The sequence below is a fragment of the Pantoea sp. YR525 genome (genome assembly GCF_900116775.1).
Lineage (GTDB): Bacteria > Pseudomonadota > Gammaproteobacteria > Enterobacterales > Enterobacteriaceae > Pantoea > Pantoea symbiotica.
Genome location: NZ_FPBU01000010.1, coordinates 57,672 through 173,014, shown reverse-complemented (window position 1 = coordinate 173,014; position 115,343 = coordinate 57,672). Strand labels below are relative to the sequence as shown.

Annotated in this window: 98 protein-coding genes (1 of these 98 only partly in view); 64 read left to right on the top strand and 34 right to left on the bottom strand. The window is 55.2% G+C overall.

Features of this window, described 5'->3' with window-relative positions:
* Window positions 1–7: 7 nt before the first annotated feature.
* The gene (glgP, locus tag BM323_RS20305; protein ID WP_008109869.1) at window positions 8–2,455 is read left to right on the top strand and encodes a glycogen phosphorylase; all 2,448 of its coding nucleotides are present in this window, start codon (window positions 8–10) and stop codon (window positions 2,453–2,455) included.
* Between the two features lie 97 nt (window positions 2,456–2,552).
* Here the strand turns inward: glgP and BM323_RS20300 are convergent, their stop codons facing one another.
* Both BM323_RS20300 and BM323_RS20295 read right to left on the bottom strand, forming a co-directional pair.
* On the bottom strand, window positions 2,553–3,110 hold the full coding sequence (locus tag BM323_RS20300) for a DcrB family lipoprotein (RefSeq protein WP_008109871.1): 558 nt from the start codon (window positions 3,108–3,110) through the stop codon (window positions 2,553–2,555).
* A 239-nt stretch (window positions 3,111–3,349) separates the two neighbouring features.
* A complete protein-coding gene (locus tag BM323_RS20295) occupies window positions 3,350–4,015 on the bottom strand; it encodes a 7-cyano-7-deazaguanine/7-aminomethyl-7-deazaguanine transporter (protein ID WP_008109874.1) in 666 nt (221 codons plus the stop codon).
* Between the two features lie 193 nt (window positions 4,016–4,208).
* On the opposite strand from BM323_RS20295, the gene tusA reads away from it, so the two are divergent.
* Window positions 4,209–4,454, top strand: coding sequence for a sulfurtransferase TusA (gene tusA / locus BM323_RS20290; protein ID WP_036649974.1), 246 nt, complete (start codon window positions 4,209–4,211; stop codon window positions 4,452–4,454).
* Here tusA and BM323_RS20285 read toward each other — a convergent pair.
* Together BM323_RS20285 and BM323_RS20280 are read right to left on the bottom strand one after the other, a co-directional pair.
* Window positions 4,451–6,727 carry a zinc/cadmium/mercury/lead-transporting ATPase gene (locus BM323_RS20285; protein WP_091004261.1) on the bottom strand — a complete coding sequence of 759 codons (2,277 nt, stop codon included), beginning with the start codon at window positions 6,725–6,727 and terminating at the stop codon, window positions 4,451–4,453. The genes tusA and BM323_RS20285 overlap by 4 nt on opposite strands.
* 92 nt (window positions 6,728–6,819) lie before the next feature.
* Window positions 6,820–7,449 (bottom strand): lysoplasmalogenase, encoded by a 630-nt coding sequence (locus BM323_RS20280; RefSeq protein WP_008109879.1) that lies wholly within the window; start codon window positions 7,447–7,449, stop codon window positions 6,820–6,822.
* Window positions 7,450–7,613: 164 nt separating this feature from the next.
* Here BM323_RS20280 and BM323_RS20275 point away from each other — a divergent pair, with 164 nt between their 5' ends.
* Window positions 7,614–7,970 carry a DUF2500 domain-containing protein gene (locus BM323_RS20275; RefSeq protein WP_008109881.1) on the top strand — a complete coding sequence of 119 codons (357 nt, stop codon included), beginning with the start codon at window positions 7,614–7,616 and terminating at the stop codon, window positions 7,968–7,970.
* 69 nt (window positions 7,971–8,039) lie between these two features.
* Here the strand turns inward: BM323_RS20275 and BM323_RS20270 are convergent, their stop codons facing one another.
* Window positions 8,040–8,309, bottom strand: coding sequence for a DUF1145 family protein (locus tag BM323_RS20270; RefSeq protein ID WP_008109883.1), 270 nt, complete (start codon window positions 8,307–8,309; stop codon window positions 8,040–8,042).
* Window positions 8,299–8,895 (bottom strand): 16S rRNA (guanine(966)-N(2))-methyltransferase, encoded by a 597-nt coding sequence (rsmD, locus tag BM323_RS20265; RefSeq protein ID WP_008109884.1) that lies wholly within the window; start codon window positions 8,893–8,895, stop codon window positions 8,299–8,301. The genes BM323_RS20270 and rsmD overlap by 11 nt, the downstream gene beginning before the upstream one ends.
* A gap of 232 nt (window positions 8,896–9,127) precedes the next feature.
* On the opposite strand from rsmD, the gene ftsY reads away from it, so the two are divergent.
* The 4 genes from ftsY to rpoH all read left to right on the top strand — a co-directional run bounded on the left by ftsY (window position 9,128) and on the right by rpoH (window position 13,317).
* Complete coding sequence (gene ftsY / locus BM323_RS20260) at window positions 9,128–10,573, top strand: signal recognition particle-docking protein FtsY (protein WP_008109886.1); 1,446 nt, start codon at window positions 9,128–9,130, stop codon at window positions 10,571–10,573.
* A gap of 5 nt (window positions 10,574–10,578) precedes the next feature.
* Window positions 10,579–11,247: a cell division ATP-binding protein FtsE gene (gene ftsE, locus BM323_RS20255; protein WP_008109888.1), complete on the top strand. Its 669-nt coding sequence runs from the start codon at window positions 10,579–10,581 to the stop codon at window positions 11,245–11,247.
* A complete protein-coding gene (gene ftsX, locus BM323_RS20250; RefSeq protein WP_008109891.1) occupies window positions 11,237–12,220 on the top strand; it encodes a permease-like cell division protein FtsX in 984 nt (327 codons plus the stop codon). Before ftsE ends, ftsX begins: the two co-directional genes overlap by 11 nt.
* A 239-nt stretch (window positions 12,221–12,459) precedes the next feature.
* On the top strand, window positions 12,460–13,317 hold the full coding sequence (gene rpoH, locus BM323_RS20245; RefSeq protein ID WP_008109892.1) for an RNA polymerase sigma factor RpoH: 858 nt from the start codon (window positions 12,460–12,462) through the stop codon (window positions 13,315–13,317).
* 149 nt (window positions 13,318–13,466) lie between these two features.
* On the opposite strand, the gene panM is transcribed toward rpoH, so the two are convergent.
* A complete protein-coding gene (panM, locus tag BM323_RS20240; protein ID WP_008109894.1) occupies window positions 13,467–13,853 on the bottom strand; it encodes an aspartate 1-decarboxylase autocleavage activator PanM in 387 nt (128 codons plus the stop codon).
* A gap of 402 nt (window positions 13,854–14,255) precedes the next feature.
* Between panM and BM323_RS20235 the strand changes: the two genes are divergently transcribed.
* The 10 genes from BM323_RS20235 (at window position 14,256) to ugpQ (ending at window position 24,277) form a co-directional block, all read left to right on the top strand.
* The gene (locus BM323_RS20235) at window positions 14,256–15,383 is read left to right on the top strand and encodes a branched-chain amino acid ABC transporter substrate-binding protein (RefSeq protein WP_008109896.1); all 1,128 of its coding nucleotides are present in this window, start codon (window positions 14,256–14,258) and stop codon (window positions 15,381–15,383) included.
* Window positions 15,384–15,449: 66 nt separating this feature from the next.
* Window positions 15,450–16,376: a high-affinity branched-chain amino acid ABC transporter permease LivH gene (gene livH, locus BM323_RS20230; RefSeq protein WP_008109897.1), complete on the top strand. Its 927-nt coding sequence runs from the start codon at window positions 15,450–15,452 to the stop codon at window positions 16,374–16,376.
* Window positions 16,373–17,644, top strand: a complete 1,272-nt coding sequence (locus BM323_RS20225; RefSeq protein WP_008109899.1) for a high-affinity branched-chain amino acid ABC transporter permease LivM — start codon at window positions 16,373–16,375, stop codon at window positions 17,642–17,644. The genes livH and BM323_RS20225 overlap by 4 nt, the downstream gene beginning before the upstream one ends.
* Window positions 17,641–18,408: a high-affinity branched-chain amino acid ABC transporter ATP-binding protein LivG gene (livG, locus tag BM323_RS20220; protein WP_008109900.1), complete on the top strand. Its 768-nt coding sequence runs from the start codon at window positions 17,641–17,643 to the stop codon at window positions 18,406–18,408. The genes BM323_RS20225 and livG overlap by 4 nt, the downstream gene beginning before the upstream one ends.
* 1 nt (window position 18,409) lies before the next feature.
* Window positions 18,410–19,123, top strand: a complete 714-nt coding sequence (livF, locus tag BM323_RS20215) for a high-affinity branched-chain amino acid ABC transporter ATP-binding protein LivF (RefSeq protein ID WP_008109901.1) — start codon at window positions 18,410–18,412, stop codon at window positions 19,121–19,123.
* Between the two features lie 230 nt (window positions 19,124–19,353).
* Window positions 19,354–20,670, top strand: a complete 1,317-nt coding sequence (ugpB, locus tag BM323_RS20210; RefSeq protein WP_008109903.1) for a sn-glycerol-3-phosphate ABC transporter substrate-binding protein UgpB — start codon at window positions 19,354–19,356, stop codon at window positions 20,668–20,670.
* 63 nt (window positions 20,671–20,733) lie between these two features.
* Window positions 20,734–21,621, top strand: a complete 888-nt coding sequence (gene ugpA / locus BM323_RS20205) for a sn-glycerol-3-phosphate ABC transporter permease UgpA (RefSeq protein WP_008109906.1) — start codon at window positions 20,734–20,736, stop codon at window positions 21,619–21,621.
* Window positions 21,618–22,463: a sn-glycerol-3-phosphate ABC transporter permease UgpE gene (gene ugpE, locus BM323_RS20200; RefSeq protein ID WP_008109907.1), complete on the top strand. Its 846-nt coding sequence runs from the start codon at window positions 21,618–21,620 to the stop codon at window positions 22,461–22,463. Before ugpA ends, ugpE begins: the two co-directional genes overlap by 4 nt.
* The gene (locus tag BM323_RS20195) at window positions 22,464–23,537 is read left to right on the top strand and encodes a sn-glycerol-3-phosphate import ATP-binding protein UgpC (RefSeq protein ID WP_008109908.1); all 1,074 of its coding nucleotides are present in this window, start codon (window positions 22,464–22,466) and stop codon (window positions 23,535–23,537) included.
* A complete protein-coding gene (gene ugpQ / locus BM323_RS20190) occupies window positions 23,534–24,277 on the top strand; it encodes a glycerophosphodiester phosphodiesterase (RefSeq protein WP_008109909.1) in 744 nt (247 codons plus the stop codon). Before BM323_RS20195 ends, ugpQ begins: the two co-directional genes overlap by 4 nt.
* Here the strand turns inward: ugpQ and BM323_RS20185 are convergent.
* Window positions 24,274–24,552: a DUF2756 domain-containing protein gene (locus BM323_RS20185; protein ID WP_008109910.1), complete on the bottom strand. Its 279-nt coding sequence runs from the start codon at window positions 24,550–24,552 to the stop codon at window positions 24,274–24,276. The genes ugpQ and BM323_RS20185 overlap by 4 nt on opposite strands.
* 329 nt (window positions 24,553–24,881) lie before the next feature.
* On the opposite strand from BM323_RS20185, the gene ggt reads away from it, so the two are divergent.
* Window positions 24,882–26,633 carry a gamma-glutamyltransferase gene (gene ggt, locus BM323_RS20180; RefSeq protein WP_008109912.1) on the top strand — a complete coding sequence of 584 codons (1,752 nt, stop codon included), beginning with the start codon at window positions 24,882–24,884 and terminating at the stop codon, window positions 26,631–26,633.
* A 461-nt stretch (window positions 26,634–27,094) separates the two neighbouring features.
* Here the strand turns inward: ggt and BM323_RS20175 are convergent, their stop codons facing one another.
* Window positions 27,095–28,666: an AbgT family transporter gene (locus tag BM323_RS20175; protein ID WP_008109913.1), complete on the bottom strand. Its 1,572-nt coding sequence runs from the start codon at window positions 28,664–28,666 to the stop codon at window positions 27,095–27,097.
* A 242-nt stretch (window positions 28,667–28,908) separates the two neighbouring features.
* Here BM323_RS20175 and gntR point away from each other — a divergent pair, with 242 nt between their 5' ends.
* The 3 genes from gntR to gntU all read left to right on the top strand — a co-directional run bounded on the left by gntR (window position 28,909) and on the right by gntU (window position 31,926).
* Window positions 28,909–29,904 (top strand): gluconate operon transcriptional repressor GntR, encoded by a 996-nt coding sequence (gntR, locus tag BM323_RS20170; protein ID WP_008109915.1) that lies wholly within the window; start codon window positions 28,909–28,911, stop codon window positions 29,902–29,904.
* A 142-nt stretch (window positions 29,905–30,046) separates the two neighbouring features.
* Window positions 30,047–30,583 carry a gluconokinase gene (gene gntK, locus BM323_RS20165; RefSeq protein ID WP_008109916.1) on the top strand — a complete coding sequence of 179 codons (537 nt, stop codon included), beginning with the start codon at window positions 30,047–30,049 and terminating at the stop codon, window positions 30,581–30,583.
* Window positions 30,584–30,585: 2 nt separating this feature from the next.
* Entirely contained in the window at window positions 30,586–31,926 is a 1,341-nt protein-coding gene (gene gntU, locus BM323_RS20160; protein ID WP_008109919.1) for a gluconate transporter, read from the top strand.
* A 43-nt stretch (window positions 31,927–31,969) separates the two neighbouring features.
* Here gntU and BM323_RS20155 read toward each other — a convergent pair whose 3' ends face one another.
* From BM323_RS20155 to BM323_RS20130, 6 genes are all read right to left on the bottom strand, one after another.
* A complete protein-coding gene (locus BM323_RS20155) occupies window positions 31,970–33,595 on the bottom strand; it encodes a Na/Pi cotransporter family protein (RefSeq protein ID WP_008109921.1) in 1,626 nt (541 codons plus the stop codon).
* Between the two features lie 108 nt (window positions 33,596–33,703).
* Window positions 33,704–34,696: an ABC transporter ATP-binding protein gene (locus tag BM323_RS20150; protein ID WP_008109923.1), complete on the bottom strand. Its 993-nt coding sequence runs from the start codon at window positions 34,694–34,696 to the stop codon at window positions 33,704–33,706.
* A gap of 2 nt (window positions 34,697–34,698) precedes the next feature.
* A complete protein-coding gene (locus tag BM323_RS20145; RefSeq protein ID WP_008109925.1) occupies window positions 34,699–35,484 on the bottom strand; it encodes an ABC transporter permease in 786 nt (261 codons plus the stop codon).
* 10 nt (window positions 35,485–35,494) lie between these two features.
* Window positions 35,495–36,340 carry an ABC transporter permease gene (locus BM323_RS20140; RefSeq protein ID WP_008109927.1) on the bottom strand — a complete coding sequence of 282 codons (846 nt, stop codon included), beginning with the start codon at window positions 36,338–36,340 and terminating at the stop codon, window positions 35,495–35,497.
* A complete protein-coding gene (locus tag BM323_RS20135) occupies window positions 36,340–37,149 on the bottom strand; it encodes an alkaline phosphatase family protein (protein WP_008109929.1) in 810 nt (269 codons plus the stop codon). The genes BM323_RS20140 and BM323_RS20135 overlap by 1 nt, the downstream gene beginning before the upstream one ends.
* Window positions 37,150–37,159: 10 nt before the next feature.
* A complete protein-coding gene (locus BM323_RS20130; protein WP_008109931.1) occupies window positions 37,160–38,221 on the bottom strand; it encodes an ABC transporter substrate-binding protein in 1,062 nt (353 codons plus the stop codon).
* A gap of 224 nt (window positions 38,222–38,445) precedes the next feature.
* Between BM323_RS20130 and BM323_RS20125 the strand changes: the two genes are divergently transcribed.
* From BM323_RS20125 to ubiA, 4 genes are all read left to right on the top strand, one after another.
* Window positions 38,446–39,144, top strand: coding sequence for a UTRA domain-containing protein (locus BM323_RS20125; RefSeq protein ID WP_008109933.1), 699 nt, complete (start codon window positions 38,446–38,448; stop codon window positions 39,142–39,144).
* A gap of 69 nt (window positions 39,145–39,213) precedes the next feature.
* A complete protein-coding gene (gene psiE, locus BM323_RS20120; protein ID WP_008109934.1) occupies window positions 39,214–39,624 on the top strand; it encodes a phosphate-starvation-inducible protein PsiE in 411 nt (136 codons plus the stop codon).
* A gap of 92 nt (window positions 39,625–39,716) precedes the next feature.
* Complete coding sequence (gene ubiC, locus BM323_RS20115) at window positions 39,717–40,235, top strand: chorismate lyase (protein WP_008109935.1); 519 nt, start codon at window positions 39,717–39,719, stop codon at window positions 40,233–40,235.
* Between the two features lie 6 nt (window positions 40,236–40,241).
* Window positions 40,242–41,126 (top strand): 4-hydroxybenzoate octaprenyltransferase, encoded by an 885-nt coding sequence (gene ubiA / locus BM323_RS20110; RefSeq protein WP_008109936.1) that lies wholly within the window; start codon window positions 40,242–40,244, stop codon window positions 41,124–41,126.
* Window positions 41,127–41,504: 378 nt separating this feature from the next.
* On the opposite strand, the gene plsB is transcribed toward ubiA, so the two are convergent.
* Window positions 41,505–43,928: a glycerol-3-phosphate 1-O-acyltransferase PlsB gene (plsB, locus tag BM323_RS20105; protein ID WP_008109937.1), complete on the bottom strand. Its 2,424-nt coding sequence runs from the start codon at window positions 43,926–43,928 to the stop codon at window positions 41,505–41,507.
* Window positions 43,929–44,055: 127 nt separating this feature from the next.
* Between plsB and BM323_RS20100 the strand changes: the two genes are divergently transcribed.
* From BM323_RS20100 to BM323_RS20085, 4 genes are all read left to right on the top strand, one after another.
* On the top strand, window positions 44,056–44,424 hold the full coding sequence (locus tag BM323_RS20100) for a diacylglycerol kinase (RefSeq protein ID WP_008109938.1): 369 nt from the start codon (window positions 44,056–44,058) through the stop codon (window positions 44,422–44,424).
* Between the two features lie 105 nt (window positions 44,425–44,529).
* Window positions 44,530–45,144, top strand: coding sequence for a transcriptional repressor LexA (gene lexA / locus BM323_RS20095; protein WP_008109941.1), 615 nt, complete (start codon window positions 44,530–44,532; stop codon window positions 45,142–45,144).
* A gap of 137 nt (window positions 45,145–45,281) precedes the next feature.
* On the top strand, window positions 45,282–46,604 hold the full coding sequence (gene dinF / locus BM323_RS20090) for an MATE family efflux transporter DinF (RefSeq protein ID WP_008109943.1): 1,323 nt from the start codon (window positions 45,282–45,284) through the stop codon (window positions 46,602–46,604).
* Window positions 46,605–46,768: 164 nt separating this feature from the next.
* A complete protein-coding gene (locus BM323_RS20085) occupies window positions 46,769–46,981 on the top strand; it encodes a CsbD family protein (RefSeq protein WP_008109944.1) in 213 nt (70 codons plus the stop codon).
* 75 nt (window positions 46,982–47,056) lie between these two features.
* On the opposite strand, the gene zur is transcribed toward BM323_RS20085, so the two are convergent.
* On the bottom strand, window positions 47,057–47,575 hold the full coding sequence (gene zur, locus BM323_RS20080; protein ID WP_008109945.1) for a zinc uptake transcriptional repressor Zur: 519 nt from the start codon (window positions 47,573–47,575) through the stop codon (window positions 47,057–47,059).
* A gap of 451 nt (window positions 47,576–48,026) precedes the next feature.
* Between zur and traF the strand changes: the two genes are divergently transcribed.
* The 3 genes from traF to pspG all read left to right on the top strand — a co-directional run bounded on the left by traF (window position 48,027) and on the right by pspG (window position 50,863).
* Entirely contained in the window at window positions 48,027–49,277 is a 1,251-nt protein-coding gene (gene traF, locus BM323_RS20075) for a conjugal transfer protein TraF (RefSeq protein WP_036649981.1), read from the top strand.
* A 97-nt stretch (window positions 49,278–49,374) separates the two neighbouring features.
* Entirely contained in the window at window positions 49,375–50,373 is a 999-nt protein-coding gene (gene dusA / locus BM323_RS20070) for a tRNA dihydrouridine(20/20a) synthase DusA (RefSeq protein ID WP_008109947.1), read from the top strand.
* Window positions 50,374–50,596: 223 nt separating this feature from the next.
* Window positions 50,597–50,863, top strand: a complete 267-nt coding sequence (gene pspG, locus BM323_RS20065) for an envelope stress response protein PspG (protein ID WP_008109948.1) — start codon at window positions 50,597–50,599, stop codon at window positions 50,861–50,863.
* A 194-nt stretch (window positions 50,864–51,057) separates the two neighbouring features.
* Here pspG and BM323_RS20060 read toward each other — a convergent pair whose 3' ends face one another.
* Window positions 51,058–52,041, bottom strand: coding sequence for a quinone oxidoreductase (locus BM323_RS20060; RefSeq protein ID WP_008109949.1), 984 nt, complete (start codon window positions 52,039–52,041; stop codon window positions 51,058–51,060).
* Window positions 52,042–52,114: 73 nt separating this feature from the next.
* Between BM323_RS20060 and dnaB the strand changes: the two genes are divergently transcribed.
* From dnaB to BM323_RS20025, 7 genes are all read left to right on the top strand, one after another.
* Window positions 52,115–53,521 carry a replicative DNA helicase gene (gene dnaB / locus BM323_RS20055; RefSeq protein WP_036649986.1) on the top strand — a complete coding sequence of 469 codons (1,407 nt, stop codon included), beginning with the start codon at window positions 52,115–52,117 and terminating at the stop codon, window positions 53,519–53,521.
* A 128-nt stretch (window positions 53,522–53,649) separates the two neighbouring features.
* Complete coding sequence (locus BM323_RS20050) at window positions 53,650–54,141, top strand: Lrp/AsnC family transcriptional regulator (protein WP_008109951.1); 492 nt, start codon at window positions 53,650–53,652, stop codon at window positions 54,139–54,141.
* A gap of 228 nt (window positions 54,142–54,369) precedes the next feature.
* On the top strand, window positions 54,370–54,984 hold the full coding sequence (locus BM323_RS20045) for a YitT family protein (RefSeq protein WP_091004258.1): 615 nt from the start codon (window positions 54,370–54,372) through the stop codon (window positions 54,982–54,984).
* A 48-nt stretch (window positions 54,985–55,032) separates the two neighbouring features.
* The gene (locus BM323_RS20040) at window positions 55,033–56,226 is read left to right on the top strand and encodes an amino acid aminotransferase (protein ID WP_008109955.1); all 1,194 of its coding nucleotides are present in this window, start codon (window positions 55,033–55,035) and stop codon (window positions 56,224–56,226) included.
* 190 nt (window positions 56,227–56,416) lie between these two features.
* On the top strand, window positions 56,417–57,925 hold the full coding sequence (locus BM323_RS20035; RefSeq protein ID WP_085982368.1) for a catalase: 1,509 nt from the start codon (window positions 56,417–56,419) through the stop codon (window positions 57,923–57,925).
* 108 nt (window positions 57,926–58,033) lie between these two features.
* Window positions 58,034–58,450, top strand: a complete 417-nt coding sequence (locus BM323_RS20030; protein ID WP_008109959.1) for a secondary thiamine-phosphate synthase enzyme YjbQ — start codon at window positions 58,034–58,036, stop codon at window positions 58,448–58,450.
* A gap of 3 nt (window positions 58,451–58,453) precedes the next feature.
* Window positions 58,454–58,804 (top strand): MmcQ/YjbR family DNA-binding protein, encoded by a 351-nt coding sequence (locus tag BM323_RS20025; protein ID WP_008109961.1) that lies wholly within the window; start codon window positions 58,454–58,456, stop codon window positions 58,802–58,804.
* 6 nt (window positions 58,805–58,810) lie between these two features.
* Here BM323_RS20025 and BM323_RS20020 read toward each other — a convergent pair whose 3' ends face one another.
* Both BM323_RS20020 and uvrA read right to left on the bottom strand, forming a co-directional pair.
* Window positions 58,811–59,875, bottom strand: a complete 1,065-nt coding sequence (locus BM323_RS20020; RefSeq protein WP_008109962.1) for an NAD(P)-dependent alcohol dehydrogenase — start codon at window positions 59,873–59,875, stop codon at window positions 58,811–58,813.
* A gap of 210 nt (window positions 59,876–60,085) precedes the next feature.
* Window positions 60,086–62,914 carry an excinuclease ABC subunit UvrA gene (gene uvrA / locus BM323_RS20015; RefSeq protein ID WP_008109963.1) on the bottom strand — a complete coding sequence of 943 codons (2,829 nt, stop codon included), beginning with the start codon at window positions 62,912–62,914 and terminating at the stop codon, window positions 60,086–60,088.
* A gap of 222 nt (window positions 62,915–63,136) precedes the next feature.
* On the opposite strand from uvrA, the gene ssb1 reads away from it, so the two are divergent.
* Window positions 63,137–63,691, top strand: a complete 555-nt coding sequence (ssb1, locus tag BM323_RS20010) for a single-stranded DNA-binding protein SSB1 (RefSeq protein ID WP_008109965.1) — start codon at window positions 63,137–63,139, stop codon at window positions 63,689–63,691.
* Window positions 63,692–63,792: 101 nt separating this feature from the next.
* Here ssb1 and BM323_RS20005 read toward each other — a convergent pair whose 3' ends face one another.
* On the bottom strand, window positions 63,793–64,320 hold the full coding sequence (locus BM323_RS20005) for an isochorismatase family protein (protein WP_008109967.1): 528 nt from the start codon (window positions 64,318–64,320) through the stop codon (window positions 63,793–63,795).
* 122 nt (window positions 64,321–64,442) lie between these two features.
* Here BM323_RS20005 and BM323_RS20000 point away from each other — a divergent pair, with 122 nt between their 5' ends.
* Window positions 64,443–65,273, top strand: a complete 831-nt coding sequence (locus BM323_RS20000; RefSeq protein WP_008109968.1) for an AraC family transcriptional regulator — start codon at window positions 64,443–64,445, stop codon at window positions 65,271–65,273.
* A gap of 72 nt (window positions 65,274–65,345) precedes the next feature.
* Complete coding sequence (locus BM323_RS19995) at window positions 65,346–66,299, top strand: DMT family transporter (RefSeq protein ID WP_008109969.1); 954 nt, start codon at window positions 65,346–65,348, stop codon at window positions 66,297–66,299.
* A 932-nt stretch (window positions 66,300–67,231) separates the two neighbouring features.
* Here the strand turns inward: BM323_RS19995 and BM323_RS19990 are convergent.
* Window positions 67,232–67,627, bottom strand: a complete 396-nt coding sequence (locus tag BM323_RS19990; protein WP_008109970.1) for an IS3 family transposase — start codon at window positions 67,625–67,627, stop codon at window positions 67,232–67,234.
* Window positions 67,628–68,153: 526 nt separating this feature from the next.
* On the opposite strand from BM323_RS19990, the gene BM323_RS19985 reads away from it, so the two are divergent.
* A complete protein-coding gene (locus BM323_RS19985; RefSeq protein WP_008109971.1) occupies window positions 68,154–69,410 on the top strand; it encodes an oligosaccharide flippase family protein in 1,257 nt (418 codons plus the stop codon).
* 8 nt (window positions 69,411–69,418) lie between these two features.
* Window positions 69,419–70,369, top strand: coding sequence for an ATP-grasp fold amidoligase family protein (locus BM323_RS19980; RefSeq protein WP_008109972.1), 951 nt, complete (start codon window positions 69,419–69,421; stop codon window positions 70,367–70,369).
* Window positions 70,370–70,425: 56 nt separating this feature from the next.
* On the opposite strand, the gene BM323_RS19975 is transcribed toward BM323_RS19980, so the two are convergent.
* On the bottom strand, window positions 70,426–70,707 hold the full coding sequence (locus tag BM323_RS19975) for a YjcB family protein (RefSeq protein ID WP_008109973.1): 282 nt from the start codon (window positions 70,705–70,707) through the stop codon (window positions 70,426–70,428).
* Window positions 70,708–70,960: 253 nt separating this feature from the next.
* Window positions 70,961–71,392: a superoxide response transcriptional regulator SoxS gene (gene soxS, locus BM323_RS19970; protein ID WP_036649992.1), complete on the bottom strand. Its 432-nt coding sequence runs from the start codon at window positions 71,390–71,392 to the stop codon at window positions 70,961–70,963.
* Window positions 71,393–71,490: 98 nt separating this feature from the next.
* On the opposite strand from soxS, the gene soxR reads away from it, so the two are divergent.
* The 4 genes from soxR (at window position 71,491) to BM323_RS19950 (ending at window position 76,073) form a co-directional block, all read left to right on the top strand.
* Complete coding sequence (soxR, locus tag BM323_RS19965; protein ID WP_008109977.1) at window positions 71,491–71,967, top strand: redox-sensitive transcriptional activator SoxR; 477 nt, start codon at window positions 71,491–71,493, stop codon at window positions 71,965–71,967.
* Window positions 71,968–72,010: 43 nt separating this feature from the next.
* A complete protein-coding gene (locus BM323_RS19960; protein WP_008109978.1) occupies window positions 72,011–72,676 on the top strand; it encodes a glutathione S-transferase family protein in 666 nt (221 codons plus the stop codon).
* Between the two features lie 258 nt (window positions 72,677–72,934).
* Window positions 72,935–74,284 carry an NCS2 family permease gene (locus tag BM323_RS19955; RefSeq protein WP_008109980.1) on the top strand — a complete coding sequence of 450 codons (1,350 nt, stop codon included), beginning with the start codon at window positions 72,935–72,937 and terminating at the stop codon, window positions 74,282–74,284.
* A gap of 139 nt (window positions 74,285–74,423) precedes the next feature.
* Window positions 74,424–76,073: a Na+/H+ antiporter gene (locus tag BM323_RS19950; RefSeq protein ID WP_008109982.1), complete on the top strand. Its 1,650-nt coding sequence runs from the start codon at window positions 74,424–74,426 to the stop codon at window positions 76,071–76,073.
* Window positions 76,074–76,142: 69 nt separating this feature from the next.
* Here BM323_RS19950 and BM323_RS19945 read toward each other — a convergent pair whose 3' ends face one another.
* A complete protein-coding gene (locus BM323_RS19945) occupies window positions 76,143–77,045 on the bottom strand; it encodes a LysR family transcriptional regulator (RefSeq protein ID WP_008109983.1) in 903 nt (300 codons plus the stop codon).
* Window positions 77,046–77,149: 104 nt separating this feature from the next.
* On the opposite strand from BM323_RS19945, the gene BM323_RS19940 reads away from it, so the two are divergent.
* The 4 genes from BM323_RS19940 to BM323_RS19925 all read left to right on the top strand — a co-directional run bounded on the left by BM323_RS19940 (window position 77,150) and on the right by BM323_RS19925 (window position 79,573).
* Window positions 77,150–77,572, top strand: a complete 423-nt coding sequence (locus tag BM323_RS19940) for a CidA/LrgA family protein (RefSeq protein ID WP_008109984.1) — start codon at window positions 77,150–77,152, stop codon at window positions 77,570–77,572.
* Window positions 77,565–78,260, top strand: coding sequence for an LrgB family protein (locus BM323_RS19935; protein WP_008109985.1), 696 nt, complete (start codon window positions 77,565–77,567; stop codon window positions 78,258–78,260). Before BM323_RS19940 ends, BM323_RS19935 begins: the two co-directional genes overlap by 8 nt.
* Before the next feature lie 84 nt (window positions 78,261–78,344).
* On the top strand, window positions 78,345–78,887 hold the full coding sequence (locus BM323_RS19930) for a YfaZ family outer membrane protein (RefSeq protein WP_008109986.1): 543 nt from the start codon (window positions 78,345–78,347) through the stop codon (window positions 78,885–78,887).
* A 140-nt stretch (window positions 78,888–79,027) separates the two neighbouring features.
* A complete protein-coding gene (locus BM323_RS19925) occupies window positions 79,028–79,573 on the top strand; it encodes a YfaZ family outer membrane protein (RefSeq protein ID WP_008109987.1) in 546 nt (181 codons plus the stop codon).
* 76 nt (window positions 79,574–79,649) lie between these two features.
* On the opposite strand, the gene actP is transcribed toward BM323_RS19925, so the two are convergent.
* The 3 genes from actP to acs form a co-directional block, all read right to left on the bottom strand.
* Window positions 79,650–81,302, bottom strand: coding sequence for a cation/acetate symporter ActP (gene actP / locus BM323_RS19920; RefSeq protein ID WP_008109988.1), 1,653 nt, complete (start codon window positions 81,300–81,302; stop codon window positions 79,650–79,652).
* Window positions 81,299–81,625 carry a DUF485 domain-containing protein gene (locus tag BM323_RS19915; protein WP_008109989.1) on the bottom strand — a complete coding sequence of 109 codons (327 nt, stop codon included), beginning with the start codon at window positions 81,623–81,625 and terminating at the stop codon, window positions 81,299–81,301. Before BM323_RS19915 ends, actP begins: the two co-directional genes overlap by 4 nt.
* A gap of 173 nt (window positions 81,626–81,798) precedes the next feature.
* On the bottom strand, window positions 81,799–83,754 hold the full coding sequence (acs, locus tag BM323_RS19910; RefSeq protein WP_008109990.1) for an acetate--CoA ligase: 1,956 nt from the start codon (window positions 83,752–83,754) through the stop codon (window positions 81,799–81,801).
* A gap of 581 nt (window positions 83,755–84,335) precedes the next feature.
* Here acs and gltP point away from each other — a divergent pair.
* The 4 genes from gltP (at window position 84,336) to BM323_RS19890 (ending at window position 94,752) form a co-directional block, all read left to right on the top strand.
* Window positions 84,336–85,637 (top strand): glutamate/aspartate:proton symporter GltP, encoded by a 1,302-nt coding sequence (gltP, locus tag BM323_RS19905; RefSeq protein WP_008109992.1) that lies wholly within the window; start codon window positions 84,336–84,338, stop codon window positions 85,635–85,637.
* Window positions 85,638–85,809: 172 nt separating this feature from the next.
* A complete protein-coding gene (gene murQ, locus BM323_RS19900) occupies window positions 85,810–86,721 on the top strand; it encodes an N-acetylmuramic acid 6-phosphate etherase (RefSeq protein ID WP_008109994.1) in 912 nt (303 codons plus the stop codon).
* Window positions 86,721–88,151, top strand: coding sequence for a PTS N-acetylmuramic acid transporter subunit IIBC (gene murP / locus BM323_RS19895; protein ID WP_008109995.1), 1,431 nt, complete (start codon window positions 86,721–86,723; stop codon window positions 88,149–88,151). The genes murQ and murP overlap by 1 nt, the downstream gene beginning before the upstream one ends.
* A 532-nt stretch (window positions 88,152–88,683) precedes the next feature.
* A complete protein-coding gene (locus tag BM323_RS19890) occupies window positions 88,684–94,752 on the top strand; it encodes an autotransporter outer membrane beta-barrel domain-containing protein (protein WP_008110759.1) in 6,069 nt (2,022 codons plus the stop codon).
* 225 nt (window positions 94,753–94,977) lie between these two features.
* Here the strand turns inward: BM323_RS19890 and BM323_RS24580 are convergent, their stop codons facing one another.
* Window positions 94,978–99,642 carry an Ig-like domain-containing protein gene (locus BM323_RS24580; RefSeq protein ID WP_217646663.1) on the bottom strand — a complete coding sequence of 1,555 codons (4,665 nt, stop codon included), beginning with the start codon at window positions 99,640–99,642 and terminating at the stop codon, window positions 94,978–94,980.
* A gap of 429 nt (window positions 99,643–100,071) precedes the next feature.
* Between BM323_RS24580 and BM323_RS19880 the strand changes: the two genes are divergently transcribed.
* A complete protein-coding gene (locus BM323_RS19880; RefSeq protein WP_008105640.1) occupies window positions 100,072–101,616 on the top strand; it encodes a methyl-accepting chemotaxis protein in 1,545 nt (514 codons plus the stop codon).
* On the opposite strand, the gene BM323_RS19875 is transcribed toward BM323_RS19880, so the two are convergent.
* Window positions 101,613–102,563, bottom strand: a complete 951-nt coding sequence (locus BM323_RS19875) for an AraC family transcriptional regulator (RefSeq protein WP_008105638.1) — start codon at window positions 102,561–102,563, stop codon at window positions 101,613–101,615. The two genes, BM323_RS19880 and BM323_RS19875, sit on opposite strands and share 4 nt — an antisense overlap.
* Window positions 102,564–102,666: 103 nt before the next feature.
* On the opposite strand from BM323_RS19875, the gene BM323_RS19870 reads away from it, so the two are divergent.
* A complete protein-coding gene (locus tag BM323_RS19870; protein WP_008105635.1) occupies window positions 102,667–103,854 on the top strand; it encodes an MFS transporter in 1,188 nt (395 codons plus the stop codon).
* On the opposite strand, the gene BM323_RS24690 is transcribed toward BM323_RS19870, so the two are convergent.
* Complete coding sequence (locus tag BM323_RS24690; protein WP_008105632.1) at window positions 103,829–103,957, bottom strand: hypothetical protein; 129 nt, start codon at window positions 103,955–103,957, stop codon at window positions 103,829–103,831. The two genes, BM323_RS19870 and BM323_RS24690, sit on opposite strands and share 26 nt — an antisense overlap.
* Before the next feature lie 234 nt (window positions 103,958–104,191).
* Between BM323_RS24690 and BM323_RS19865 the strand changes: the two genes are divergently transcribed.
* From BM323_RS19865 to BM323_RS19855, 3 genes are all read left to right on the top strand, one after another.
* Window positions 104,192–104,401 (top strand): YdgH/BhsA/McbA family protein, encoded by a 210-nt coding sequence (locus BM323_RS19865; protein WP_008105630.1) that lies wholly within the window; start codon window positions 104,192–104,194, stop codon window positions 104,399–104,401.
* A gap of 215 nt (window positions 104,402–104,616) precedes the next feature.
* Window positions 104,617–105,669: a 7-bladed beta-propeller protein YncE gene (locus BM323_RS19860; protein ID WP_008105626.1), complete on the top strand. Its 1,053-nt coding sequence runs from the start codon at window positions 104,617–104,619 to the stop codon at window positions 105,667–105,669.
* Window positions 105,670–105,791: 122 nt separating this feature from the next.
* Window positions 105,792–107,432: a dihydroxyacetone kinase subunit DhaK gene (locus BM323_RS19855; protein ID WP_008105625.1), complete on the top strand. Its 1,641-nt coding sequence runs from the start codon at window positions 105,792–105,794 to the stop codon at window positions 107,430–107,432.
* A gap of 118 nt (window positions 107,433–107,550) precedes the next feature.
* Here BM323_RS19855 and sbmA read toward each other — a convergent pair whose 3' ends face one another.
* Window positions 107,551–108,786: a peptide antibiotic transporter SbmA gene (sbmA, locus tag BM323_RS19850; RefSeq protein ID WP_008105623.1), complete on the bottom strand. Its 1,236-nt coding sequence runs from the start codon at window positions 108,784–108,786 to the stop codon at window positions 107,551–107,553.
* Between the two features lie 296 nt (window positions 108,787–109,082).
* Between sbmA and BM323_RS19845 the strand changes: the two genes are divergently transcribed.
* Genes BM323_RS19845 through BM323_RS19835 form a run of 3 tightly spaced genes read left to right on the top strand, consistent with a single transcriptional unit; the run spans window position 109,083 to window position 112,935 of the window.
* The gene (locus BM323_RS19845) at window positions 109,083–109,817 is read left to right on the top strand and encodes a gluconate 2-dehydrogenase subunit 3 family protein (protein WP_008105622.1); all 735 of its coding nucleotides are present in this window, start codon (window positions 109,083–109,085) and stop codon (window positions 109,815–109,817) included.
* Between the two features lie 2 nt (window positions 109,818–109,819).
* Window positions 109,820–111,604, top strand: a complete 1,785-nt coding sequence (locus BM323_RS19840) for a GMC family oxidoreductase (RefSeq protein ID WP_008105620.1) — start codon at window positions 109,820–109,822, stop codon at window positions 111,602–111,604.
* An 11-nt stretch (window positions 111,605–111,615) separates the two neighbouring features.
* On the top strand, window positions 111,616–112,935 hold the full coding sequence (locus BM323_RS19835; RefSeq protein WP_008105617.1) for a c-type cytochrome: 1,320 nt from the start codon (window positions 111,616–111,618) through the stop codon (window positions 112,933–112,935).
* Window positions 112,936–113,003: 68 nt separating this feature from the next.
* Here BM323_RS19835 and BM323_RS19830 read toward each other — a convergent pair whose 3' ends face one another.
* Window positions 113,004–114,431: an MFS transporter gene (locus tag BM323_RS19830; RefSeq protein ID WP_008105614.1), complete on the bottom strand. Its 1,428-nt coding sequence runs from the start codon at window positions 114,429–114,431 to the stop codon at window positions 113,004–113,006.
* Window positions 114,432–114,621: 190 nt separating this feature from the next.
* Window positions 114,622–115,343 carry the final stretch of a p-aminobenzoyl-glutamate transporter gene (gene abgT / locus BM323_RS19825; protein WP_008105612.1) on the bottom strand. 799 nt of this gene lie beyond the right edge of the window, so 722 of the gene's 1,521 nt are visible here — the last part of the coding sequence; its start codon lies off the right edge, out of view — the gene reads right to left on this strand; it ends in the stop codon at window positions 114,622–114,624.

Sequence of the window (115,343 nt, the reverse complement as noted above, 5' to 3'; positions counted from 1 at the left end):
ACTTGATATGAATGCACCTTTCACCTATGCCTCACCCACGCTGACGGTTGATGCGCTGAAGCACTCAATCGCCTATAAGCTGATGTTTACTATTGGTAAAGATCCATCGATTGCGAATAAGCATGAGTGGCTCAACGCCGCGCTGCTGGCGGTGCGTGATCGCATGGTGGAACGCTGGCTGCGCTCCAGCCGCGCGCAGCTCTCGCAGGATGTGCGACAGGTTTATTATCTGTCGATGGAGTTCCTGATGGGGCGCACGCTCGGCAACGCGTTGCTGGCGATGGGCATTTATGAGGATCTCAATCAGGCGCTGGAGGAGATGGGACTCGACCTCAGCGAGCTGATGGAAGAGGAGAACGATCCGGGTCTCGGCAACGGCGGTTTGGGACGTTTAGCGGCCTGCTTCCTCGATTCGCTCGCCACGCTCGGTTTGCCGGGGCGCGGCTACGGCATCCGTTACGATTACGGCATGTTTAAGCAGAACATCGTTGATGGGCAACAGCGCGAATCGCCGGATTACTGGCTGGAATACGGCAATCCGTGGGAGTTTCAGCGCTTTAACACGCGCTACAAAGTGCGCTTCGGTGGCCGCCTGCAACATGAAGGCGCGCGGGTACGCTGGGTGGAAACCGAGGAGATCGTGGCGATGGCTTACGATCAAATCATTCCCGGTTTTGATACCGATGCCACCAACACGCTGCGTCTGTGGGGCGCGCAGGCCAGTAACGAAATCAACCTCGGTAAGTTCAATCAGGGCGATTACTTTGCTGCGGTAGAAGATAAAAACCACTCGGAAAATGTGTCACGCGTGCTCTATCCCGATGACTCCACCTATTCGGGGCGCGAGCTGCGTCTGCGTCAGGAGTATTTCCTCGTCTCCTCGACGGTGCAGGATATTCTCAACCGTCACTGGCAGATGCATGAAACCTGGGACAATCTGCCAGACAAAATTGCCATCCACCTCAATGATACGCATCCGGTGCTGGCCATTCCGGAACTGATGCGTCTGCTGATCGATGAGCAGAAATTCAGCTGGGACGATGCCTTTGAAGTGACCTGTCAGGTGTTCTCCTACACCAACCACACGCTGATGACCGAAGCGCTGGAAACCTGGCCGGTGGATATGATCGGCAAGATCCTGCCGCGTCATCTCAGCATCATCTTTGAAATCAACGACTACTTCCTCAAAACTATCCAGGAATACTATCCGGATGATTGGGACTTGATGTCGCGTATCTCGATCATCGACGAAAACGATGGCCGCCGTATTCGCATGGCGTGGCTGGCGGTGGTGGTGAGTCACAAGGTAAACGGCGTGTCGGAGCTGCATTCCAACTTGATGGTGCAATCGCTGTTCGCTGACTTCGCGCGTCTGTTCCCTGGCCGTTTCTGCAATAAAACCAACGGCGTGACGCCACGTCGCTGGCTGGCGCTGGCCAATCCGGCGCTCTCCGACGTGCTGGATGAGGCGATTGGCCGCAACTGGCGAACCGATCTCGGCCAGCTCAATGAACTGTCCACGCAGGTCGATTATCCGGCCTTTATCGAACAGATCGCCGACGCCAAGTTCGCCAACAAGAAACGTCTGGCGGATTGGGTGGCGAAGAACATGGATATCGTGCTTGAGCCACATGCGCTGTTCGATGTGCAGATTAAGCGTATCCACGAATATAAACGTCAGCTGCTGAACGTGCTGCATGTGATTACGCGCTACAACCGCATCAAGGCCGATCCCAGCGCAGAATGGGTGCCGCGCGTTAATATCTTCGCCGGTAAAGCGGCCTCGGCCTATTACGTGGCGAAGCACATCATTCACCTGATCAACGATGTCGCCAATGTGATCAACAACGATCCGCAGGTGAAGAACAAGCTGAAGGTGGTGTTCATTCCGAACTATGGCGTGAGCCTGGCGCAGATCATCATTCCGGCGGCGGATCTCTCCGAGCAGATTTCAACGGCGGGAACTGAAGCGTCGGGTACCAGTAACATGAAGTTTGCGCTGAACGGCGCGTTAACTATCGGCACGCTGGATGGCGCAAACGTTGAGATGCTGGAGCATGTCGGCAAGGAGAATATCTTTATCTTCGGCAACACCACGCCGCAGGTCGAGAAGCTGCGCACCGACGGTTACAACCCGCGTAAGTATTACGAGGACGATCCCGAGCTGCATCAAGCGCTGACGCAAATCGCCAGCGGCGTGTTCAGCCCGCAGGAGCCAGGGCGCTACCGTAATCTGTTTGATGCGCTAGTGAACTTCGGCGATCACTATCAGCTGCTGGCGGATTACCGTAGCTATGTGGATACGCAGGACAAGGTGGACAAGCTTTATCGTCAGCCGGATAAGTGGCAACGCAGCGCGGCGTTGAATATCGCCAATATGGGTTATTTCTCGTCGGACCGCACCATTCAGGAGTATGCGGATGAGATCTGGCACATTTCGCCAGTGAGATTGTAAGGCGGGGATTGCAAACCAGGTCGCCATGAATGGCGACCCTACGAAAACCGCATTGAGCCATTTGTAGGGTCGCCATTCATGGCGACCGTTTTAAGGCTTACTTCAACGTGATGCTTTTCACAATGCCATCAGCATCGCTCTGTGCTTGCTGTTGGTTATCCGCTGGCAAGGTAATCTGCAGTGTCAGCAGTTTGCCGTCCACTTTCGCCAGAATTACCGAAGACCATGAGGTCTGATTGTTGGCAGAAATCACCGTATCCAGCTGCTGTGCCGGCTGGTCTTTCAGCGTTACCGCTTTGTTAGACACCACCTGCAGCTGTGGGTCGCGACCGCGCTGCTGCTGTTCCAGACGCTGTGCCAGCGCATCAAGCGCTTCGTTGGTTGGATCGCCGGCAATCACGATAATCGCGCGCTGACCGGTTTCGTCGGCATAGACGTGCATGTTGGTGGATTCAGAGCCGAGCTTGCCGCTCTTGTCAGACATGCCCGCAGGCAGTGAGAAGCTCAGCTTGCCGTCCATCAGGTTAACCGTCTGGGCCGACTGGCTGGCGCTCGCACCGTTGCTGTTCGCTGCCGCATCATCTTTCTTCTGGTCACATGCCGCCAGGCCGATAACCAACAGGCCAATACCCACATATTTCATTACGTTACGCATTCTTTTCCCTTTTACATGATTCCAGTCGTTTAGGTTTATAGCCTAAATAATTCAAGCGGCAGAAAGGCGGTAAGCGCGTGAACCCATGAGCTTACATGAGTAAGTGATTGGGTGAACGCGTGCAACCAACGCATCTGCCGTTTGAAGTATGACGGCTATAAAAACGGAATCGGCGGTTAAAAGCAACCGCCGGTATGTCAGGAAATCTTAGCGTGCGGTAGCGTTTCGTCTATGTGCAATTAGCCGAAATTGATCTGCTGCTGCGCGGAACGTTCGGCTAAGCGCTTCAGCATGGCATTCAGCAGTACGCCGTAAGCTGGGAGGAAGAAGATCATGCAGATCAGCACTTTGAAGCTGTAATCCACCAGTGCGATTTCGACCCAATGTGCCGCCATAAACGGGTCTGGACTCTTGTAGAAAGCGATGAAAAAGAAGGCCAACGTATCGCTGATATTACCGAGGAACATCGCTGCCGCTGGGGCAATCCACCACTGCGATAAACGGCGCAAACGGTTAAAAACGTGGACGTCGAGAATCTGTCCCAGCGCATAAGCCATAAAGCTGGCGCAGGCGATACGTGCAACAAACAGATTCACCTCTTCCAGTGATGCCCAACCTTGCCATTCGCCCTGATAGAACACGCAGGAAACGATGTAGGAGATCACCAGCGCAGGAATCATCACCGCCAGAATAATGCGACGAGCCAGCGGCGCGCCAAAGATGCGCACGGTCAGATCGGTAGCGAGGAAAATAAACGGAAAGCTAAACGCGCCCCATGTGGTGTGGAAGCCGAAGATGGAAACCGGCAGCTGTACCAGATAGTTACTGGACGTGATCACCAGCAGATGGAAAAGCGATAGCCAAAACAGCGCATGCATGCGCTGACGTGCAGAGAAGTTGATCATTGTAAGCCTTTTTAGTGATGGGGTGAGGGAACCCAGGTTCGCGCGTTGGCACGATGGTAAATAAAAAATCGGCGGCATCTTAACGCGTTGCGCAATTTATGCAATGGTTAATTTTAACGCAATCGTTATCGCCTTGCGTTGGCTCATTCGCGCGCTAGAATGAGCGCCCATCACTAACAACTGACAGAGAATCATGAGCGATCCCTTTTCTGCGCCAGACCATCAGCTTGATGCCCTTGGCCTGCGCTGCCCGGAGCCGGTAATGATGGTGCGTAAAACCGTGCGCAGCATGCAGGCCGGTGAAACCTTGCTGATCATTGCTGACGATCCCGCCACCACGCGCGATATTCCCGGTTTCTGCCGCTTTATGGAGCATGAGTTGCTGGCACAGCAGACCGAAAGCCTGCCGTACCAGTTTCTGATTAAAAAAGGCGCCTAACGCTGACGCAGCAAGCGCAGCGCGTTGGCTGTCACCAGTGCGGTGGCACCAGAATCCGCTAAGACCGCCAGCCACAAACCGGTGAAGCCGAGCAGCGTGGTGACCAGAAAAATCGCCTTTAATCCCAACGCCAGCGCCACGTTCTGACGAATGATGGCGCGCGTACGACGTGCCAGCACAATGGTGCGCGGCAGAATCGCCAGCTGGTTTTGCGTTAATGCCACATCCGCCGCTTCCAGCGCCACATCGGTGCCGCTGCCCATCGCAATGCCAATGGTGGCGGCTTTCATGGCGGGCGCATCGTTAATGCCATCACCAACCATCGCCAGTGATTGCTGTGCGCCCAGCGTTCTTATCGCTTCAACTTTATCAGCGGGCAGCAAACCCGCGCGATAATCGATGTTGAGTTCAGCCGCAATGGCGGCGGCCGCGCGTGGGTTGTCGCCGGTGAGCATCACGCTATTCACGCCAAGCTTCTGCAGCTCAGCCAGCGCGTTGAGTGCTTCGCTGCGCAACTGATCCTGCAACGCTAACGCGCCCAGCACCTGCTGTTCTTGTAACAGCAGCACCACGGTTTGGCCCTGCGCTTCCAATTCAGCAATCTGCTGTTGCTGTGCGTCATCGAGATGGCCGACTTCGCGCGGCGTCAGCAGCTGATAGGTTACGCCAGCGATCGCGGCACGAATGCCGCTGCCGGCCAGCGTTTGTTGCTGTGCAGCTTGTGGAATGGTGAGCGCGCGACGCTCGGCTTCGCTGACAATCGCTCGCGCCAGCGGATGGGTGGAACCTTGTTCAACGGCGGCAGCGATACTCAGCAGATTGTCTTCCGCCATCGCACCAAAGGGCTGGATGTGGCTGATCAGCGGTTTACCGGCGGTCAGCGTGCCGGTTTTGTCGAACGCCATCATGCTCACACGACTGAGACGCTCCAGCGCCGCGCCGCCTTTGATCAGCGCGCCCTGACGCGCGGCGACGGCCAGGCCGGAGGTGATAGCGGCAGGCGTAGAGATCACCAGCGCACACGGGCAACCAATCAATAGTAGCGTTAGCCCTTTATAAATCCACGGCAACCATTCGCCAAAGCCGAGCAGCGGCGGCAGCACCATCACCAGCATCGCCAGCAGCATAATGGCAGGCGTATAAATGCGGCTGAAGCGATCGATAAAACGCTCAACCGGCGCACGATGGGTTTCGGCTTCCTCAATCAGTTGCAGAATGCGGTCAATGGCACTTTGGCCGGGCTGGGAGATCACTTTCAGCGTCACCAAACGATCAAGGCTGGTGGCACCGGCCATGATCTGTTCGCCAGGCTCACGCGCCACCGGCAGCGATTCGCCAGTTAGCGCGCTTTCATCAAAGCTGGCGCTGGCCTGTAGCAGTTCGCCATCGGCCGGTAAACGACCGCCGGCCGCCACTTCAATCACATCGCCGGGTTGCAGCGCCTCTAAGCTGACGTTTTCCCGCTGCGTGCCGTTGATGCGCGTGGCGGTATCAGGACGCAGCGCCATCAGTGCCGTCACGCCTTTGCGCGCGCGTGCCGCCGCGTAAGCTTCGAGGCGTTCTCCCAGTTGGAACAGCAGCAGCACCATCGCGGCTTCGGCGTGCGCGCCAATCACCAGCGCACCGGCGGCGGCAATGGTCATCAACATCTCAATGCTGAACGGCGAACCGCTTCGCAGCAGTTTCCAGGCGCTGCGGGCAATCGGTGCTAAACCAATCAACGTGGTGGCGATAAACAGGCGATCGCCCCAAAGCGGCGAAAACTGGCTCAGCAGCCAACTGGCGAGCATTAGTACGCCAAGCAGCAGCAAACCGGCATTTTCCTGCCAGCGGCTTTCAGGTTGTGGAGGCGATGAGGAATCGCTGGCGCTCAGCGTGAAGCCGGCATTTTTCACCACCTGCTCGATGGTGGCGCGAATATCCTGGTCGGCATCGACTACCAGTTTTTCACTGGCAAAAATTACTCGTGCTTGCTGAACCTGCGGTACCCGTTGCACGGCGGTTTCGATTTTACGCGCGCAGCTGGGGCAATCCATACCCGCAATCTGCCAGCGGAATTGGTGTGAGGTGAGCGCGGGCCTGTCGCTTTCGGCGTCGCTTTCGCCGCCGGGCGATCCGCTGTCGCTGTCACAGCAGCCGCAATCGCTGTCTGATGTAGCGGGCTGCGCCGCGGAGATTTTTAATGTTGCGGGTTTTATGCTGCGAATTGAGCACAGCGGCTGCGGCTGACGGTGAGATTTGCCACAGCGGCAAGGGTGAGCATGTTGATGCATATAACCTCCGGAATCAGGGGCGGGCTGATGCCCGCGCCCTAATGCTACACTCTGGAGTGGACTCCAGAGTCAAGCGGAAGGTGAGGTTATCTTCAGTAGAGCCACAGTGAACGCGCAATCATGAAGTGACCGGCGAAGTAGCAGGCGGCAACGATGGCGCTATCGGCGCTGAAACGGCGGCGATAATGCGAGATAAACCAGACAATATTGGCTAACAGCAGCAACGCGGCACCCACCAGCAGCGAGAAGCTGAAGTCAGTTGGACGGAAGAAGTAGTTCTCCGCTGCCATCCAGTTCATCACCAGCGTCATGCCGATTAAGGTGCAGATCGGCCAGCGCAAATCTTCCAGTTTGCTCCACAGAATCCCGATAACAATCACACCAATAATCAGGAAGGTAAGAGGAATCGGCCAGAAGAAACTCATGGTCATGTGCGCGGCAAAACTGATGGTGTATAGCAGATGCGACAGGAAGAACGCGCCCAGCGCATAAAGCATTTGCTGACGCGGCAACAGCATTAACGCGTCACCCACCAGCGTGGCGACCAGACCGGCCAGAATCAAATAATCGGTGGTGTTGAAAGTTGGAGCTTGCCACGCCCAGGCAACGAGCAACAGCAAGGTGACAGGTTTAAATAGCCAGCGTTGCCATTGCGGACCGCGGTATGAAGCATCGACGTAGAGCCAGCCGGAAAAAAGTACGGCAAGGAAAGACCAAAGCATTTTTTCTCCCTTTTCTGGACGAAATGTCCGCCAGTTTGATGAATTTTCCCAAAATCACCCTCTCAGTGTAAGTTACCGCCGCCAAATGTGACAATCAGCCGACTCTGGTTGTATGCTTTGTCGTCTTTACCCGTTCCGAATTAACGCAAAGCACGAGATAAATCATGAGCAAACCACCGCTAATCTTTTTCATCGTACTGGCCATTATTGCCGTTTTGGCGACCCGTCAGTTTATTAAACAGCGCCGCGAAACGGCGGTGAACGATGCCTCGCCGGTGCGCTCGCTGAGCGTGGAAGTGAAAACCAAACGCGAATTTCCGTCGCCCAATCGCCGTTCACGTCAGCGCGAAGAGATTGTGGCGGAAGATATGAAGTATGAAGCCTGGTTCCATCCGCTGAACGGTGCCAGCGATATTAAAGTGACGGTGAACGCGAACGAGTATCACCAGATCGATAAGGGCGCGAAGGGCGAGTTGAAGATGAAGGGCACGCGTTTCGTAAGTTTTACCCCGGCTCCGTAGGGTCGCCATTCATGGCGACCTGGCCACAAACCGCACAATCATGGCGACCTGGTCACAAACCGCACGAAACTACATCTTCGGATAATGCTTTTTCTGCCACGCCAGCAGCTCAAACACGCCAAAGAAGAAGATCTTCGCCTGGGTTACGCCGCTCAGTTTCGGGGCGTCCTTCGGCTGGGTTGCGCGCAGCAACACCAGCTGCAGGCCGTGCATAATCACCATAAAGAACAGCGCCACGTGAACGAAATAGCGCAGCGGCGTTGGGAAAGGTTGCACCAGATTGAGCAGTAAAAAGGCCCAGACGCAAATCATCAGCAAACGTCCCAAATTAAGCCACATCGTGCGTCTCCTGTTGACGTTGATAAAGGCGATAAGCCACCTGACCGGCAATCTTCTCGCGGTACAAATCCCAATTCGCGGGTGCTACGGGCGTGCCGTTTTCCACTTCACTCTCGACATAAATCAGCGCTTCAGCCGCTAACCAGCCATTCTGCTCCAGCAGCGTCAACGTTTCCTGTAACAACCCTTTACGGAACGGCGGATCAACAAACACCACGTCAAACGGCTCGCCCGGCTGACTCAGCCACTGCAGCGTGTTGGTTTGCACCACCTTGGCCTGCGTGGCACGCAGCGTTTGCAGGTTCTGTGACAGCTGTTGCGCCACCGAACGCTCCAGCTCCAGCAGCGTGGCTGAAGCCGCATAACGAGACAGCGCTTCCAGCCCTAACGCGCCGCTGCCGGCGAAACAATCGAGGCAGCGCGCTTCCTGGATATCCGGTGCCAGCCAGTTGAACAGGGTTTCACGTACGCGATCGGTGGTGGGGCGCAGACCTGCGCTATCCGGCACCGGTAATTTACGGCCGCGCCACTGACCGCCAATGATGCGGATCTGGCCAGCGCTGCTGCTGCGGGGGGATTTACTCATTTCGCTCACAACTCGTCATAATTTGTTGCGTAGTTTAACGGGCGTAGCGGGCAGAAGAAACGTTAAAAAAGGGTGCTGTGGTGCGCTGGCTGGAAAGTGTTAGACTACTGAGTTGGTATAGTGCGCGTAATTACCTGATTTTTACGCCGCTCACCCGCTTAAAATTGAATATTTTATCCCCTGGGAACAAGCGTGCTACCGGGAATAAGCCATCGAGGAGTAGGGTCACACAATGGCAAAAGAGAAAAAACGCGGCTTTTTTTCCTGGTTAGGCTTTGGCAAAGAAGAAGAGACGCAACAACCTGCTGAAGAGCAGCAGCAAACCACCGAGGTGGTGGCTGAGCCTGCCGTTGAAGAGAGTGCGCTCGATCGCGCCGAAGCGCAGGCTGTCGAAACCGTCGCCGTCACCGAGCAGGTGGCGGAACAGCAGCAGGTTGAACCGGAACTGATTGAAGAGCCGGTTATCGAGCCGCATGAACCTGAGCCGGTTACCGCAATCGTTGAAGAAGTGCTGCCGGAAGAGATAACGCAGCCGGATGTGGCACCGATTGAAGAAGAGCCGCAGCTGGAAGAGCTGGCGCTTGATGAGCCAGAACTGGATGAAGAAGCGCCTTTAACCGATGAAGAACTGGAAGCGCTGGCGTTAGCGGAAACCTATGCGGAAGATGCCGAGCTAGCCGAAGCTACGCAGGATACCGTGAGCGATCTGCCGCTGGCTGCTGCGCCGATGATTGCGCAGGAGCAGGAGCGTCCTACCAAAGAGGGCTTTTTCGCCCGTCTGAAACGCAGCCTGGTTAAAACCCGTGAAAATCTCGGTTCGGGCTTTATCAGCCTGTTCCGTGGTAAGAAAATCGATGACGATCTGTTTGAAGAGCTGGAAGAGCAGCTGCTGATTGCCGACGTCGGCGTTGAGACCACGCGCCGCATCATCACCAATCTGACACAACAGGCTAATCGTAAGCAGCTGCGCGATGCCGAAGCGCTGTATGGCCTGCTGAAAGCTGAAATGTCCGGCATTCTGGAAAAAGTGGATCAGCCGCTGGAAGTGGGTGGCAAAACGCCCTTCGTCATCCTGATGGTGGGCGTCAACGGCGTGGGTAAAACCACCACCATCGGTAAGCTGGCGCGACAGTATCAGGCGCAGGGCAAATCGGTGATGCTGGCAGCGGGTGATACCTTCCGTGCCGCAGCCGTTGAGCAACTGCAGGTTTGGGGCCAGCGCAACAACATTCCTGTGGTGGCGCAGCATACCGGCGCAGATTCTGCCTCGGTGATTTTTGACGCCATTCAGGCCGCCAAGTCACGCAATGTGGATGTACTGATCGCTGATACCGCTGGTCGCCTGCAGAACAAATCGCACCTGATGGAAGAGCTGAAGAAAATTACCCGCGTGATGAAGAAGCTGGATGAAGATGCGCCGCATGAAGTGATGCTGACGCTCGACGCCAGCACCGGGCAAAACGCCATCAGCCAGGCCAAACTGTTCCATGAAGCGGTGGGCCTGACCGGCATCACCCTGACGAAACTGGATGGCACCGCAAAAGGCGGCGTGATCTTCTCGGTTGCCGATCAGTTCGGCATTCCGATTCGTTATATCGGTGTTGGGGAAGGCATCGAGGATTTACGGCCGTTTAAGGCCGCAGACTTTATTGAGGCACTGTTTGCCCGAGAGGAATGATTGGGATGATTCGCTTTGAAGAGGTCAGTAAAGCTTACCTGGGTGGACGTCAGGCGCTGCAGGGAGTGGATTTCCATCTGCGTCCCGGTGAAATGGCGTTCCTGACCGGCCATTCCGGCGCGGGGAAAAGTACCTTACTGAAGCTGATTTGTGGCATTGAGCGCCCGAGCGCCGGGCAGATCTGGTTTAGCGGCCACGATATTTCGCGTCTGCGTCACAGCGAAGTGCCTTTCCTGCGACGTCAGATCGGCATGATTTTCCAGGATCACCATTTGTTGATGGATCGTTCGGTCTACGACAACGTGGCGATCCCGCTGATTATTTCCGGGGCCAGCGGCGAAGATATTCGTCGTCGCGTGTCGGCAGCGCTGGATAAAGTCGGCCTGCTCGACAAAGCGAAAAGCTATCCGATTCAGCTCTCTGGCGGTGAACAACAGCGCGTCGGCATTGCCCGCGCGGTGGTGAACAAGCCTGCGGTGTTGCTGGCGGATGAACCCACCGGTAACCTCGACAACGCGCTGTCGGAAGACATCCTGCGCCTGTTCGAAGAGTTCAACCGCGTTGGCGTCACGGTGTTAATGGCAACGCACGATGTCGGGCTGATTGCACGCCGGAATTACCGCGTGATGACGCTCAATCAGGGACGTCTGCACGGAGGCCACGATGGTCAATAAACGCAACAAGCGCGCGCCTGCGCCGAAAGCGAAGCAGCCTTCTAAAAGCAAGGCGCTGAAAGGCGGCTGGCAGGAACAGTGGCGCTATGCGCTGCGTGGCACGCTGTCGGATATGTGGCGTCAGCCGCTGGCGACGCTACTGACGGTAATGGTGATCGCTATTTCCCTGACGCTGCCGAGTGTGTGCTACATGGTGTGGAAGAACGTCAGCCAGGCGGCGACGCAGTGGTATCCCGCGCCGCAGTTAACGGTTTATCTGGATAAAGCGCTGGATGATACCGCAGCGGAGAACGTCACCGCGCAGCTTAAGCAGCTCGACGGCGTGGATAACGTCAATTACCTGACCCGCGAAGAAGCGCTGAATGAGTTCCGCAACTGGTCTGGTTTTGGTGGTTCGATGGACATGCTGGAGCAGAATCCGCTGCCGGCGGTGGCTATCATCACGCCAAAACTCAATTTCCAGAATTCGGACACCATGGCGAATCTGCGCGATCGCGTTGCGAAAGTGCAGGGCGTTGATGAAGTGCGCATGGATGACAGCTGGTTCGCGCGTTTAGCGGCGTTAACCGGGCTGGTGGGGCAGATTGCCTCAATGATTGGCCTGCTGATGGTGGTCGCGGTGTTCCTGGTGATCGGCAACAGCGTGCGGCTCAGCATCTTTGCGCGGCGCGATACCATTAACGTGCAGAAGCTGATTGGTGCTACCGACGGCTTTATCCTGCGTCCCTTCCTGTATGGCGGTGCGCTGTTAGGCTTTGGTGGCGCGGTGCTGTCGCTGCTGCTCTCCGAGGTGCTGGTGTTGCGCCTGCAATCGGTAGTGGCGCAAGTGGCAACGGTATTCGGTACCACCTTTGTGCTGGAAGGTTTTTCCTGGGACGAAGGGCTGCTGTTACTGCTGATCGCCGCCATTATCGGCTGGATTGCTGCCTGGCTGGCAACGGTACAACATTTACGCCGTTTTACGCCGCAGTAACCAAAAGCAACGTTTTTTGATATACTCTTCCTCTGCTGCCGACGACCTGGGAGCAGAGGAATTCTCCTATTTCCCCCGCCGTCATCTGTGTGTAAAATATTCACTGCTATAATTGAACTTGTGGATAACTTTGTCGTCCAAGTAGCACAGATTGCTTCTGGTTTTCTCGTGACGTTGACATAATGTAGCGTCTGCGCAAAATACCGTGCAGCAAGTCCATTGAATTTGTGAGGGTTTGAATGACCAAAGAAATGCAAACTTTAGCGATTGCTCCTCTGGGTAACCTGGAATCTTACGTCCGGGCTGCCAACAACTGGCCGGTGCTGACGGCAGAAGAGGAAAAAGCATTGGCTGAGCGGCTGCATTACCAGGGCGATCTGGATGCAGCTAAGACGCTGATCCTGTCTCACCTGCGCTTTGTTGTTCATATTGCTCGTAACTACTCCGGTTACGGCTTGCCGCAGGCAGACCTGATTCAGGAAGGTAACATCGGCTTGATGAAGGCGGTGCGTCGCTTCAATCCTGAAGTCGGCGTGCGTCTGGTGTCGTTTGCCGTGCACTGGATTAAAGCAGAGATTCACGAATACGTGCTGCGTAACTGGCGTATTGTGAAAGTCGCGACCACCAAAGCTCAGCGTAAGCTGTTCTTTAACCTGCGTAAAAGCAAACAGCGTCTCGGTTGGTTCAACCAGGACGAAGTGGAAATGGTCGCACGCGAGCTGGGCGTGAGCAGCAAAGACGTGCTGGAAATGGAATCGCGCATGGCCGCGCAGGATATGACTTTCGACATGTCGTCTGATGACGAAGCAGGAGAAGGCAAATCAATGGCGCCAGTGCTGTATCTGCAGGATAAAACCTCTGACTTTGCCGATGGCATCGAAGAGGACAACTGGGATGCACATGCGGCTGATAAGCTGAGCGATGCGATGCTGAGCCTCGACGAGCGTAGTCAGGACATTATCCGTGCCCGCTGGCTGGACGATGACAACAAAACCACGCTGCAGGAGTTGGCCGACAAATACGGCGTTTCTGCAGAGCGCGTGCGTCAGTTGGAAAAGAACGCCATGAAGAAACTGCGTGTGGCGATTGAAGCCTGATAGCGATCGGGTGGAAAAATGGGGCGACTTTTAAGTCGCCCTTTTTATTGCGCGCGAATCGGTCGCCATGAATGGCGACCCTACGAACGGCGCGGGTTTCGTAGGGTGCGCATTTATGCGCACCGTTTCACCAACCGCACGAAATCCCTTCAGCGCACCCAACCATCAGCCTGCGCACGAAAACCACAAGCCTGCATAAACGCCGCGCGCACGCCCTGATCGGCGTCGCCATCATCGGCAATCCACCAATGCGCTAACGCGCTGTTCTGCGCCATCGTCTCTTCCAGCAAGTATTGACCCACGCCACGTCGACGCGTGACTTCACGCACGTTGAGATGAGTGATCTTCCCCTGCGTGCCGCTGATGGTCAGCTGCAGCGCCGCCAGCAATCTGTCGTTAAAACGCGCCGCATACAGACGCTGCGTGTCGTTGAGCTGCGCTTCCAGTTGCACAATATCGATTTCCGGCCAGACTTTAGCTAAATCGATCCGATCCTGAGCGGTTAACGATGCTAAGCGCTGGATTGTCAGCTTCATACCTAATACCTGTACTAGTGCAAAGGCGATAGTGTAGCGAATTTAGACAGTCAGAGCGCTGTCACTTTTTTCTGATGAAAATAGGTCAAATGCCAGCCAGTTTGCCAGAATTGTGGAGTAAGCCATCAACGATAGCCGAAAAAGCCAGCATAACGCGCTGGTATCCTGCTGAAAAATCGGCCATAACAACCAGACGATTCTGCTGATCCACTCAGCCAATTCTGAATATGTCAGTTGATTTACAGAAGAAAGTTCCTGTTTAATAACCTGAAAAATAAAGCCTTATTACCTATAAATGCCAGAAAAGCGTGCTAACCCATTATTGCAGAATGAGTTTTCCTCTTTGACTGGCAGAAAATAAACAATCACAACAAACACGACACAACAGATGGGGAAGTTCGCATGAAAATGAGTAAAGGACGCGCATTACTGGCGGGCTGCGTTGCCCTGGCGATGAGCCATGCGGCGCTGGCGAAAGACATCAAAATTGCCATCGTAGGCGCATCAACCGGTCCGGTCGCGCAGTACGGTGACATGCAGTTTACCGGTGCCGCGCAAGCGATTAAGGACATCAACGCCAAAGGCGGCGTTAACGGTGACAAACTGGTTGGCGTGGAATATGACGATGCCTGTGACCCGAAACAAGCGGTTGCGGTTGCCAACAAAGTGGTTAACGACGGCATTAAATACGTTATCGGCCACCTGTGCTCCTCCTCTACTCAGCCTGCTTCAGACATCTATAACGACGAAGGCGTGCTGATGATCACCCCAGCCGCGACCGCGCCAGAACTGACTGCGCGTGGCTATGCTGACGTGCTGCGTACTACCGGTCTGGATTCCGATCAGGGCCCAACGGCGGCGACCTACATCCTCGACCACATCAAACCAAAACGTATCGCTGTGGTGCATGACAAGCAGCAATATGGTCAGGGTCTGGCGGAATCCGTGCAGAAAACCCTGAAAGCCAAAGGCGGCAATGTAGTGCTGTTTGAAGGTATCACTGCCGGTGATAAAGACTTCTCCACGCTGATTGCGCGCCTGAAGAAAGAGAACGTCGATTTCGTTTACTACGGCGGTTACTACCCGGAGCTGGGTCAGATTCTGCGTCAGGCAAAATCCGCTGGCCTGAATGCCGGCTTCATGGGCCCGGAAGGCGTGGGCAACGCTTCTCTGTCTAACATCGCAGGTGATGCTTCTGAAGGCCTGTTTGTAACGCTGCCGAAGCGCTACGACCAGCTGCCAGAGAACAAAGCGATTGTTGATGCGATCAAAGCCAACACCGCGTCGAATCGCAAAGATCCTACCGGTCCGTTCGTCTGGACAACCTACGCGGCGATTCAGTCGCTGGTGGCTGGTATCGAGCGCAGCAAGAGCGATGAGCCCGATGCGATTGCTAAGAACCTGAAAGCAGGTGCTGCCGTTCCAACCGTGATGGGCAACCTGAACTGGGATGAGAAAGGCGATCTGAAAGGCTTCGAATTTGGTGTCTTCAAATGGCACAAAGACGGCTCTTCTACCGCAGTTAAGTAATCCCCCAAAATTCCCTTTCCCGCGCGCGGGAGAGGGAATTATTCAGCTCCAGAGCAGGTCCTCACTATGTCCGAGCAGTTTCTCTATTTCATTCAGCAGATGTTCAACGGGGTTACCCTCGGGAGCACCTACGCGCTGATCGCCATCGGTTACACCATGGTTTACGGCATTATCGGCATGATCAACTTCGCCCACGGCGAGGTGTACATGATCGGTAGCTATGTCTCCTTTATCGTGATTGCCGCCCTGATGATGATGGGCATCGATACCTCGTGGCTGATGATCGCCGCCGGTTTCGTGATGGCGGTGATCATCTCCAGCGCCTATGGCTGGAGCATCGAACGCGTGGCGTATAAGCCGGTGCGTTCGTCCAAGCGCCTGATCGCGCTGATCTCCGCGATCGGTATGTCGATCTTCCTGCAGAACTACGTCAGCCTGACGCAAGGCTCGCGCGATCTCGCGCTGCCAAGCCTGATCACCGGTCAGTGGACGCTGGGCGAGAGCAACGGCTTTGCTGCCACGCTCTCCACCATGCAATTGGTGATTTGGGTGGTGACCTTCTTGTCGATGCTGGCGCTGACGCTGTTTATCCGTTATTCGCGCATGGGCCGCGCCTGCCGCGCCTGCGCAGAAGACCTGAAAATGGCCAGCCTGCTGGGCATCAACACCGACCGCGTTATCTCTCTCACCTTCATTATTGGTGCGGCGATGGCGGCGGTAGCGGGCGTATTGCTCGGTCAATTCTACGGCTCCATCAACCCGTTCATCGGCTTTATGGCCGGGATGAAAGCCTTCACTGCTGCAGTCTTGGGCGGCATCGGCAGTATTCCAGGCGCGATGATTGGCGGCCTGGTGCTGGGCATTGCGGAAGCGCTGACCTCGGCGTATCTCTCGACAGAATATAAAGATGTGGTCTCCTTCGCGCTGCTGATTGTGGTGCTGCTGGTGATGCCAACCGGGATTCTTGGCCGTCCGGAGGTGGAGAAAGTATGAAACGCCTCGGTTTGGTCAACGCCGTGATCTCAACGGTGATGTTGCTGATTCTCGCGACCTTCTTTATGGGCGTGCGCCTCGATCTGGACGGCACCAAACTGGTGGTCGCCAACGCGGGCGCGGTGCGCTGGAACTGGATTTTCATTGGTTGTGCGGTGGTATTTGTCTTCCAGCTGCTGCGTCCGCTGGTGCAGGGTAAATTCAAACGCAGCGGCAAAGGTTTTGTCCTGCCGGGTTTTGATGGATCGACGCCAAAGCAGAAGCTGTTGATGGCGCTGGTGATAGCCGCCGCCGTCATCTGGCCGTTTCTGGTCTCGCGCGGTAGCGTTGATATCGCCACGCTGACGCTGATCTACGTGATGCTCGGGCTCGGGTTGAACGTGGTGGTGGGTTTATCTGGTTTGCTGGTGCTGGGCTACGGCGGTTTCTACGCCATCGGCGCGTACACCTTCGCGCTGCTGAATCACTATTACGGTTTTGGTTTCTGGGAAAGCCTGCCGCTGGCCGGTTTAGTCGCCGGTGCTTTTGGCCTGATGCTCGGCTTCCCGGTGCTGCGCTTGCGCGGAGACTATCTGGCGATCGTGACGCTAGGATTTGGTGAAATCGTGCGTATCCTGCTGCTAAATAACACCGCGATCACCGGTGGTCCGAACGGCATCGCGCAAATTCCCAAGCCAAGCCTGTTTGGTCTGGAGTTTGGTCGTCGCGTCAGTGAAGGCGGCTGGAGCACTTTCCATGACTTCTTCGGCCTGAAATACGATCCCAGCGACCGCGTGATTTTCCTTTATCTGGTGGCGCTGCTGCTGGTGGTGCTGACGCTATTTGTTATTAACCGCTTGCTGCGTATGCCGCTGGGCCGCGCGTGGGAAGCGTTGCGTGAAGATGAGATCGCCTGCCGTTCGCTCGGTCTGAGCCCGACGCGCATCAAACTTACTGCTTTCACCATCAGCGCCGTGTTCGCCGGCTTCGCTGGCACGCTGTTCGCGGCGCGTCAGGGCTTCGTCAGCCCGGAATCCTTCACCTTCGTCGAGTCGGCCTTTGTGCTGGCGATTGTGGTGTTAGGCGGCATGGGTTCGCAACTGGCGGTGATCCTCGCGGCGATTCTGCTGGTGGTATCGCGCGAGCTGATGCGTGATTTGAACGAGTACAGCATGCTGGTGCTCGGTGGTTTGATGGTGCTGATGATGATCTGGCGTCCACAAGGTTTGCTGCCGATGAAGCGTCCGCATCTGAAGTTGAAAAGCAGCAAACAAGGAGAGCAGGCATGAGTCAGCCTTTATTAGCCGTTGAAGGCCTGATGATGCGCTTCGGCGGCCTGTTAGCCGTCAACAATGTGGCGCTTGAGCTGCATCCACAGGAAATTGTTTCGCTGATCGGCCCGAACGGTGCCGGTAAAACCACGGTGTTCAACTGCCTGACCGGTTTCTACAAACCGACCGGCGGCACCATCAAACTGCGCGATCAGCAGCTGCAAGGTTTGCCAGGCCAGAAGATTGCGCGCATGGGCATCGTGCGGACTTTCCAGCACGTGCGTCTGTTCCGTGAAATGACGGTGATTGAAAACCTGCTGGTGGCTCAGCATCAGCACCTGAAAAGCGGCGTGTTCTCCGGCCTATTCAAAACCCCGGCTTTCCGTCGCGGTGAGAGCGAAGCTTTGGATCGCGCAGCAACCTGGCTGGACCGCATCGGCCTGCTGGATCTGGCGAACCGTCAGGCGGGCAACCTCGCGTATGGTCAGCAGCGTCGTCTGGAGATTGCGCGCTGCATGGTGACGCGCCCGGAAATCCTGATGCTGGATGAACCGGCGGCCGGTCTTAACCCGCGAGAAACGCACGAACTCGATGAGCTGATCGCTGAACTGCGCGGTGAGCACAAGGTTTCCGTGCTGCTGATTGAACACGATATGAAGCTGGTGATGGGCATTTCTGACCGCATTTACGTGGTGAATCAGGGAACGCCGCTGGCTAACGGCACGCCGGAACAGGTGCGTAACAATCCGGATGTGATCCGTGCTTATTTAGGTGAGGCGTAACATGGCAAACCCGATTTTAACTTTGCAGAATGTCAGCGCTCATTACGGTCCGATTCAGGCGCTGCACAACATTAATCTGCACATCAATCAGGGTGAAATCGTCACGCTGATTGGTGCCAACGGCGCGGGTAAAACCACGCTGCTCGGCACCTTGTGCGGGGAACCGCGCGCCACCAGCGGTAACATCACCTTTGATGGTAAAGAGATCACTGACTGGCAAACCGCGAAAATCATGCGTGAAGCGATTGCGATTGTGCCGGAAGGCCGTCGCGTGTTTTCGCGCATGACGGTGGAAGAGAACCTGGCGATGGGCGGCTTCTTTGCCACGCGTCAGCAGTATCTGGAGCGTATCGATCGCGTGTATCAGCTGTTTTCTCGCCTGGCAGAACGTAAAGCGCAGCGCGCGGGCACCATGTCCGGCGGTGAGCAGCAGATGCTGGCGATTGGTCGCGCGTTGATGAGCCAGCCGCGCTTGCTGCTGCTGGATGAGCCGTCGCTGGGTTTAGCGCCGATTATCATTCAGCAGATCTTCGACACCATTGAGCAGTTGCGTAAAGAGGGCATGACCATCTTCCTCGTCGAGCAGAACGCCAACCAGGCGCTGAAGCTGGCGGATCGGGGTTATGTGCTCGAAAACGGTCATGTAGTGTTGGAGGATAGCGGCGAAGCATTGCTATCCAACGAAGCGGTGCGGAGTGCTTACCTCGGCGCATAACCGGCGGTCGGCATGAATGCCGACCCTACAAAATCGCGTAGGGTCGCCATTTATGGCGACCTTTACCTTAGCAGCTCAATTGCCCCGTCCTAAACCCCAATCGAACAAAACCTATCTGTCACATCCCCGTCATAAACCTGTTATTAATCCGTCATTTCCCCGTGTCATGTTACGTCGCGAACTAAAAAATGCGCGAATTCGCGCGTACTTAACAGCACAGGAAAAACCTTATGTCCGCTTTTACGCTTCGTCCCCGCCTGATGAGTGTAGTGCTCGGTCTGGCGCTCAGCGGTAATGCGCTGGCTGCAACTGAGATCCCTTTCTGGCACTCAATGGAAGGCGAGTTAGGCAAAGAAGTTGATTCTCTGGCACAACGTTTTAACCAGGCTCATCCCGATTACAAAATCGTTCCGACTTACAAAGGCAACTACGAGCAGAGCTTAGCGGCGGGTATCGCGGCGGTGCGCTCCGGTAAAGCGCCTGCGCTGCTGCAGGTGTATGAAGTCGGTACGGCGACCATGATGGCGTCAAAAGCTATCGTCCCGGTCAACCAGGTGTTTAAAGACGCTGGCGTGCAGATGGATCCGAAGCAGTTCGTGCCAGCCGTTGCCGGTTACTACAGCGACAGCAAAGGCCAGCTGATCTCTCAGCCGTTCAACAGCTCCACGCCGGTGTTGTACTACAACAAAGACGCGTTCAAAAAAGCCGGTCTGAATCCGGATCAGCCACCGAAAACCTGGCAGGAGCTGGCGAAAGACGCCGAAGCGCTGCGCAAAGCGGGCCTGACCTGCGGTTACGCCAGCGGCTGGCAGGGCTGGATTCAGATTGAAAACTTCAGCGCCTGGCATGCGCTGCCGGTCGCCACCAAAAACAACGGCTTTGACGGCACCGATGCGGTGCTGGAATTCAACAAGCCGGTACAGGTGCGCCACATCGAAATGCTGGAAGCGATGAACAAGAAGGGTGATTTCACCTACTTCGGTCGCAAAGATGAATCTACCGCCAAGTTCTATAACGGCGATTGCGGCATCACCACCGCGTCTTCCGGTTCGCTGGCCGACATCAAACACTACGCCAAATTCAACTTCGGCGTTGGCATGATGCCGTACGATGAAACCGTACCGAACGCACCGCAGAACGCCATCATTGGCGGCGCGAGCCTGTGGGTGATGAAAGGCAAAGATGCCAACACCTACAAAGGCGCGGCGGAGTTCATGAAGTTTCTCGCCCAGCCGGAAATCGCTGCTGAATGGCACCAGAAAACCGGTTATCTGCCGATCACCACCGCCGCGTACGAGCTGACCAAGCAACAGGGCTTCTATGACAAGAACCCAGGCGCGGACATCGCTACGCGTCAGATGCTGAACAAAGATCCGCTGCCGTTCACCAAAGGCATGCGTCTGGGCAACATGCCGCAGATTCGTACCATCGTGGACGAAGAGCTGGAAGGCGTGTGGACCGGCAAACAGGCGCCGCAAGCTGCGCTGGATAACGCTGTGAAACGCGGTAACGAACTGCTGCGCCGTTTTGAGCAGCAAGTGAAGTAACGCTGTTATCTCGGGGCCGACGCCTGGCGTTCGCCTCGATTTTTTTCTTTGATTGAGCCTGCTATGTCCTCATCGCGCCCGGTATTTCGCTCCCGTTTTCTGCCCTATTTGCTGCTGCTGCCGCAACTGGTGATTACGGCCATCTTCTTCTTGTGGCCAGCCGGTGAAGCCTTGTGGTATTCGCTGCAAAGCATTGATCCTTTTGGCATCTCCAGCACCTTCGTTGGGCTGGCAAACTTTAAACGCCTGTTCAGCGACGAATACTATCTGGCCTCCTTCTGGACAACCATCGAGTTCAGTGCGCTGGTGACGATTTGCGGCATGACCTTTTCCCTGCTGCTGGCGGCGCTGGTCGATTACGTAATTCGCCTGCGCAAGCTTTATCAAACCTTGCTGCTGCTGCCCTACGCGGTGGCGCCGGTGGTGGCGGCGGTGCTGTGGATGTTCCTGTTCAATCCGGGCCTCGGTTTGTTCAGCCATTTGCTGAACCAAATGGGCTACAACTGGAACTACGCGCAAAACAGCGGTCAGGCGATGTTCCTGATTGTATTAGCGTCGATCTGGCAGCAAATGAGCTACAACTTCCTGTTTTTCTTCGCCGCGCTGCAGTCGATTCCCAAATCGCTGGTGGAAGCAGCGGCGATCGATGGCGCCGGTCCGGTGCGTCGCTTCTTCAATTTGTCCCTGCCGCTGATCACGCCGGTGAGTTTTTTCCTGCTGGTGGTCAATCTGGTGTACGCCTTCTTCGATACCTTCCCGGTGATCGATGCCGCCACCGGCGGTGGTCCGGTGCAGGCCACCACCACGCTGATCTACAAAATTTATCGCGAAGGCTTCACCGGGCTGGATCTCTCTTCCTCCGCCGCGCAATCGGTGGTGCTGATGCTGCTGGTGATTGGCCTGACTATCCTGCAATTCCGCTTTGTCGAGCGTAAGGTGCAATACCAATGATTGAGAATCGACGCGGGCTGGACATCTTCAGCCATACCTTGCTGGTGCTGGGCGTGCTGACCATTCTATTCCCGCTCTACATCGCTTTCGTCGCGGCAACGCTGGATAACGAGGCGGTGTATCAGGTGCCAATGACGCTGCTGCCGGGCACGCATTTGTGGGAGAACATCTCGCGCATCTGGACGCACGGCGTGAATGGCAGCGGTCCAGCATTTGGCATGATGATGCTCAACAGCCTGCTGATGGCGCTCGGCATCACCATCGGCAAAATCAGCGTCTCGATGCTCTCCGCCTTCGCGCTGGTGTGGTTCCGCTTCCCGCTGCGCTCGCTGTTTTTCTGGCTGATTTTCATCACCCTGATGCTGCCGGTCGAAGTACGTATTTTCCCGACGGTGGAAGTGATTTCGACGCTGAATATGCTTGATAGCTACAGCGGCTTAACGCTGCCGCTGATGGCGTCGGCTACCGCTACTTTCCTGTTCCGTCAGTTCTTTATGTCGCTGCCGGACGAGCTGATTGAAGCGGCACGTATCGACGGCGCCAGCCCGATGCGCTTCTTCTGGGACATCGTGTTACCGCTGTCCAAAACCAATCTCGCCGCGCTCTTCGTGATCACCTTTATCTACGGCTGGAACCAATATCTGTGGCCGCTGCTGATCATCAACGATGCCAGCCTCAGCACCGCCGTCGCCGGAGTGAAAAGCATGATCAACAGCAGCGGCGGGCCGACGCAGTGGAATGAAGTGATGGCGGCAATGTTATTAACCCTGATTCCACCGGTGGTGGTGGTACTCGTGATGCAACGTGCGTTTGTGCGTGGCCTGGTAGAGAGTGATAAATAAATGGCAGGCGTAACCCTTCAGACCGTTACCAAATCGTATGACGGCAAAAATCAGATCATTCAGCCACTGAATATCACCATTAACGATGGCGAATTTATGGTGATGGTCGGCCCTTCCGGCTGCGGTAAATCGACGCTGCTCCGCATGGTGGCGGGCCTTGAGCGCGTATCGTCGGGCGATATCTATATCGACGACAAACGCGTCACCAACATGGAACCGAAAGATCGCGGCATCGCCATGGTATTCCAGAACTACGCGCTCTATCCGCATATGACGGTGGGCGAAAACATGGCGTATGGCCTGAAAATTCGCGGCATGGGCAAAGTGCAGATCGATCAACGCGTAATGGAAGCGGCACGAAGCCTCGAACTGGATCATCTGCTGCATCGCCGCCCGCGTGAGCTGTCGGGCGGACAGCGTCAGCGTGTGGCGATGGGGCGCGCTATCGTGCGTGAACCGGCTGTCTTCCTGTTTGATGAACCGCTGTCGAATCTGGATGCGCGTTTGCGCGTGCAGATGCGCCTTGAGCTGCAACAGCTGCATCGCCGCCTGAAAACCACCAGCATTTACGTGACGCACGATCAGGTGGAAGCGATGACGCTAGCGCAGCGCGTGATGGTAATGAACAAAGGCGTGGTCGAGCAGGTGGGCACGCCAGTGGAAGTTTACGAGCGTCCGGCCAGCCAGTTTGTTGCCTCGTTTATTGGCGCGCCCGCCATGAATTTGCTGCCAGGACAAATCAGCAGCGACGGCACGCGTTTCACGCTGGATGCGCTCAACAGCTTGCTGCTGGGCGAGAGCAAAGCCAAATGGGCCAATCGTCCGCTGACGCTCGGCATTCGTCCCGAACACATCAAGCTTAGCAGCCGCGACGCGGGCGGTATTCCGCTGGTGGTGGAGACGCTGGAGATGCTGGGCGCGGATAATCTGGCGCACGGCCGCATCGGTAATGCACGCATGGTAGTACGTTTGCCGCACAGCGAGCGCCCGCAGGCGGGCAGCACCTTGTGGCTGCATCTGCCGTCAGATGCGTTACACTTCTTCGATTCAACCTATGGAAAGCGTCTGGAATGAGTCAACATAACTGGCCTTATCCGCACATTGTCGCGCATCGCGGCGGCGGCAAACTGGCTCCGGAAAATACCCTCGCGGCGATTGATGTCGGCGCGCAGCACGGTCACACCATGATCGAATTTGATGCCAAGCTGTCGGAAGATAAGCAGATTTTCCTGCTGCATGACGACACGCTGGATCGCACCAGCAACGGTTGGGGCGTGGCAGGCGCGCTGTCGTGGCATAAGCTGTCACAGCTGGATGCCGGCGGCTGGTTTAGCCGCGATTACGAAGGCGAACCGCTGGCGCTGCTGAGTGAAGTGGCCGAACGTTGCCGCCAGCATCAGATGATGGCGAATATCGAGATCAAACCCACCACTGGGCAGGATGTGGAAACCGGCCGCAATGTGGCGCTGGCCGCACGCGAACTGTGGCAAGGACAAACCGCGCCGCTGCTTTCCTCGTTTTCTTACGCCGCGCTGGAAGCGGCAATGGAAGCGGCGCCGGAACTGCCGCGCGGTTTGCTGCTGGATGAATGGCACGACGATTGGCAGGCGCTGACTTCGCGTCTGGATTGCGTGTCGATCCATCTGAACCACAAATTACTCGACGCCGAACGCACCGCGCAGCTAAAAGCCGCCGGTCTGCATATTTTGGTGTATACCGTGAATCAGCCCGCGCGGGCGCGCGAGCTGTTGAGTTGGGGCGTCGATGCTATCTGCACCGACCGCATCGATATTATCGGGCCCGACTTCCGTTAGTTCTGCTGCTGATTCTGGCCCGGCTGCGACTGAATCACGCGCTGCTGGGCGCTATCCCGCTGTTCCTGCACCTTGCGCTGTACATCCTGACTTTGCTGCTGCTGACTCTGCAGTAACTTGAGCTTCTGCTGTTGCTGCTGACTCTGCATCTGCGACTGCATCCGCTGCTGGCTCGGGTTATAGCCGGGTTTGTTCGGGTCGTTGGTGCTGTTCAACGTATTTGCCATGCTGCTTAACGGCAGCAATGCTGCGATCACAATTAGCCATTTGTTCATGGTCTTCCTCCATTCATGCAGCCTGCTGTGTGCTAATGCTGCCAATGTGGCAACACGCGCTGCAGCCATAAGTTTATGCGATATCACAAACCTATGATCCAGGAGTGCGCCGAATTTAGCTTACTGCTACGCTTTTTACCGTGTTTGCAAACACTTGCATCAATAAATAACAAATGGATACCCAAAATAATTCAAGGCGCAGGAAGGCGGCAAACGAGAGAGTCCCGATGAGCTTACACAAGTAAGTGATTCGGGTGAACGAGAGCAGCCAACGCATCTGCACCTTGAAGTATGAAGGGTATAAATAACTTTAAAAGGATGGTGGCAGGATGAGGATACAGGGCAACGTGCGGCAGTTCGGCTGGGCATTATTGATGAGTTTTACCGTGGTGCAGGGCGCACAAGCTGCACCCGCCAACGCGCCGCCGGTTTCGTATGGTGTTGATAGCGATACCTTTCACCCGGTAAAAGCCAAACATGGCATGGTGGCATCGGTGGATGCGATGGCGACGGAAGTTGGCGTCGATATTCTTAAGCAGGGCGGTAACGCAGTGGATGCGGCTGTAGCGGTGGGTTTCGCGCTGGCGGTAACGCATCCGCAGGCCGGTAACCTCGGCGGCGGGGGCTTTATGCTGCTGCGCACCGCATCCGGACGTACCACCGCCATCGACTTCCGCGAAATGGCACCGGCGCGCGCATCACGCGATATGTTTCTCGATAAGCAGGGCAATGCTGATAGTAAGTTGTCACTCACTTCTCACTTAGCTTCAGGCACGCCGGGCACCGTGGCCGGTTTTGCGCTGGCGGCACAGAAATACGGTACCTTGCCGCTGAGCAAATTACTGGCGCCCGCCATTAAACTGGCGCGCGACGGCATCGTGGTGAACGATGCGCTGGCCGACGATCTCGCCACCTACGGCAAAGAGACGCTGATCAATCACGACAACAGCCGCGCGATTTTCTACAAAGCCGACGGTAAGCCGTACCAGAAGGGCGAACGTCTGGTGCAGAAAAACCTCGCACATAGCCTGCAGTTGATCGCCCAGCAAGGTCCGGATGCGTTCTATAAGGGCAAAATCGCCGATGAAATTGCCGGTGAAATGACGCAGCACGGCGGCCTGATCGGCAAGCCTGATCTGGCGGCTTATCGCGCGGTAGAACGCAAACCGGTGAGCGGCACTTATCGCGGCTACGAAGTGTTCTCCATGCCGCCGCCATCGTCCGGCGGGATTCACATCGTGCAGATCCTCAATATCCTGGAAAACTTCGACCTCGCGAAGTTTGGCTTTGGCAGCGCCGATGCGATGCAGGTGATGGCGGAAGCGGAAAAATACGCGTATGCCGACCGTTCGGAATACCTTGGCGATCCTGACTTCGTTAAAGTGCCGCAGCAGGCGCTGACCAGCAAAGCCTACGCCAAAACCCTGGCGCAGCAGATTGACGTCAACAAAGCGCGTCCATCCAGCGAGATCAAGCCGGGCAAACTGGCGCCGTATGAAAGCAATCAAACCACGCACTTCTCGGTGGTGGATAAAGATGGCAACGCGGTCGCGGTAACCTACACGCTGAATACCTACTTCGGCAGCGGCATTGTCGCCGGAAAAAGCGGCATCTTGATGAACAATGAAATGGATGATTTCTCGGCCAAACCGGGCACGCCCAACGTCTACGGCTTAGTTGGTGGCGAGGCGAATGCGGTGCAACCGGCCAAACGCCCGCTGTCATCGATGTCGCCAACCATCGTGGCTAAAGACGGTAAAACCTGGCTGGTAACCGGCAGCCCAGGCGGCAGCCGCATTATCACCACCGTGCTGCAAATGGTGGTGAACAGCATCGATTTTGGTATGAACGTTGCGGAAGCGACCAACGCACCGCGCTTCCATCATCAATGGTTGCCCGATCAGCTGCGCGTGGAAAAAGGCTTCAGCCCGGATACGCTGCGCCTGCTGGAAGCCAAAGGCCAGCATGTGAAAGTGATGCCGGCAATGGGCAGCACGCAGAGCATTATGATTGGGCCGGATGGCACGCGCTATGGCGCATCGGATCCGCGCTCGGTGGATGATTTGAGCGCTGGTTACTAATCACTTGTAGGGTCGCCATTCATGGCGACCTGATTTCCAGGTGCGCATGAATGCGCACCCTACGAGCAACCGGCGAATTCACATCAACCTTTCAAGCGTTGGAAGCTACAGGCCAGCATGTGAAATTGATGTGGGCGTTTAGTAGACGATTTGAGCGCGGCATGTTGATCACCACATTTGTAGGGTCGCCATTTATGGCGACCTGGTTTCCAGGTGCGCATTAATGCGCACCCTACAGAAGCGAGGTGCAAAATGGAATAAATCCCCTTTAACATCAAGGAATTCACATCGTTCGTCAACGCAAAATAATCCGCAAAAATACTTTACAGACGCGAATGATAATGATTATTATTGTCATGCGAGCTCGGAAACGTCTCCTGACAACCGGGTAAGCACGACATTGCTCACATTGCTTCCAAGTATTATTTAGCCAGCTCGGGTGCTGGCTTTTTTTTTGCCTTTTACAGGGTGTACCAGGTTGCTGCACCGGGCCCGACCGGCAGGTTGAAGACAAACACCCACAGAACAAACAGCAGCGTCCAGCCAATCATAAACACCACCGAATACGGCAACATCATCGCCACCAGCGTTCCAATGCCCATGTCGCGGCGATAGCGCGCCGCCACCGCCATAATCAGACCAAAGTAACTCATCATTGGCGTAATCACGTTGGTTACCGAATCACCAATGCGATAAGCCGCCTGAATCACTTCCGGCGCAAAGCCGACCAGCATTAACATCGGTACGAAAATCGGGGCGGTAACCGCCCATTGCGCCGAGGCGGAGCCAATCATCAGGTTGATAAAGCCGCAGATCATGATGAAGCAGACAAACAGCAGCGGCGCGCCCATATCCAGTGACGCCAGCAGCGTTGCACCTTTCACCGCCACCACGGTACCGAAGTTACTCCAGTTAAAGAACGCCACGAACTGCGCAGCAAAGAACACCAGCACGATGTACATGCCCATGCTGCTCATGCTGGCAGACATGGCGTTGATCACGTCGCGATCGTTGCGCATATTGCCAATCATACGGCCATAAACCATGCCGGGAATGGCGAAGAAGACAAAGATAAACACCACAATGCCTTTCAGGAATGGCGAGCCCGCCAGCGTGCCGGTTTTCGGGTTGAGCAACACGCCATAGCCTGGAATCACGGTCAGAATCAGCAGCAGCGTAACGCCGAGAACCGCCCAGCCTGCGCCTTTCAGCGCTCGACGTTCTTCTGCCGATAGCGCGCCCATATCGCCCCGCACCGCCTCGCCTTCGCTGTCCTGATACTTGCCTAGTTTGGGTTCGACAATGCTGTTAGTGATCCAGGTGCCAAGAATGGAAATCACGAAGGTACTGACAAACATGAAGTACCAGTTCATTTCCGGGCCAACATGGTAGTTAGGATCGATAATCTGTGCGGCGCTTTGGGTGATGCCAGAGAGCAGCGGATCAATGGTGCCAAGCAGCAAGTTGGCGCTGTAGCCACCGGAAACACCGGCAAACGCCGCCGCCAGGCCCGCTAATGGGTGACGGCCCAATGAGTGGAAAATCATCGCCGCCAACGGAATCAGCACCACATAGCCCAACTCAGAAGCGGTATTGGATACGATACCGGCGAAGACGATGGTGAAAGTGATGAGCTTTTTCGGAGCGTTAAACACCAGCGCGCGCATCGCTGCCGAGAGCAGCCCTGAATGCTCGGCAATCCCCACGCCGAGCAGCGCAACCAGCACGGTGCCGAGCGGCGCAAAGCCGGTGAAGTTGGTGACCAGATGGCTGACGATGCGTTGCAAACCATCGGCACTCATCAGGCTAACCACGTGAATCACACCATCCGGTGCACGGCCTGCCGCACCCACCGGGCGCGGATCGATAACGCTGACGCCGAATGCGGAGGCAATTGCGGAGGCGACGATGATGAACAATGCAAACAGCGCAAAGAGCGTAATCGGATGCGGTAATAAGTTTCCTAGCCACTCAACGGTGTTAAGAAAACGCTCAATCGGGCGTTTGGCTGGTGTAGAAGAATGGTCCGTCATAATGATCCTTGTTTTGTCATTTAGTCTAATGTGCAGGACTGCCGATGCTCTTTGTTCTCTTCCAGGTTAGCTACAAGACCATTCTCGGAAGTAACGAGAAGCCTGGTGCGCATGAATGCGCACCCTACAAAACCCCCGCCGTATAACCGTAAGGTCGCCATTAATGGCGACCGATTTCCCGCAAAACCTTAACCTGACAAAAAATGATAAACTCGGGTTATCTCCGATCTCAGGCGCATACGATGAAGAAGAAAAGACCGGTATTACAGGACGTTGCCGATCGCGTCGGCATCACAAAAATGACCGTCAGCCGCTACCTGCGCAACCCGGATCAGGTCTCGGTGGCGCTGCGCGATAAGATCGCCGTGGCGCTGGATGAGCTCGGTTACATCCCCAATCGCGCGCCCGATATGCTCTCTAACGCCACGAGCCGCGCCATCGGCGTGCTGCTGCCTTCGCTGACTAACCAGGTTTTCGCCGACGTTTTGCGCGGGATCGAAGCCGTTACCGACGAAGCGGGTTATCAAACGCTGGTGGCGCACTTTGGCTATAACGCGCAGAAAGAGGAATTGCAGCTGCGCTCGCTGCTCGGCTGGAACATCGATGGCGTGATCCTCACCGAACGCACCCATACGCCAGGCACGCTGCGCATGCTGGAAGTGGCGGGCATTCCGGTGATTGAGATGATGGATTCAGTAACGCCGTGCCTCGATATGGCGGTGGGCTTCGATAACGTCGAAGCCGCGCGGCAGATGACGCATGCTATTCTGAAAAAAGGCCATCGCCACACGGTTTATCTCGGCGCGCGCCTTGATGAACGTACCTTGCAGAAGCAGCAGGGCTACGAAAAAGCGATGCGCGAAGCGGGGCTCACGCCACATAGCGTGATGATGGAGGATGCCTCCTCGTTCAGCGCCGGCGCGCAACTGCTGTGCGAAGCGCAAAAGCGTTATCCCGAAACCGACAGCCTGTTTTGTACCAACGATGACCTGGCGGTGGGCGCGATGTTTGAGTGTCAGCGTCAGGGATTGCGTGTGCCGGAGCAGATGGCGATTGCCGGATTCCACGGCCACGACATCACGCAAGTGGTGAATCCGCGCCTCGCCACGGTGTTAACGCCGCGCGAGCGTATGGGACGCGAATCGGCAGCGATGCTGCTGGCGCGTATTGGCGGCGATCGCAGGATGACACAACCGCTGGATGTTGGCTTTGAAATCTCCGAAGGTGACAGCATCTGATTTTGGCGATTTTTTGAGTCAGTTCACACTTTCGTGCTTTTCCGCCTGAGAAGGGTTGCCAGCCTTTCAGTGGGCTCTGACAATGGCAACTCGATTTGTTATCGGTAACATTGGGCAGAATTCACTGCCGGAGCGCAAAACAATGACTACGCCATCTCCATCGCACCACGTCTTTATCCTGATGGGCGTTTCCGGCAGCGGAAAATCTGCCGTCGCCAATCAGGTATCTCATCAGTTAAACACTGCATTCCTCGATGGAGATTTTCTCCATCCGCGCAGCAACATCATGAAAATGGCCGACGGTCATCCGCTGGACGACACAGATCGCCAGCCGTGGCTGCAGGCGCTGAATGATGCGGCATTTGCCATGCAGCGTACGCAGGAGATCTCCATCATCGTCTGTTCGGCGCTGAAAAAGTCCTATCGCGACATCCTGCGTCAGGGCAACGAGAACCTGAAATTTATCTATTTGCAGGGCGACTTCGAAACCATCGAATCCCGCCTGAAAGCGCGTAAAGGCCACTTCTTCAAACCTCAGATGTTGGTGACGCAGTTCGCCACGCTGCAGGAACCCGGCGCGGATGAGCCCGATGTACTGGTGGTTGATATCAATCATTCACTGGATGAGGTAGTTGCGGCCACGGTTGCGACCATTGAGGGTGCAATCAACAAGGGTTAGTCATGAGTACCGCAACGCTAGTGTTAACCGCAGCAGGCTCTGTCCTGCTGCTGCTGTTTTTGGTGATGAAAGCGCGTATGCACGCCTTTGTTGCCCTGATGTTAGTCTCTATTGGTGCCGGTCTGTTCTCCGGCATGCCGCTCGATAAGATCGCTGAAACCATGGAAAAAGGCATGGGCGGAACGCTCGGCTTTCTCGCCATTGTGGTGGCATTGGGCGCGATGTTCGGCAAGATCCTGCATGAAACCGGCGCCGTTGATCAGATCGCCATCCGCATGTTGAAAACCTTTGGTGAAAGCCGCGCGCACTATGCGATGGGCGTCGCCGGATTGATCTGTGCATTGCCGCTGTTTTTCGAAGTGGCGGTGGTGTTGCTGATCAGCATTGCGTTCGCCGTGGCGCGTCGCACTAAAGGTAATTTAGTGAAGCTGGTGATCCCGCTGTTTGCCGGTGTTGCCGCTTCCGCCGCGTTCCTGCTGCCGGGACCCGCGCCGATGCTGCTGGCTGCGCAGATGCACGCCGATTTTGGCTGGATGATTCTGCTGGGTCTGTGTGCGGCGATTCCGGGCATGCTGATTGCCGGTCCACTGTTTGGTAACTTTATCGCGCGTCACGTTAGCTTTAGCGCGCCACCGGAAGATCATCAGCCGGAAGTGGAAGAGGGCAAACTGCCGTCGTTTGGCTTTAGCCTGGCGCTGATTCTGTTCCCGCTGCTGCTGGTGGGCCTGAAAACCATCGGCGCACGCTTCACCACGCCGGGTTCTCATCTGTATGAGTGGCTGGAGTTTATCGGCCATCCGTTCACCGCGATTCTGCTGGCCTGTCTGGTGGCGATTTATGGCCTGGCGTATCGTCAGGGCATGGATAAAGAGAAGGTGATGCAGGTGTGCGGCAGCGCGCTGCAACCGGCGGGGATTATTCTGCTGGTGATTGGTGCGGGCGGCGTGTTTAAGCAGGTGCTGGTGGATTCGGGCGTTGGCCCGGTGTTAGGACATGCGTTGACCGGCGCGGGCATGCCGATTGCGCTGGCGTGCTTCATCCTTTCTGGCGCGATTCGCGTGATTCAGGGTTCGGCCACCGTGGCGTGTTTAACTACCGTTGGTTTAGTGATGCCGGTGATTGAACCGCTGCACTACAGCGGCGCGCAGCTGGCTGCACTGTCGATCTGTATCGGCGGCGGCTCGATCATTATCAGTCACGTGAATGATGCCGGTTTCTGGCTGTTTGGCCGCTTTACCGGCGCCACCGAAGCCGAAACGCTGAAGACATGGACGCTGATGGAAACCATTCTGGGCACCACCGGCGCGATTGTTGGCATGATTGCGTTTAGTTTGTTGTCGTAAATTTGGTAGGGTCGCCATCAATGGCGACCCTACGAAACGACATTTAATCCTCTTCCCGCTCGTCATCCGGTTGATCTAAAACCGTGTACGCCACGGCGCAGAACAGCGAATTCAAACGCTTCATATCGCCCAGCAAACCCAGATGCAGCGAGCTGGTTTCGATGCTTTGCACGTTCTGCAGATGCAAACGCTCAACATGCGCGTGCGAGAAACGGCGAATCAGGATGCGGAAGCGATGCTTGGAGCGGCGCAGGCGTTTGGCGCTGGTGACATCGTGCGACAGAAACACCGACAAACTCAGCCGCAGGTTATACAGCACCTGCTCCTGCAAGGTTTGCAGCTCCTCCAATCCCTCCGCTGAGAAGGCGCGCCGCGCGGTCAGCGACTTATCCGCCACGTCGGCACACATGCGTTCGATAATGTCGCCCGCCTGTTCAAGGTTGAGCGCCATCTCAATGATCTCCGCCCAGCGGCGTGAATCATCCTCCGGCAAATCCTCTTTCGGCATGCGCGCCAGATAGAGTTTGATCGCGGTGTAAAGCACATCCACATCATCATCCAGCCGCCGCACCGCGCGCTCTTCGCGCAGGTCGCCATGTACCACTTTATTGAATGACTCAATCATCTGCTCGACCACATCGCCGATGCGCAGCGTTTCACGCGAAGCGTTAGCCAGTGCTAATGCGGGCGTATCCAGCGCGCTGCTGTCGAGGTGTTTAGGTTTCAGGTGCGTTTCGTTTTCAGGATCATCGGCGATCATACGGCGGCACAGGCGCGCCATCGGATCGGCAAACGGCACCATGACTAAGCAGCGGATCAGGTTGTAGAACACGTGGAAGAAGATCACCAGCTCTTCATCGTTGACCGGCATTTTATCCAGCACGTCGGCGACCACATTGACGAACGGCAAAATCGCGATGCTGCCAATCAGCTTAAACAGCAGGCTGCCGAGCGCGACGCGTTTGCCCGCCGCGTTAGAGCCGCTGGCGTTGATCATCGCCAGCAAGCCGCTGCCGAGGTTGGCACCAATCACCAGACAGAGCGCCACTTTGAAGGAGATCACGCCGGTGGCGGTCAGCGTGGCGGTAATCAGTACCGCCGCAAGGCTGGAGTAACTGATGATGGCGAACACCGCGCCAATCAGCGCATCGAGCATCACATCGCCGGTTAGCGTCGAGAACAGCACCTGAACGCCTGCCGCCTGGGTGATCGGTTTGGCGGCCGCCACAATCAGCTGCAGCGCCAGCAGAATCAGCCCGAGCCCGATACTGGCGCGGCCCAGCTGCCCAACGCGCGTTTGCTTGCGGCTGAGGAAGAACACCACGCCAAAGAAGATAAACAGCGGCGACAGCCATGACAGATCGAAGGTCAGGATACGCGCCATGATCGCGGTCCCGACATCCGCGCCCAATACCACTACCAGCGCGGGTGTCAGGCTTACCAGATTCTGGGCAACAAAGGAGGTAACCAGCAGCGTGGTGGCGTTACTGCTCTGCACCAGCGCTGTCACGCCAATGCCGGCAAGAAACGCCATCGGTTTTTTTTCAACGCTGCGGCTAAGTACACGACGCAGATCGGCACCGTAAACGCGCATGATGCCGGTTCGCACAATGTGTGTTCCCCACACCAGCAGCGCAACGGCAGAGAGTAAATTAAGCAGAGTTAACACGTATAGAGGCTCCTCATCCGTCAGGCTCAAACAGCACCGATTGCCAGCCTGACGGTGAGCACAACCGGTAAAACCTTCGCCGCGTTGTGTCGCCTTTTTTCGTTTAAATTAAGCAACCTGGCGCAACGTCGACATCTCTAACTGTAGCCCAATCTGCATGCCAGCGGGATGCAAATCTGCCACGCTGCGGTTGAGTACATCAACTGAGAGCTCCACGTTTTGCGCGCGCACCCGATAGCGAATCACGTTGCCAAGCAAGCTGTGGCTGAGGATGGTGGCGGGAATGCCAGCCTGCGGCGCGCATAGCTGGATTGACTCGGGGCGAATCGCTACCTGGCCGCTGAAAGTTTGTCCGGTTAGCTGCGTTGCCTGTTCCGCGCTCAACAGGTTGTAGTTGCCAATGAAGCCAGCGGCGAACAGATCGGCCGGTTGGGTATAGAGCATTTCCGCGTTGCCGTTCTGCACGATCTTGCCCCGATTCATCAACACGATGCGATCGGACATGGTCAGCGCCTCTTCCTGATCGTGGGTGACGAACAGGGTGGTGAGTTTCAGCTCGCGCTGAATATTGCGGATTTGCTCGCGCAGATGGCGACGAATGCGCGCATCCAGCGCCGACAGCGGTTCATCCAGCAGCAGCAAGCGTGGACGCGTCACCAGCGAACGCGCCAGCGCCACGCGCTGACACTGTCCGCCAGAGAGCTGATGCGGATAACGCCGCGCGAACTCGGTGAGTTCCACCAGCGCCAGCACTTCCATCACGCGTTTTTGAATCTCGCCGCTCGCCAGTTTCTGCATCTTCAGGCCAAACGCCACGTTCTTCTCAACCGTCATATTCGGGAACAGCGCGTAGCTCTGAAACACCATGCCAATGGTGCGCTTCTGCGGCGGCAGCGGCACGATATCCTGACCTTGCAGCAGCACTTTGCCGCTATCGACTTCGGTCAATCCGGCGATGCAGCGCAGCAGCGTGGATTTGCCGCAGCCGCTGGGGCCGAGCAGCGTGACAAATTCGCCTTCTTCGGCGCTGAAATCGATATTTTCAAAAATAGCGGTTGGGCCGTAGCTTTTATTCAGCTGGGTGACGCTTAAATAACTCATGGTCAGCCTCGTTCAGGATTGAGGGCATTCGCCAGCCAGGTGACCAGCAGGACGACGGCAAAATAGGAGATCACCAGCGCGCTGGTAAAGTGGCCGCTGCCGTTGCGCATGTTAAACAGATAAACCTGCAAGGTTTCATAGCGGGTGCCGACCAGCATATTGGCGAAGACAAACTCGCCAATCAGGAAGGAGAAGGAAAGCAGCACCGCGATAAACACGCCTTTGCGCAGGTTCGGCAGCACCACAAACAGCGCTGCTTGCCAGGTACTGGCGCCGAGCAGCTGGGCGGCATCAATCAGCTCTTTCAGATTGATGGCCTGCATATTGTTGGAGATGGCGCGATAGATAAACGGCAAGGCGATGGTGAAGTAGCAGCCGATCAAAATCCACGGTGTGCCGGTCAGCATCAGCGGCGACGACGAATAGAGCTGCAGCAGGCCGACCGACGAAACCACCGGCGGCACGGCGAATGGCATCAGGATCAGCACGTTCATTACCGCATCCAGTTTCGGGTAGTAGTAAGCGATCACAAACATGGCAGGCAGCACCAGCACCAGCGAGAACAGCAGCGCACCGAAGCAAACCAGCAGCGAATGACCGAGCGCGGTCAGGAATCGCGGATCGCTCCATAATGCGGTGAGCCACTTCAGCGTAAAGCCCTGCGGCAGAATGGTATCGCTCCAGCTGGTGGAGATGCCGTACAGCAGCGTCGCCAGCAGCGGCGCGGCTAAAATGCCCAGCAACAGCCAGACAATCAGGCGATGGTAAAGTTTTTCCGCGCGCGACAAGGTTGGCTCCTCAGGAAGGTTTGGCGTTGAGATAGCTGCGACGCACCAGATACTGCTGCACCACGGTAATCAGCGCCATAATCAGCACCAGCAGCATCGCCAGCGCGCCGCCAGTATTGGGATCAAGTGAGATATCGCCAGATACCAGCGCAGCAATGCGCACCGGCACCACGTTAAAGTTGCCGGTGGTGAGCGCGTAAATGGTGGCGTAAGCGCCGAGCGCATTGGCGAGCAGAATCACAAAAGTCCCAAGCAGCGCCGGGAACAAAATCGGCAAACCGATGTGCCACCAATAGCGCCAGCGGCCTGCACCCAGCAGCGCGGCGGACTCTTGCCAATCCTGTCGCAGGCCATCAAACGCCGGATAGAGCAGCAAAATGCCGAGCGGGATTTGGAACCAGGTGTAAACCAGCACCATGCCGTCACGCGAGAACAGTTTGAAGCCCTCCAGCACGCCATAATGGCGCAGCAGCAGCGTCAGACAACCGTTCAAACCGAGCAGAATCACAAAGGCAAATGCCAGCGGCACGCCGGCGAAGTTGCTGGTCATGTTGGTAAATGACATCAAAAAGCGCTGAAAACGGCCGCTGCCGAGGCGATGTAGCGAATATCCAGCAACCAGCGAGATCAGCAGGCCGTAGATGCTCGACCAGATGGAGATATCCAGCGACAGGCGAAATGCCTGCAAATAGAACGGCGAGGTGAGGATGTCGCTGTAATTATCGAAGCCCCAGCGCTCATTGATGTCGCTCCAGAAGCTGTTGATGGCAATCCACAACAGCGGCGCGAGCTGGAATGCCACCCAAAACAGCGCAAACGGCAGCAGCAATAGCGCAGCGAGCGTTTTGCCCTTCATTACTGCGGCTCCGCCAGTAACGCATGACAAACCGGTTTGTCATGTTCGACGCCGAGCAAGGTGCAGACGATGCCGCACAGTTCGGTTTGCTGCGGCTGGAGATCCGGCTGCAGCGAGAAGCCTTTGCCAAACACGAACAGCGGCACCTGCGTCTCTTCCGGCAAAATGCCGCCGTGCGAGCGGTCATCGTTCATGCCATGATCGGCGGTAACAATCACCTGATATCCGGCCGCCAGCCAGCCCGGCATCCACTGCGACAGATAACCATCGGCCATGCGCGCGCGGTTGCGATACTGCGGCGATGACAAGCTGTGCTTGTGTCCGGCATCGTCAATGTTCATCGGGTGGATCAGCAGGAAGTCAGGATCGTGCTGCAAACGCAGGCTTTCTGCGTCTTCAAATAGGTGGGAATCCGGATAACCGTCATCCCAGTAAAAGTGGCCATACTGAATTGGCAGCTCGGGCGCGACCGTGTGGCGGTCGCGCGCCGAGTTGAACGGGGATTGGTTGTAGAGCTCACTCACCCAGTGATAGGCGGCCGCAGCGGTGGTAAGACCGGCGGCACGCGCGTAATGGAAGATGCTGCGCTGATTACTCAAGCGGCTGACGCCGTTATGAATAATGCCGCTGCGCACCGGTGGAATGCCGGTGAGAATGCATTCGTACAGCGGGCGCGACAGCGAAGGCAGCTCGCAGGTCAGCGTGTAATATTGGCCGTTGCCCTGCGCGCATTCTGCAAACAGATAGCCCATTGCGTGTTGCGCCACCTGATTACTCAGCCCATCCAACACCACCAGGATCGTTTTCATCCCTCGCTCCTTACTGCTTCATATTGATGATGACGTTCTCTTGCCACAGACGCGGCAGCATTTTCGAGGTTTTATCCCACGCAGCCTGGTCTTTGATTGGACGAGCATTTTTATACTCAGACTGCGGCAGCAGCTTGGCCTGCACGTCGGCTGGCAGCTTCAAGTGCTCGGCACGAATCGGACGCGCATAGCCTTTTGCCAGGTTGATCTGACCTTCATCAGACAGGATGTATTCACGCGCCAGCTTGGCGGCGTTCGGATGTTTGGCGTATTTGTTAATAATGGTGCTGTAGCCAGACGTCACGGAACCATCAGATGGAATCACCACTTCGTAGCGGTTTTTATCGATCTGATCGCGGTAGTTCAGGCCGTTAAAGTCCCACACTACAGCCACCTGAATTTCGCCTTTCTCGATGTTGGCAATCACCGGATCGGTCACGCCAAGGCGGCCTTCTTTCGCCAGATCGCCGAAGAAGCTCAACGCCGGTTTCACATTCTTCTCGTCACCGCCCAACGCGTAGCTTGCCGCTAATACGCCGTTCGCCGCCTGAGCCGCAGTGCCGACATCACCGATAGTGACCACATACTTACCTTTCTTCAGATCGGCCCAGCTGTGCGGCACATCTTTAACCTGCTGCTTATCCACCAGGAACGCGATGGTGCCGGTATAAGCCAGCATCCAGTTGCCATCCTGATCTTTCGCCCAGCTCGGGATTTGGTCCCAATGCGTTGGTTTATAGGGTTGCGCCACGCCTTTCGCCACGGCAATCGGACCGAAAGCCGCGCCCACATCACCAATATCGGCGCTGGCGTTCTCTTTCTCTGCATCAAATTTTGCCAGTTCCTGCGCAGAGGACATGTCGGTGTCGCTGTGCTTCAGACCATATTTGCTGTTGAGGTCACTCCAGGTATCTTTCCAGTTGGCCCAGCTATCTGGCATGCCGACGCTGTTAACTTGGCCTTCGGCGCGCGCGGCTTTTTCTAACGCGGCGAGGTCATTATCTGCGGCTTGCGCGGCAGGCAGCGCAAGCAGTACGGCACTGGCTACTACAGAGGCGATAAACGCTTTCATCTCGATTTCTCCCGGTATATGTTGTGGGACTTCTTGGTCTAGTCCAGCAAGAACCGAGCCAATGTAGCCCGAGTAGATGAAGGTTTTATGACCATGGTGGTGAAATGTGGTGTGGCGCGACGATCCACATGCGGTTACAGCGCGCTAAAGCGTGGGTTGTACTCTGTCACATTGTAGTCATCGAACTGTCATAGTGCAGATTTGCCCCAAAATGAGGCTGAAAAATGTTGTCGAAAACGGCGGATGTGATTGCGGCAGGGCTGCGGGAACGCATTGAAAACGGTGAATTTGCCAGCGGTCGTTTGCCTGCCGAACGCAGCTTAAGCGAACAATATTCCACCACGCGCATCACGCTGCGTGAGGCGCTGGGTTTGCTGGAAGCGCAGGGTATTATCTACCGGGAATTGCGTCGCGGCTGGTTTCTCGCTCCGCCGCGGTTGGTCTACAACCCTTCACATCACAGCCATTTTCACGCCATGGCCGCCGAGCAAGGGCGCATTGCCAGCACCGAAGTGCTGGAGGCGCGGGAAGTACCGGCACAACTGGCGATTGCGCGTCATCTGCAACTGCTTGAAGGCGATAAGGTTTACCGCATTCGCCGCCTGCGTCGTATTGACGGTCGCGCCGTGTTGTATGTCGAGCATTACCTCAATCCCGCTTTTTTTCCGGGATTGCTGGATGAAGACCTGACGCGTTCATTGACCGATCTGTATGACCAGCGCTACGGGATTCGCTACGGCGGCGCGCGTTTTACCATTTTGCCGGGACCGCTACCGGTGCGCGCCGCGCCCGCACTCAACGTGGCGAGCGGCACGCCCGGCTTGTTGATTACCCGCATCAACCGCGATCAGCACAAGCGCGTGATTGATTGCGACTGCGAGTTCTGGCGCTACGACGCGCTGTGCGTGGATGTCGAAGTATAAATATTGTGATTTTGATCACACTACAGCATGATAGCGCCAGTGAGTAATTGAGAGCGAGAGGCGCAAAAAATGACAATAAAAACAGGGGTTGGGCAGTACATTTCTTTAGCACTGCAGTGGGTGCTGAATATTGGTCTGATCATCCTGGCCATTATTCTGGTGGTGTTTCTCGGTAAAGAAACCATTCATCTGGCCAATGTGCTGTTTAGCACTGGCGAGCAGACGTCGTCCTATCTGCTGATTGAAGGCATCGTTATCTATTTCCTCTACTTCGAATTTATCGCCTTGATTGTGAAGTACTTTCAGTCTGGCTATCACTTTCCGTTGCGTTACTTCATCTATATCGGCATCACGGCGATTATTCGCCTGATCATCGTCGACCATAAAAATCCGTTTGATACGCTCTACTATTCAGCGGCGATTTTGATTCTGGTGGTGACGCTGTGGCTGGCCAACAGTAACCGCCTGAAGCGCGAGTAATAAACCCTGTTTTTAGCGCGTGGCACAACCAGCAGTGCCACGCATTCTCCTCTGCGTTAAACTAGGGCAACTTTTTTTCCGGAGATGTCCTGATGTCGCATGACGCGCTGCGCCAGTTACGCGCATTGCACTGGCTGCCAGCCTCTTCCCCGCAGCTTTCTGCCCCGTTACTTGACTGGTTAATGGAAGAAGACTCCATGACGCGTCGCTTCGAGCAGCATTGTCAGCAAGTGACCGTAGAACTGATCCGCGAAGCGTTTATAGGCGCCGATGAGATCACGGATGAGGCGGAGTTTCTGCCCGCCGATCAGCGCTTCTGGCTGCGCGAAATAGTGCTGTGCGGTGATGGCGTACCCTGGCTGATTGGCCGCACCGTGGTGCCAGAAAGCACGCTGAACGGTCCCGAGCAGATGCTGCAACAGCTCGGTACGCGCCCGCTCGGTCGCTATCTGTTCTCTTCATCTACTCTGAGCCGCGATTTTATCGATCCTGGTCAGGTTGGCGAGTTATGGGGACGCCGTTCTCGCCTGCGCTTGTCGGGCAAACCGCTACTGTTAACTGAACTGTTTTTACCAGCGTCGCCGCTCTATCGTGCGCTGGATCAAGGATAAACCACTGTGCAAAACACCTTACCCATGACCAAATGGCAGGCTTACTGCCGCCTGATGCGTATCGATAAACCCATCGGCACCGTGCTACTGCTGTGGCCAACTCTGTGGGCATTGTGGCTCTCCGGCATGGCGATTCCACCGCTGCCGGTGCTGCTGGTGTTTGTGCTCGGCGTTATCGTGATGCGTGCTGCCGGCTGCGTCATCAATGACTACGCTGACCGCAAAATCGATGGTCACGTTAAGCGCACGGCGTCACGTCCGCTGGCCAGCGGCGCGGTATCTGAGAAAGAGGCCAAACTGCTGTTCGCCGGTCTCGGCTTGCTGGCGTTTATGCTGGTGCTAACCATGAACACCATGACCATTTTGCTATCATTTGGCGGCCTGGCGCTGGCGTGGGTTTATCCGTTTATGAAGCGCTACACGCATCTGCCGCAGGTGGTGCTCGGCGCGGCATTTGGCTGGGCGATTCCGATGGGATGGGCGGCAGTTAGTGAGTCCTTACCTTTGGTCTGCTGGTTGGTGTTCCTGGCGAATATCTGCTGGACGGTGGCCTATGACACGCAGTACGCGATGGTCGATCGCGATGATGATTTAAAGATTGGCGTAAAATCGACAGCTATTCTGTTTGGTCGTTACGACAAACTGATTATCGGTTTATTGCAGCTGGCTACGCTGGGCCTGATGGCGCTGGTGGGCATGATGCTCAATCTGAATGGCGCATTTTACTGGTCGCTGCTGCTGGCAGCTGGCTTGTTTGTGCATCAGCAGAAGTTGATTGCCCAGCGCGAGCGCGATCCCTGCTTCCAGGCGTTTCTGAATAACAATTATGTGGGTATGGTGCTGTTTCTCGGCATTCTGCTTAGCACCGTGCCGTTTGCGGATTTGCTGTAAACGAAAATGGCGCACTGAAGCGCAATATTGTTCAGTTAAGCGTAGAGCGACTTTCGTTCGCCTTGCGGTGAGGCAGTTGCAGCACCTCCGTGCGGCGACCGAGCAGAGAGCGCCTGGCCGCGCCCTCAGCACTCCCGGGCCTTGCGCCAGCCCAGCTCGCCGCTGCGCGGTGCCTTCACTCGTTCAGCGAGTTGGGATGTCGCCTCAACACCCGCGCTGCACCATCAAGTCATAATTTTGACTCGCCATCGCTACAAGTCTCGTAGGGTCGCCATGAATGGCGACCAGGATGAGTCATCAGGCAGGAGGGATCGTGGGAGAATAGCGAGGACTTAGCAGGGCGCACCGAAGTGCGCCTTTGTGTTTTCATGTCGCCTACTAATCGTGAGTGACCGCGCTCTCAATCGTCAGACGGACATCGCTGGTTACCAGCTCCGCCAGCATCTGCCACATCATATGGCTGCGTTCAGCATCGGCATCGCCTTTGTCACTGATATAACCTTCATCACGCAGCGTAAGTACCAGCGCAGTGAACACCGCTTTATCAAAGAACTCTGGCGCGTTGATGCCGTGCAGCACAGAAAGACGCTGAGCCAGCGTGCGGCTCTCTTTCTCCAGCGTGCCACGGTTGATGGCCGGTTTCGCGCTGAGGATGGCGAAGGTAATCGCGAAGCGCTGTAACGTCTCACGAATACCCGCCGCCAACAGTTGCAGCGAACGGTGACGTGCCGGTGTCATTTTCAGCTGACCATCCTGCAAGGTAATCAGCCCCTGACGTGCCATCTCTGAACAGAGTGCGTTGAGCAGCTCAGGCAATTCCGCGTTGTCCCAGCGCAGGAACAGTTCGCTCTTCAGCATCGGATAAACCAGGCTAACCTGGCGCAGCAGCTCTGCTTCGCTGATTTCGCGGTGTTGCTGCACGATGGCGGCAATCAGGGATGGCATCACCAGCATGTGATGGATGTTGTTGCGATAGTAGGTCATCAGCACCGCCTGCTCGCGCGGCAAAATGATGATGTCGCCAATACTGTCTTGCTCGGTCTCGAACTTGTTCATGCCCATCGCGTGATCAAGCAGCGCTTCGGCGCTCATATCGGGCACCGTGGCTTCCGGCGAATACGGCACGTTGCGCAGCAGTTGGGTGTAGCACTCTAACTGCTCAATCAGCTGTTCGCGGGTCAGTGAACGCTGACGTGATGCCAGTAGCGCAGTCACGCACAGGTTCATGGCGTTGGCTGCACCGGCTTCGTTGATGCGTACCATCAGCTTCGCCGCAATGTCATTCACGGCAGGCGTCATCCACGCAGGGCGTTGCGGTTCGATAGGATCAATCGCATCACGCCATTCCGGCACGTTTTTGTTCAGGTAGTTCATCAACGGCAGCGGTTCGCCGAAGTTAACGTAGCCTTGGCCCAAATTGCGCAGCTTACGCAAGCCGCGCACCATCTGCAGGAAGCTCTCTTTCTCTTTGGCCGCGCCACGCAGCTCTTTGGCATACGTGCCCACTTCCATCACGTGCTCGTAACCGATGTAAATCGGCACGAAGGTGATCGGGCGACTGCCGCCGCGCAGCATCGCCTGCAGCGTCATCGACAGGGTGCCGGTTTTCGGGTCCAGCAAACGGCCGGTACGCGAACGTCCGCCTTCCACAAAGTATTCAACGGAGTAACCACGGCTAAACAGCTCGCCGAGATATTCACGGAACACGGTGGAATAGAGTTTGTTGCCCTTAAAAGTACGACGAATAAAGAACGCGCCCAGACGGCGGAAAATCGGGCCAGCAGGCCAGAAATTCAGGTTGATACCCGCAGCAATGTGCGGTGGCACCAGGCCTTGATGATAAAGCACGTAGGAGAGCAGCAGATAATCCATGTGGCTGCGGTGGCAAGGCACATAGACAATCTCATGACCATCCTGCGCCAGCTGACGCACGCGCTCACCGCCATGCACGTTGATGCCCTGATACAGGCGGCTCCACAGCCAGCCCATCACGCGGTCAGTGACTTTAATCGCTTCGTAAGAGAAGTTGGCCGCCACTTCTTCCATCATTTCGATGGCGTTCTGCTGGGCTTTCTCATGCGAAATCTTTTTGCTGCGCGCTTCATCTTCTACCGCTTTTTCAATCGCTTTGGACTGTAAAAGCTTGTTGAAGAGATCCTGACGTGCAGGCAGACGCGGGCCGACCGCAGCCAGACGTTGGCGAGCAAAGTGAATACGCGCCACGCGAGCCAGCTTCTGCGCAATCGACTTATCGGTGCCGTGTTCGGTCGCCATCTGGCGTAGCGAAACGGTTTGCGAGAAGCGGACAAAGCTGTCGCGGCCGTGCCACAAAATGGCGAAGAACTTCTGCACACCATTCAGCACGCGCAGATGCGGCGTGGATTCACCGGATGTTTCACGTCCCGGCGCGCGACCAAACATCACCGCGACCGGCAGCATTTGCACGTCGAGTTGCGGGTTACTGCGGTGCAAATCCAGATAATCGTGGAACAGCTTCACCGATTCGGGATTGGCCACGAAATAGGGAATCACGCGCGGACCATCGTGAATAAACACGTGGCGCGGCAGCAGGGTGCCATCGATCTCCAGCGGAGCCAGCGGATCGGGCAGATCATGTTTCAGGCATTGAGCACGCAGCGTGAGCAAGTCAGCCTTTGAATCATAAGGCAAAACATACATCACCGGACGTGTCGGATCGATACCGTGTTCAGAGACGGGATCGGTCGGAATGACCTTACTTTTTACCAAAATAGAGAGTGGTAAATTCAATAATTTGTAATAGAGTTTACGCCAACCTGACATAGACAACTTTAAGCCTCTTGTTAGCAAAGCGCGGCAAGCATACCAGAAAGCGCAGCGAAGGTCTGTGGCTCTGCCGCCTCATACTGCCCACACATTGACGTCAAAATAGATCAAGGGTTCCATAGACATGGCAAATAACGTCACCGGTTTAGTAAGAATAGTGAAAGCAGCCGGTTATTCCTGGCAGGGCCTGCGTGCCGCATGGCAGCACGAAGCCGCATTTCGGGAGGAAGCTGTCGCCGCGCTGGTGGCAATTCTCGTGGCCTGCTGGCTGGATGTAGATACCCTTTCCCGCATCTTGATGATTGGCTCGGTAGTGTTGGTTATCATCGTTGAGATCCTTAATAGCGCTATCGAAGCGGTGGTTGACCGCATCGGGCAGGAGCAACATCCGCTCGCGGGCCGCGCCAAAGATATGGGATCGGCCGCCGTATTGCTGACTATCTTACTGGCTCTGTTCGTCTGGATCGCGCTGCTCTGGACGCATTTGAGATAGGGATTCCAGATTCATCAAACCGCTGATTTTTCCCTCTGTTACGGTTTTCATTTCGCGAATACCTGTATATACTCACAGCGACTGTATAAACAACCAGGGGGCGGGATGAAAGCGTTAACTGCACGGCAGCAACAGGTCTATGACCTGATTCGCGACCATATTAACCAGACGGGCATGCCGCCAACGCGTGCGGAAATTGCTGCGCAACTGGGTTTTCGCTCGCCCAATGCTGCTGAAGAGCATCTGAAAGCGCTGGCGCGTAAAGGCGTAATTGAAATTGTTTCCGGCGCATCGCGCGGGATTCGTTTGCTAATGGAAGAAGAACCGAGCGAAGGGCTGCCGCTGATTGGCCGCGTCGCTGCCGGTGAACCCCTGCTGGCGCAGGAACATATTGAAGCCCACTATCAGGTGGATGCTAATCTGTTCAAACCAAGTGCCGATTTCCTGCTGCGTGTAAGCGGTATGTCGATGAAAGATATCGGCATTATGGATGGCGATCTGTTAGCGGTGCATAAAACGCAGGAAGTGCGTAACGGCCAGGTTGTCGTGGCGCGCATTGATGATGAAGTCACCGTGAAACGCTGGAAAAAGCAGGGCGCGATTGTTCATCTGCTGCCGGAAAACACCGATTTCCAACCGATTGTTGTTGATACCCGTGAGCAGTCACTAACTGTTGAAGGTTTAGCTGTCGGGATTGTACGCAACGGCGAGTGGCTCTGATCAGTTTCTGATCCTCCCCAACTGCGGCGGTGTGAATTTTGCGCTGACCGCAGTCTGCTGTTTTACTTCTCTGTGACTCTTTCTGCGGCTCACGCTGGCGCCATTACGCTGATTACCGCACACAACGGAATGGGCTGATGCAGCTGTTTTCCTCTTCAGATAAAACACTCTGGCGGCTAGCGCTGCCGATGATCCTGTCAAATATCACCGTCCCGTTACTGGGCGTGGTGGATACCGCTGTTATTGGTCATCTCGATAGCCCGATTTATCTCGGGGGCGTCGCCGTGGGCACAACAGCGACCAGCTTCATCTTTATGCTTCTGCTATTCCTGCGCATGAGCACCACCGGATTGACCGCTCAGGCATTTGGCGCCAACGACAAAGCTGCGCTGGCGCGCGCCTTGACGCAACCGCTGCTGATTGCGCTAATTTTTGGCGTGCTGTTTATGGTGTTGCGAACGCCTGTAAGCAGTCTGGCAGCAGCCTTGATGGGCGGCAGCCCGGAAGTGCAGCAGCAGGCGAAAATCTTTATTGAGATTCGCTGGCTGAGTGCGCCCGCAACCTTAGCCAATTTGGTGATTCTTGGCTGGCTGCTGGGCGTCCAATATGCGCGGGCACCGATGGTGTTGCTGATCATCGGCAATCTAGTGAATATCCTGCTTGATCTGCTGTTCGTACTAAAGCTGCATTGGGGTGTGGCTGGCGCGGCGGCGGCTACCGCGCTGGCAGAATATGTCACGCTGGGCGTGGGTTTGTGGATGGTAGCGCGCGTGCTGAAAATGCGCGGTATCCACTTTACTCTGCTTAAAAGTAGCTGGCGCGGCGATGCGGCGCGGCTATTCCGCCTCAATCGCGACATTATGCTGCGTTCTTTAATGCTGCAAATTTGCTTCGCGTCGCTCACTATCCTTGGCGCACGAATTGGTCCGGATGTGGTGGCGGTCAATGCGGTGCTGTTGATGTTCCTCACTTTTACCGCATACGCGCTGGATGGTTTTGCCTACGCGGTTGAAGCCTGTTCAGGTGAAGCTGTTGGGGCCAAAGATCGCAGTCGGCTGTTGCTGATTTGGCATGCGGCTTGCCGCCAGGCTTGCTTCGTCGCAGCGATCTTTGCGCTGATTTATGCATTCACCGGTCCGCAGATTGTGGCGATGCTGACGTCACTGGAAGCGCTACGAGAGATGGCCGACAGATATCTTATTTGGCAGGTGATTATGCCGCTGGTTGGCGTTTGGTGTTATCTGCTGGATGGCATGTTTATCGGCGCGACGCGCGGCCGTGAGATGCGTAACAGCATGGTGATGGCGGCACTCGGCTACGGTGTATCGCTGCTCACATTGCCGTGGCTCGGCAATCACGGTTTATGGCTGGCAGTGACGGTGTTCCTGGCGCTACGCGGACTGACGCTGTGGCTGATCTGGCGCGGTCACTGGCAACGTGATAGCTGGTTCAACGCCTGAATAAGCGAAGCGTAACCTACAGATTAATCTGTAATTCTCTGCAAACTGCGAAACGGCTACTACAATTACCTTATACGGCGCACATGAGTAGCGCGTTGTGTGGGTATATCGCCAGATAGATAGGCGATGTATCTATCTCACTCAGGATGAAGTGGAGGATTGTTATGAACAAAGACGAAGCGAGCGGAAACTGGAAGCAGTTTAAAGGGAAATTTAAAGAGAAGTGGGGCAAGCTTACGGATGACGACATGACGGTGATCGAAGGTAAACGCGATCAGTTGGTCGGTAAAATCCAGGAGCGCTACGGTTATGCGAAAGACCAGGCCGAGCAAGAAGTTAAGGACTGGGAAAGCACCAATAAAGATTACCGCTGGTAATCGCCCCTTAATGAATATGCTCCTACCCGCCAATCATTTAGCGTAGTGATTGGCCCGGCACAAGGATGTGCCTCTCTATTTTCTTACCCGTTTTTTCCCCTCAACCTGATGGTCATGCTCGCAACTTTCATGATGCGTGCAAGCCGCCACTTCTGCGCAGTTCTCACACAGGCCATGCGCCTCAATTACAGTATGACGCAGAGAAAATCCCGCCTGATCCGCTAACGAAGCAATGGTCTTTTCCACACCATGAGCATGTTTTTCAGTCACTGCCGCGCAACCGTCACACACCAACATCACTGAAGTATGTGCCGGCTCATCAAAATGATGACAAACCACATAACTGTTATTCGACTCAACGCGATGAATAAATCCCTGTTCTAGCAGGAAATCCAGCGCGCGATAAATGGTGGGCGGTTTAGCTTGCGGTTCACTGACACGCAGCTGATCCAGCAAATCGTAAGCGCTTATCGAACCATTCTGCTCTGCCATCAAGCGCAGCACTTCCGCGCGCTGAGTGGTGAGGCGCACGCCGCGATCAAGGCAAAGTGATTCAGCCTGGGTAAGAAGTTGTTCTGGCGTGAGGTTTGACATAAGCATTCTCCGGGTTGCAGGTGATGTTATTTTATCACACAAATTTTTACGCTGCTGTGATTGCTTATTTTGCTTAAATTCTTACAGAAAATTCCCACCAATCAATCGATTACCCTTACTGTTTTTCGATCAATTTTGTTGCAATCAACATTTCTGAAAAATGCGTACCGGCAGGCAGCGCAACGGCTGCACGGATTTTGCTTTGCAACTCACCGGGTTAGCGTCTATGGTTCAAAAGGTCTTAAGTAATTTCTGGTATCAATTTACTCACTGTTAATTTTTCTGCATAAAAACACAGCGGAATGATGCTTACGCATCCAATTCTGCGAATAGCAGTGCTATTTCCTTTTAATTCACAGCAATGAAGCGTTAGCCAGGGTTCAGAATAGCGGCTAACTAAACTTTCAGTCGGTGAGTGATTCAGCGACATTTCAAAGGTGATGGCAGGCTCATGGTGAAGACAATATTCAGGCACAAAAAAGTAGCTTATCTTGTTGGTTTGAATGCAGTATTTCTTTCTTCCTCAGCTCTGGCAGCAGGTACATGGTATGACGCGCGTAACGACGCAATGGGCGGTACCGGCGTAGCCTCTTCCACCTGGAGTTCCGCAGTGCTGGCTAACCCAGCATTGATGACCAAAGCGCAACCTGAAGATAACGTCAGCATCATTTTTCCTTCAGCCGGTGCACAGGTTACTGATAAAGACAAATTGATCGATCGCGTCGATGACATCACTGATACCGTTGATCGTTATCAGGACGTAATCGATAACCTGACCTTTGCCGATTACCTCAATGGTTACCCGCAGTTGAAGGCCGCAGCAGGCGATATGGCTAATCAGCTCAGCGATCTGCGCGGCAATAAAGCCAACGCAACGGCGGGCGTAGCCCTGGCCGTCACCGTTCCAAATGAAACCTTACCTTTTGCCTTTATCACTAAGGCGTACGGTACTGCGCACGTGCGCGCCAACGTAGCGGATAGCGATATTGCCTACCTGCGCGCTGTTGCCGATGGGTCAAGAATTCCTGTTCCGGGTGATGAAGATAACTTGCGCTCCAGCGCCAATGGCTTGGCGGCTCTGGTCACCGATTATGGTGTGTCAGTCGCGCATGAGTTCTCGATTGCCGGCCATCCGGTTTCTGTCGGCGTGACGCCAAAGCTGCAGAAAACCTGGCTGTATAACTACACCGCGAGTATCTACAACTACGACAAGAGCGACATCAACAACAGCCGCTATCGCAGCAGCGATACCGGTTTCAACGTGGATGCTGGCGTTGCAACGGATTTCGGTGAGAACTGGACCTTCGGTGTGACCGGGCAAAACCTGATCTCGCGCGATATCGACACCAAAGAGGTGAACGGCTACCGCGATACTTACCAAATACGTCCACTGGTTACGACCGGGCTTTCCTGGAATAACGGGCCGTTCACGCTGGCCGGTGATGTTGATCTGACTGAAACCAAGCGCTTCAAATCGGAAGACAGCAGCCAGTATGCTGGCGTAGGTGCGGAGTATCGTGTACTGAATTGGCTGGCGCTGCGCGCCGGTTATCGTGCCGATCTGAAGTCGAACGATACTGACGTGTTCACCGCTGGTTTGGGTGTGTCACCGTTCAACAATACCGTTCATCTTGATCTGGCCGGTTCTGTGGGTAAAGACAATACCGTGGGTGCGATGCTGCAGCTCGGATTTAACTTCTAATTCCCCGTCTGATAACGGGCGGCTGTGCCGCCCGTTTTGCTGTGATATGATTGCGCAGTTTCTCATCACTTAACTTACTGCGGATTTACTGCGTTTCATGACCGATACTTTCTCCTCGCAACGTTTTTCCATCGCCCCAATGCTCGACTGGACCGATCGTCACTGTCGTTATTTCCACCGTCAGCTGAGCGGCGACACGCTGCTATACACCGAAATGGTGACGACCGGCGCGATCATCCACGGTAAAGGTGACTATCTGGCTTACAGCGAGGAAGAACATCCGCTGGCGCTGCAGCTGGGTGGTAGCGATCCCGCCGCGCTGGCGCAGTGCGCAAAGCTGGCAGAAGAGCGTGGCTACGATGAGATAAACCTCAACGTGGGTTGTCCGTCCGATCGCGTACAGAACGGCCGTTTTGGAGCTTGCCTGATGGGCGATGCGGCGCTGGTTGCCGACTGCATTAAAGCGATGCGCGATGTGGTGAGCATTCCGGTGACGGTGAAAACCCGTATCGGCATTGATGAGCAGGACAGCTACGAATTCCTGTGTGATTTTATTGGCACCGTGGCGCAACAGGGCGGCTGTGATACCTTTATTATCCACGCGCGCAAAGCCTGGCTTTCCGGTTTGAGTCCGAAAGAGAATCGCGAGATTCCGCCGCTCGATTATCCACGCGTCTACCAATTGAAGCGCGACTTCCCGGCGCTGACCATGGCGATTAATGGCGGCATCAAAACCCTGGAAGAAGCTAAGCTGCATCTGCAGCATATGGATGGCGTGATGATGGGGCGCGAAGCCTATCAGAATCCGGGCATTCTGGCGCAGGTGGACCGCGAACTTTTTGGCCGCGATACGCCGCGCGTCGATCCGGTGGCAGTGGTGCGCTCGATGTATCCGTACATCGAAGCTGAATTATCTAAAGGCATGTATCTCGGCCATGTTACACGTCATATGCTTGGCCTGTTCCAGGGTATTCCCGGTGCGCGCCAGTGGCGTCGTTACTTAAGTGAAAACGCCCATAAACCCGGTGCCGATGTGCGCGTGCTGGAAGCGGCGTTAGCGTTGGTAGCGGATAAGATCCCGCAGGAAGTGATGTAATCATCGTCAGGCAAGCCGGAGCGTTCCGGCTTTTGTAGGGTGCGCATTCATGCGCACATCAAGGCCAGCAGGATGGTTTTTTCTGCGCCATAAATTAGTTTTTTTCATCATCCTTTCAAGCCTTCACTCATCCCTTATCCAACATATTCAAACAGTTAGCCAAATTTATAAGTTGGCACGCATCTTGTAATATTCCTGATGTTACTCACACAGGAGAGCCTTAGTGGAAATTCTATTTGTTATCGGCTTTTTTCTGATGCTGCTGTTCACCGGCGTTTCGTTGCTGGGCGTGATTGCGGCATTGGTGGTGGCGACCGCTTTGATGTTCTTTGGCGGATTGCTGGCAATTGTTATCAAAGTGTTGCCATGGCTGGTGCTGGCAGTGGCTGTTGTATGGCTTTATCGCGCATTTACCACGCCTTCAGGTGAGGCTAAATTACGCAGGCTGAAAAGAAAAATCAGTGACTTAGATAGAAGGGATTGGCGCTAATTGCGGTGATGATCACAGACTCGGAAATTGCTTAGAATAATTCCGCATTTAAACATATTTTTTACTTATGTTTTCTGTCAGGATGATTGGCGTTGTTTCAAACGAATTCATCGCCGCTGTCCCTACACCAGCGCGAACTATAAAAAAGAAAGAAAAAGGGGCTTCCTACGGGAAGCCCCGTTTGCATTTAGCGATCAGGGAATCAACAGGCTGGAACCCTGAGTTGCGCGACTCTCCAGCACCTGATGCGCGCGCAACGCGTCACGCAAGGCAAATTTCTGCTGCTCTGACACATTAAGCTGAATTGCCCGGCTGGCGATCAATGAGAACAATTCATTACTGGCGGCATCCAGTTCTTCGCGGTTGGTGATGTAGCCGAACAGCGAAGGGCGAGTGACGAACAGCGAGCCTTTCTTATTGAGAATGCCAAGATCAACGCCGGTTACCGGACCCGATGCATTACCAAAGCTGACCATTAATCCGTGGCGACGCAGGCTATCCAGCGAAGGTTCCCAGGTATCTTTTCCCACCGAGTCATACACTACGGCCACTTTCTCGCCATTGGTCAACTCGCTGACGCGCTTCGCAATATCCTCTTCGCGATAGTTGATCGTCGCCCAGGCGCCGGCATCTTTGGCAATCTTCGCTTTCTCAGCTGAACCTACAGTGCCAATCAGATGTGCGCCGAGCGCTTTGGCCCATTGGCAGGCGATCAAACCCACGCCACCGGCTGCGGCATGGAACAGGAAGATTTCATCGGCTTTCACTTTATAGGTTTGGCGCAGCAGATACTGCACGGTTAACCCTTTAAGGAAAGAGGCCGCGCCTTGCTCAAAGGAGATGCTGTCCGGCAAGATTACCAGGCGATCCTCCGCCACATTGTGCACTTCGCTATACGCACCGAGCGCGGCCTGGCAATAGACCACGCGGTCGCCCGCCTTAAAACGCGTCACCGCCGATCCCACGCGCTTCACCACGCCGGCCGCTTCGGTGCCCAGGCCGGAAGGGAAGCTGCTTTGCGGATACAAACCGCTGCGCACGTAGGTATCAATGTAGTTAATGCCAATCGCCTTGTTTTCCACCTGCACTTCGTGCTCGGCGGGATCGGCTAATTCGAAATCGACCCATTGCAGCACATCTGGGCCGCCGTGTTGGTTGAACTGAATACGCTTTGCCATTCTGACTCCTGTGATTGTTCATCCTGGGACGTTATACTTGCGCGTCCCTTTCACGATCGGTAATGCATTCACTATGGCAGGAAATAAACCCACCAACAAATCGAACGAACCCCGCGATCGGCAGCTGGAAGGCGTGAAAATGCCGCCGCATTCCATAGAAGCGGAGCAGTCGGTGCTCGGTGGGTTGATGCTGGATAACCAGCGCTGGGACAACGTTTCTGAACGCGTCGTCGCCAATGATTTCTTCAACCGCTCGCACCGCATGATCTTCACGGAAATGCAGCGTTTGCTGGAAGCGGGCCAGCCGATCGACCTTATTACACTCTCTGAATCGCTGGAAACGCTGGGCGAATTAGAGATGGCCGGCGGCTTCGCCTATCTGGCCGAGCTGGCAAAGAATACGCCAAGTGCGGCGAACATCGGTGCTTATGCCGATATCGTGCGCGAACGTGCAGTAGTGCGCGAGATGATCTCGGTGGCGAACCAAATCGCCGATGCCGGTTACGATCCGCAAGGACGGAGCAGTGAAGATCTGCTCGACTTCGCCGAATCCAACGTTTTCAAAATTGCTGAACAGCGCGCCAATAAAGATCAGGGTCCGCAGAATATCGAGCAGATTCTCGAAGCCACGGTTTCGCGTATTGAGTCGCTAGTTTCAACGCCGCACGATGGCGTGACCGGCGTCGATACCGGCTATCAGGATTTGAACAAAAAAACCGCCGGTTTACAGGGCTCGGATCTGATTATCGTCGCGGCGCGTCCTTCAATGGGCAAAACCACCTTCGCCATGAATTTGTGCGAAAACGCCGCGATGTTGCAGGACAAGCCCGTGCTGATTTTCAGTCTGGAGATGCCCAGCGAACAGCTGATGATGCGTATGCTGGCATCGCTGTCGCGCGTGGATCAGACGCGTATTCGTACCGGTCAGTTGGAAGATGAAGATTGGGCGCGCATTTCCGCCACCATGGGGATTTTGCTCGAGAAGAAGAACATGTTTATTGATGACTCTTCTGGCCTGACGCCAACTGAAGTGCGTTCACGCGCGCGCCGCATTTTCCGCGAAAACGGCGGATTGAGCCTGATCATGATCGACTACCTGCAGCTGATGCGCGTGCCTGCACTGTCCGACAACCGTACGCTGGAGATCGCAGAGATCTCGCGCTCGCTCAAAGCGCTGGCGAAAGAGTTGAATGTGCCGGTGGTGGCGCTGTCGCAGCTGAACCGCTCACTGGAACAACGTGCGGATAAGCGTCCGGTGAACTCGGATCTGCGTGAATCAGGCTCGATCGAGCAGGATGCCGACTTGATCATGTTCATTTATCGTGACGAGGTGTATCACGAAAACAGCGATCTTAAAGGCATCGCCGAGATCATCCTCGGTAAGCAGCGTAACGGCCCGATCGGTACGGTACGTTTGACCTTTAATGGCCAATGGTCGCGCTTTGATAACTACGCTGGCCCGCAATACGACGACGAATAACCCTTTCAACCCGGATGCATGCACGTTTTGTGCATGCATTTCACGTCATCAGAAAATAGTGTTGGACAACCCCGGCTTTAATCAGGTTATCTGTACCAAAGCGCCCCTTATTTCGCTGTGGAAACAGAATGACTCAGGTAGACGATCACGACCTTAAGATATTGACATTATTACAATCTAACGGACGCCTCACCAACCAGGAACTCAGTGATTTAGTCGGACTTTCGGCATCGCAATGTTCACGCCGCCGCATCAATCTTGAGCAGGCCAATCTCATTCTCGGCTATCACGCGCGCCTCTCGCCCGACGCGGTGGGCCTTGGCATGGTGGGATTAATTGAAGTGCGATTGAAAAACCACACGCCCGATTATGAAGAGAGTTTCCATCGCATGGTTGAGGAAGAAGCCGCCATCGTCGATGCCTTTAAAACCACCGGCGATGCCGATTATCTGCTGAAAGTAGCGGTGGCCGATTTGGCTTCTCTGAGCGCGTTGATCAGCCAGTTAGTGGCTGGTCATCAAAGCGTGGCACATGTGAAAACGTCCGTGGTATTGAGCCGTTTAAAAGAGAACGGTTTGATGATGATCCCGCAGCACAAAACGCGCCAAAAAAGTGCGTGATGTGCTAATCTGGTGCAATTATTGCCTTAATAATGCAAAAAACGCGCACCAGAAAACAGATTTGTGCATGGGTTGATGGTTTGAGTCTCAATTGATGCACAAAAACCTGCAATAAAGCGCCTTAGTTATCAATTGGATAATCGCTGGCACCCATCGGCGGCGCGCATACGTCGCCGATGTGGTGCGTTTTTTGCATTTGAACCGCATCATTTGCAATGAGATTAACCCATGGATAACGTTGTTCAACCCACCAAAGTTCCCCATTCGCTGATTGAAGATGCGCTGGCAATAGTGCTCGGCACGCTGATGGTCTCTTTCGGCGTCATTATGCTGAAACAGGCTGGCGCACTGACCGGCAGTTCAGCGGGTATTGCCTTCTTAATCAGCTATTTGTCGCCGCTCTCCTTTGGTAGCGCCTTCTTCCTGATCAACCTGCCATTTTACTGGCTGGCCGTGCGCCGCATGGGCTGGGAATTTACCCTGAAAACCTTCTGCGCCGTTGGCCTGGTGTCGCTGTTCGCCCATTTGCATCCGCTGTTTGTGCATTTTTCTGCGCTAAATCCGTTTTATGCGACACTGTTCGGTAACGTGGTGATGGGCATTGGGTTTATAGTGTTGTTCCGTCACAAAGCCAGCCTCGGCGGCATCAATATTTTGGCGCTCTGGCTGCAGGACCGCATCGGTCTGCGTGCCGGAAAACTGCAAATGGCGGTTGATACCTGCGTGGTATTAGCGTCACTGTTTGTGGTGTCGTTACCGATGCTGTTTGCTTCAATCGCGGGCGCGGTGATCCTCAATCTCATCATCGCAATGAATCATCGTCCCGGCCGTTACATGGTTTGATGACGCATCTTTACCTCTTATTTATGACCAATCATGGAGATCTGCACCGTGTTTCAAAACGTTGATGCCTATGCCGGCGATCCGATTCTGTCGTTGATGGAAACCTTCAAACAAGATCCGCGCGATAACAAAGTAAACCTGAGCATTGGTCTCTATTACAACGAAGCGGGCATCATTCCTCAGCTGCAGGCGGTTGCCGCAGCAGAAGAGCGCCTGCAGGCGCAGCCGCATCAGGCGTCGCTGTATCTGCCGATGGAAGGTCTGAACGCTTACCGTAACGCCATTGCACCGCTGCTGTTCGGTAAACAACATCCGATGCTGCAAGCGGGCCGTATTGCGTCCATCCAGACCTTAGGTGGCTCAGGTGCGCTGAAAGTCGGTGCTGATTTCCTTAAGCGTTACTTCCCAGCGTCAAACGTGTGGGTGAGCGATCCAACGTGGGAAAACCATATCGCAATCTTCAACGGTGCGGGCTTCGATGTAGAGACTTATCCGTGGTACGACGCAGAAACCAACGGCGTGAAGTTTGATGCGTTCATCGCCAAGCTGAAAACCTTGCCGAAACAATCCATCGTTCTGCTGCATCCGTGCTGCCACAACCCAACCGGCGCCGATCTGACCAACGCGCAGTGGGACGAGACTACCGAAGTGCTGAAAGCGCAGGAGCTGATTCCGTTCCTCGATATCGCTTATCAGGGCTTTGGTGCGGGCATGGAAGCAGATGCTTATGCGATTCGCGCCATTGCGGCTGCCGGCTTGCCAGCGCTAGTGAGCAACTCGTTCTCCAAGATCTTTTCGCTGTACGGCGAGCGTGTTGGCGGCTTGTCCATTGTCTGCGACAGCGCGGAAGAGTCTGCTCGTGTGCTGGGTCAGCTGAAAGCGACTGTGCGTCGCAACTATTCCAGCCCGCCAAACTTTGGTGCGCAGGTGGTTTCCTGCGTGCTGAACGACGAAGCGCTGCTGAATAACTGGCTGGCAGAAGTGGAAGCGATGCGTCTGCGCATTATCGAAATGCGCCAGGCGCTGGTGAATGTGTTGAGCACCAAGCTGCCGGGCCAAAACTTCGATTACCTGCTGAAGCAGCGCGGTATGTTCAGCTACACCGGCCTGAGCGCGCAGCAGGTTGATCGTCTGCGTGATGAGTTCGGCGTCTACCTGATTGCCAGCGGCCGCATGTGCGTTGCCGGCCTGAACAGCCGTAACGTCAACCAGGTTGCTGAGGCGTTTGCCGCAGTAATGTAAGCCTTTATACCCGAGCAAAACAAAGCCACCACGCTAACTCGCTGGTGGTTTTTTTATGGGCACAATCGGGACGGGTCTTGTTGGCTCCAGTTAGTCAGACCTTTAGTTTTGAGCGGTTTATGTTTTTCGGAAACACCAGAACGTTTGAAACTAACAACAAGGAACCGCCATGAGCCATTTCTCCTCTGTGATGAAACCCCTCGCGTATGCCATGACGTTGGCAATCACATTGCCAGCATTTGCAACCGAACTGACGCGCGATAACGGCGCGCCGGTTGGTGATAACCAGAATTCACAAACCGCGGGCGAGCACGGTGCGGTGCTGCTGCAGGACGTGCAGCTGATCCAGAAGCTGCAGCGCTTTGACCGTGAACGCATTCCAGAGCGCGTGGTTCACGCACGCGGTACCGGCGCACACGGCGAGTTCCGCGCCAGCAAAGACATCAGTGACTTAACCATTGCCGAAGTGTTCAAACCGGGCAGCGTAACGCCGGTATTTGTGCGTTTCTCTTCAGTTGTTCACAGCAAACATTCTCCGGAAACGCTGCGCGACCCACGCGGTTTTGCCACCAAGTTTTACACCAGTCAGGGCAACTGGGATTTAGTCGGCAACAACCTGCCGGTGTTCTTCATCCGTGACGCGATTAAATTCCCGGACATGGTGCACGCATTTAAGCCTGATCCACGTACCAACCTTGGCAACGACGCCCGCACTTTTGATTTCTTCTCACATGTACCAGAAGCCACGCACGGCCTGACCATGTTGTTCTCCAACATGGGTACGCCAGCAAACTATCGTCAGATGGATGGCAACAGCGTGCACGCCTATAAGTTTGTCAACGCAAAAGGCGAAGTGCACTATGTGAAATTCCACTGGAAAACCCTGCAGGGCGAGAAAAACCTCGATCCAGGCGAAGTGGCGGCAATTCAAAGCGGCACCTTCAGCCACATGACCGAAGATTTAGTGGCATCGATCAACAACAAAGCCTTCCCGAAATGGGATCTCTATATTCAAACCATTAAAGCCAGCGATCTGGATAAATTCGACTTCAACCCGCTGGACGCCACCAAAATCTGGCCGGGTATCGCTGAAGTGAAAGTGGGCCAGATGGAACTGAACCGCAACGTGGATAACTTCTTCCAGGAAACCGAGCAGGTCGCGATGGCGCCATCGAATCTGGTGCCGGGCATTGAGCCATCAGAAGATCGCCTGTTGCAGGGCCGTTTGTTCTCCTACGCCGATACCCAGATGTACCGCTTGGGCGCCAATGGCCTGACGTTGCCGGTCAACGCGCCGCGCGTGCCGGTGAGTAACGGTAATCAGGATGGAGCGATGAACAGCGGCAAAGCTGACGATCATGGCGTGAACTATCAGCCAAGCCGTATCTATCCGCGTGAGGAGCTGCAGAGTGCACGTTACAGCCACAGCCCGCTGAGCGGCACCACACAGCAGGCGATGATTGCTAAAACGCAGAACTTTAAGCAGGCGGGCGATCTGTATCGTTCCTTTAACGACAAAGAGAAAACCGATCTGATCAATTCTCTGGGCGGCGCGCTGAAAGGTGTGGATGTGCAGAGCCGCGCCATTATGCTGTCGTATTTCTACAAGGCCGATAAAGAGTACGGCGAGCGTCTGGCTGCCATCACCAAAGATGATGTGGGCAACATCAAAACCATGGCCGCTAAGCTGAGCGACTAACCTTCAGGCGGCAGAGTTCACGCTCTGCCGCTTTTTCCTCTCTTCAGGGTTTACCTTTCGCCGACATGCTGCACACTTAAACGGTGTGATTACTTTTAGGATTCTGGCATGTGGCATCAACAAACGCTTACGCTTGGCGCCAAAGCGCGCGGCTTTCATCTGATTACCGACGAGATTGTCAGCCAGCTTCACGGCTTATCCGATGTGCGCGTCGGCCAATTGCATCTCCTGCTGCAACACACATCGGCGTCTCTAACGCTAAATGAGAATTGCGATCCCACTGTGCGCAGCGATATGGAGCAGCATTTCTTACGCCATGTTCCGGAAAGTGCGCCTTATCAGCACGACTACGAAGGGGCCGACGACATGCCTGCACACATCAAATCGTCGCTACTCGGCGTTTCGCTCCTGATTCCGGTCAACCGTGGTCGCCTGATGTTAGGCACATGGCAGGGAATCTGGTTGGGTGAACATCGGGTGCAGGGCGGTGCGCGGCGTATCGTGGCGACCTTACAAGGGGAATAAAACATGAACACATCGGATTTACTGACGTACTGCATGAGCAAGCCGGGCGCGGAGCAAAGCTTTAAAGAGTGCTGGCAGGCGACGCAGATTAAAAGTGAAGGCGTGCTGTTTGCCATGCTTTATGAGGTAAAAGGGCGTCCGGCTTTGTCGCTGAAAGCAACGCCTGCACTGGCGGAATTATTACGTGAGGAGCATAACGATGTGTTTCCCAGCGAGCACTTAAACAAGTCGCACTGGAGCACGTTGTGGCTGGACGGTTCGCTGAAGGATTCGCAGATTTACTATCTGGTGGATGCTTCCTGGCAACAGGCTGACGCCACGCGTGAAGCGGGCGTCAACCATGATGACCACTGAGGCGAATTAAGCCGCAGATTCTTCGCGCAGGGTATTGATATCAATCACGAAGCGGTATTTCACGTCGCTTTTCAGCATACGCTCGTAGGCTTCGTTGATTTGATTCATCGCAATCAGTTCGATATCTGAAGTGATACCGTGCTTGCCGCAGAAATCCAGCATCTCCTGGGTTTCCGCGATGCCGCCAATCAGTGAACCGGCGATGCTGCGACGTTTGAAGATCAGGTTGAAGACCTGTGGTGCCGGGTGATCGTGCTCCGGTGCGCCGACCAGCGTCATGTTGCCATCACGCTTCAGCAGGGCGATGAACGGGTTGAGATCGTGCTGCGCCGCAACGGTGTTCAGAATGAAGTCAAAGCTGTTGGTGTGCGCTGCCATTTGATCGGCATCTTTCGAGATCACCACTTCATCCGCGCCAAGGCGTTTACCATCCTCAATTTTTGACGGTGACGTGGTGAACAGCACCACATGTGCACCCATCGCATGAGCCAGTTTCACGCCCATGTGACCCAGGCCGCCCAAACCAACGATACCGACTTTTTTACCCGGACCAACATTCCAGTGGCGCAGCGGCGAGTAAGTGGTGATACCAGCACACAGCAGCGGCGCAACGCCCGCCAGATCGAGATTCTCTGGAACGCGCAGCACGAAGCTTTCATCTACCACCATGCTGGTGGAGTAACCGCCGTAGGTGATGGCTTTGGTTTCGCGATCTTCGCCGTTGTAGGTGCCAACAAAGCCATTTTCGCAATACTGCTCCAGCCCTTCCTGACAGCTTGGACAGCTGCGGCAGGAATCAACCATACAACCAACGCCCACCAAATCACCCACTTTGTAGTTGTGAGTGTGCGCGCCAACGGCAGTGACGCGACCCACGATTTCATGGCCCGGCACTACAGGGAAAATGGTGTTGCGCCATTCGTTGCGCGCGGTATGCAGGTCAGAGTGGCAGACGCCGCAGTACAACACTTCAATCTGCACATCATGAGCGCGCAGTTCGCGTGGCTTAAAGTCGAACGGGGCGAGTTTTGCTTTCGCGTCCTGTGCGGCATAGGCATGCGTAATATTCATGGTGTCTCCAGTAGGATGTGTCGTGAGTTTTATGCGGGATCCCGTAAGGGATAAAAGGCGCGTGAATCACGCCAAAAGGAACGCTGTAAGGATAGTCAGCAGGATGGAATGCGTATATGCCTGAAGTTGTCTGATTCTTGCCTGTTCCTGCATTTCGTTGCGGAATTCGGCAGAAAAAATCAGGCCCGCAATTGCGGGCCTGGGAGAAAATTACTTCTTCAACATTGGCTTAAGGAAACGTGCCGTGTGTGATTTTTCACACTCTGCCACCGTTTCTGGCGTACCGGACACCAGGATTTCACCGCCGCCGCTGCCGCCTTCCGGGCCGAGATCGACAATCCAGTCTGCGGTTTTCACCACGTCGAGGTTGTGCTCAATCACCACGATGGTGTTGCCCTGATCGCGTAGCTGATGCAGCACTTCCAGCAGTTGCTGAATATCCGCAAAGTGCAGACCGGTGGTCGGCTCATCAAGGATATAGAGCGTCTGGCCGGTGCCACGTTTAGACAGTTCACGCGCCAGTTTTACGCGCTGCGCTTCACCGCCCGAGAGCGTGGTCGCCGACTGGCCGAGGCGGATATACGACAGGCCAACATCGATCAGCGTTTGCAGCTTACGCGCCAGCGCCGGCACCGCATCAAAGAACTCGCGCGCTTCTTCGATGGTCATATCCAGCACTTCGTGAATGCTCTTGCCTTTGTATTTAATCTCCAGCGTTTCGCGGTTATAGCGTTTGCCTTTGCACTGATCGCACGGCACGTAGATGTCCGGCAGAAAGTGCATTTCTACCTTGATCACGCCATCGCCCTGACAGGCTTCGCAGCGTCCGCCGCGCACGTTGAAGCTAAAGCGGCCCGGATTGTAGCCGCGTGAACGCGCTTCCGGTACACCGGCGAACAGCTCACGTACCGGCGTGAAAATGCCGGTATAGGTCGCGGGATTCGATCGTGGCGTACGGCCAATTGGGCTTTGATCGATATCGATCACTTTATCGAAATGCTCGAGACCGGCGATCTCACGATACGGCGCGGCTTCGATGGTGGTAGCGCCATTGAGCTGGCGCTGCGCAATCGGGAACAGCGTATCGTTGATCAGAGTTGATTTACCCGAGCCGGACACGCCGGTGATGCAGGTAAACAAGCCGACCGGAATCGTCAGCGTGACATCTTTGAGGTTGTTACCGCGCGCACCGGTGAGTTTCAGCACTTTGGCTGGATCGCCTTTGACGCGCTGTTTAGGGATCGCAATTTCACGTTTGCCGCTGAGGAACTGGCCGGTCAGGGAATTTTCATTCGCCATAATCGCGTGCACATCGCCTTCAGCAACCACCTGACCACCGTGCACGCCGGCGCCCGGACCGATATCGATCACGTGGTCAGCGGCACGAATCGCATCTTCATCGTGCTCCACCACAATCACGGTATTACCGAGATCGCGCAGGTGAATCAGCGTGCCGAGCAGGCGTTCGTTATCGCGCTGATGCAGGCCGATGGACGGTTCATCCAGCACGTACATCACGCCAACCAAACCGGCACCAATCTGGCTGGCCAGACGAATACGTTGCGCTTCACCGCCGGACAGCGTTTCCGCCGAGCGTGACATCGACAGGTAATTCAAGCCGACGTTAACCAGGAAGCTCAGGCGATCGCCAATCTCCTTAAGGATTTTTTCCGCGATCTGCGCACGCTGACCACTCAGCTTCATGTTGGCGAAGAAATCCATCGCATGGCCGATGCTCATTTCTGAGATGGTTGGCAGGTTGGTGTCTTCGACAAAAACATGGCGCGCTTCACGACGCAGACGAGTGCCTTCACAGCTGGCACAGGCGCGGTTGCTGATAAATTTCGCCAGCTCTTCACGCACCGCGTTGGATTCCGTCTCTTTATAACGGCGCTCCATGTTGTGCAGCACGCCTTCAAACGGATGGCGGCGCACTGAGGTGTCACCGCGATCGTTGATGTATTTGAATTCGATATTCTCTTTGCCGGAACCGTACAGAATCACATTGCGCGCGTTGTCGCTCAGGCTGTTGAACGGAGCTTCGACATCGAATTGCAGATGCTCAGCCAGCGAGCGCAGCATCTGGAAATAGTAGAAGTTACGGCGATCCCAGCCGCGAATGGCGCCGCCCGCCAGCGAGAGCTCGGGATTTTGCACCACACGATCGGGATCGAAATATTGCTGCACGCCCAGGCCATCACAGGTCGGGCAGGCACCGGCCGGATTGTTGAACGAGAACAGGCGCGGTTCGAGTTCGCGCATGCTGTAGCCACAAATCGGGCAGGCAAAGTTAGCTGAGAACAGCATCTCTTCGGCGCTGGTGTCATCCATATCGGCGACGATCGCCGTGCCACCGCTCAGTTCCAGCGTGGTCTCGAAGGATTCGGCCAGACGCGTTGCCAGATCGTCGCGCACGCGGAAGCGGTCAATCACCACTTCAATGGTGTGTTTCTTCTGCAACTCCAGTTTCGGCGGATCCGACAGGTCGCACACTTCACCATCGATACGCGCACGGATATAGCCCTGCGCGGCGAGGTTTTCCAGCGTTTTGGTGTGTTCGCCTTTGCGATCTTTCACCACTGGCGCCAGCAGCATCAGACGACGGCCTTCTTCCTGCGACAGCACCTGATCAACCATCTGGCTCACGGTTTGCGCCGCGAGTGGAACATCATGGTCCGGACAGCGCGGCTCACCCACGCGTGCAAACAGCAGGCGCAGATAGTCATGAATTTCAGTAATGGTGCCGACGGTGGAACGCGGGTTATGCGAAGTCGATTTCTGCTCAATGGAGATGGCGGGCGAAAGACCTTCAATATGGTCAACGTCCGGTTTCTCCATTAATGAAAGAAACTGGCGCGCATAGGCCGAAAGCGACTCGACATAGCGACGCTGGCCTTCGGCATACAGCGTATCAAACGCCAGCGAAGACTTACCGGAACCTGACAGACCGGTGACCACAATGAGCTTATCGCGAGGGATGATCAGGTTGATGTTCTTCAAATTATGGGTGCGAGCACCGCGGACTTCGATCTTATCCATTCACCTTTCCCGGATTGAACAACACTCGCCATGCCTTGCCAGCACGACCAGCAGAAACGGTCCATTATGGCACAAAAAATAAACTGAATAAATATCCAGTGTTTTTGCTATTCTGTCCGCCGATAAATTTTGGAATCCCGCTCTAAAGTGGGCACACGCCAATGTGACGTGATACAATTTTTCGCTTAGACTTTTAGCATCAACTCATCGGGAGACAGCAACATGGCCAGTCGTGGCGTAAACAAAGTGATTCTAGTCGGGAATCTGGGTCAGGATCCGGAAGTGCGCTACATGCCAAATGGTGGCGCGGTAGCCAACATTACGCTGGCCACGTCAGAAAGCTGGCGCGATAAGACAACCGGTGAAAACAAAGAGATCACTGAATGGCACCGCGTTGTGCTGTTCGGCAAGCTGGCGGAAGTGGCTGGCGAATACCTGCGTAAAGGTTCTCAGGTTTACATCGAAGGCCAGCTGCGTACCCGCAAATGGACCGATCAGGCCGGCCAGGAAAAATACACCACTGAAGTGGTAGTTAACGTTGGCGGCACCATGCAGATGCTGGGCGGACGTCAGCAGGGCGCGAACGCAGGTGGCGCACCTTCGGGCGGCCAGGGCGGCGGCAATAACAACGGTTGGGGCCAGCCACAGCAGCCACAACAGCAGCCGCAGGGCGGTGGTAACCAGTTCAGCGGCGGTGCGCAGCAACGTCCACAGCAGCAGAGCGCACCAGCCAACAACGAACCGCCAATGGATTTTGACGACGATATTCCGTTCTGATTATCTGCCTGAGCAATCTCAGGCCTGACGTCATCGAATCCAGAAATGCCATTCCGCGAGGAGTGGCATTTTTTTTATCAGCAGCCGAATAAGTTGCAGCCTTAATGCGGTCGCCATTCCCGCAATAACGCTTCCGTCTCACGCACCAGCACCGGATTGCCCGGCATAATCAAATCGGCCCACACTTCGTTGTGCTGATTGATCTGCTGCTGCGCGGAAACATAAGTGCGGTCGGCGGTGGTATGCGCATCGGCGGCGACGGTGATGTGATAGCCGAGGCTGGCGCCGACTTTGATGGTGGTATCAACACAGTAATCGGTCGCGCAGCCGCAAATGACGAAGTTTTTAATGCCCAGTTGGTCGAGTTGAGCGGCAAGATCGGTTTGCCAGAAGCTATCGCAAGCGGTCTTATTGATGAAGATGCCGTTGGCTGGCTGCTGCAACTCGGGCACAATCGCCCAACCAACTGAATCAACTTCTAAACCTGGCCCAACGTGCTGGATGAAAATCACCTGATCGGCCGCAGCGGTTAATTGATTGATCCGCTCGCAGCGTCCGGCACGATCAAAACGCGGCGTTGCCAGCACGCCATTTTGCATATCCACCACAACTACGACTCGATTCGCCATTTCACTCTCCTAAGTTTGAAGCCTCAGTGTGGATTGCCGACGCGCAGAGGTAAAGCAATTCACCTTTGCATTTCTCGCCACTGCCGCGCATGCTTATAAGCGATTTATTCCGGAGGTGTGTCGTGAAGGTGGTTCCTGAAATCTTTCCTTGTGAGCAAGATCGTGCGCAGTTTCAGCATTTCGCTGAGCTGCCGGGCATCGAGCTGTATCAGGCGCACATCTCCCGCTACGCTTTTGAACCCCATACCCATGAAGCCTTTGGCATCGGTACTATTGAGTCCGGCGCCCAGCGCTTTCGCTATCGCGGCGCCAACTACACCGCGCCACAGCATTCGTTAGTGATGATGAATCCCGACGAACTTCATACAGGTGAATCTGCCTGTGACGAAGGCTGGCGCTATCGCATGATCTATATCGATCCGCGGGAAATGGATCGTCTGACCGGCGATCGTGATTGGTGGTTCACCGATGCACTGCGCACCGATGCGCGGCTTGCGCAGCCGTTCTCGCAACTGCTGGCGCAGATGTGGCAGGCGGAAACTACGCTGGAGCGCGAAAGCATCTTGCTCGAATTGCTGGAGTTAATGCGACCGCTGGCGCGTCAGGGACAGCAACGACCTGCCGAAGGTGCGCATCGTTTTGACGCGGTTCGGGACTATTTGCGTGAAAACCTCGCCGAACCGGTGCGGCTTGAAGAACTTGCTGCGCTGGCATCGCTGTCGCCATGGCATTTCCTGCGCAGTTTCAAACAGCACTTCCACGTCACGCCGCATCAAATGCTGATGGCTTTTCGTTTGTTCGCCGCAAAACAGCAGCTGGCGCGCGGCGACAGTGCGGCAACCGTTGCGGCATCGGTCGGCCTTACCGATCAGGCACATCTCACCCGCGCCTTCGCGCATCGCTACGGCATCACGCCGGGCCGCTATCAAAAACAAGTGTTCCCTTCACGCTAACCGCAATCTGCTACAAGCCTTTCGCCTCCGCCTGCGTCACACTGCAGCGGAATGCATATAAAGGAAGAGTTTATGTTTGCTGGAATACTGTTTGCGCTGGCAGCGGGATTGATGTGGGGATTGATCTTTGTGGGTCCGCTGCTGATACCGGATTATCCGGGCACTTTGCAATCGGCCGGACGCTACGTCGCCTTTGGATTGGTGGTGTTGCCGCTGGCCTGGCTGGATCGCCGTCGTTTGCGTCAGCTGGCGCGCAAGGATTGGATTGAAGCGCTGAAGCTGTCGCTGATTGGCAATTTACTCTATTACGCGTTTCTCGCCAGCGCGATTCAACGCACCGGCGCGCCCATTTCGACCATGATTATCGGCACCTTGCCGGTGGTGATTACCGTGACGGCTAATCTCTGTTATGGCCATCTTGAAGGGCGCTTGCCGTGGCGCAAATTGACGCCGGCTTTGCTGATTATTGCCGCAGGCCTGGCTTGCGTGAATGCCGCCGAACTTCAGACGCAAGGTCCCGATTTTGATTGGTCGCGCTATCTCACCGGTTTAGGGTTAGCGGTTCTGGCGGTGGCATGCTGGACATGGTATCCGCTGCGTAATGGTCTATGGTTACGCGCGCATCCCCAGCACAAGCCATCCAGCTGGGCGACGGCACAAGGTTTGGTGACGCTGCCGCTGGCGATAGTGTTCTATCTATTGGTCTGCGTGCAGCTCCACTGGCAGCAACCTGCATTTGCGCTGCCCTTCGGGCCGCAGCCGCAACGCTTTCTATTATTAATGTTAGGTATCGGGCTGATCTGCTCATGGCTGGGCACACTTTGCTGGAATGCTGCCAGCCAACGCGTGCCGACAGTGATCATGGGGCCGCTGATTGTGTTCGAAACCTTAGCCGGATTGCTGTGGACATTCCTGTGGCGACAAAGCTGGCCGCCGCTGTTAACTGCGGTCGGCATTGGCTGTTTGATTGTTGGCGTAATCTACGCGATGCGCATTAAACCCCAGCCGCATATCACTGCGGTATAACTCATCAATGAGCGCTGCTGAAAAATCATTTCGGCAGCGTACTCCGCTGTATTTTAAGAATTTGACTAGCTCCTCTTACACCTCAAATCCCGCTTTCTGACGCTGACCAGGCCGTCGATATAACTTTTCGGCTAATTTCAGCCGCTTTTTCAGTCCTGATTTGTCATAAACAGACATGCCGCTGCGTCCCGCGCGACAGTGTTTGGCCGTATTCAGGCGCACTAAACCTTCATTAATCCTCGTTCTTCCTGGCTATAGCAGGCCCTAAAGTGGAAAAAACCGGCGCGTTAAGGCGGAAAAACATGCATCTAACCTACCGTTTATTGCCGTTTGGCACTGAAGATTGGCACTCGAAAGCCACTTTTTGCTTAAGGGAATAGGGCGTTGTTAAGAAAGATTCCATTAACCGTTGGCAAAAAACCATTAAGCGCAACGATGAATAGGGTGCAGTAATTTAACTTATCTCCCGCTTTTTGGCTGTTATTGTTTAGGCTCGATAACCTTTCTTATCAGGATTATTCCTGGCGGCATGATGAGAAATTATGGTCTACGCGCGTCAACCGAATGATGAATGAATCCAGGAATAGATCCAGTTAAAAACAGAGGTTATGTGTGAGCGGTTACACGGCGTTGTTCATTAATGCTTAACAGAATTGTCTGCATTCAGGGCTGATGATTAATGTTGGTAAAGTAATAATTGAAGCGCCAATCTCACCGAAATGAGATTGGACTTCGTTTGAATGGCTTGAATAGAGAGACTTTTGCTGATGTGAATCTATTTTACCGCAAAAAAGGAAGCAATTCCGCGATGGTATTCATCAGGAAAAATTGGAGCGAATTGTTATGTTGTGAACGCCGTATTAAATGATCTTCATATCTTCTGGTAAGAACAAATCTCAGCATTAAGTCAAATAACATCGGCCTTAATGGTGTTAGCGATTATCTGTTCCTGCAGGATAATGATAAACGCTGCGGCTAATATCCAGTAAACGGCAGCTACGACGGGTACCTATGTCGAATGTTGTTTGCAGAAAGTTAACCGCCTGACGCTTTTCATTCGTGGTAAAGAAGTTTTTCAATACGCTTTGCAGCATCTCTTTATCGGAACTCAGAGATTGCAGTTCACGCGTGAGGTTAAGAAGTTGATCTTCCAACTCCTTGATTTTGCGACCTTCCTCGGAAGAGAGCCCAGAAAACTTCTTCTTCCAGCTATAGAAAGTGGCCTCGGAAATGCCAAGCTCCTCACAAATCTCCCTGACTTTCACTCCCGTTTCAGAAGCTTTAATGGCATTTGTGATTTGCTCTTCGCTATATCGTGACTTTCTCATAAATGCTATTACCTTTCTTATCAATTAGTGGATGAGAATTACTGTATTAATATCTGGCACTGCAAAAACACTATTAATTCAGTATTAAAGTGCGCGATTTGAATTGCGAGGGTTAAATTAAGATATTTAGAAGAAATATCATCATGGGATAAATCTTATTTTATTCCGAATGGCATTGAACGCCTTCCTGGCTTTAGGTTTTTGATATAAATTCTCTCCATCCCAAATGCAGAAAAATACTACATTCATTGGAAAATCGGCATAAACCACTTGCAGAAATGTCAGGGTGTGCCAGTAAACCTTTGCTTAGAATTTAAGCTGAAATCGTTTACATCCACTGAGTTTCGCACCGGATATAATCGGAATTTTCCTGAATATAATTCCTAATTGCTGACGCGAGTCTCATTTTTCGGACCAGTTTGGTTTGAAGTTAATAAATTAAGTCAGGCCCACTGAGCGCTTGTTAATTCATTTCAAGGACGTTGTACCGAAAGTTGTTGTAGTTCGTAATACTAAGGATCAGTCAATGAAATTGAGCGTAATGTCTAATGCCGCCTGGATGATGTCTGAAAAGATCGTCTCCGTGTTCGGCGTCATATTTGTGACCTCCTACGTGGCAAAATCCTTTGGTCCAACCATCTTTGGCCAAATGGCGTTTTCGACCTCGCTATTTTCCATGGTGCAGACCGTGGCGATTTTCGGTACGGAAACCATCCTGTTTAAACGTATCAGTAAGAGTGCGCCGAAAGGGCTGCGCCTGATGACCGTAGCGCGCAACATGCGCATGGTTTTGCTGTTGCTGACATCGCTGCCCGTCTTGATTTGGGTCTGGTACAACATGCAGGAAAACTTCCTCGCTTTTGCACTGGCCTCGTTTATCTCTTCGGTTTTCGTGACGCAGGACACCTTCAGTGTCTACAACAATGCGCGCTTAGCGTCGCGACTGAATACCATCGCCAACTCAGTCGGTTTGCTGCTGGGCTTCAGCTTAAGTTTTGCCATTGCCTGGCTGCACCTCAATCCGCTGTGGCTGACCGTATCGATTGTCGCCGTCACGCTGGTGCCGTATGTGATTAAGCGTTTTAACTTTTACCGCGAAAATCAGGACGTAGCGCCGCCGCAGGATAAGCGCAACACCTATCTGCGCTATTTGCTGTACGCCGGATTACCGCTGGCCATCTCCAGCATCTTTATCTCGGTGCAGGTGAAAGCGGCACAGATGTTCCTGGCGGGCATCGCCTCGGCGCGCGATCTCGGGCTGTTCGCCGCCGCCAATACCATTTCGGCTTCCTGGATTTTTATCCCGGTCGCCATCATCACTTCCTGCTTTTCGGAAATCTTCCGCGAGCGTGGAGAAGCCGCCATCAAGCTGACAGCACGGCTTAATGGTTATGTCATGGGTGTTTCATTGTTGTTGTTAGCGGTGATCGCGATGTACGGCGAAAAAATCATCATCGCTTTATATGGTCACGAGTACACACAGTCAGGAAGTCTCATTACGTTGTTGTCGTTAGCGACCTGCTTTTCGGCGATGGGGACCGTAGCGTATCGCTACATGGTCAAAGAAGGCGGGTTTAATTATCTGTTGAAGAAAATTGTTTGCCTGATGGTGATCAGCTTGCCGCTGTCGTGGTGGCTGATCCAGGGCTACGGCATCATGGGTGCCGCATGGAGCGTTTTCATCTCAGAATTGCTGTCTCTTACCGTAATGAATTACTTCTTCAAAAACGGCGTCATCCAAAAAATCCAGGTTTCCTCACTCAACTACAAAACCTACAAATGAGGTCAGATATGCTCAAGTTGAAAGATGAACTCAGAAGAAGCGTGCAGTACTTCATCAAGAAGATGCCCTGGGCATACCAGGATCGTATCTACTATTTTCATAAGTTCCGCAAACTGCCCAATTTGCGTGAGCCGAAAGTGTTTAACGAGAAGGTGCTGTACCGCAAATTCATCCATGGCGATTATCAGATGTATGGTCGTCTGTCGGACAAATATTCGGTGCGCGAATATATCGCCGAGAAAGTTGGCAGCGAATACCTGATCCCGCTGGTGTACGAGACCAGCGATCCCAGCTCTTTGCACACGTTGCCGAGCTGGAAAAATACCGTTATCAAGCCGAATCACGCCTCTAACATGGTAGAGATTTTGCTTGAAGAGCCGGATGCGCTGAAGAAGCAGCAGATTATTAGCGACTGCCATCGCTGGCTGAAAACCGATTTCGCTAACGAAGCGCGTGAGATTCACTATCGCTACATCAAGCCACGCATTCTGGTGGAGCAGTACATTGGCGATGGTAAATCGGCGCCGATTGACTACAAGTTCCACATGTTCAACAAGCGCGACGGCAGCTTTGAGTATGTGCTGCAGGTGATCTACAACCGCTGCAATCCGCTGTTGTCGATGAACTTTTACGTCAACAACCTCAACGAGGCGTATCACAAAATTCGTGATACCGGCCTGGACGTGACGCCACAAATGGCCTCGTTGCAGCACGCGTTGGCGTTGAGTAAAAAGCTGGCGAGTGATTTCGATTATGTGCGCGTGGATTGGTACATCGATAAAGAGCAGATCTACTTCGGCGAGTTGACCTTTACGCCGGGTGCGGGTTTGGTGACCGGTCTGGATCGCGGGCTCAATCAGATGATGGGTGATATGTGGATTCAGGATCGTCGCGGTACGAAGATACCGGGCATCACGGTGACGGAAGTAACCATTCCGGCCGTATTGAAGAAAATTTAAGTATCACACAGCAAAATAAAAAACCCCGCTTCGGCGGGGTTTTTTATTGGCAGCGATTAAGGCATTGGCCAATCGGTTGGCGTCTGGCTCATCACTTCGATAAAAGCGTTTTTGGAGATTTCCATAAAGTTATGCAGATTCTCCATGCTCAGTGTGATACCGAGCAGGCCGGTGACAAACCAGCAGGACATGCCCACGCCAATGCCACCGCACAGCAGCGCCATCACGTGATGACTGTTCTGACGCAGTCGAATTTTCATGGTGCTGGCGAAGAACATCATTACCGCACTCAGGAGTTCCCAGCGCATAACAATCAAACTGGTGGTTAAGGTGGCCATCTGCAAAAACCTCTTAGAATCAGTGATATCCCCGACATTCAATCGACATCACTGGCGGCGAAGAAGGAAGGTCAGGGAAGTCCTTCAGGCCGTCTTACTGAATACAGGAAAGTGTGACTTGGCTCACATTATATCACTCGATTTTAAATTTTGAACAAAATTTATACCTGGTATGGTAGAAAGATTTTTATCGAAATGAGGAAGAAATAGGCAGGAAAAGCGAGGTGCGCCCGCAAGGGGCGCGCAGAAAAGGTTAGCTAACCGGACAGCACTCGCCGGTTGTACGCTGGGCAAAACTGGTCATGTTGTTGTCTGCACAGTCAAAACTGAGCAAGCGCGGACGCTGAATCATCGCCTGACGACGCATGGTGTGACGATAAGCGGTTGGCGTTTGCGAGAACTGACGGCGGAACACGCGCGAGAAGGTCTGCTGCGAGTCATAACCGTATTGCATCGCGATATCGAACACCGGACGCTGAGTTTGACGCAGCGCTTCAGCGGCCAGCGTCAGACGACGTTCGCGAATATAGCCACCCAGCGTTTGTTTCGTGACTGCACGGAACATACGCTGCAGGTGCCATTTTGAGTAACCTGATTTTGCCGCGACTTCATCAATAGACAGCGCTTTATCCAGATTCTGATCGATCCAGTTGGACAGCGAATGAATGATTTCCTGTTGCATCATAGCCTCATCCTTCTGATGTTTTTTGCCTGGTGAGAAATTCGAAGTTTTGCTGGGGTGCGAGTATAATTCCTCAAGTTAACTTGAGGTAAAGGCCCTAAATGAAAAAAGAACGCAATTACCCGAAGCCGGTTTTAACGCCGGGCGAAGTGGCGAAGCGCAGCGGTGTGGCGGTGTCGGCGCTGCACTTCTATGAGACCAAAGGATTGATTTTCAGCTCGCGCAACGGCGGCAATCAACGCCGCTACAGCCGTGACGTGCTGCGTCGCGTAGCTATCATCAAAATCGCGCAACGCATCGGCATTCCGCTGGCGACGGTGAGCGACAGCCTGACGCATGTGCCGGCCAATAAGCGCATGTCGACGCAGGAGTGGGACGCGCTGACGCAACACTGGCGCGAGGAGCTGGATAAACGCATCGAAACCCTGACGCGCCTGCGTAACGATCTGGATGGCTGCATTGGCTGCGGCTGTTTATCGATGCGCGATTGCCCGCTACGCAATCCGGGTGACCGCCTGGGCGAGCAAGGATCGGGCGCGGTACTACTCGATCCGGAACAAGACGAGCAAAAACGTTAATCGACTATACTTGGCGGAACACTTTTACCGGCAAGGAAACCGTATGATCACCGTTCACCATCTGGAAAATTCCCGCTCGCATCGCGTGTTATGGCTACTGGAAGAGCTCGCGGTGCCTTACCAAATCAAACGCTATCAACGTGAAAACAGCCTGCTGGCCCCCGATTCGTTAAAGAAAGTGCATCCGCTAGGGAAATCACCGGTGATTACCGACGGCAATCGCGTGATTGCCGAGTCAGGCGCGATTCTCGAATACCTGCAACTCAAATATGACAGCGAGCATCAGCTGGCGCTGAGTCATGAAGATGAACAGATTCAGGCGCGTTATTGGCTGCATTACGCGGAAGGATCGCTGATGCCTCTGCTGGTAATGAAGCTGGTGTTTGCGCAGTTTGGCAAAAAGCCGGTGCCGTGGCTGCTGCGTCCGGCTGGCATCGCACTGAGTAAAGGGATTCAGAAAGCCTGGCTTAATAAGCAGCTGGCTTTGCACGGCAGCGTGATTGAAGAGCATCTCACGCAGCATCCATTTTTTGCCGGTTCACGTTTTAGCATCGCCGACGTGCAGATGAGCTTCCCGCTGCTGGCACTGCAGTTACGTGGTTCGCTGCGCGATACGCCCGCCACCGCCCGCTGGCTGGAAACCATGCAGCAGCGCGCTGCCTGGCAACGTGCGATCCAGCAGGGTGGTGAGATTGAGTTGAGCCGCTAAGTTCAGTCAGGTCGCCATGAATGGCGACCCTACGGGGCGAAAGCCTGGATTTATCCTGTCATGCCCGCGATTAGTAGTTGAAAACCCCATGGCAAACGCCAGATAATCGTTTGCCTTTTTTCCGCGTCCCCTTTTACGGCCTGGAATACGCGGCGACGTAAACGTTTGCCTGGATTTTCATCATGAAAATCCGCCATCAGGGAACAGCAAACGTGCGCCGCGCGGCGACTCACATCACAAAAATATTGAGGAAGAATTATGTCTGGCGAATCGCGCCCGGCCAGTGGAAAACTGGACGCCTGGTTCAATATCTCTGCACGCGGCAGCAGCGTGCGTCAGGAAGTATTGGCGGGTCTGACAACGTTTCTGGCGATGGTGTATTCCGTCATCGTGGTGCCCGGCATGCTGGGCAAAGCGGGCTTCTCACCAACGGCGGTGTTCGTCGCTACCTGTTTAGTCGCCAGTTTTGGTTCGATTATCATGGGCTTGTGGGCCAACCTGCCAATGGCGATTGGTTGCGCCATCTCGCTGACCGCGTTCACCGCTTTCAGCCTTGTGCTCGGCCAGCACATCAGTGTGCCGGTGGCGCTTGGCGCAGTGTTCCTGATGGGCTTACTGTTCACGCTGATTTCGGTCACCGGCATCCGCGCATGGATTCTGCGTAACTTGCCGATGGGCGTGGCGCACGGAACCGCTGTAGGTATCGGCTTGTTCCTGCTACTGATCGCCGCGGACGGTATTGGTTTGGTGGTGAAAAACCCGGCTGCGGGCTTGCCGGTGGCGCTGGGTCAGTTCGCGTCATTTCCGGTGATCATGTCGCTGGTCGGCCTGGCAGCGATTTTCGGTCTGGAAAAACGCCGCGTGCCTGGCGGCATTCTGCTGACCATCATCACCATCTCGATTCTTGGCCTGATTTTCGATCCGGCGGTGACCTATCAAGGTCTGTTCGCTATGCCGAGCCTGAAGGATGCCAACGGGCAATCGGCGATGTTTAGCCTTGATATTATGGGCGCGCTGCAACCTGTGGTGCTGCCGAGCGTGCTGGCGCTGGTGATGACTGCAGTCTTTGATGCCACCGGCACCATCCGTGCGGTAGCGGGGCAGGCGAATCTGCTGGATAAAGAGGGACAAATCATCAACGGCGGCCGTGCGCTGACCACGGATTCCGTCAGCAGCCTCTTCGCTGGTCTGGTCGGCGCTTCGCCGGCTGCGGTCTACATCGAATCGGCGGCGGGAACGGCGGCGGGCGGTAAAACTGGTCTGACGGCGATTGTGGTGGGTTTGCTGTTCCTGGTGATTCTGTTTATGTCGCCGCTGGCCTATCTGGTGCCTGCTTACGCGACGGCTCCAGCATTGATGTACGTTGGCCTGCTGATGCTGAGCAACGTGGCAAAAATCGACTTCAACGACTTCGTTGATGCGATGTCCGGCTTGCTGACCGCAGTGTTCATCGTGCTGACCTGCAACATCGTCACTGGCATCATGCTCGGCTTCGCTTCACTGGTGATTGGTCGCCTGTTTGCCGGCGAGTGGCGCAAGCTGAATGTTGGCACCGTGGTGATTGCTGTCGCGCTGGTGGCGTTCTATGCCGGTGGCTGGGCCATCTGACCTCAAAGTTGAATAATTCCAGGATTATTCGCTTTCTGCTCCACGCCGCACATCGGGTTGCCCCGCTGTGCGGCGTTTTGTTTTACACTTTCCCACGCAACAACATCGCTTTAATGAAATTGATTCGCCTAAGGAAAGCATGGAAATCTTCTTTACTATTCTCATCATGACGCTGGTGGTTTCACTCTCCAGCGTGGCGGCACGTATTCTGCCGTTTCAAATTCCCCTGCCGCTGGTACAAATTGCCGCCGGTGCACTGCTCGCATTTCCCGTCTTCGGCCTGCATGTCGATTTTGATCCGGAACTGTTTCTCGTGCTGTTCATTCCGCCGCTGCTGTTCGCGGATGGCTGGAAAACGCCAATTAACGAGTTCCTGCATCACGGTCGCGAAATCATGGGGCTGGCGCTGGTTCTGGTGCTGATCACCGTGGTCGGGATTGGCTACCTGATTTACTGGCTGGTGCCGGGGATTCCGCTGATTCCCGCCTTTGCGCTGGCGGCGGTGCTTTCGCCAACCGATGCCGTGGCGCTGTCCGGCATTGTCGGTGAAGGGCGCATCCCGAAAAAAATCATGTCGATTGTGCAGGGTGAGGCCCTGATGAACGACGCATCGGGTCTGGTATCGCTGAAGTTTGCCGTCGCGGTGGCGATGGGCACCATGGTGTTTACGTGGGGCGGCGCCAGCGTCGAGTTTCTCAAAGTGGCGGTCGGCGGTTTGGTTGCTGGTGTGGCGATATGCTGGCTGTATGGCCGCTCGCTGCGTCTGCTGAGCCGCTGGAGCGGTGATGACCCGGCAACCCAAACCGTGCTGCTGCTGCTGTTACCGTTCGCCTCATACCTGATTGCGGAACACCTTGGCGTGTCGGGCATCCTCGCCGCGGTCGCCGCCGGTATGACCATCACGCGTTCTGGCATTATCCGTCAGGCACCGCTGGCGATGCGTCTGCGTGCGAACAGCGTATGGCAGATGCTGGAGTTCGTGTTCAACGGCATGGTGTTCCTGATGCTCGGCCTGCAACTGCCCGACATCCTTTCTACCTCGATTGCGCAGGCCAACGCCGATCCTAACGTCGAACTGTGGATGCTGTTTACCGACGTTCTGTTGGTGTACGCCGCGCTGATGGTGGTGCGTTTCGGTTGGTTGTGGATCATGAAGCGCACCAGCATGCGCTTGCTGAAGAAGAAGCCGCTGGAGTTTACCAACTACTCGCTGCGTGAGCTGCTGATTGCCTCTTTTGCCGGGGTACGCGGTGCCATCACGCTGGCCGGTGTGCTGTCGATTCCGCTGTTCCTCAGCAACGGCGATCCGTTCCCGGCGCGCTATGAATTGGTGTTCATCGCCACCGGCGTGATTTTGGTGTCGCTGCTGGTTGGTGTGGTGATCTTGCCGATTCTGCTGCGTGACGTTGAGAGCATCGATAAGGTCGGCCATCGTCGTGAGATTCAGTTTGCGCGTGCTGCGATGGCGGGCGTGGCGATTGAGAGCCTGCATAAAATGGAGCAGCGCCTCGAAACCGACACCGAAGAGAACATCGATCCTGAACTGCTGAAAGAAGTTAGCTTGCGGGTGATTGGTAATCTGCGTCGCCGCGCGGAGGGCAAAAACGATATCGAACAGGCGCAATTTGCCGAAAACCTCGAACGTCGTTTCCGCCTCAATGCGCTGCGTGCCGAGCGTGCCGAGGTTTATCATCTGCGCGCCACGCAGGAGATCTCCAACGAGACGATGCAAAAACTGCTGCACGATCTCGATCTGCTGGAAGCGCTGTTAATCGAGAAAGAGGAATAGCAGCCAGTCACACAAACGTAGGGTCGCCATTTATGGCGACCTATCTACATAAATGCGCTGCGGCCGTTTTCACACCGACAGCCGCGGCGCACTATCCGGCCAATGTTCACGACAACACTCAATCCACGCCTCGGCGCTACGCGACAGATAACTGCCTTCCCGCCAAATCAGCCCTAAGCTCCACTGCAGCTCCGATTCCAGCGGCAGCCACAGCAGCGACTGTTTATCCAGCCGCTGACAAATGGGCTCCGGCAGAATCGCCAATCCCATGCCCGCCTGTACCATCGCGGCGAGAAAATCCCACTGCGCGCTGCGCAACGCAATAGTCGGCGTCAGGTTCTGGCGTTGGAACGCTTTGCGAATCTGGCGATTCAGCGCGAACTCTTCATTGAGGATCAGTAGCGGATGTTCGGCTAACTCCGCCAAAGCCACTTTACGGTGATTGCGCCATTGTTCAGTGCGCGGCAGCAGCACGCACAGCGGATGGTGCATCAACTCCAGCGTGTTGAGCGGCAGTTCTGACTCAATCGGCAGCGCGGTGAGGGCGATATCCAGCGCGCCGCTCAGCACCGCTTGCTGCGCGGTTAAGCCGCCAAACTCGGATATTTTCAGCTGTACGCCCGGATAACGGCGGCGAAAGGCGGAGATCGATCCGGCCATCTGCATGCCGACCATCGGCGGAATCCCCAGCCGCAGCTCGCCGGTTTTCAGCTGGTTGATATCACCCAACTGCGCCTCAAGCTGATGAAACTCCTGCAAAATCACCAATCCGCGCTGGTAAACCGCCTGGCCGCTATCAGTAAGATGCAGTTTACGACCTTCACGCAGCAGCAAGGTGCAGCCGAGCTCCTCTTCCAGCTGGCGCAACATTTTGCTGATAGTCGGCTGCGTCACGAACAGCTTCTCTGCGGCGCGGGTGAAGCTTTGCTGACGCACCACTTCTGTGAAATAGCGCAGGGCGCGCACGTCCATAAACATTCCTTTTTGGCATAGTTTGAATGATTTTAATTCATTTCTTTCACAGTTTGCGGCGGATTTATACTGGGCACCTCAATTCTTCCTCAGGGTTCAAGGCAATGATGGCATTAAGTCCGCGCAGAACGGATCTCCTGCAACGTACGTTTGTTCCGCTGCAGCTGGTGCTGTATGTCGGTTTGTTTATTTTCAGCGACAGACTGGTGAGCTGGCTGCATCTGCCGCTGCCCGCTAATGTGGTTGGCATGGTGCTGCTGCTGGTGTTAATCATGACGCGCATCGTGCCGCTGCGCTGGGTGAAAGCCGGTGCTAACTGGCTGCTGGCGGAAATGCTGCTGTTCTTTATTCCAGCGGTGGTGGCGGTGGTGAATTACAGCGATTTGCTGCGCAGTGAAGGCTGGCGCATTTGCGTGGTGATTGGCGTCAGTACCTTGCTGGTACTGGCGTCGACTTCACTGGTGGTCGATCGTTTATATCGCTTCGAACTGGCGCGCGCCGCCCGCAAGCAGGCCCATCATGAATGATCTGCTGATTAGCCTGCTATGTCTGGCGTTTACGCTGCTGGTCTATTACCTCAATAAGATTCTCTATCGTCGCTGGCGCACGCTGTTGTTGATGCCGCTGGTCTTGACGCCGCTGGTGCTGGTGGCGCTGCTGCTGCTTACTCATGTCAGCTGGAAAAATTACATCGCCGAAAGTCACTGGCTGATTTGGTTGCTCGGTCCGGCAACGCTGGCGTTTGCCGTGCCGGTGTATGAAAACCTCGAAATCATCAAGCGTCACTGGTTGTCGCTGAGCGTGGGCGTGCTGACGGCCACGCTGGTGGCGGTATGCAGTTCGGTGTGGCTGGCGCGCTTGCTGACGCTGCCGGAAACCATCCAGCGCAGCCTGGCGGTACGCTCGATCACCACGCCGTTTGCGCTGGCAGCCGCGCAGCCAATTGGTGGCCAGCCGGATCTGGTGGCGCTGTTTGTGGTGATCACCGGCGTGTTCGGCATGGCAGTGGGCGATGTGCTGTTTCTGCGTATCGCCATCAAACAAGGCGTCGCTAAAGGCGCGGGATTTGGTGCGGCATCACACGGCGCAGGTACCGCGCGCGCTTACCAACTCGGCCAGCAGGAAGGCGTGGTGTCCAGCCTGGTGATGATGCTGTCAGGTGTCGTGACGGTGATTCTTGCGCCGCTGCTGAGTCATTTATTATGGGCGTCATGATGCCTTTGTTTTGAGTCATTGCTCATACTGCAACCACATCGCTTTGCTTATTGTTTGCACGCTTAAACTATAAGGAAGCGAGAAATGAAAAGTCAGTATTTTGCAATGGGGCTCCTGTTGGCCTCCGCTGGGGTAAACGCTCAGGAAATCGGCGTAAAGGGTGGTAGTGATTTCTTTGCTGCCGCAATCAATAGCCAAAAAACCGCGCCAGGCCTGCAATACGGTGTGGAATATGTCAAAGCAAAACATCAGTCAGAGTTGCTGGACGCTAATCTGGGCTATGGCGTGGCGGTCGGAGAGCTGCGCGTAGTTCCACGCGTGGGCTTGTTCTGGGCTGAGTTGAACCACGACAAGACCTCCAGCTACGGCGTTAACGCGGGTATCCGCGCGATGGCTCCATTGCCACAAGCGCGCCATACCTGGCTTTACTTCGATTTCAGCATGTCGCCGAATATCGGCAATTATAAGCTGGATCATCTGCATCAATTTGAAGCGGGTGTTTACTATCAACCGGCACACTGGCTCACGTTGAGCTCAGGTTACCGCTATCTCGGCAGTGGTTTGCACGGCCATACAACCCAACATGCGATTGATGGGTTGTTTATGGGCGCAGCCTGGCGTTTCTAGTCTGACGAGTGGCCTTGCGGGGCCACTTTTCCCCCCGCCGTAATCCATTTTTACGTAAAGCTTTCCAAATAATGTTGTCTCTCGTCGCCAGGCTGGTACCCTTGCCGCCGAATTAATTGTCCTTCATGGAGTGGAATCACATGTTAAAGCAACTTGTTACTGGAAGCGTATTGGGTCTGGCACTGCTGAGCAGCGGCGCGCAGGCAATTGAGGGCAGTGTTGACGTGGGTGAGCATAGCACCAACCTGAACCTTGGCCTCGGCACCACTTCACCGGGCTTGTTCCTGAAAGGCAACTGGCTGCGCAGCGATCACGATGGCAGCACTTACGGTGCGGGCCTCGGCTATAACATCGACGTGGGCGATTTCCGCATTGCTCCTACCGCGAAAGCGCTGTTCACCCATCCGGAAGATGGTCGTGATGGCTTCACTGTGGCAGTGGGTGGTGCAGCGCAATACAGCTTCAACAGCATGTGGGGCCTGTACGGCGAATATTACTATGCGCCAGAAGCCTTCTCCGATCGTCTGGATAGCTACCAGGAAGCCTCAGGCGGCCTGAGCTTTACGCCGATTTCACTGCTGAACCTGCGTGTGGGTTATCAGTACATCGAGCTGAACAACAAAGGCAGCCGCAAAGATAACGTACTGGTCGATGGCCCTTACGTTGGCGCGTCACTGCGTTTCTAATGAGGTAACCAGGTGCGCATCAATGCGCACCCTATCCGTAGGGTCGCCATTCATGGCGACCCTTTTAACATCCTCACTAATGCGATTTACCCTGCGAAATCCCAATCCCCGTCTGCGAGCGAATAAACTGTCCACGGAAGCGCGCACGTTCCTGCGCACCGCGTGCTGAATGGTCGGTAATCGAGAACAGCCAGATGCCGATAAACGCCGCCAGCATCGAGAACAGCGCCGGATACTCATACGGATAAATCGGCTTCTCATGCCCCAACACTTGCACCCAAATCGTCGGGCCAAGGATCATCAGCAGCACAGCAGTGATCAGTCCCAGCCAACCGCCCACCATCGCGCCGCGCGTGGTCAGTTTCGACCAGTACATCGACAGCAAAATAATCGGGAAGTTACAGCTGGCGGCAATCGAGAACGCCAGGCCGACCATGAAGGCAATGTTCTGTTTCTCAAACAGAATCCCCAGCGCAATCGCTACCACGCCCAACACCAGCACGGTGATCTTCGAGATGCGCAGTTCATCGCGCTCCGTCGCCTTACCTTCGCGGATCACGCTGGCATAGAGATCGTGTGAAACCGCTGATGCGCCCGCCAGTGTCAAACCTGCCACCACCGCCAGAATGGTGGCGAAGGCCACTGCCGAGATAAAGCCGAGGAACAGGCTACCGCCGACCGCGTTCGCCAGATGCACCGCCGCCATATTGGTGCCGCCGAGCAGCGCGCCGCTGGCGTCTTTGAAGGCTGGATTCGCTCCCACCAGCAAAATCGCGCCGAAGCCGATAATAAAGGTCAGGAAGTAGAAGTAGCCCATAAAGCCGGTGGCCCAGAACACGCTTTTACGCGCTTCACGCGCATCGGCCACGGTGAAGAAGCGCATCAGAATATGCGGCAAACCGGCGGTACCGAACATCAAACCGAGACCTAATGAGAGCGCCGAGATCGGATCTTTCACCAACCCGCCGGGCTGCATAATCGCCGCGCCTTTTGGGTGCACCGCCATTGCTTCGGTGAACAGCGTATTGAAGCTAAAGCCAACGGCTTTCATCACCATAATAGCCATAAAGCTGGCACCAAACAGCAGCAGCACCGCTTTGATGATCTGCACCCAGGTGGTAGCCAGCATGCCGCCGAACAGCACGTACAGCACCATCAAAATGCCGACCATCACCACCGCGATATGGTAATCGAGGCCGAACAGCAACTGGATTAGCTTACCGGCACCGACCATCTGTGCGATCAGATAAAGCGCCACCACCACCAGCGAGCCGCAGGCCGACAGCGTACGAATCGGTTTCTGCGCGAGGCGATAAGAAGCCACATCGGCAAAGGTATAGCGTCCGAGGTTTCGCAGACGTTCAGCAATCAAAAACAGGATCATCGGCCAGCCGACGAGGAAGCCGAGCGAGTAGATCAGCCCGTCGTAACCCGAGGTATAAACCAGGGCAGAAATACCGAGGAAGGAGGCGGCGGACATAAAGTCACCGGCGATGGCGAGGCCATTCTGGAAACCGGTGATATTACCGCCCGCGGTGTAGTAATCGCTGCGCGAGCGGGTACGTTTCGAGGCCCAATAAGTGATGCCGAGCGTCGCGGCGACAAATACCACGAACATGATGATGGCTTCATAGTTGGTGGCTTGCCGTTGTACCGCGCCGGTAATGGCATCGGCGGCAAACACGCTGGCGGGCACGATGGCTAAAAACACCGAAAGCAGGCGCTTCATGATTTCACCTCGCTCAGGATCTGTTTGGTCAGACGATCAAACTCGCCGTTGGCGCGCCACACGTAAACGCCGGTCAGCACGAATGACATCACGATTAAACCGACGCCAATCGGAATGCCGCGCGTGACGTTAGTGCCCGCGTGCAGCGGCGTACCGAGCCAGGCAGGCGCAAAGGCGATCAACAGAATAAAGCCGATGTAGAGCACCAGCATGATCACGCTGAGCAGCAGCGCAAACGCCTGGCGCTTGTGCACCAGCTCATGAAAGCGCGGATTATTCTCGACTTGTTGCCAGACTGCTTCCTGTTCAGGGGTTTCGTTCATCACATTTTCTCCAGAGGCAAGGCAGACAGAAATCTCACAATAAAGTGATTTAACCATCTGAATATTCTAGTTATATAGGTTGTGCGATGGTGAAAAGCATACGGCGTAAGGTGAAGGTGACGGAGAGGAGCCTGCCGGGGACAGGCTGACACGCTCCGTCGGGTCGATGCCGGTTACGGCATGGTGATGAACTGTTTCTCCTCCAGCAATTTCTCTACCACGCCCGGATCGGCCAGCGTAGAGGTATCGCCGAGATTGCTGGTATCGCCGGCAGCGATTTTGCGCAGAATGCGACGCATAATCTTGCCGGAGCGGGTTTTTGGCAGCGAGTCGGTCCAGTGCAGCACATCCGGCGTGGCAATCGGGCCAATCTCTTTACGCACCCAGTTACGCACTTCGGTATACAGCTCTGGCGACGGCTCTTCGCCGTGGTTGAGCGTGATATAAGCGTAGATCGCCTGGCCTTTGATGCTGTGCGGAATGCCCACCACCGCCGCTTCAGCAATCTTCGGATGCGACACCAGCGCCGATTCAATCTCGGCGGTGCCGAGGCGGTGGCCGGAGACGTTCAGCACGTCATCGACGCGGCCGGTGATCCAGTAATAACCATCTTCATCACGGCGCGCGCCGTCACCGCTGAAGTAGCGATTTTTGAAGGTGGAGAAGTAGGTTTGCTCGAAACGATCGTGATCGCCATACAGCGTACGCGCCTGGCCTGGCCAGGAATCAACGATCACCAGGTTGCCTTCGGTGGCGCCCTCAAGCGGATTGCCTTCGTTATCTACCAGCGCAGGCTGCACGCCGAAGAACGGTTTGGTGGCGGAACCGGCTTTCAGTTCGGTCGCACCCGGCAATGGCGTGATCATGAAGCCGCCGGTTTCGGTTTGCCACCAGGTATCGACGATCGGGCAACGGCTGTCGCCAATCTTCTTGTAATACCACTCCCAGGCTTCCGGGTTGATCGGTTCACCGACAGAACCCATGATGCGCAGGCTGCTGCGATCGGTGCCTTCAATCGCTTTATCACCTTCGGCCATCAGCGCGCGAATCGCGGTTGGCGCGGTATACAGCAGCGTGACCTTATGTTTATCCACCACTTCCGCCATGCGGCTCGGCTTCGGCCAGTTCGGCACGCCTTCAAACATCAGCGTGGTTGCGCCGCACGCCAGCGGACCGTATATCAGATAGCTGTGACCGGTGATCCAGCCGACATCAGCCGTGCACCAGTAAACATCATCAGGATGATAATCAAACACATACTTAAAGGTGCTGGCGGCATACACCAGATAACCGCCGGTGGTGTGCAGCACGCCTTTCGGCTTGCCGGTAGAACCGGAGGTATAAAGGATAAACAGCGGATGTTCGGCATCTACCGCGACCGGTTGGTGCTGATCGCTGGCCTTCGCTACCAGATCGTGCCACCACAGATCGCGGCCTTCGCGCCAGCCGGTGTCTTTACCGGCGCGCTTAAACACCACCACATTTTTCACCGTGGTGACGTTCGGATTGTTCAGGGCATCATCGACGTTTTTCTTCAGCGGAATGCTGCGTCCGGCGCGCACGCCTTCATCGGCGGTGATGATCAGTTTGGCGTTGGAATCGACCACGCGTCCGGCGACCGCTTCCGGTGAGAAGCCACCGAAGATCACCGAGTGCACCGCACCAATGCGCGCACAGGCCAGCATCGCCACGGCAGCTTCGGGCACCATCGGCATATAGATCGCGACCACGTCGCCTTTCTTCACACCCAGGCTCCCGAGCACATTGGCAAAGCGGCAGACGTCCGCATGCAGTTCGCGGAAAGTAATGGTTTTGCTTTCGCTGGCGTCGTCGCCTTCCCAGATGATGGCGGGATGGTCGCCACGCGTGGCCAGATGGCGATCGAGGCAGTTGGCGGCAAGGTTCAGAGTACCGTCTTCATACCAGCGAATGGAAATATTGCCGGGGGCAAAGGAGGTATTTTTCACTTTGCTGTAAGGCTTAATCCAGTCGAGGATTTTGCCTTGCTCACCCCAAAATGTGTCGGGATCGTCAACCGATTGTTGATACAGCGCCGCATACTGATCGGCATTAATGAGAGCATTTGCTGCAATGGCAGCGGGTACGGGATGCTTGTGTATTTGGCTCATGGCTGACCTCCTTGAAGATGTTAATCATATGTCAATCAATGGTTAATTGAAGAGCGCGACAGGGCTTTGTTTCTGTTTTGTAGTCTGGATCACGACCTTTTATCACCGCCAAATGCCCCACGAACGCGGAGTGAAAATACCGCGCGTTCAGTCCGATTTTCTGCTTTAAGCCTAAGAGATTTCTGGTTCTTCTGTGCAAATAATCAGCAAACGAGCCGGGCCGCTTTTTGCGCAATATTGCATAGCTATGCTGAAACTTATCGAATTAACACTTTTCATAACAGCGAGTTATGGCTGTTAACCTTTGTCAGCATTTTATGCTACTAACCTGAATAAGATTTGCGCTATCACGCCGGGGGTTGCATTTACCGTAGTGAAAATGGTACTTATCTCGGCCCTGTTCAGCAGGTATCAACTCAGACTGCATCACTCCGCAGGCGCAAAATGCCTGCACAGCTGTAACCGACGTAGTCATAAATAACCCTCTATTTTATCGGGCTTTTGCTCACTTCCCTGTGTGACATTTCTCCTGCACCTTCGCAGCAGAGCAAAGGGGTTTTTAACTGAGGAAATAACGCGTTATGAAAGGTTTTAAGTTCACCCTTGCATGGCAAATCCTCGTCGCGCTGATTTTGGGCGTGATTGTGGGAACCGTGCTGCATAATCAGCCCGACGATCGTGAATGGTTAATCACTAACATTCTGACACCAGCGGGTGACATCTTTATTCATCTGATCAAGATGATTGTGGTACCGATTGTTATCTCCTCACTGATTGTCGGCATTGCTGGCGTGGGTGATGCGAAAAAGCTCGGACGTATTGGTGTCAAAACCATTATCTATTTTGAAGTGATTACCACCATTGCCATTGTGGTCGGCATCACGCTGGCCAACGTATTCCAACCCGGCAGCGGCATTGATATGTCAACGCTGGCAACGGTGGACATCTCTAAATACGAAGCCACAACCGAAGCCGTTCAGGGCGCACCGCACGGTCTGGTCACCACCATTCTGTCGCTGATCCCGCAGAACATCTTCGCCTCGCTGGTGAAGGGCGACATACTGCCGATTATCTTCTTCTCGGTGCTGTTTGGTATGGGCTTGTCGGCGCTGCCATCGGAACATCGCGATCCGCTGGTCACAGTATTCCGTTCGATTTCCGAAACCATGTTTAAAGTGACGCACATGATCATGCGTTATGCGCCAGTCGGCGTGTTTGCGCTGATCGCGGTCACCATTGCGAACTTCGGTTTTGCCTCGCTCTATCCGCTCGCCAAGCTGGTGTTGCTGGTGTACGTGGCGATTCTGTTCTTTGCTTTCGTGGTGCTCGGCACGGTGGCGCGCTTCTGTAAGCTGCGCATCACTACGCTGATGCGCATTCTGAAAGACGAGCTGATTCTTGCCTATTCCACCTCCAGCTCAGAAACCGTGCTGCCGCGCATCATGCAGAAGATGGAAGCCTACGGTGCGCCGAAAGCCATCACCAGTTTCGTGGTGCCAACCGGTTACTCGTTCAACCTCGACGGTTCAACGCTGTACCAAAGCATCGCGGCGATCTTTATCGCCCAGCTGTATGGCATCGACCTGTCGCTGACCGACGAGATCATTCTGGTGCTGACGCTGATGGTGACCTCGAAAGGTATCGCTGGCGTACCGGGCGTCTCCTTCGTGGTGCTGCTGGCAACGCTGGGCAGCGTGGGCATTCCGCTGGAAGGTCTGGCGTTTATCGCCGGTGTGGATCGCATCATGGACATGGCGCGCACCGCGCTGAACGTGATCGGTAACGCGCTGGCGGTGCTGGTGATTGCGCGCTGGGAAGACCAGTTCGACACCAAACAGGCCGCCGCCTACGAGCAGCAGCTGCGCACCCAAAGCGCCAGTTAATAACGTCGTAGGGTCGCCATTCATGGCGACCGCCATATACAGAAACCCGCTTCGGCGGGTTTTTTTGTGCCTGTTGCGGCAAAAAGCAAAAAAATCACGCGCAGCAGAGGAATTAACAATTCTGTATGATATATAGTTTTACGAATAAATTATTCTCTCACCGGAGTGTCCCATGCAGATCGATCTCAGCCAGATGATCACCGAAGGTCGTAATTCCGCCAGTCAGAACATTGATGAGCTGTCCACCGAAGCCATGCTGCGGGTGATTAATGATGAAGACAAAAAAGTGGCATTGGCGGTAGAAGGCATCGTGCCGCAGATTGCGCAGGTGGTGGATGCCATCACCCAAGCCTTCAGCAAAGGCGGGCGCTTGATCTATTGCGGCGCGGGCACGTCGGGTCGTCTGGGAATTCTGGATGCCAGCGAATGTCCGCCGACTTTCGGCACGCCGCGCAGCCAGGTGGTTGGGCTGATTGCCGGTGGCCACACCGCGATTCTGCAGGCGGTGGAAAACGCCGAAGACAATGTTGAGCAGGGCGCACAGGATCTGCGTGATATCCAGTTCAATGCTAATGATGTGCTGGTCGGGATTGCCGCCAGCGGCCGCACGCCGTATGTGCTGGGCGCGCTGGCGTATGCGCGTCAGCAGGGCGCATTTACTGCGGCGTTAACCTGCAATCCCAACAGCCCGATGTCGCAGGCTGCGAATGTGGCGCTAACGCCGGTTGTCGGTCCGGAAGTGGTCACCGGTTCATCGCGCATGAAGGCCGGAACGGCGCAGAAGCTGGTGCTCAATATGCTCACCACCGGCGCGATGATTCGCAGCGGCAAGGTGTACGGCAATCTGATGGTCGATGTGGAAGCCACTAATCAGAAACTGGTGCAGCGCCAGGTGAACATCGTCAAACAAGCCACCGACTGTGACGATGCCACCGCGCAGCAGGCGCTGGCGGCGTGTCAGGGACACTGTAAAACCGCGATTGTCATGGTGCTGGCGGGATTAACTGCCGATGAAGCGAAATCGCTGCTGAGTCAGAATCAGGGCTTTATTCGCAATGCGCTACGTGACGCAGGAGCGCAATGATGGCGGCCATTACCGAAGGTCTGGTGCGCGATATTCTGCAGGCAGTGGGCGGCGCCAGCAACGTGCTGCAGTGCGGCAACTGCATGACGCGTCTGCGCCTGACGCTAAACGATGCCACGCAGGTGGATAGCGCTACACTCAAAACGCTGCCGGGCGTGCTGGGTGTGATCGACAGCGATGCGCAGCTGCAGATTGTGCTCGGTCCCGGCAAAGCACAAACCGCAGCGGAGAAAATGCAGGCGCTGCTCAATCAACAAGCGCCAGGCGATCTGCAGGCCATCGCCAGCGCGCAAAAGCAGCAGATGAAGGCGAAACAGACCAGCGCGCTGCACCGTTTTCTCTCTTGCTTTGCCACCATCTTTACGCCGTTGATCCCCGGTTTTATCGGTGCCGGTTTGCTGCTGGGTTTTGCCACGCTGATCGAGCAGATCTTTCACCTCAATCAACCGGGCGATCATGCACGCTGGCTGCTGGATACCGTGGCGTACATGAAGGTGTTCGGCAAAGGGCTGTTTACCTTCCTGAGTATTTTGATCGGCTACAACGCGCAGAAAGCCTTTGGCGGTACCGGCGTCAACGGCGCCATTATCGCCTCGCTGTTTGTGCTCGGTTATGTGCCTGACGCCAAAGTTGGCTATTACAGCGGCATGCAGGATTTCTTCGGCATGGTGATTGATCCACGTGGCAATATTATTGGCGTGCTGCTGGCGGCGATATTTGGTGCCTGGATTGAGAAACAGTTACGGAAAATCATTCCCGATAACCTCGATATGATCCTGACATCGCTGCTGACGTTATTAATTACCGGCGCGGTGACTTTCCTGGTGATTATGCCGATCGGCGGTGAACTGTTTAAAGGCATGTCATGGTTGTTTATTCATCTCAATAACAATCCATTTGGTTGCGCTATTTTGGCCGGACTGTTTTTGATCGCGGTGATGTTTGGCATTCATCAGGGCTTTATTCCGGTCTATTTCGCGCTGATGGAAACCCAGGGCTTTAACTCGCTCTTTCCCATTCTGGCGATGGCTGGCGCCGGGCAGGTTGGTGCCTCGCTGGCGTTATGGTGTAAAGCGGATAAACACTCGCAGCTGCGTAAACAGATCAAAGGTGCGATTGTGCCAGGTTTGCTCGGTGTCGGCGAACCGCTGATTTATGGCGTCACGCTGCCGCGCCTGAAGCCGTTTATTACCGCCTGTTTTGGCGGCGCGCTGGGCGGCTTCTTTATCGGGCTGGTGGCGTGGCTGGGATTGCCAGTGGGAATGAACACCGTGTTTGGCCCTTCCGGTTTAGTCACGCTGCCGCTAATGACTTCATCGCAGGGCATATTTGCCGGAATGGCGGTGTATCTCGCCGGGCTGATTGTGGCGTGGATTGGCGGGTTTGCCTTTACCTGGTGGGGCGGTACCCGCGATGTGGATTTGAGTTGAGTGAAGTGCGGATATCGACCAGGTCGCCATGAATGGCGACCCTACAAAACCCACTCCCCGTAGGGTCGCCATTCATGGCGACCTGGTTTAAGTGTGATTCTGATCACACTTTAGGACTCTCTCGTATCGCTTACCCTGGCACTGCCCTGTTAATCCGTTAAGTACCATTTGTAAGTAAAGCGTCAGAAAAAAATAAAGTATTTATTAAGGAGATAGAAAACTAGACCTTAAATTTATATTGGTATTAATTTATTTTAAATATTTAATGCGCATCTCAATTATTTGCCCATTATCACAATAGGTTACCCACAATTGCTTTTTGCATTGGCAAGCAAAAATGTCTATACCTAAAGCCAATTAATCTATAACAAAAAATCCATCCCTTTTTTCGCTACACCGTATTTCTTCACACAGTTGTTCTCAAATTAGATTGCTACACGGGATTGGTATTAACCTGCCGTTTTATCCCCTCGCGATGAATTTAACGCTGTTGCAAAAACAGCGCGGACGCTGCACGCCCACTGGAGGAAGTATGAGGTTTAAATTAAATCCTATCGCATTAGGGATGTTGACGGCGCAATTGCTGATCTACCCAGCAATGCAAAGTCAGGCTGTTACGTTGGGGACTTACACACCAGAAAATAATGACAATCAAGCAGGTAAAATTACCGTCAGCAGCGGCAATGAAACCCTCACCGGCAATCAGGCGTTCACGCCAGGAACAGATGGCGCAGTCACCACCACGCTCGGGCAAGTAGCAATCACCTCGGGATCGCAGTATCTCAATCAGGATCGCCTTGATCCCGGCCCGCAAAACTTTGCTATCACTACGCCCGATGCCGCCACCGGCACCAACAGCACGTTCCAGGTTTACAACTCTGCGAGTCTTGTCGCATTAGCGCCCGTCACCAGCGCCACCAGCGTGCCGGATGTGCAAAACGTCAATAATGGGCAATATATCGACGCGCGCATTGCCGATGTCACTGGCGGCACGCTGGATGTGAATATCGGCCAGGCCAATGCGCTCAGCAGCGCCAGCACCAACAGCTGGACCATGGCAGCCAAGCAGACAGAGCTGTTTGATGTGAGCGGCACTGGCACGGTGAACTGGAACAGCAACAACCGTATCAGCTTCTTCGGCGCAACCGCCACGCCAGACGGCGCAGGATCGGCCACCAGCAGCTATCAGGTGCAAAATCTTGCCACTTATAACGGTGGTTTCAGCGTGCAGACGCTGGATGGCAAAAGCACCAGTTTTACCGTCACCAACGCCAGCCAACTGCAAAGCTTCAATAACTGGCTGATCAGCCAGCTGCAGGCAGGCAACCTCGATAAAACGCGCTATCTCACCGAATTCAATAAAGCCGTCACCTTCACCAATGCCAACATCGTCTACAACGTTAGCGCCACACCGCCAGATGAAGTCACGCAACCGATACTGAACCGCATTGTGATTAATGCCAGTGGCGCGGGCGCGAAAGTGAATCTGGCGGCGGGTAAAACGCTGGAAGTGGTGGGCGCGACCGGCGGAGCGATTAAAGCCTCCAACGGCGCACAAGCGGTGATCGATGGCAAGCTGGCGAGCCGTGGCAGCATCACTAATAACGGCACGGCGCTGGTGCTAACCGACAACAGCAGCGGGATTAACAACGGTGTGATTAATGGCGGATTCCTCAATCGTCAGGATGGCACCGGCATTGGCTCAACCGGCTACGGTGCCAACGGCGTAGCCGTGCAAACCGGCAGTACCTTCAACAACAACGGCATCCTTAACTTCGCCACCACCGGCAGCAATTCACAGTATGGCGTGGCAGGCATCAATCTTGGCGTGTCATCCACCGCTAATAACAGCGGCAATATCAACGTCGGCGTTAACGGTTCGAGTGCGCGCGGCACCGCATCCGGCGTGTTACTGACCGATGCCACATCCAGCTTTACCAATAACGCCAGCGGCAATATCTACATTGGTCGCGGACCGCAGAACAGCCTGGGTGAGGCGACGGCGGATACCGCGATGAACCAGAGCGGACTCACCAGCGGTATCGCCTTGGTCGCCAACGGTAACGCGGTCAACGATGGCAGCATTACCATCGGGACGAAAACGCAAAACGCAGCGGGGATGTCGGCGACGGGTGCTAATAACGCCACCATGATCAACACCGGCACCATCAATGTGAACGGTGCGGCTGCTGCGATACCGCGCGAAAACGTCGGCATGCTGGTGACCAACAGTGAGGGTAACATCAATAACGCAGGCACCATCAATCTAAATGGCGTGAACGGCACCGGCCTGAAAGTGCTGGCCACCAATGGCAACACCGCCCGCGCAACCTCAACCGGCACCATCAACGTGGCAGGCGGCGCAGATCCGGCGAGCGGCACGCGCAACTATGGCGTGTGGGTGGAAGGGCAAGGAACCGGCACGGCGCAGGCCACCGTCGATGGCCCGCTTAACCTCAGCGGCAATGGCGCGATTGGCGTGCATGCGCGTGGAAACTCCACGGTAACTGTTGATCCGGCTGCCGTGCCGACTTTCTCAAACGGCACCAATCAGATTGCCTTCTTTGCTTACGGCCCTAATGCGGTGATCAACGTGCTGGGCAATGATCCGTTTGATGTCACCACACAGAACTCGACGCTGTTCCGCGTTGAGCAGGGCGCTGATTTCCACGGCAACGCCCTGTCGCTCACCGCGTCGGGAGCGGGTTCCACCGCCGTGCTCGGCAGCGGCGCAGGCACGGAAGTGAGCAGCGACGCGGCGGTGATTAACGTCAGCGGCAGCGGTGCTAATGGCATCACGGTTGAAGGGGGCGCGACGGGCGTTATTGATGCCGCAACCACCATGAATCTCACCGGCAGCAATGCGATCGGCGCGATTGTTGACGGACAAAAACACGATATCTTTGGCAGAAACAGCGGCTCGCCGGTGACCAGCACCAGCCTGAACTCTGCGGCGGCATTGAATGCCTCACAAAGTGGATTGACCGGCTACGTGGCACGCAATCGCGCGCAGCTGACTAACACCGGCGATATCACCTTCACCGGCGCCAATTCCACCGGCATCCGCGTGGAAAGCGGCGCAACCGGCACCAACAGCGGCAATATCAATATCAACGATGGCGGCACCGGCATCGCAGTGAACAGCGGCAGCAGCACCTTTGCCACCACCGCCAACAACACCGGCACCATCAACGTCAACGGCGGCAGCACCACCAGCCGCAGTCGCGGCGTCAGCGCCAGCGGGAATCGCGCGGTAGCGAACCTGAATGGCGGGACGTTGAATTTGAACGGCACTGGCGCGATCGGTGCGGAAGCGCTGAACGGCGCACTGGTGAATATCGCCGCCGGTTCAGCGCCGGTATTCAACAACAGCGACCAGATCGCCTATCACGCGGCGGGCAGCGGATCGCGCATCAGCTCCGCCACCAACGCTTTAGACATCAACACCAGCGGCTCAACCGGTTATCGCATTGATGACGGCGCAGCGCTAAGTTTCACCACGCCAACAACCCTCACCTCCAGCGCCAGTAACAGCACCGGCGCGATCATCTCCGGCAGCGGCAGTAGCCTGAATAGCAGCAATGCCAACTTCAGCGCCAGCGGCCAGGGCAGCACGGCAATCCGCGCAGAAGGCGGCGCGAACGCCACGCTGGATAGCGGCAGCAGCATCAATCTCAGCGGCAGCAACGCGGTTGGCGTGCTGGTGGACAATCTGCGTACCGATTTAAGTAATGCGCTGGATGGCAGCGCGGCGGCCACCCGCGTCACCAGCAACGGCAACGTCAGCGGCGCGGGTAACGGCGCAATTGGCTTTGATGTCACCAACGGCGCAGAGCTGGTCAACAACGGCAATGTGAATCTTACCGGCAGCAACAACATCGGTATCCGTTCGCGCGCCGGCAGCACCCTGACCAACAACGGCGTGGTCAACGTGGCCAACGGCACCGGGCTGGATGTCTCCGGCAGCGGCAGCACGCTGGCGAAAGGCGGCACCATTAATGTCGATAACGGCACGGCGGGCGTGCGCATTAGCGATGGCGCGCAGCTGGCTTTAACCGGCAGCGACACGGTGATCACTACGCGCGGCAACGCGCACGGCATCTTGCTGGATAGCGGCGCGACCGCACTCAGCGCCAGCGACGCCACGGTGAACGTGCTGGGCAGCGGCAACGGCATCGAAAACCGTGCCGAGTTAAGCAACGTCGGCCTGAGCAATCTCACCATTAACGTCGGCGACGGTAACGGTATTCGTACCGCCGTGCCATTCGATCCGGCTTCAACCGTGACCACCAACGTGAACGGCAGCGGCAGCGGCTTGAACATCGCCAATGCCGATGGCTCAACCACCAGCGGCGATCTGACGTTAGGTTCGGGCTATCAGTTTAATGTTACCGGTGCGGGCGGCACCGGTATTCGCGCCAATACCACGGGCAATGTCACCACCGCCGCCAATGTGAATATCGATAATGCGACAGGCGGATCGGCGCTGGTCTCCAGCACCGCGGGCACCATCGTCAATACCGGCAACTTCACCTCCAACAGCCTGACGGCGCCGGTGGTGGATCTGCGCGGTGGCAAAACCATCTTCGAAAATCTCGGCAACATCATCACCGCCAATCCACAAACTGTGGCGGTGGCGGGCAGCAACGCCGATGACGAAATTTTGCTAACGGAAGGCGCGGTGCAGGGTGATATCAATCCGGGTGGCGGATCGGATCTGTTCCGCTGGACGGGCGGTACGCTCAACGGCAGCCTGACGATGGGCAACGACAACAACAACACCGCTGAAGTGAGTAATGTCGATCTCGGTACCACGTACCATCTCACCAGCGGCACCGGCACCGGGAACACCTTAACGTTCAACCAGATCGATTCACGCGGTGGCAGCTTCAGCGCTGACGATCTCAGCAAAGGGGTCAATCTTGGCAGCGGCTGGAGCACCATCAACTTCGCTAACACTAAATGGACGCTAACCGATAACCTGCAGCTGGCGCACAGCACCATCAATGTTGATGCGGGATCAACGCTGTTCGCCGGCGATAACGTGCATCCAACGCTGTCGGGTGGAACGGCAGATTCTCTGGTGGTGAACAACGCCGGTACGCTGGATCTCACCAACGGCGCGGGGTCGCCGGGCAATACGCTGGATATCGCGGGCTCGCTGGCATCGAGCGGCGGCCAGCTCAATCTGGTCACCAACCTAAATGAGGGCGGTGCGCTGAGCAATCAGTTCACCGACCATCTCAACGTCACCGGCAATGCCAGCGGTACCACGCTGGTTAACGTGAAACTTGCCGATGCCAGCACCGGCGCACTCACCGATCTCAATCAAAATGGTGGCGTGGAGGGTAACGAAGGGATCTCGCTGGCGCAGGTCGGCGGCAATGCCAGCGCTAACAGCTTCGCGCTGAAAGATGGCTATCTCGGCGCCGGGCCGTGGCAATATCGCCTCTACACCTTCGCGCCGGGCAGCAGCGATCCCAATCAGCGCTTAGTCAGCGGCAGCGGCAATAACTATTGGGATTACCGTCTGGCGAACTACTACGTGTGTGAAGATAGCAACAGCTGCCAGCCTACATTCGTCACCGATGCCTTTGGTACGCCGCAAAGCTACGATTCGCGCCCAGCGGTGGTGCCGCAAGTGCCTTCGTATGTGTCGGCACCGGTTGGCCTTGCCTATTACACCTCGGCGATTATCGACGATCTGCATAAGCGCCTCGGCGAACTGCGCCACGAGCAGACGCGTCCGGAAGGCAACGGCGGCGAGATGTTCCTGCGCTACATCGGCTCGAACCTGAAGTACAAGAGTGATAAGAGTTTCCGCGACTTTGGCTATGACTTTGACCTCGATTACAGCGCGGTGCAGGTGGGCGGCAATCTGCTGCGTCTCGACGGCGAGCAGGATAGCCTGCGCGGCGGTTTAGCCTATACGCGCGGTAATACGCGTATTCGTCCACATGCGGCCGACGGCTACAGCAGCACCACCTTCGACAGCGACAGCCTGGCGTTTTACGGCACCTGGCAACGTCAAAGTGGTTTCTATCTGGATGGTGTGCTGTCGTTTGACTGGCATCGCGGCGAAACCGATATTGCGCGCACGCAAGAGGTGGCGAAGCTGAAAGGTAATGGCTGGACGGCATCGCTGGAGAGCGGCTATCCGTTTGAGTTGGGCGATGGCTACAAGCTGGAGCCGCAGGCGCAGCTGATGTATATGAAGCTGAATATGGACGACTTCACCGATAAAGACGGCAACAAGGTGCGTTACGGCGACTATAACCAAACCATTGGTCGTTTGGGCGCGCGCCTCGATCGTACCTGGACCGACGACAGCAATCGTCAATACACCCCTTATCTGCGCGCTAACTACTACAAAGGTTGGGGCGGCACGGCGGATACATCAGTGTCTTCGGTGGATAATCCGGCGTTTGGCGCCACCTTCAGCAGCGGGAAGTTTGGTCAAATGTGGGAGCTGGGCGCAGGCGGTACAGCGACCTTGCAGAAGGATGTGTCGCTGTATGCTGAGGCGGATTATCGCAAAGAGATCGAGGGCAACGGTGCCAAAGGCTGGCGCTATAACGTTGGCGTTAGGTGGCAGTTCTGATTCCAGGTGCGCATAAATTCGCACCCTACGAAAACCGAGCTCTGCCTTCGTAGGGTCGCCATTTATGGCGACCACCTAAATTCCAGGTGCGCATAAATGCGCACCCTACGAAAAACGAACTCTGCCTTTGTAGGGGCGCCATTTATGGCGACCGCCGAATGACAGGCATAAAAAAACGGATGGCGCGAACCATCCGTTTTGCTCTAACTCATGGCGTTTTAGGCGTTAGATTGCCTGATACTGCTCATCCTGCAATGCAATCGGTGCAACGGTGCTGGTGGCAATACCTGATGTGGTAACCACAGACAGATCGGCCTGAGTCAGATTCAGGTTAACCTGCTGTGCTTCCGCTTCTACGTTGCTACCCAGCAGCGTTTCTTCCGCATCGCTCAACAGCTCTGCGCCTGAAATATCGAACAGGTTGAAGGTTTCATCCTGCGTTTCGACTGCACTACGTTCGATGATATGGAAGGTGAAAGGCTCTGTTTCCAGGCCGTTAACTTTCGCAATCACGCTATGAGTACCTTCCTCAAAACGGCTATCCACTTCGATATACCACTTACCGCTGGCAGCAACACCGGTGAAGCCCAAAGAACGGCCATCCGTTGTCAGCAATTCCACGACTGCATCAGGCTCACCTGTACCATAAATCACCACGCGGTGATCCTGGATCGCTTCGCCGTCTGATGGCTGGCGAGTGTCATAATCGAAAGTGCGACCAGAAACAGCATCAATACTTGCAGCATCCGCTTCAACAGTGAACTTGCGAGCCAGCAAGCTATCCTGGTTTTCATTTTGGACAGAAATGCTGTGATCACCATTAGCCAGCTTCAGTGAGTAAGACCAGGTGCCATCTTGCGCGGTGCGCACGCTGCCAACCAACTCACCGTTATCGTAGATTTCCAGCACGATATTCTGACCTGCAGTGCCACGCAGCAGCGGCGTTGAATCTTTTGTCACCGCACCGTATGCAATCAGGGCTTCACCCGCGTTATCGTCGTAAACGTTGAAGTTGATGCCGATATTTTCAGGTTCAACCAGGCTGAAGATCAGCGTGCCGCCTTTGTTGCCCGCGACATCGGTGGCAATCACTTCGTGTCCGCCAGCCGCTAATGGTTCAGTGGTCTGGAAGCTCCAGCGACCGTACTCATTGGCAATAACGCTGCCTGCAACTTTGCCATCGATGGTGATGGTGACCAGCGTGCCGGCAACCGCTATGCCATTTAATACTGGCGTGTTGTCATCGATGGAAGCGTTGTAGCCAAAGTTATCTATACCATTGAATTCGCTGATGCCACCCAGAACCCACGGAGTAACGACCTGTGCTGCCACAACATTAAAGGAGAATGCTTCGCTGGTATCATTAGCATTTGCACCAACAGTGATGGCATGCGCACCTAAGGAGAGATCTGATGCGGGTTTAAATGCCCATGCACCAAAGCTGTTTGCCAAAGTAGAACCGATTTCGATACCGTTATCATAGATACGGACCAGCGTATTAGCAGGTGCATTACCTACCAGGTTTGGTCGGTTGTCATCTGTAATACCGTTCGCTTTGACGATGCCTGGTCCGAAGAATTGATCCATTACCTGAGTAATATTGAACGGATTCTCAGGCTCAACGGGTACTTCAGGCTCAACTGGCACTTCAGGCTCAACGGGTACTTCAGGCTCAACGGGTACTTCAGGCTCGACTGGCACTTCAGGTTCGACTGGCACTTCAGGCTCGACTGGCACTTCAGGCTCGACTGGCACTTCAGGCTCAACGGGCACTTCAGGCTCGACTGGTACTTCAGGCTCGACTGGCACTTCAGGCTCGACTGGCACTTCAGGCTCAACCGGTACTTCAGGCTCTGGCTTAGTGATCACAAAGTCGAATTGCGCACTAGCGTTATCGTTGCCAACTTTCGCCACGATGCTGTGAGTGCCAACAGAGAGTGGATCGGTCACGTTGAAAATCCAGCTGCCATTACGAACGCTGGTCACCACGGATCCAATCTCTTTGTCACCTTCGTACAGACGAATCAACACACCTTTAGGGCCGAATCCAGTAATCAGTGGCGTGGTATCCGCCGTTTCACGATCGCCGGTCTCTTCACCTGAGTTGCTGCCTACGAAGCTGATATCAACCGGAACTTTTACAACAATATTCCAGGCTTCAGTTTCTGTACCGTTGCTGCTTTTCACCACAAAGCTGTGGTTGCCGTTGACCAGATACGCTGGGTTAACTGGAGTGAATTCCCAGTAACCGGTGGATGAAACGCGGCGCTCGCCGATTTTGATACCATTGTCGAAAATTTGTACCAGACTATTTGGCTCTGCGGTACCTGACAGTTTCGGTGTGTCGTCATCGGTGGTGCCATTTTTCTCAACATAGCCGCCCTTGCCAACGTTATCGAGGATGTACTCGATCTCTGGTGTTTGTGGCTTGGTGGCTTCTGGCGCAGAAATGGTGATAACGAACGGCGCACTGGCGGTGCCTTCGGCGGTTTTGAACACCAGATTGTAGCTACCCAGCGACAGCTCCGGCGTCAGAGTCCAGCTGCCCCACGCATCGGTCACGGTTGAGCCCAGAACTTCATCGCCGTTATATAGACGAATAACAACGTTAGCGCCTGCACGGCCAAAGAAGCGCGGCGTAGTATCGATTGATGTTGCACCTGAACCAATCAGTTGGTTGTAGCCAGCTGAGTTATCAAATGCACCCGACACTTCGATTGGCTCTGCTGCTGCAGAAACAATGGTCACCGGGAATGGCGTAGTGGCTGAACCTTCGCCCGCTTTGAATACCAGGTTGTAGCTGCCTGAAGTCAGCGTTGGTGTCAGGCTCCAGTTGCCGTAAGCATCAGACTTGGTTGAACCAATTTCTTGCTCGCCGTTATACAGGCGAATCACCACGTTAGCACCGGCTTTGCCATAGAAGTAAGGCGTGGTGTCTTTGATGGTGGCGCCTGGAGCCAGGTTGCGGTTATAGCCGTTTGAGTCTTCTAACGCGGCATAAATTTCAATCGGCTGCGAATCGGCCGAGGTGATGTTCAGCGCGAACGCTTTGCTCACTGAACCTTCACCGGCTTTGAACACCAGATTGTAGCTACCTGCTGGCAACGTTGGTGTCAGGCTCCAGTTACCGTAAGCATCTGAGTAAGTTGAACCCAGCTCTTTTTCGCCGTCGAACAGGCGGATCAGTACATTTGCACCGGCTTTACCGTTGAAGCGTGGTGTGGTGTCTTGCGTGCTGTCGCCAGACTTGAGTGGCTTATAGTAGTAGCGATCGCTGTCGTCATAGACATTGGAGATTTCAATTGGCTGTGCATCTGCGGTGGTGATGGTCAGCGCGAATGGCTTACTTGCAGAGCCTTCACCGGCTTTGAACACCAGGTTGTAGCTGCCTGCCGGCAGAGAAGGCGTCAGGCTCCAGTCACCCCAGCTATTGGACTTGGTTGAGCCAATTTCCTGATCGCCGTTATACAAACGAATGATCACATTCGCACCGGCTTTGCCATCAAAGCGTGGCGTGGTGTCCTGCGTGCTATCGCCTGATTTCAGCTTCTGCGTCACATACGGATTGAGGTTGTCGTAAACGTAGGAAATTTCGATTGGTTGGGCATCTGCGGCGGCAATGGTCAATGTAAACGGCTCGCTCGCTGAACCCTCACCGGCTTTGAACACCAGGTTGTAGCTACCTGCTGACAGAGAAGGCGTCAGGCTCCAGTCACCCCAGCTATTGGACTTGGTTGAGCCAATTTCCTGATCGCCGTTATACAAACGAATGATCACATTCGCACCGGCTTTACCATCAAAACGTGGTGTAGTGTCCTGCGTGCTGTCGCCTGATTTCAGCTTCTGAGTCAGATACGGATTGACGTTGTCGTAGACGTAAGAAATTTCGATTGGCTGGGCATCTGCTGCGGCAATGGTCAGCGCGAATGGCTTGCTGGCTGAGCCTTCACCAGCTTTGAACACCAGATTGTAGCTGCCTGCTGACAGAGAAGGCGTCAGACTCCAGCGGCCCCAGTTGTCAGACACGGTTGAGCCAATCTCTTTATTGCCGTCGAACAGGCGAATCAGGGTATTGGCACCGGCTTTACCATCAAAGCGTGGCGTAGTGTCCTGTGAAGTATCACCCGGCTGCAGCAGTTTAGTGAGATACGGATTGGTGTTGTCGTAAACATAGTCAATCACGATCTGCTGAGCATCTGGCGTAACGATGTTCAGAATGAAAGGCTCGCTAGAAACATTTCCTGATACAAAGGTCAGGCTATGCGCACCGCCGTCCAGCTTAGCAATATAGTTCCACTGACCATATGCATTGGTCTGCACCGAACCGATTTCCTTCTCACCATCAAAGATTTTGACGACGGAGTTTGGCTTAGCGCTGCCGGTGAAACGTGGCGTGGTGTCATTAGTGGTGCTGCCAGACTTCAGGTATTGGGCGTAGCCCGCACTGTCATCAATGGCTTGCGCCACCAGAACTGGCTGTTCTGGCTGAGTAGCTACTGAAACATCATAGCTGGCTGAAACAGGGTTGCCAGCGCCCGCGACCTGAACGGTAAAGTGGTGTTCGCCCGAGGTAAATGCATCAGACGACCAAACCCACTTACCGGTTGGCGTGGCATTGATACGTGCGATCTCAACGCCGTTATCAAAAATGATAATTTGTTTGTTATTTGTGGCACGGCCTTCGAAAATCAACACGCCTTTTTCCGCATCGCCGCCAGATTCAATCGGGATCAGTTTGTTATTCTGCGGGGTGCGGATGGTATCGATGATCGCTTCGTTATACTTGATAGGCACAATCGGTGGTAATTGCGCCGCAGCGGTTGCGATGGAAGCAGTATTGGCGCTGGTTTGCGCTGTACGTGTTGCGTTTTGGTTTTTAGTGGTGCTCATATTTACAGTACTATTGTCATACTGCGCTCATGGAAAAAACTGACGCAGTATTTAGAACTTCATGTAATAAAATGACGAGAAATGTCCCAATAAAGGTTAAGCGTTCTGTTAAAACTGCTTTTTTGTTTTTTATTTATAAAATTCAATAAATTATGATTTATTAATTTTTTAAATTATTTGTTATATCTCTGCCACTTAACGTTCCCGCATCGCCAGCATCCCTTGCGCGACAAAACTGGAATCTGAATTACTCTAAATAAATTTTTATCGGTTGTTATTCCCGCAGATTTTGTGAGCCATTCCTTATTGCCATGCACGGCAAGACAAAAAACAGCCCGCCACGCTAAAGCCCAGCGCATGCGCTGCCGAAAAGGTAAAAAAGCGTAATCGATTTTTTTCTTTTAGCCTGCGTCTTGCAAGGACACACACATGCGTAACAACCAGCCCGTCACACAGCGCGAGTTCGCTTTTGACGATGACGCGACGTTGATGTCGACCACCGATCTCAATAGCTACATCACCTATGCCAACGACGCCTTTATTGAGGTGAGTGGCTTTAGCCCGGAAGAGGTGAATGGCCAGCCGCATAATATGGTGCGCCATCCGGATATGCCGCCTGAAGCCTTTGCCGATATGTGGGCGACACTCAAGCAGGGCGAACCGTGGACGGCGCTGGTGAAAAACCGTCGTAAGAATGGCGATCACTATTGGGTGCGCGCCAACGCCATTCCGGTGGTGCGCGAGGGCAAAGTGCAGGGCTTTATGTCGGTGCGCACCAAGCCGTCAGCGCAAGAGGTGCGTCAGACCGAAGCGCTGTACCGCGATTTCCGTGAAGGCCGTGCCAAAGGACGCCGCTTCCATAAAGGGTTAATCGTCGGCACCGGCTGGCGTGGTTTTGGCTCGATCCTGAAAACCCTGCCGTTGCGCTGGCGTATTCGCTCTACCTTATTAACGCTGTTGCCGCTTTCGGTGATTGGCGTCTGGCTACTTGGGTTGGCACCGCTGGCGATAGGCTGCTTTGCTGGCGGCATGGCGGGCCTTTTGCTGCTGGCGAGTCTGTGGCTGGAGCAGCAAATTTCACGTCCAATGGAACACATGTGCCGTCAGGCATTAAGCGTGGCGACCGGCGCCAGCCATAAAGTGGAACAGATCGATCGCGTCGATGAGATTGGCGTCACGCTGCGCGCCATCGGCCAGCTCGGCCTGATGTTCCGCTGGCTGGTGGATGATGTCAGCGGTCAGGCAATTAACGTGCTCAGCGCCAGCGATGCCATCGCGCGCAGCAATGACGAACTAAGCCGCCGCACCGAACAAGCTGCCGCTAACGTGCAGCAAACCGCTGCCACCATGAATGAAATGACTGCCACGGTGAAGAGCAACACCGATACCGCTAAAGAGGTGAATGGCTTATCGGAAAATACCAGCTTTGCGGCGATCAAAGGCGGCAAGGTGATGCAGGAGATGGTGGGGATGATGGCGGAGATCGCCGACAGCTCGAAACGTATCGCCAATATCACCAGCGTGATTGACGGCATCGCCTTCCAGACCAATATTCTGGCGCTGAATGCGGCAGTGGAAGCGGCGCGCGCCGGTGAACAAGGCAAAGGATTTGCGGTGGTGGCCGGTGAAGTGCGCAGCCTCGCACAGCGTAGCGCCAAAGCCGCCAGCGAAATCAAAAACTTGGTAGAAACCAGCGCCAGCCGCGTGCAGTCGGGTAGCGATCACGCCGATGCAGCCGGACATACCATGCAGGAAATCGTTGATCAGGTGCAGAATGTCACCGCGTTGATCGCGCAGATCAGCGGCGCGACCGCTGAGCAGGCTATCGCGCTAACGCAGGTCAGCACCGCGGTGGAAGATCTCGACGATATCACCCATCAAAACGCCGCGCGCGTGGCGGAAAGCGCTGAAGCATCCGGGCGCATGAAGCATCAGGCCAATCGTCTGGTGGAAGCGATCAGCGTGTTCCGTTAACGCATTTCACGTTCGGCACGCAGCGCGCCGGGCGGCGTGCCAACAATGCGTTTGAATGCGCGGCTAAACGCCGCCAGCGAACCGTAACCGAGGTGGAAGGCGACGCTTTCCACCGCTTCGCCTTCATGAACGATACGTTCCACCGCCAGCCGCATGCGTAGCTCGGTAAGATAACGCAGCGGCGTCATGCCAGTTGCGCTCTGGAAGCGGGCGGCAAACACCGAGCGCGAGCTGCCAGATTCCCGCGCCAGCCGTTCCACCGTCCAGTTTTCACCAGGTTCACGATGCATCGCCGCCATCGCCAGGCTAAGACGCGGATCGCGTAGCGCCTGCACCAATCCGCTGCCTTTGCCGCAGCCATTCTCCACCCAGCCACGCACAATCTGCGCCGCCACCACATCCGCCAGCCGCGACAGAATCCCGGCAAAGCCGGCTTTGCGCTGCCGCGTTTCGCGCTCCATCGCATCGAGAATCGGCTGGATTTCCGGATACTGCGCCAGCAGCGTACTCACCAGCATCACATCCGGCATGGTATGCACCAGCGGTTGCATGCCGCCGAGTTCAAACGCCATGCAGGCGCTAAACAGAATCACATCGCTGTCATCCGGGCATACATCTACGCCGTCGCCGATAGCGCAGACGCTGTCGCAAATCGGGCGGCTGTTAAAAGTCGAAATGGGTTCACAGATTGCCTCTTCGCTGGAGATCAACGCATGCGGCTTACCGTGCGGGATCAGCAGCGCATCGCCCGCCTGCAGCGGATAGATCACGCCAGAGGCTGAACGGATCAGTAACGATCCGCGCCCAACAAAGTGCAGCTGCGCCTTGCCTGGCGCATCCTCATATTGCAGACCAAAAGGCGCATGCAGCGCGATACGCTGGTATTTGACGCCGTACAGGCGCATGCCCATTAGCAGTTCACTGGTCAGATCTTCATAGCGGCTCATACGAATCCAGACGAATAATCAAAAAACAAAGTTTCTGCATCATAGATCGTCTGGTGATCAGTCACTATGCTTAACGCTAAATATTTTGTGATGGGGATCACAGATGAGCCTGGATACTGAAGTTATCGAAACACCACTAGAAGTGGATAAACCGGCGTGGGGCGCAGTGTTTGCCATGGCCTTTGGCGTTTTCGGCCTGATTACCGCAGAATTTCTGCCGGTAAGCTTGCTGACGCCGATTGCTGACACGCTGCACATCAGCGAAGGGCAGGCGGGACAAACCGTTACCGTGACTGCGCTGGTGGCGCTGCTCACCAGTCTGGTGATCGGCAATGTGACACGTCAGCTTGACCGTCGTGTGGTGATGCTGGCCTTTACGCTGTTGCTGATTGCTTCCGCGCTGCTGGTGGCCTTTGCTGAGAATCTGCCGATGATTCTGCTGGCCCGCGTGCTGCTGGGCGTGGCGATTGGCGGCTTCTGGACGCTCTCCACGGCGATTACCATGCGTCTGGTGCCGAGCGATCAGGTGCCGCGCGCGCTCTCCATCGTATTTAGCGGCATTTCGCTGGCGACCATTATTGCTGCGCCGCTCGGCAGCTATTTGGGCGGCATTATTGGCTGGCGTAACATCTTTATGCTGACCGCCGCGCTGGGCGTGCTGGCGCTGCTGTGGCAGTTCTTCACCTTGCCCGCGATGCCGCCCGTCAATAAAGCGCGCAGCGGTGGCGTGCTGGATCTGCTGCGTAAAAGCGTGATGCGCTGGGGCATGCTGGCGGTGATCATGATGTTTACCGGCCACTTCGCCTTCTTTACTTATCTGCGTCCGTTCCTCGAAGGCAGCGCGCAGCTTAACGTCAATCAACTGTCGCTGGTGCTGCTGGCGTTTGGCGTGGCGAACTTCTTTGGTACTTCGCTGGCCGGTTATCTGGTGACGCGCAGCGTATCGCTGACGTTAACCGCGATGGCGCTGGTGATGAGCGTGACCGCGCTGCTGCTGGTGAGTTTCGGCGAGGTGTCGTGGCTGGTCGCGGCGGGCGTGGCGCTGTGGGGCCTGGCGTTTGGTTCGATGCCAACCGGTTGGTCAACGTGGATTTCCCGCGCGGTGCCGGACGATGCCGAATCGGGCGGCGGTTTGCTGGTCGCTACCATTCAGCTGGCGATCACCGCCGGTGCCGCCGCCGGTGGCTGGATGTTCGATCTGCAAGGCGCAGGCGGCGTGTTCCTCGCCAGCGGCGTGCTGATGCTCTTAGCCGCCATCACCATCTTCACCCGCGTCCGCCACCACGGTTAACCGTAGGGTCGCCATTCATGGCGACCTTGCCATCAACCGCACGAATCACAATGTCGCCATAAATGGCGTCATGTTTGTCAGATACGCGTAAATCGGTCGCCATAAATGGCGACCCTACGAAACCTCACCTATCACAGCCATAAATCCTGCCTTTTAATTAAATGTCAGATTTTTAACCCTTTGCACAAAGGTTAACCCAAACGTGCTTTTTACATTCAAAATATTCGAACAACAACGGCAAATCTCTCCGCTTTTTACTGATCAACTCTACGACTATTATGTATCTCAACAAGGCGATGACGCCTTACTCAATCAAACGTACATTAAGGAATTGACCATGAAATCTATCAAAACTTTTGCTGCTGTTATCGCTCTGACCGTTCTGCCATTCGCTAGCTTTGCGCAAAGCATCACTGCAACCGCCTCAACGCTGGATGGTGCAGAAGCGCAAATCGCTGCTCAGGCGCACGAAGCTGGTGCTTCCTATAAAGTGACCGAAGCTAACTTCAACAACGGCGTGCACATGACTGCCGAACTGACTAAATAAGTTGCATTAACGTTCTGTGCTGACAGGGTGCCTTCGGGCGCCCTGGCGGCGTTGGTAACCTGATAAAATCCTGTCACTTTCACTTCGAAATGATTACTATTCTCAAAAAGTAGCATCCTTCGTCGGCTCGCCTCGGGCTGTCTTTTTAAATATTGGTTGTAATGTCGGGCTTTCACTTCACTGCCATCAGGCGGTGTTTTTGCTATGGAGAAGTTATGAAGGCGAATAAAAAATCGTGGGCGCTGCGTCCACTGCTGCTGGCAACGGCGCTGTTCTCGACCTCTGCGGTGATGGCGGCAGAATCTCAGCCGCTGAATCAGGTGATCTCAAAAGGCGCTTACGAACTGGCATTCAGCAACAGCGATAACGCACTGTTTCTCGCGACCGCGCAGAGCACAACCGATAAAAAAGGCGGCACCGTTTATCGCCTCGATCCGCAGGATTTGGCGGTGAAGCAAACCATCAATACCGATCTGCCGACCTTTGGCGCGGCGATCAACCAGAAAACCAACACTCTTTACTTCGGTAACACGCGTGACGGTTCACTGACCGCAGTGGATGCCACCAGCGGTAAAGTGATCAACACGCTGGTGCTGGATGGCCGTCAGCGCAGTGAAACTGTGCGTCCGCTGCAACCGCGTCAGCTGGCCGTCGATCCGGCAACCGATCGCGTTTATATCACCGGCCTCGGTGAGCAGAGCGTGGTGTGGGTGGTGGATGGCAAAACCCTGAAACTGATCAGCACCGTGCCGAACACCGGCAAAATGGGCACCGGTTTGGCGATCGATTCTGCGGCGCAGAAACTGTATGTCACGAATTCCGACGGCGAACTGGTTACCATCAATACGCGCCTGAACGCGATTGAAAAGCGTCAGAAAATCGATGGCGATAAAGATCACTTCTTCCTGAATATTTCGCTGGATACCCAAGGCCATCGCGCCTTCCTCAGCGACTCAAAACAGTCGCAGGTGCTGGTGTTGGATACCCGCACGCAGCAGGTGATCCACAAGATCGATGTGCCAGAATCGCTGGCAGTGCTGTTCAATGCCGATCGTGATGAGCTGTACGTCACGCACCGCAAAGCGGGCGAAATTAGCATCATTGACGCCAGCAACTACAAAGTGAAACGCACAGTAAAAGCACCGGGCCTGCCAAACAGCCTGGCGGTTTCCGCCGATGGTAAAACCCTGTTTGTCAGCATCAAGCAGCCGGGTTCACGCAAAGAGCCACCCAAAAATCCCGATAGCGTTTTACGCATCGAACTCTGATCGGTAGTTTTCTGAAACTGAGAGGCGGCTTATGCCGCCTTTTGCATTTCTGCCATCTGCGCCGTTTTTATCGCCGCACATACGCTACCTTGTAGAGCAACAACACCAATGGAGAGGATGCAATGAGCCAGTTTTTTATGCATGAGAAAAACGATCTGGTTAACGAAGCTATCGAAGGGGTTTTGCTGAGCACGCCGTGGCATAACCTCAGTCGCCTCGATCTCGGTGATGAGATTCGCGTTGTGGTGCGCTCGGACTGGGATAAAAGCAAAGTGGCGCTGATCTCCGGCGGCGGTTCCGGACATGAACCGGCGCATGCCGGCTTTGTCGGCAAAGGCATGCTGACGGCGGCGGTGTGCGGTGACATCTTCGCGTCGCCGAGTGTCGATGCGGTGCTGAACGCCATTGTTAACGTCACTGGCGATGCCGGATGTCTGCTGATTGTGAAGAACTATACCGGCGACCGCCTCAACTTTGGTCTGGCGGCGGAGAAAGCTAAAAACCTCGGCTACAAGGTTGAGCTGGTAATGGTGCAGGATGATATCGCGCTGCCGGAAAACCCGCAGCCGCGCGGCATCGCGGGCACCGTGCTGGTCCACAAAATTGCGGGCTTTGCGGCGGAGCAGGGACAATCGCTGGATGAAGTTAAAGCGCTGGCACAGCGCGCGATTGATGCTACATCGTCTATCGGTTTGGCTTTTGCCACTTGCCATGTGCCGGGAGAAAAACGTGATGAACGCGTCGAGCCCGGTCACAGCGAGCTCGGCATGGGCATTCACGGCGAGCCGGGTGTAATCACGCTGGATTCGCAAGACAGCCGCAACATCACCAGCATCATGACCGATAAACTGGCGCAGGCGCTGCCGGACGGCAAGCAGGCGCTGCTGCTGATCAACAATCTCGGCGGTTTCTCGCAGCTGGAGCTGGCGCTGCTGACGCGTGAGGTGTTGCAGTCGCCGCTGGCGGCACGCATCACGCATCTGTTGGGTCCGGCAACGCTGGTCAGCGCGCTGGATATGAAGGGTTTCTCACTGACGCTACTGGCGTTGGAAGAGCCGTTCCTGGAAGCATTAAACGCGCCGGTTCAGGTGCTGGGTTGGGTGCCGGTATATGACTTTGCGCCGATCAGCCTGCAACGTGCCGAGAAGATTGGTAGCGTGCTGGATTTTGATGCCTCTGAGAATACTGAGGTGGCGAAGATTGTCGCAAGCGTCACGCAGACGCTGATCGATCTGGAAAGCGAGCTAAACGCGCTGGATGCCAAAGTGGGCGATGGCGATACCGGTTCAACCTTTGCCGCCGGGGCGAAGAAAATTCAGCGCAGTTTGCAGGAAAAACAGCTGCCGCTGGATGAACTGCCAACCTTGCTGGCGCTGATTGGCGAGCAGCTGGCCACGGTGATGGGCGGATCGAGTGGCGTGTTGATGTCGATTCTGTTCACCAGCGCCGGTCAGCAGCTGGAAGAGGACAGCGCGCTGCCGCAGGCGCTGATGCACGGGCTGGAACGCATGAAACATTACGGCGGCGCGCAGCCGGGCCATCGCACTTTAGTGGATGCGCTGCAACCGGCGCTGGAAGCCTTAGTGGCAGGCGAGTCGCTGGCTGTTGCTGCACAAGCGGCGCAGAAAGGTGCCGACGCCACCGCGAAGATGCAGAGCGCCAAAGCGGGGCGTTCCGCGTATCTGAATCAGCAGAGTCTGGATGGGGTAAAAGATCCGGGCGCGTATGCGATTGAGAAGGTGTTTGCGGTGTTGGCGGGTTGATGTAGCAAGGTCGCCATTAATGGCGACCCTACATCGTAGGGTGCGCATTCATGCGCACCGTTTCAATGGACGCAGAATGGGTTAGCGCATTTATGCACACCGTTTCAAAGACCGCAGCTTACTCCGCCGCTTCGCGCATCATCTCTTCGTGCGGAATATCCTGCAAAATCTGCTCGAAACTGCGCAGACGTTTGTAGATCGACATCAGCGTAATCAGCGTTGACCACGAGGTGATCAAATACTGGAACGACGAACGCACCTGATCAAACACGTTGGTGATCTGGTTCAACAGGCCGAGCGTAATGGTGCCCGCCACAATCGACGGAAACAGCACAAACAGCCCGAACACGTTATCCACCTGCAGATACATAATGCGGGTGATGTTGAAGTACAAATAGTGGAAATAGAGGCGGAAATAGTTCTGACGCACGCGGCTAAACAGCTCATGCACCGTTGGCGGTGAAGCGCGTTCAGGATCGTCTTCGCCGTACACCAGCTCTTTACGATAGGCCGCTTCCACCCGCTGATTGCGGAACTCCAGCCCCGGCAGTTTAATCCCCACCAACGCCAGCAGCGCGGTACCAAACAGCGACCACAGCAGCGCGGCAATCACCAATGCATACGGAATGCTGCCAAGAATTGGTACCTCTTTGACATGGTGCGACAGCGTGACCAGCACCGGCAGAAACGCCACCAGCGTCATAATCGCCTGAATAAAGTTGATGCCCCAATCCTGCAACGTACCGGCGAAGCGCATGGTGTCTTCCTGCACACGCTGTGCCGCACCCTCAACCAGACGCAGACGCTGCCAGTTGTGCATGTAGTAATTGTTCATCGCGGTACGCCAGCGGAACACCCAATGGCTGACGAAGAAGGAGTTCATCACGCCAATCACCACCGCGATCAGCGCGATACCGAGAAACGCCAGCACTTGCACATAGAACTGGTGGATGGCGACGGAACCGGCTTTGGTCAGCGCCTGTTGAATCATGTCGTAGAACGGGCCATACCAGGCGTTGACGCCCACGCCGACCTGCACACCAAACCAGGTGACAAAGATGATCAGAATCGATCCCCAAACCGACCAGCGCTGCCACGGATGGTTATCAATCACACGCCAGGTGAGCGCGAAGATGCCAGCAACAATCCAGTAATAGGCGTAAAACCACAGTTGGCTGATGTGAATAAAACGGCTGGCATTGGTTGGCAAAGGTTCGTGCATCGCCGCCTGGAGCGCAGGCCAGCGTGCCGGGAAATCACTGAAAAAGCCGAACCAGGCAAAAATTGCTACTAAACTCCAAATCGCAGCTGAGCTGAAAAACAGCGTTGGCCGCGGAAAAAAGGACTTAAACATAGGCACTCCGCTGTTGTGTGTACTCTTTTATACCGCTTCAGACCTCTATCTGTCTGTTGTCGGTTGTATCTGACGATGACAGCTTCGCCGCTGCGATGTAAAGCGACAGCGGCAATTGTTAAGTAATTAGTGCGAATTTGTTTCTAAGAACTAAATTATCCACAGCAATGGTGTTACAATATTTGCACTGTTACCGGTAACAGTGCTGCTGTATCCCTTAAGCTATCAATAAAAAAACAATACAACGCAACTACTTAACTTTCATGCCGCATTATATGTGGTACTGAGGCAATGTCATGTCAGAACAAAAAAATGGTCACACTCGCAGGGATTTTCTGCTGAGAACCATCACCCTGGCGCCGGCAATGGCGGTGGGCAGTACGGCGATGGGCGCGCTGGTGGCACCGATGGCCGCTGGGGCAGCAGAACAAAACGCATCACCACAGCAGGCGCGTAGCTACCAGCCAAACTGGTTCACCGCCGAAGAGTTTGCCTTTATCACTGCGGCCGTGGCGCGCCTGATCCCCAACGATGAACGCGGTCCTGGCGCACTTGAAGCTGGCGTGCCGGAGTTTATCGATCGTCAAATGAACACGCCGTATGCCACCGGGAACAACTGGTACATGCAAGGCCCGTTCAATCCCGATCTGCCAAAAGAGTTGGGTTATCAGCTGCCGCTGGTGCCGCAGCAGATCTACCGTCTCGGCCTCGCTGATGCCGATAGCTGGAGCAAAAAACAGCATGGCAAGGTGTTTGCTGAGCTGACGGGCGAACAGCAAGACGCGCTGCTGACCGCGTTTGAAAGCGGCACGGCTGAATTCCCGCAGCTGCCAGCCAAAACCTTCTTCTCCTTCCTGCTGCAAAACACCCGCGAGGGTTATTTCAGCGATCCGATCCACGGCGGCAATCAGGGCATGGTGGGCTGGAAGCTGATTGGCTTCCCAGGCGCGCGCGCTGACTTTATGGATTGGGTGGAACGCGGTGAACGTTATCCGTTCCCGTCAGTGGATATTCGCGGGGAGAGGACGTAAGCGTGGCAAATGAATTGAAAAAAGTGGATGCGGTCGTCGTCGGTTTCGGCTGGGCGGGCGCCATCATGGCGAAAGAGCTAACCGAAGCGGGCCTGAATGTGGTGGCGCTGGAGCGCGGTCCGCATCGCGATACCTATCCGGATGGATCTTATCCGCAGTCGATTGACGAACTAACCTATAACATCCGCAAAAAGCTGTTCCAGGATCTGTCGAAAAGCACCGTCACCATCCGTCACGATGCCTCGCAAACCGCCGTCCCTTATCGCCAGCTGGCGGCGTTTCTGCCCGGTACCGGCACCGGCGGCGCAGGTCTGCACTGGTCAGGCGTGCACTTCCGCGTTGACCCGGTTGAGCTGAACCTGCGCAGCCATTACGAGCAGCGCTACGGTAAAAACTTCATCCCGGAAGGCATGACGATTCAGGATTTCGGCGTCAACTATGACGAGCTGGAACCCTTCTTCGATCAGGCCGAGAAAGTGTTCGGCACTTCGGGCAGCGCCTGGTCAATCAAAGGCAAACTGCTGGGCAAAGAGAAGGGCGGCAACCCGTACGCGCCCGATCGTTCCAGCGACTTCCCGCTGCCGGCGCAGAAGCGCACCTACTCGGCGCAGCTGTTCGCGCAAGCGGCGGAATCAGTGGGTTATCACCCTTATGATATGCCGTCGGCCAACACCTCGGGCCCGTACACCAACACGTACGGCGCACAGATGGGGCCGTGCAACTTCTGCGGTTTCTGCAGCGGTTACGCCTGCTACATGTATTCCAAAGCCTCGCCGAACGTCAACATCCTGCCCGCGCTGCGCCAGGAACCGAAGTTCGAGCTGCGCAACAACTCCTACGTGCTGCGCGTTAATCTGACCGACGATAAAAAACGCGCCACCGGCGTGACCTATCTCGATGGACAGGGCCGCGAAGTGGTACAGCCTGCGGATCTGGTGATCCTGTCGGCATTCCAGTTCCACAACGTGCATCTGATGCTGCTCTCCGGCATCGGCAAGCCGTATAACCCGATTTCCAACGAAGGTGTGGTGGGCCGTAACTTTGCCTATCAGAACATCTCGACGCTGAAAGCGCTGTTCGACAAAAACACCACCACCAACCCGTTTATCGGTGCCGGTGGCGCAGGTGTGGCGGTGGATGATTTCAACGCCGACAACTTCGATCACGGTCCGCACGGCTTTGTTGGCGGTTCGCCATTCTGGGTCAATCAGGCGGGTACCAAGCCGATCTCCGGTTTGCCGACGCCGAAAGGCACGCCAAACTGGGGCAGCCAGTGGAAATCGGCGGTCGCGGATACCTACAACCATCACATCTCGATGGATGCGCACGGCGCGCACCAGTCTTATCGCGCCAACTATCTCGATCTCGATCCGAACTACAAAGATGCCTACGGCCAGCCGCTGCTGCGTATGACCTTTGACTGGCAGGATAACGACATCAAGATGGCGCAGTTCATGATCGGCAAAATGCGCAAAATTACCGAAGCGATGAACCCGAAAATGATCATCGGCGGCGCGAAAGGGCCGGGATCGCACTTCGATACCACCGTCTATCAAACCACGCACATGAGCGGCGGCGCGATCATGGGTGAAGATCCGAAAACCAGCGCGGTGAACCGTTATCTGCAGAGCTGGGATGTGTCGAACGTGTTTGTGCCAGGCGCTTCGGCGTTCCCGCAGGGTCTCGGCTACAACCCAACGGGCATGGTCGCAGCGTTGACCTATTGGTCCGCCAAAGCGATTCGTGAACAGTATCTGAAAAACCCCGGCCCGCTGGTACAGGCATAAGGAACACGGCGATGATCAAAAGCATTTTAGCCCTGTTTCTGGGCACGATGACGTTCGCCGCAGTGGCGGACGAGGCAGGTTCGGACGCGTTGGTGAAGCGCGGTGAGTATCTGGCGCGCGCGGGCGACTGCGTGGCGTGTCACAGCACCGAAGGCGGTAAACCCTTTGCCGGTGGACTGCCGATGGCGACGCCGATCGGCACCATTTACTCCACTAACATCACGCCGGACAAAGCCAACGGGATTGGTGATTACAGCTATGACGACTTCCAGAAAGCGGTGCGTCACGGCGTAGCGAAAAACGGCGACACGCTCTATCCGGCGATGCCGTATCCGTCTTACGCGGTGGTCAGCGATGACGACATGAAGGCGCTCTACGCCTACTTCATGCACGGCGTGCAGCCGGTGGCGCAGGCGAACAAAGAGAGCGAGATTCCGTGGCCGCTGTCGATGCGTTGGCCGTTAGCCATCTGGCGCGGCATGTTTGCGCCGGACGTGAAAGCGTTCCAGCCGGCGGCACAGGAAGATCCGCAACTAGCACGCGGTCGCTATCTGGTGGAAGGTCTCGGCCACTGTGGTGCTTGCCATACGCCGCGTAGCATCACCATGCAGGAAAAAGCGCTCAACAACGGCGAAGGCAACAACTATCTTTCCGGCAGCAGCGCGCCGATTGATGGCTGGACCGCCAGCAACCTGCGTGGCGACAACCGCGATGGTTTAGGCCGCTGGAGCGAAGAGGATCTCAAGCAGTTCCTGCGCTTTGGCCGCAACGATCACACCGCCGTGTTTGGTGGCATGACCGATGTGGTGCAGCACAGCCTGCAATATCTGAGCGATGACGATATCAGCGCGATTGCTAAATATCTGAAATCCCTCGGCGCGAAAGATCCAAATCAGGCGGTGTTTAAGCAGGATGATGCGGTGTCTCAGGCGTTGTGGAAAGGTGACGACAGCCAGCCAGGCGCATCGACTTATGTCGATAGCTGCGCGGCGTGCCACAAAACCGACGGCAGCGGCTATCAGCGCTTCTACCCCGCGCTGCGCGGCAATCCGGTGGTGATGGCTGACGATCCGACCTCGCTGATTCATATCGTATTGGTCGGCGGCACTTTACCTGGCGTGCAAGGTGCACCCACGGCGATCACCATGCCGGCGTTCGGCTGGCGCCTGAACGATCAGCAGGTGGCGGATGTGGTGAACTTTATCCGTGGCAGCTGGGGCAATGGCGTGAAGTCGAGCGTGTCGGCGAAGGATGTGGCGGCGCTGCGTAAAGATGAAGCCGTGCAGCCGAAGCAGGGTAATGCGGATATTAAGGTGTTGGAAGGGCAGTAAAGTGAGTTGGTGCGGTTTTTGAATCGGTCGGCATGAATGCCGACCCTACAAAACCGCACCTGCAATCTTTAAATATTCTCCAAATCCATCCCACGGGTTTTTGGCCCGTAAATTCCCACCGACAGCATCACCATCAGCATGCTCAGCACGATAAAGGCGATCACGCCCTGGCTGCCGGCATACTGCAAAATAATGCCAATCAAAATACTGCTGAACACCGTTGACAGGCGGCTAAACGAGTAGCAGAAACCCACCGCGCGGGCGCGAATGTGAGTTGGGAAAATCTCGGTCTGATAAGCGTGATAGCTGAAGGTCAGCCATGCGTTGCTGTAGGTGATCAGGAAGCCGCAGATGATCATCAGCACCGGATTGGTCATAAACGCAAACAGCGTGCCGAACACCACCGTCATCAGCGATGAAAACACGATCTGCCATTTATTTTCGAGCTTATCGGCGTAGCGGCTGCAAATCAGCGAGCCGAGCGGGTAGGCCAGCGTAATGAAAAACGCATACAGCAGGCTGTGTGTGACGGTCGCGCCTTTGCCCGACAGTAGCGCCGGCAGCCAGTTGCCGAAACCAAAGAAGCCAATCGCCTGGAAGAAGTTCATTACCACCAGCATCAGCGTGCGCTTGCGATACGCCGGTGACCAAATCTCACTGAAACGCCCTTGCTTAGGTTGCTCAGGTGCGAACTGTCCCCCATCCCGGCCTTCCCCCACCAGTGGGGGAAGGGGAGAAGCGATGCCACAGCGCTTTTCCATCGCGCTCAGCACCTGATGCGCTTCCTGATGCCGTCCTTGTTGCGCCAGCCAGCGTGCGGATTCCGGCAGGTTTTTACGAATCAGCCAGATCACCAGCGAGCAGACCGCACCGGCAATCACCACCCAGCGCCAGCCTTCAAGGTTGAGAATGGTTTGCGGCACCAGCCACCACGACATCAGCGCCACCGCCGGTACCGACAGGAACTGGATAAAGAAGGAGAAGGCAAACGCGCGGCTGCGCAGATGTGCCGGTACCCATTCGGAAAGATAGGTATCGATGGTCACCAGCTCAACGCCAAGGCCAATGCCAACGAGGAAGCGGAACAGGATGATCATCTCCGCGCTCTGCTGGAACGCCATCAGCAGAGAAAACGCGCCGTACCACGCCAGCGCGCACATAAAGGTCAGGCGGCGACCAAAACGGTCGGCGTAGGGCGCAAGCAAACTCGCGCCGACAAACAGGCCAAGGAAAGTGGCGGAGGCAAATGCCGCCTGATCAGCGACGCCGAACACGCCGGCAGAACCGGTATGAAACACGCCCGCCGCCACCAGGCCGGAGCTGATGTAGCCGGTTTCAAACAGATCGTAGAGCTCAAAGAAGCCGCCGAGCGCCAGTAGCGTGATAAAGCGCCACAGACCGGCGGAAGAGGGCAGCGCATCAATGCGCCCGGCTAAGGTGCAGCGATCCGCGCTCATGTGATCGTTCGCCATCCCTGTCGACGTGATTGTTGTCATTGTTGTGTAAACCTCGGTGTTTGCAGAACCCGCTGACGGCTGAGATTGGTTTTAAAAATAATTAACCGTTAGCAAGCGAAGGAATAGCAGGATAATAAATTCGCTGAGAGTTGCCGAGAGGCAGGACGGTGACATTTTGGCAACATACGTTGCAGTTCACAGAAAAGTAGTCGCCATCCATGGCGCAGGCTTAGTGCAGGCTGGGATAGACGCCCGGACCGATCGGTAAACCGAGTGCGTACCACGCCAGCAGCAGCACAATCCAGGTGGTGAAGAACACCAACGGATAGGGGAAGATCAGCACGTAATAGGTGCCCAGCTGTGCATCTTTTTGATAGCGCTGCAGGAAGCCAAGGAACAGCGGCAGGAACGGCGACATCGGTGCCAGCGGCAACACCGCAGAATCGGCGATGCGGAAAATCATCTGCGCAAACGCCGGATGGAAGCCCAGCAACATAAACATCGGCACAAACACCGGCGCCAGAATTGACCAGATGGCCGAGCCGCTGGCGATAAACATGCACAGAAACGCCGACAGGAACATCAAGCCCATAAACGCCGGTGCGCCACTAATGCCCGCGCTCTCCAGCACATCGGTCAGGCCGATGGCCATGAACTTGCCCATGTTGCTCCAGTTGAAGAAGGCAACGAACTGCGACAGCGGAAACACCATCACAATAAAGCCCGCCATGCTCTTCATCGGATCCACCAGCAACTGCGGAATATCATCCGCGCGGCGAATCTGCTTCGTCACCGCGCCATAGGCAATCGCCACCACAAAGAAGAACAGGATGATGATCGGCACTATGCCCTGAATGAACGGCGACGGAATGATGCCGCCGGTTTTCGGATTGCGCAGCGGCGCGTGTTCCGGCACCACCAGCAGCGCCATCAGCGCGATAAACACCAGCG

Bases quoted from the DNA above. Each gene is read 5' to 3' on its own strand.
- BM323_RS19935 (WP_008109985.1), top strand. From the start codon at position 77,565: ATGAATGATCTGCTGATTAGCCTGCTATGTCTGGCGTTTACGCTGCTG.
- BM323_RS19855 (WP_008105625.1), top strand. From the start codon at position 105,792: ATGAGCCAGTTTTTTATGCATGAGAAAAACGATCTGGTTAACGAAGCT.
- BM323_RS20275 (WP_008109881.1), top strand. From the start codon at position 7,614: ATGAGCAAACCACCGCTAATCTTTTTCATCGTACTGGCCATTATTGCC.
- BM323_RS19830 (WP_008105614.1), bottom strand. From the start codon at position 114,431: ATGACAACAATCACGTCGACAGGGATGGCGAACGATCACATGAGCGCG.
- BM323_RS19960 (WP_008109978.1), top strand. From the start codon at position 72,011: ATGATCACCGTTCACCATCTGGAAAATTCCCGCTCGCATCGCGTGTTA.
- livH (WP_008109897.1), top strand. From the start codon at position 15,450: ATGTCCGAGCAGTTTCTCTATTTCATTCAGCAGATGTTCAACGGGGTT.
- gltP (WP_008109992.1), top strand. From the start codon at position 84,336: ATGAAAGGTTTTAAGTTCACCCTTGCATGGCAAATCCTCGTCGCGCTG.
- ugpE (WP_008109907.1), top strand. From the start codon at position 21,618: ATGATTGAGAATCGACGCGGGCTGGACATCTTCAGCCATACCTTGCTG.
- panM (WP_008109894.1), bottom strand. From the start codon at position 13,853: ATGAAGCTGACAATCCAGCGCTTAGCATCGTTAACCGCTCAGGATCGG.
- livF (WP_008109901.1), top strand. From the start codon at position 18,410: ATGGCAAACCCGATTTTAACTTTGCAGAATGTCAGCGCTCATTACGGT.
- BM323_RS20030 (WP_008109959.1), top strand. From the start codon at position 58,034: ATGTGGCATCAACAAACGCTTACGCTTGGCGCCAAAGCGCGCGGCTTT.
- BM323_RS24580 (WP_217646663.1), bottom strand. From the start codon at position 99,642: ATGAGCACCACTAAAAACCAAAACGCAACACGTACAGCGCAAACCAGC.
- BM323_RS19940 (WP_008109984.1), top strand. From the start codon at position 77,150: ATGATGGCATTAAGTCCGCGCAGAACGGATCTCCTGCAACGTACGTTT.
- rsmD (WP_008109884.1), bottom strand. From the start codon at position 8,895: ATGAGTAAATCCCCCCGCAGCAGCAGCGCTGGCCAGATCCGCATCATT.
- soxS (WP_036649992.1), bottom strand. From the start codon at position 71,392: ATGATGCAACAGGAAATCATTCATTCGCTGTCCAACTGGATCGATCAG.
- BM323_RS20130 (WP_008109931.1), bottom strand. From the start codon at position 38,221: ATGAAAGCGTTTATCGCCTCTGTAGTAGCCAGTGCCGTACTGCTTGCG.
- BM323_RS19890 (WP_008110759.1), top strand. From the start codon at position 88,684: ATGAGGTTTAAATTAAATCCTATCGCATTAGGGATGTTGACGGCGCAA.
- BM323_RS20020 (WP_008109962.1), bottom strand. From the start codon at position 59,875: ATGAATATTACGCATGCCTATGCCGCACAGGACGCGAAAGCAAAACTC.
- gntK (WP_008109916.1), top strand. From the start codon at position 30,047: ATGACTACGCCATCTCCATCGCACCACGTCTTTATCCTGATGGGCGTT.
- BM323_RS20185 (WP_008109910.1), bottom strand. From the start codon at position 24,552: ATGAACAAATGGCTAATTGTGATCGCAGCATTGCTGCCGTTAAGCAGC.
- BM323_RS20295 (WP_008109874.1), bottom strand. From the start codon at position 4,015: ATGATCAACTTCTCTGCACGTCAGCGCATGCATGCGCTGTTTTGGCTA.
- soxR (WP_008109977.1), top strand. From the start codon at position 71,491: ATGAAAAAAGAACGCAATTACCCGAAGCCGGTTTTAACGCCGGGCGAA.
- ugpQ (WP_008109909.1), top strand. From the start codon at position 23,534: ATGAGTCAACATAACTGGCCTTATCCGCACATTGTCGCGCATCGCGGC.
- BM323_RS20195 (WP_008109908.1), top strand. From the start codon at position 22,464: ATGGCAGGCGTAACCCTTCAGACCGTTACCAAATCGTATGACGGCAAA.
- BM323_RS19835 (WP_008105617.1), top strand. From the start codon at position 111,616: ATGATCAAAAGCATTTTAGCCCTGTTTCTGGGCACGATGACGTTCGCC.
- BM323_RS20085 (WP_008109944.1), top strand. From the start codon at position 46,769: ATGAACAAAGACGAAGCGAGCGGAAACTGGAAGCAGTTTAAAGGGAAA.
- uvrA (WP_008109963.1), bottom strand. From the start codon at position 62,914: ATGGATAAGATCGAAGTCCGCGGTGCTCGCACCCATAATTTGAAGAAC.
- livG (WP_008109900.1), top strand. From the start codon at position 17,641: ATGAGTCAGCCTTTATTAGCCGTTGAAGGCCTGATGATGCGCTTCGGC.
- gntU (WP_008109919.1), top strand. From the start codon at position 30,586: ATGAGTACCGCAACGCTAGTGTTAACCGCAGCAGGCTCTGTCCTGCTG.
- BM323_RS20060 (WP_008109949.1), bottom strand. From the start codon at position 52,041: ATGGCAAAGCGTATTCAGTTCAACCAACACGGCGGCCCAGATGTGCTG.
- BM323_RS20270 (WP_008109883.1), bottom strand. From the start codon at position 8,309: ATGTGGCTTAATTTGGGACGTTTGCTGATGATTTGCGTCTGGGCCTTT.
- dinF (WP_008109943.1), top strand. From the start codon at position 45,282: ATGCAGCTGTTTTCCTCTTCAGATAAAACACTCTGGCGGCTAGCGCTG.
- lexA (WP_008109941.1), top strand. From the start codon at position 44,530: ATGAAAGCGTTAACTGCACGGCAGCAACAGGTCTATGACCTGATTCGC.
- ftsY (WP_008109886.1), top strand. From the start codon at position 9,128: ATGGCAAAAGAGAAAAAACGCGGCTTTTTTTCCTGGTTAGGCTTTGGC.
- BM323_RS20050 (WP_008109951.1), top strand. From the start codon at position 53,650: ATGACTCAGGTAGACGATCACGACCTTAAGATATTGACATTATTACAA.
- tusA (WP_036649974.1), top strand. From the start codon at position 4,209: ATGAGCGATCCCTTTTCTGCGCCAGACCATCAGCTTGATGCCCTTGGC.
- traF (WP_036649981.1), top strand. From the start codon at position 48,027: ATGGTGAAGACAATATTCAGGCACAAAAAAGTAGCTTATCTTGTTGGT.
- BM323_RS19945 (WP_008109983.1), bottom strand. From the start codon at position 77,045: ATGGACGTGCGCGCCCTGCGCTATTTCACAGAAGTGGTGCGTCAGCAA.
- BM323_RS20025 (WP_008109961.1), top strand. From the start codon at position 58,454: ATGAACACATCGGATTTACTGACGTACTGCATGAGCAAGCCGGGCGCG.
- BM323_RS24690 (WP_008105632.1), bottom strand. From the start codon at position 103,957: ATGGCGACCGATTTACGCGTATCTGACAAACATGACGCCATTTATGGC.
- plsB (WP_008109937.1), bottom strand. From the start codon at position 43,928: ATGTCAGGTTGGCGTAAACTCTATTACAAATTATTGAATTTACCACTC.
- BM323_RS19980 (WP_008109972.1), top strand. From the start codon at position 69,419: ATGCTCAAGTTGAAAGATGAACTCAGAAGAAGCGTGCAGTACTTCATC.
- zur (WP_008109945.1), bottom strand. From the start codon at position 47,575: ATGTCAAACCTCACGCCAGAACAACTTCTTACCCAGGCTGAATCACTT.
- BM323_RS20005 (WP_008109967.1), bottom strand. From the start codon at position 64,320: ATGGCGAATCGAGTCGTAGTTGTGGTGGATATGCAAAATGGCGTGCTG.
- rpoH (WP_008109892.1), top strand. From the start codon at position 12,460: ATGACCAAAGAAATGCAAACTTTAGCGATTGCTCCTCTGGGTAACCTG.
- dnaB (WP_036649986.1), top strand. From the start codon at position 52,115: ATGGCAGGAAATAAACCCACCAACAAATCGAACGAACCCCGCGATCGG.
- BM323_RS19880 (WP_008105640.1), top strand. From the start codon at position 100,072: ATGCGTAACAACCAGCCCGTCACACAGCGCGAGTTCGCTTTTGACGAT.
- ugpB (WP_008109903.1), top strand. From the start codon at position 19,354: ATGTCCGCTTTTACGCTTCGTCCCCGCCTGATGAGTGTAGTGCTCGGT.
- BM323_RS19950 (WP_008109982.1), top strand. From the start codon at position 74,424: ATGGAAATCTTCTTTACTATTCTCATCATGACGCTGGTGGTTTCACTC.
- BM323_RS19865 (WP_008105630.1), top strand. From the start codon at position 104,192: ATGAAATCTATCAAAACTTTTGCTGCTGTTATCGCTCTGACCGTTCTG.
- ugpA (WP_008109906.1), top strand. From the start codon at position 20,734: ATGTCCTCATCGCGCCCGGTATTTCGCTCCCGTTTTCTGCCCTATTTG.
- sbmA (WP_008105623.1), bottom strand. From the start codon at position 108,786: ATGTTTAAGTCCTTTTTTCCGCGGCCAACGCTGTTTTTCAGCTCAGCT.
- glgP (WP_008109869.1), top strand. From the start codon at position 8: ATGAATGCACCTTTCACCTATGCCTCACCCACGCTGACGGTTGATGCG.
- BM323_RS20285 (WP_091004261.1), bottom strand. From the start codon at position 6,727: ATGCATCAACATGCTCACCCTTGCCGCTGTGGCAAATCTCACCGTCAG.
- BM323_RS20140 (WP_008109927.1), bottom strand. From the start codon at position 36,340: ATGAAGGGCAAAACGCTCGCTGCGCTATTGCTGCTGCCGTTTGCGCTG.
- BM323_RS20175 (WP_008109913.1), bottom strand. From the start codon at position 28,666: ATGACGGACCATTCTTCTACACCAGCCAAACGCCCGATTGAGCGTTTT.
- BM323_RS20035 (WP_085982368.1), top strand. From the start codon at position 56,417: ATGAAACCCCTCGCGTATGCCATGACGTTGGCAATCACATTGCCAGCA.
- BM323_RS20235 (WP_008109896.1), top strand. From the start codon at position 14,256: ATGAAAATGAGTAAAGGACGCGCATTACTGGCGGGCTGCGTTGCCCTG.
- BM323_RS20045 (WP_091004258.1), top strand. From the start codon at position 54,370: ATGGATAACGTTGTTCAACCCACCAAAGTTCCCCATTCGCTGATTGAA.
- BM323_RS19990 (WP_008109970.1), bottom strand. From the start codon at position 67,627: ATGAGAAAGTCACGATATAGCGAAGAGCAAATCACAAATGCCATTAAA.
- BM323_RS20125 (WP_008109933.1), top strand. From the start codon at position 38,446: ATGTTGTCGAAAACGGCGGATGTGATTGCGGCAGGGCTGCGGGAACGC.
- ubiC (WP_008109935.1), top strand. From the start codon at position 39,717: ATGTCGCATGACGCGCTGCGCCAGTTACGCGCATTGCACTGGCTGCCA.
- BM323_RS19845 (WP_008105622.1), top strand. From the start codon at position 109,083: ATGTCAGAACAAAAAAATGGTCACACTCGCAGGGATTTTCTGCTGAGA.
- BM323_RS20225 (WP_008109899.1), top strand. From the start codon at position 16,373: ATGAAACGCCTCGGTTTGGTCAACGCCGTGATCTCAACGGTGATGTTG.
- BM323_RS19985 (WP_008109971.1), top strand. From the start codon at position 68,154: ATGAAATTGAGCGTAATGTCTAATGCCGCCTGGATGATGTCTGAAAAG.
- dusA (WP_008109947.1), top strand. From the start codon at position 49,375: ATGACCGATACTTTCTCCTCGCAACGTTTTTCCATCGCCCCAATGCTC.
- BM323_RS19915 (WP_008109989.1), bottom strand. From the start codon at position 81,625: ATGAACGAAACCCCTGAACAGGAAGCAGTCTGGCAACAAGTCGAGAAT.
- ssb1 (WP_008109965.1), top strand. From the start codon at position 63,137: ATGGCCAGTCGTGGCGTAAACAAAGTGATTCTAGTCGGGAATCTGGGT.
- BM323_RS20300 (WP_008109871.1), bottom strand. From the start codon at position 3,110: ATGCGTAACGTAATGAAATATGTGGGTATTGGCCTGTTGGTTATCGGC.
- BM323_RS19975 (WP_008109973.1), bottom strand. From the start codon at position 70,707: ATGGCCACCTTAACCACCAGTTTGATTGTTATGCGCTGGGAACTCCTG.
- BM323_RS19925 (WP_008109987.1), top strand. From the start codon at position 79,028: ATGTTAAAGCAACTTGTTACTGGAAGCGTATTGGGTCTGGCACTGCTG.
- murQ (WP_008109994.1), top strand. From the start codon at position 85,810: ATGCAGATCGATCTCAGCCAGATGATCACCGAAGGTCGTAATTCCGCC.
- gntR (WP_008109915.1), top strand. From the start codon at position 28,909: ATGAAGAAGAAAAGACCGGTATTACAGGACGTTGCCGATCGCGTCGGC.
- BM323_RS20280 (WP_008109879.1), bottom strand. From the start codon at position 7,449: ATGCTTTGGTCTTTCCTTGCCGTACTTTTTTCCGGCTGGCTCTACGTC.
- BM323_RS19955 (WP_008109980.1), top strand. From the start codon at position 72,935: ATGTCTGGCGAATCGCGCCCGGCCAGTGGAAAACTGGACGCCTGGTTC.
- acs (WP_008109990.1), bottom strand. From the start codon at position 83,754: ATGAGCCAAATACACAAGCATCCCGTACCCGCTGCCATTGCAGCAAAT.
- actP (WP_008109988.1), bottom strand. From the start codon at position 81,302: ATGAAGCGCCTGCTTTCGGTGTTTTTAGCCATCGTGCCCGCCAGCGTG.
- psiE (WP_008109934.1), top strand. From the start codon at position 39,214: ATGACAATAAAAACAGGGGTTGGGCAGTACATTTCTTTAGCACTGCAG.
- ggt (WP_008109912.1), top strand. From the start codon at position 24,882: ATGAGGATACAGGGCAACGTGCGGCAGTTCGGCTGGGCATTATTGATG.
- ftsX (WP_008109891.1), top strand. From the start codon at position 11,237: ATGGTCAATAAACGCAACAAGCGCGCGCCTGCGCCGAAAGCGAAGCAG.
- BM323_RS20150 (WP_008109923.1), bottom strand. From the start codon at position 34,696: ATGAGTTATTTAAGCGTCACCCAGCTGAATAAAAGCTACGGCCCAACC.
- BM323_RS20100 (WP_008109938.1), top strand. From the start codon at position 44,056: ATGGCAAATAACGTCACCGGTTTAGTAAGAATAGTGAAAGCAGCCGGT.
- BM323_RS19860 (WP_008105626.1), top strand. From the start codon at position 104,617: ATGAAGGCGAATAAAAAATCGTGGGCGCTGCGTCCACTGCTGCTGGCA.
- BM323_RS19870 (WP_008105635.1), top strand. From the start codon at position 102,667: ATGAGCCTGGATACTGAAGTTATCGAAACACCACTAGAAGTGGATAAA.
- BM323_RS19995 (WP_008109969.1), top strand. From the start codon at position 65,346: ATGTTTGCTGGAATACTGTTTGCGCTGGCAGCGGGATTGATGTGGGGA.
- BM323_RS19875 (WP_008105638.1), bottom strand. From the start codon at position 102,563: ATGAGCCGCTATGAAGATCTGACCAGTGAACTGCTAATGGGCATGCGC.
- BM323_RS19930 (WP_008109986.1), top strand. From the start codon at position 78,345: ATGAAAAGTCAGTATTTTGCAATGGGGCTCCTGTTGGCCTCCGCTGGG.
- murP (WP_008109995.1), top strand. From the start codon at position 86,721: ATGGCGGCCATTACCGAAGGTCTGGTGCGCGATATTCTGCAGGCAGTG.
- ftsE (WP_008109888.1), top strand. From the start codon at position 10,579: ATGATTCGCTTTGAAGAGGTCAGTAAAGCTTACCTGGGTGGACGTCAG.
- BM323_RS20135 (WP_008109929.1), bottom strand. From the start codon at position 37,149: ATGAAAACGATCCTGGTGGTGTTGGATGGGCTGAGTAATCAGGTGGCG.